Genomic DNA, 109,593 nt, shown 5'->3' on the forward strand with positions numbered 1-109,593 from the left:
ATGACAGACAAGAGCAGCACCGATTGGACGCCACGCCGCAGCTGGCACTGGGTTGCGCGCGCGGCCGCCCTTGCGCGGACAGCGCCGTCCCGTCCCGCCCCGCTATCAGGGGCAGGGCCGCCGGCCGCCCCGCCATGCCGGGCATTCCCTGCCATATCTGCCGCCGCGCTATCGGGGCTGGGGCGGTTATGCGCCCATCTATCCGACCATCTATCCAGCGCCGTATGTGGTGGCCGAACCCGCTTTCGGCGGCCAGCAGGAGCCGGAACCGGACGGGGGCCAGGATCAGGGGCAGGATGTCGGACAAGACCAGGGGCAGGACGATGGCCAGATGCAGGGCGAAATCCCGCCGACCCTGGCCGGCACCATGGGCCGGGTGCCGGAAGCGGCCGCTTTGACCTACCAGGCGCTGGGGCCGCTGGCCAACGCCTTGCGCGATCCGAATGGCAGGGGGCCTGGCCTGTATGTGATCGAATTCGACGCGGGCGGGCGGCGCCGCGCCTACAGCGGCCAGACGGACGATCTGCACCGGCGCCTGCTGCAGCACCGCCTGTGCGGCCAGATGCTGGCCGTCGACTTGAGCACGCACCAGGTGTATGTGGCGCCCCTGGCCTCGGCGGCGCAGCGGCGCCGTATCGAGCAGCGCATCCATGACGACATGTTTGCCAACCAGCGCGGCGTGCTGACCAATCAGCGGCGCGAACTGGAACTGGCCGTGCTCGGTGAAATGTGGACCTGAATGGAGGCCTGGCAGCCAGGCCTTGATCACTGCGAAGGAGAGCATCATGCACCAACTCGAATGCGCGTGCGCGCAATGCCGGCAGCGGGCCGGCGCCGCGTTTGAAGTGCTGGAATTCGGCCAGGACTGGCCCGGCAAGGGCGGTGCGCGGGCCGTGTTTGGCGAAGAGGAAGAACTGCAGCTGGCCATGGAGTTGCTGGAAGCGGCCAGCGAAGAGGAACTCGACCAGTTTCTCGGCAATGTCTTCAAGAGCGTGTGGAAGGGCGTCAAAAAGGTGGGCTCGACCATTGCCAAGGTGGCCAAGCCCCTGGGCGGCGCCTTGAAGGCCGTGGCCAAGACGGCCTTGCCCTTTGTCGGCGGCGCCCTCGGTTCGATGATCCCCATACCGGGCGTGGGCACGGCGCTGGGCTCGGCCCTGGGGCGCGCCGCCAGCAGTGCGCTGGAGCTGGAAATGGCTGCCGAAGCGCCGGCCGACCGCGAACTGGAACTGGCGCGCCGCTTCGTGCGCATCGCGGGGCAGGCGGCGCGTCTGGCGGCCGACGGCGACGGCAGCGCGCGCGCCGTGGAAAGCGCGCTGACGCGGGCCTTGCACCAGCAATTGCCGCACTTCCGCTCGCCCGCGCCACAGACCGAGGAAGAGAGCGGGCGCTGGCGCCGGCGCGGCAACCGCATCGTCGTGATGGGCGACTGGAACTGAACGGTGCAGGCGACAGGCATGGCGCCCGTCATCGATTGCCATTGCCATGCGGGACCGGGCGACGGCTTGAGCGGGCCGTGGGACAGCGATGCGTCGCTGCACGCCTATCTGCGCCGCGCACGGGCGGCCGGCATAGGCCGCAGCGTGCTGTTCGCCACCTTCCACTCCGATTACGCGATTGCCAACCATGGCGTGGCGCGCCTGGTCGCGTCCGATCCGCAGCGTTTTTATGGCTTTGCCTTCGTGCATGCACGGCGCGACCGGGGCCGCGTCATGGACCTGGTGCGCACGGCCGTCGAGCGCTACGGTTTTGTCGGCATCAAGGCGCACCGCCTGGACGCGCGCATCAGCGGCGAAGTGTGCGACGCGGCCCGTTTTTTCGGCTTGCCCGTGCTGTACGACCCGGCCGGCGAGGTGGCCGTGGCCCAGTTGCTGGCGCAGCAGTATCCCGATGTCAATTTCATCCTGCCCCATCTGGGCAGCTTCGGCGACGACTGGGCGGCGCAGCTGGCGCTGATCGACCATCTGGCCCGCCACCGCAACATCCATACGGACAGTTCCGGCGTGCGCCGCTTTGACCTGCTGCAACAGGCCGTGCAGCGCGCGGGGCCGCACAAGGTCTTGTTCGGCTCGGATGGCCCCTGGCTGCATCCGGGGCTGGAATTGCACAAGATTCATTTGCTGGGCTTGCCGGCGCCGGACGCAGCGTTGATCACGGGCGGCAATTTTTTGCGGCTGACGGGACTGGCGTGAGGCGGATCACCGAGGCCCCGGCACGGCCGGCATCGGGGTTGCGGGCGCTTGCGCCGCGCAGGCCGCCGTCTTGCGGCGTATCTGCAGGGCGCGGTCCGTCACGCCCAGGCGGGCGGCGGCGCGCTGGTTGTTGCCGTGCTCCTCGGCCAGCACCAGGCGGATGGCCATGTCGGCGGCGCAGCGCGTGATGTGCGACAGCTTGCATCCCTGGGCCAGCGCACGCCGCACGGCCGTTTCGAAGTGCCGGTCGGGCCAGGGCGGCGCCTGCAGCCGTTCTTCGGGGGGCAGGGCGCCGATGGTGATGGGGCCGGGGCCGCAATGGCGGTGCCAGATGCGCGTGACGGTCTGGCGCAGCTCGCGCACATTGCCCGGATAGTCGCGCAGCAGCAGGTATTCGCGCACGGCCGCGTCCAGCGGGGGCGGCGCCTGCTGGGCCAGTTCGGTGAGGAAATGCCGGGCCAGGGGCAGGATATCGTCCTGGCGCTCGCGCAACGGCGGCGTCCGGCAACGCCAGCCGGCGATGCGGTAATACAGGTCGGCGCGAAAGGCGCCGCGCGCCACTTCGCGCTCCAGTTCGCGGTTGGTGGCGCACACGAGCCGGAACTGCGTGGGCTGCCACGTGTTGCCGCCCACGCGCTTGTATTTGCGCTCCTGGATGGCGCGCAGCAGCTGCGCCTGCAGGGGCAGGGGCAGTTCGCCAACTTCGTCGAGAAACAGCACGCCGCCGTCGGCCAGGGCAAAAGCGCCGTCGCGCGCGCCCGCCGCACCCGTAAAGGCGCCCCGTTCGTGGCCGAACAGTTCGCTGCCTGCCAGTTCCGGCGACAGGGTGGTGCAGTCGAGGATAGTGAAGTCGCCGCTGCAGTTGCCGAGGCGGTGAACCAGTTGCGCCAATAAATCCTTGCCCGTGCCCGTCTCGCCCGTGATCAGTATCGAGGCCTGACTGAAGGCGGCCATTTCCACCACTTGATGCAGCAAGGCGGTCCACACCGCGCTGCTGCCCACGAGGGCTCCGCGCACGGCGTTTGATGCCAGCAGCTGCGCCACGGCTTGCCAGCGCTGCAGGCGTGCCAGCACCTGGCCCGCATCGGCGCTACCGGCCGGCCACAGCAGGACATCGAGGGCGCCGGCCGCCAGCACGGCCCGCTGCTGCGCGCAGCTCAGGGCCTCGCCGCAGGCGGCAATGGCCAGTACGGAGGCGTGCCGGCACAGGGCCGGCAGCGCGTGCAGCAGCGCCGTATCGGCTTCGGCAAACAGCACGATGCCCGCGCCATCCCCATCACCGTCGCCATCGTGCCGCCGGGCTACAGTTACCTGAGCCTGCTGCAAGGCCGCCAGCAGCAGCGCGCCACTGCCAGCCGCCGCCTGCTGCACGATTTCCAGCCACACCTTGAGCGCCATATGCCAGCCATCACGAGGCCACGAGTCGCCCATCTTAGAAGCCCGCCACCCCGGCCGTTTGATCTGGCACAAGCGTGCGCGGTAGCCGGAAATGAAAAACGCCGCCTGATCTGCATCAGGCGGCGTTAATCACTACCGTTCCAGCAACGTCATCAAGCAACGTCACGAGAATGGCTAAAAACGTTCAGGGCAAGGCGCATTGCCGAAGACAGTACGAATAGTACGGCTAGGCAATGCAACGCCGCCATGGACGATTTTTAGGCGTTCTCATCCATCTTGACGCAGTCGACGAAGTATCCGCGCTTGCCATCGACCTCGCGTTTCACGAGACCATGCACATCCGTCTCGAAGCCGGGGAAGCGCTCGTTGAAGTCGCGCGCGAAGCGCAGGTAGTCGACGATGGTCTTGTTGAAGCGTTCGCCCGGGATCAGCAGCGGAATGCCCGGTGGATACGGCGTCAGCAGGATGGACGTGATGCGGCCTTCCAGCTCGTCGATGGCCACGCGCTCGATTTCGCGGTGCGCCATCTTGGCGAACGCGTCCGACGGCTTCATGGCCGGGATCATGTCCGACAGGTACATTTCCGTCGTCAAGCGCGCCACGTCGTAAGCCTTGTAGAAATCGTGGATTTGCTGGCACAGGTCGCGCAAGCCCATTTTTTCATAGCGCGGGTTGGCTGCCGCAAATTCCGGCAGGATGCGCCACATCGGCTGGTTCTTGTCGTAGTCGTCCTTGAACTGCTGCAAGGCCGTCAGCAGGGTATTCCAGCGGCCCTTGGTGATGCCGATGGTAAACATGATGAAGAACGAGTACAGGCCGCATTTTTCAATGATGACGCCGTGCTCGGCCAGGTACTTGGTGACGATGGATGCGGGGATGCCCGTGTCGCCGAACTGGCCGTCCAGCGACAGGCCCGGATTGACGATGGTCGCCTTGATCGGGTCGAGCATGTTGAAGCCGGGAGCCAGGTCGCCGAAGCCGTGCCAGTCATCCTCGGCGCGTATCATCCAGTCTTCCTGCTGGCCCATGCCTTCGTCGTTGAAGCTGGACGGACCCCACACCTGGAACCACCAGTCCTGGCCCCATTCCTGGTCGATCTTCTTCATGGCGCGGCGGAAATCGAGCGCTTCCATGATCGATTCTTCCACCAGGGCCGTGCCGCCCGGCGCTTCCATCATGGCCGCAGCCACGTCGCACGAAGCGATGATCGAGTATTGCGGCGAGGTGGAAGTGTGCATCAGGTAAGCCTCGTTGAAGGCGTCCTGGTCCAGCTTGACCGTGTCCGATTCGCGCACGAGGATTTGCGAGGCCTGCGACAGGCCGGCCAGCAATTTGTGCGTGGACTGGGTCGAGAAGATCATCGATTCCTTGGCGCGCGGACGGTCCTTGCCGATGGCGTGCATATTCTTGTAGAAATCGTGGAAGGTGGCGTGCGGCAGCCATGCTTCATCGAAGTGCAGGGTGTCGATCTTGCCGTCCAGCATTTCGCGCAGGGTTTCCACGTTGTAGATCACGCCGTCATAGGTCGATTGCGTGATGGTGAGGATGCGCGGCTTCTTGTTCTTTGCCTCGCGCGCGAACGGATTCGCCTCGATCTTGCGGGCAATGCTTTCCGGCGTGAATTCGTGCAGGGGGATGGGGCCGATGATGCCCAGGTGATTGCGCGTCGGCATCAGGAACACGGGAATCGCGCCGCACATGATGATCGAATGCAGGATCGACTTGTGGCAGTTGCGGTCGACGACGACGATGTCGCCTGGTGCCACGGTCGAATGCCATACCATCTTGTTCGACGTCGACGTGCCGTTGGTGACGAAATAGCAATGGTCGGCATTGAAGATGCGCGCCGCATTGCGTTCGGACGCGGCGACAGGACCCGTATGGTCGAGCAGCTGGCCCAGTTCCTCGACGGCGTTGCAGACGTCGGCGCGCAACATGTTTTCACCGAAGAACTGGTGGAACATCTGGCCGATCGGCGACTTCAGGAAGGCCACGCCGCCCGAGTGGCCGGGGCAATGCCACGAGTAGGAACCATCGTTGGCGTAGTGCACCAGCGCGCGGAAGAACGGCGGCGACAGGCCGTCCAGATAGGACTTCGCTTCGCGGATGATGTGGCGCGCGACGAATTCCGGCGTATCTTCGAACATGTGGATGAAACCATGCAGTTCGCGCAGGATATCGTTGGGAATATGGCGCGAGGTGCGCGTTTCGCCGTACAGATAGATAGGGATGTCCGCGTTCTTGTAGCGGATTTCCTCGACGAAGGCGCGCAGGGACTTGAGCGCGTGGTCCGTTTCCTCGATGGAACCGGCACCGAATTCCTCGTCGTCGATCGACAGCACGAAGGCGGACGCCCGCGATTGCTGCTGGGCAAATTGCGACAAATCGCCGTAGCTGGTCACGCCCAGCACTTCCATGCCTTCTTTTTCCATTGCGGCGGCAAGGGCGCGAATGCCCAGGCCGGACGTATTTTCAGAACGGAAATCCTCGTCAATGATGACGATAGGGAAACGAAATTTCATGCATGTCTCCAAAAAAGCAAGCCGCCCCTGACGTAATGGAGGGGCGGACTAGGGCGCGACTTCAGGCGGCAAAGCAACCCGGCAGACGCAGAAAAAAAATAAGAACGGGATTCTCGCAGAAATGCAGCGTCTGCGGGAAAAAAATATCGCCCCCAGGCATCACGAGCATGCGCTAGCGTGACGCAAAGGTGTGACAGGGGTATTACAGCAACATTCTGTCCAATGAATAGCAACCTTATCAGGCTTTGCGTTGCAGGGTGACAAAGGCGTAAGGCAGGCCGGATTTCTCCGAGACATGCGCCTCGCGCGCGGTTTCTTGCCATACGGCATGATCCACGGCAGGGAAAAACGCGTCGCAGTCAAAAGTCTGGCCGATTTCCGTGACGATCAGGCGCTGCGCCAGGGCCAGCGACTGCCTGTAGATGTCGGCGCCGCCGATGACATAGCCTTCGGCGCCGTCGAGCAGCGCGATGGCCGCTTCCAGCGACGACACCGCTTCCACGCCCTCGTGGCGCCAGTCCGGATTGCGCGTGATGACGATGTTGCGGCGGTTCGGCAGCGGCCGGCCGATGGAATCGAAGGTCTTGCGGCCCATGAGGATGGGGTGGCCCGTCGTCAGGCGCTTGAAGTGCGCGAGGTCTTCCGGCAATTTCCACGGCAGGGTGTTGGCTATGCCGATGCCGCCTTGCTGATCGGTGGCGACGATGATGGTCAGTGTGCTCATTGGTTCTGTGAAAGTGGTGGGGGAAGGGCCCGATGCCCGTCATTATCGTTGAAATTGCCTGCCGCCTCCAGATGCGCACGCATGGCGTCGGCCAGCGGACGGGGCGCTTCCAGCGGAATCATGTGGCCGGTGTTGTCTTTTAGTAAGTGCAAGGTGGCTTGCGGCAGGCGGGCCGCCATGTCGCGCAGGTCGTCGGGGTTGACGAGCTTGTCGTCCACGGCGCCCACGATCAGCACGGGAATATCGAGTTCCGGCAAGCGCGCCATCAAGTCGGGGCGGTCGATGGTGGTGAGAAATTGCGCCAGCAGCACCTCCTTGCCCAGGTCCAGCCCCATCTGCTGGATCAGGCCCGTGATGCTGGCGTCCTGCAAATGCGACGGGTGCAGCAATTCGCGCAGGCGCTGGCGCGTGATGCCCGCATAGGCATTGCGCTCGAGCATGGTGACGATGCGCTGGCGCGCTTCGACTTCCGCCGGCAGCAAGCCTTTGGCCGAATTGGCGATCAAGGTGAGGGACTTGACACGCTGCGGGTGCGCCAGCGCATGTTCGAGCGCCAGGTAGGCGCCCAGCGAAAAGCCCGCCAGATGCGCCTGCCCGTCGCTGTGGCTGGCAATCATCTGCTGCATCTGCGCGCGCGTGCGCGCCTCGTGCAGGGGCACGTGGTGCACATGCATGGCATCGCCCAGTGCCGGCGCCAGGCGCGACCACAGGCGCGCATCGCACAAGGTGCCAGGGATGCAAACGAGTCGCGTGGTGTTTTCAGGCAAGTTCAAACCAGGGATAGGATCGCTCATGATGGTGAAAGTTCTGTCGAGCGGCATTATCCGTCATTTCGGCCAGCAGGGCAGCGGTGTAATTTTTTCTGCATGGCATTATTTTCAATAGTGCGCGGCTGGCAAGCCTGGACTTTATGGTAGGCTCATGGCTCATCAAGCCGGGGAGCCGGCCCAGTGACCTGAAACACCGAATGCAACCCACTAATTGAAGAGGAATTACCATGGCGATCAGTTTGCAAAAAGGCGGCAATGTCAACCTGAGCAAGGAAGCTCCTGGCTTGAAGAAAATCGTGATCGGCCTGGGCTGGGACCCCCGCGCCACCGATGGCGCCGCTTTCGACCTGGACGGCAGCGCCTTCCTGCTGAAAACGGATGGCAAGGCCCGTTCCGATGCTGATTTCATTTTTTATAACAACCTGAAGTCGGCCGATGGCTCCATCGTCCACGCGGGCGACAACACGACGGGCGGCGGCGACGGCGACGACGAGAAAATCGCCGTCGACCTGGCCAACGTGCCTGCCGACATCGACAAGATCGCCGTGGCCGTCACGATTCACGATGCGGAAAACCGCAAGCAGAACTTCGGCATGGTGGGCAAGGCCTACATCCGTTGCCTGAACGGCGACAATGGCGCGGAAATCGCCCGCTACGACCTGTCCGAAGACGGCTCGACGGAAGCGGCCATGATCTTCGGCGAAATCTACCGCGCCGGCAGCGAATGGAAATTCAAGGCCATCGGCCAGGGTTTCAAGGGCGGCCTGGGGCCTCTGGCACGTTCGTTCGGCATCAACGCCTAAGAGCTCCGGAAAACGGCCCATGGCGGCGTTGCGTCACCTCGCCGTACTATGCGTACTGTCTTCGGTGACGCGCCTTGCCCTGAACCGTAGTCCGAAGCTCTTTTAGCCTTGTTCAAGAATACAGCACGGCAGTCCGTGGCGGCTTTGCTCCGCCAGGGACTGACTGTACATTCGTACCGCCTTTGGACGACGGATTTTGCCCTGAGCCGTAGTCCCAAGCTTTCACACCTGAATACATAGTCCCATGGAAAACCTGATCAAGGGGCAGCGCCTGGCGCTGTCCGGCCTCGTCACGGGCAATGTCGTGCAACTGGGCCTCGCCACTGCGGGCGTGGCGCTGGACTTTGCCTGTTTCGGCCTCGATGCCGGCGGCAAGCTGTCCGACGACCGCTACATGACCTTTTTTAACCAGCCGCGCACGCCGTGTGGCGGCGTGGAAGCGGCGGCGCCGGCGGGCGACCTTGCCGGTTTCAGCTACCAGCTGGAGCGCCTGCCTGCCTCCATCGAACGCCTGGTCGTCACGGCCGCCATCGATGGCGACGCCACCATGGCGCAGCTGGGCAGCGGCTATCTGCGCCTGCTCGACGGCGGCCGCGAGCTGGCCCGCTACGCGTATGGGGGTGCTGATTTTTCCCAGGAAAAAGCCGTGATGCTGGGCGAGCTCTACCGCAAGGACGGGGGCTGGCGCTTCATGGCCGTGGGCCAGGGTTTCAATGGCGGCCTGGACGCGCTGGTCGCGCATTTCGGCGGCGAAGTGGCGCAGGCCGCGCCGGAACCTGCGGCGAAGATTTCCCTGTCGAAAATCTCGCTGACCAAGGCGGGGCAGACGCACAAGGTATCTCTGGAAAAGGGCGCGGGCGCGCCGAAAAAACTCATCGTCAAGGCCAGCTGGGTCGATAACGGCGATGGCGACGACGATAACGACGATCTCGATTTGCGGGTCGGCATCCTCTTGCCGAATGGCCAGATGCGCTTCATCCAGGCGCCGGATACGGCAGGCAGTTTCGACGCTATGCCCTATGTGCGCCACCTGGGCGACGTGGCCGGCGCATCGGGCAAGGAGCCGGCCACGGAAACGGTGGAAGTCAATCCCGCGCTGGCGCACCATTACGGCGGCACCGTGGGCCTGGTCTTCAGCGTGTATTCGGCGCTGGCCAACGGCGCCGTGTCCGTGGCGTCCATGCGGCCGAAAATGGTCATGCAATACGGCGAGCAGACCGTCGAGTGCGCGTTCGACTTCCGCCTGTCCACGGCGGCCGAAGACGACACGGTCTACACCTATGTGATCGGCATGGCGCGCATCACGGGGGACAGCATCATCCTCGAGCCGTCCGGCAAGACGTCGGAGCCAGGCAGCGAGGCGACGCCGTGGCTGAGCTGGCAGGGCGAGAACCTGCAGCTGGCCTTCAACGGCCCCGTCGTCTTCAAGGGCGAGGACAAGGATGATGAAGACGATTTCAATGCGGACAATCCGCGCCGCTACATTGCTTAGTACCTGAATACTAACTGGAGACATTGATGGAAACCTTGGCCAAGGGCCAGCGCTTGCCGCTGGCCAATCTCGTTCCCGATGGCGTGCTGCAGATCGGCGTCGCCGCACAGGGGCTGGCGCTGGACGTGGCCTGCTTCGGCCTCGATGCCGGCGGCAAGCTGTCCGACGAGCGCTACATGACCTTCTTCAACCAGCCGCGCACGCCGTGCGGCGGCGTGGAAGCGCGCGCCGGCAGCGGCGGCGACATGGCCGAGTTTGCCTTGCAGCTGGCGCGCTTGCCGGCCGGTATAGACCGCCTCGTCGTGACGGCGTCCATCGATGGCGGCGGCGTGATGTCGCAGCTGCAGTCCGGCCACGTGCGCCTGCAGGCAGGCGGGCGCGAACTGGCCCGCTTCGCCTTTGCGGGCGCAGATTTCGCGCAAGAAAAAGCCGTGATGCTGGCGGAAATCTACCGCAAGGATGGCGGCTGGCGCTGCATGGCCGTGGGCCAGGGTTTCAATGGCGGGCTGGACGCGCTGGTGCGCCACTTTGGCGGCGAAGTCGACCAGGCCGCGCCCGCCGCTGCGGCGGCCCCGGCAGCGGCGTCTGCCGTCGTGCAAGCCAAGCTCAACCTGGAAAAGCGGGTGGAACGCGAGGCGCCGCAACTGGTCAGCCTGGTCAAGCAGGCTGGCGTGTCCCTGCAAAAAGTGGGCCTGTCGGAGCACCGTGCCAAGGTCTGCCTGTGCCTCGATATCTCCGGTTCCATGGGACGGCTGTACAAGGAGGGCCTGGTGCAGCGTTTTGCCGAACGCATCCTGGCCCTGGGCTGCAAGTTCGACGACGATGGCGAGATCGACGTTTTCCTGTTCGGCAAGAACGTTCACCATCCGGCGCCCATGGCCTTGAGCAACTGCAACACTTATGTGGGGCAGGCGATTGCCCGCCACCCGCTGGAAGGCGACACGCGCTATGGCGCCGCCATGCAAGCGATCCGCGCGTTCTATTTCCCCGATGCAGCCGGCGGCGAACGCACGCGGCCCGTCGCGGCCGAGTTGCCCGTGTACGTGATGTTCGTCACGGACGGTGGCACCAGCGACCAGGTGACGACGGAGAAGCAGTTGCGCTGGGCCAGCAATGAACCCATCTTCTGGCAATTCATGGGCATTGGCAAAGGGCGCAAATCGAAAAGCAAGTTCCTCGCCGCGTTTGCCGATTCCGACTTCCCCTTCCTGGAAAAGCTCGACGAATTGCAGGGGCGTCTGGTCGACAACGCCAACTACTTTTCCGTCGGCTCGCCGGACGAGCACAGCGATGCGGAGCTGTATGACTTGCTGATGACGGAATATCCGGGCTGGTTGAAACTGGCGCGCGGCCATGGCTTGCTGCGCTAGTGCAAAGGTGGCGCACAGTTCATCGGATGAGGCTGTACAACCACAAGTGGAAGAGATTTGTAAATTGAAGTAAATAACAATGGTTCGCATTTGCTTTGCTGCCGCGACTCATGGCATGCTTTGAACGTGCTCTCACGCTGCGGCGTAGCGCCTCATCCGTAGCGTCTCCATTATTTTTTAGCCAAATGCATAAACTTCTTTTCCACTGTCTGGCAGGCGGCAGCCTGCTGGTCTCCGGCGCCGCCGTCCAGGCGCAAACCGTCAGCGGCGCCGCCGCCGTGAAGCCCGCACCAGCACCGGCACCGGCCAAGGCGCCCGCCGTCGATGCTCCCGCGACCGTCAGCGTGACGGCCGAACGTCCCACGGGCCGCATCGACCGGCAAGTCTACGACGTCAAGTCCGACGTGGGCAGCACCAATGGCACGGCGGCCGACGCCTTGAACAATGTGCCGTCCGTGGCCGTCGATCCTGACGGCAGCGTGTCCTTGCGGGGCAGCAGCAATGTGCAGATATTGATCGACGGCAAGCCGTCGGCCATGCTGCAGGGCGATTCGCGTGGCGCCACCCTGAACGCCATGGCGGCCGACGATATCGAGTCGGTGGAAGTGATCAACAATCCCGGCGCCCAGTTCGGCAACGAAGCCGGCGGCGGTCCGATCTTGAACCTGGTGATGCGGCGCAACCGCAAGCCGGGCGGCTTTGCCACCGTGAATGCGAATGCGGGCATCGCGGGACGCTACAACAGTTCCGTGTCCGGCACCTACAACGAAGGGCCGTGGGGCTACCAGGGCGGCATCAATGTGCGCCATGACGGCCGCAATTCCGTGGGCGAAGTCAGCCGCGAACGCCTGGACCGCGGCACGGGCGCGTTTGCCCCCAGCAGCCAGAGCTCCACCAGCAATGGCTTGAACGACTCGCTGGGCTTGCACGGCACCGTCAATTACAACCTGAACACGAATGACACCCTGGCCGCCAGTGTGTCGTACAACGGGCGCAGCAACGACCAGCGCTCGCTCGACCGCTACATCAATGGCGACAGCACGGGCAGCACCATCGGCGACTATGTGCGCAGCACCGTGCGCAACGGCGACAGCCGCAATTACAGCTGGGGCGGGCGCTACGACCACAAGGGCGAATTGCCGGGCGAAACCCTGAAAATCGACTTGCGCGTATCATCGTCGACCAACGAGAGCGACAGCGATTACGCGAATGCCTATGCGATCGCGCCCGTCAACGCCTTCGACAGCCGCGCGCGCCAGCACAGCGAAACGGGCAACCGCATCGTCGACTTCAGCGGCGACTACGAGCGCCCGCTGGCGGGCGGCACGGCCAAGCTGGGCTACAAGGTGGCGGACAACAAGAGCAGCTTCGACACCCTGTACACGGACATCAATCCGGCCAGCCTGGCGGAAACCGTCAACCCCATGCGCAGCAACCGTTTCGAGATGGACGAGCGCACCATCGCCCTGTACGGTTCCTACCAGATGCGCCTGAATGAACGCTGGGGCGCGCTGGCCGGTTTGCGCGCCGAATACACGGACTTGAACGTGCGCCAGATCACGGGCGGCGTCGAGGCCGGCAATAATTACCTCAACTACATCCCCAGCCTGTTTGCCACCTACAAGGTCAATGACGAGAGCAATCTGCGCTTCAGCTATGCGCACCGCATCCGCCGCCCGAACGCGGGCGACCTGAACCCGTACGTGGTGTACCGCGACGAATTTAATGTGTCGGCCGGCAATCCCAAGCTCAAGCCCACGCAGACGGATTCGTTCGAGATCGGCTATGAAACGAAGATCGCGGGCCTGGAAAGCAGCTTGCGCGCCTACCACCGCCGCGATACGGACGCCATCGTCGATTACCGCTACTTCATCAGCGACAACGTGCTGCTGACCACGCGCCAAAATGGCGAAGGCAGCCATTCTAGCGGCCTGGAGTTCAGCGTCAGCGGCAAGCTGACGCCGTCGCTGACCCTGAACACGAGCGGCAACCTGGCGCGCAGCCAGCAGACCAGTTCCGACGACCTGGGCAACCTCAGCACGCGCACGGCGAACGCCCTGAGCGGCCGCGCGCGCCTCAATTACCAGGTCAATGCGGATAACCAGTTGCAACTGGCCCTGCAAATGCAAGGCAAGATGCTGTCGGGACAGGGTTACCGCTCGCCGAACAATACCTTGAATATGAGCTGGCGCCACACGGTGACGCCGCAGCTGAGCCTGGTCATGAACGTGACCGATGTGTTCAGTACCAACAAGATGGAAACCGTCATCAACAGCGCGTCTTTGCGCGAGACGAGCACGCGCCGCTTCGACGGGCGCATGATTTATGTGGGCTTGTCGTACCGCCTGGGCGGCGCCACGACGGCGGCGAAAGAAGGCGAGCGCGAACCTCGCTTCGGTCCGCCGGGCGGACGGGGACCAGGCGGTCCCGGCCCCGGCGGCGAGGGACCGGGCTAAGCCCGGCCAGGCAGCCTAGGCAGCGGCGGCGATTTCCTTGAGGAAGTCGACAAAGCTGTCCGCATGGCGTTCAAAACGCCATGCGCCTGCGCCGTGCTCGGCCGTGTAGATGGGCGCGTCGCCGTCAACGATGGCTGACAAATCCAGGCAATACGGATCGGCGCCCGCATCGGCAATCACCACGTAGTGGACGGGCCAGCCGGCGAGGACTTCCTGGTCGACGGGATTGCAAGCGTACCCATGCTGCCCCTTGATCAGCTCTGCCGCGCCGTACAGATGCAGGCCCTGGAAGTAGCGTTTGCTGTCGATATACACGCGCAGCGGCGAATAGCGGGCCAGGAAGCGCCGGTATTGTTCCGGCAAAGTCCAACGCTGGTCGATGGCCGCCAGGTCGGCATTCTCCGCAATGACCAGCCAGTTCGACGGGCGCGCCAGGTCCTGATCCTTCTTGCGCTCGGCCGCCAGTTTCTTTTCCAGTTTTGCGGCCGCCTTTTCCAGTGCCGTGCGTGGATCGTCCAGCGAGGCATGCGTGGCCGGGGCCGCAAAGCCGTGGCCATCCGGGTAGCTGTCCGCTTGCCAGGCCAGCACCTCGGCCACGCGCAGCTGCTCCGGTTTCCAGTGGCCGGGATCGGTCATCAAGCCCCGGTCGAAGGGCTGGCCGCTGGCGATGGCCAGGCTCTTGATGGCCTTGGCGCGCGTGCTGGACTTGGCGCCGTCCGCGGCGGCGAGCGCCACCAGCGGGCCATAGGCGGCCTTGCCCATGCTCTTGAGCATGCCATCGACGGCCCAGTAGCTGAGCTCGGGCACCGCCAGGCAGGCGGTAAAGAAGTCGCCGCACTCGCCAGGCTCTGCCAGCGCGATGATGTCCGTCATGAGGAAGTTGCGCCAATGCAGCAGCTGGCCATCCTTGGCGTAGCCGATGAGGATGTCGAGCACGGCGCGCCGCTCGTCCATTCCATGCTTTTTGATCAGGCGGTCTTTCAGCCGCGCGAACTTGTTGCCATCGGTTTCGTCAAACAGCTTGCGGTGCAGGGCGGCAAGGGGAGTGACCGCCATCAGACAGCCATCGCCGCCTTGATGGGCGCATGGTGTTCATAGCCTTCCAGCGAGAAATCGGACGGCTCGATCTTTTCCAGCCATTCCGGCTCGTACTTGCCCGTCTTCGCATAGTCGGGCACGCGGTCGGAAATGACGAAGCGCGGCGCGGGGAACGGCGTGCGCTTCAATTGCTCTTCCACCATGTCGAGGTGGTTTTCATAGATGTGCGCGTCGCCGATGAAATACGTGAACCAGCGCGGCGTATAGCCCGTCAGGCGCGCCACCAGGTGCAGCAGGGCCGCGCCTTCGGCGATGTTGAACGGTGTGCCCAGGCCGATATCGTTGCTGCGTACATATAAGCACAGCGAGATTTCGCGCGTGCTGGCGTTCGGGATGAACTGGTACAGCAAATGGCAGGCGGGCAGGGCGACGGCGTCCAGCACGGCCGGGTTCCAGCCGTGGAACAGGATGCGGCGGCTGCCCGGGTTCGTCATGATGGTGTCGAGACACTCGCGCAGCTGATCGACGGCCTTGTACAGCAAGACCTTCTGCACGCCGTCTTCGGCGATGGGGGCGATCAGGGTAAAACCGTTCGCTTGCGCATCGGCAATTTGCGCGGGCTTGTCGGCGTCGAGCAATTTATACGCGGGCCATTGTCTCCATTGCACGCCGTACACGGGGCCCAGGTCGTCCTCGCCTTCGCGGTAGGGGTTGGCCAGCCATTGCGCGTTTTCATTGGCATTCTGGTCCCATACCTTGCAGCCCAGCGCGCGGAACTCGGCCGCGTTGCGCGACGCGCGCAGGAAGGCGCACAATTCGCCGATCACGGATTTGAAAGCCAGTTTCTTGGTCGTCACGGCGGGGAAATTGCCGTTGGCCAAGTCGAAACGCATCATGGCGCCCGGCACGCTCAGGGTGCGGATGCCCGTGCGGTTGTCTTGCCAGCTGCCCGTTTCGAGCACGGTCTTGATCAAATCTTGATATTGCTGCATGTATTTCTCCAACGGTAAGGATGGTGATTGTAACGCAGGCGCGACAGGCGGGCTGCGGGCCGCACACATAATTACGCTGCGGGCTCACCTGCAAACATGACTCTGTGGTAATTTGTGTGTCCTTGAGGAAATACACAGAAACGGCAGATGCTGCACCATGTTCTTGCGACAATTTGTAAATAATAACAACGCCGCCGTGGTGGAGATGAGCAGGGCCGATTTTTTCAAGGCCAACCTGCGCCTGATCCTAGCCTGGCCCTTGCTGGGGCTGGTTCTGTGCGCGGTGCTGTGGACGGCCACCTTGCTGCAGCTGGAGGCGGAAAAGAAGGTGGCGCAGCAGCAGGCGCTCGACAGCGTGTCGTCGCTGTCGAAAGCGTATGGCCAGTATCTGCTGCGCACCCTCGAGCAGATGGACCAGCTGACCTTGCAGCTCAAGTATGAGTGGGAAAATTCGCGCGGCCAGCTGCGCCTCGATCAATTGAAGACGCAGGGCATGTATGCCTTGCCGCAATTTGCCATCGTCGCCATCCTCGACCGCAAGGGCCACCCCGTAACGGCCACGGCGCCCCTGCAGCGCCTGCGGGTCAACGAGCGCAGCGATTTCCTGCTGCGCCACTGGCGCAGCAATTCCAGTGCGCTGCGCATCGCGCTGGGGCGGGCCAGCGAGGCGGCCCCGTCGGCGCCGGGCGCCGGCGAAAGCCTCGTGCATTTCACGCGCCGGCTGGAAGACGAGGATGGCAATTTCGACGGCGTGCTGCTGATCTCCATCCACTCCAGCTATTTTTCCGAATTCTATAACAGTGTCAATTTCGGCAAGTTCGGCATGTCCGCCATGGTGGGCGAGGAGGGCGAGCTGTTCAGTACGCGCCTCGGCTCGCGCGTGCTGCCCACGCATGGGAGCCAGGGCACGCCGTTTCTCGACACCAGCTTCCTGGAAACGGAAAGCGGCGCCCTGCATTCGGGCGGCAGGATCGCTTTTTCCGACAAGCAAAGCCGCTACGTGGGCTGGCAAGCGCTGAAAGCCTATCCGTTTACGGCCGTGGTCGGGCTGTCGGACGGTGAAATGCTGCACCCCTACGAGGAAACGCGTACCATCTATATCGGCATCGCCCTGGCCGTCACCGTGCTGCTGCTGGCCTTTGCCGCCGTCGCCACCGTGCTGTCGCTGCGCCTGGCGTGGCGTCACCACCAGTCCGAAGGCGTGCGCAACGCCTACCGCATGGCCACGGAAGGCACGAGCGACGGCTTTTACATCATTGCCGCCCTGCGCGGCGAAGATGGCAGCATCCTCGACTTCGAGATCGTCGACTGCAACGAGCCGGGCGCCGGCTATTTCGGCGTGCGCCGCGAGCAGTTGCTGGGCATGCGGCTGCAGTCGCGCGCCCACGAGCCGTATTTCCGCGACCTCATCCATAATTACCGGGCCGCCATGCAGTCCGGCTTTTCCGAGGAAGAGATCGAGCTGCCCGAAGGTAATCCGTTCAAGCTGCGCTGGATACGCCGGCGCCTTGTGCGCAGTGGCGACCGCCTGGCCGTCACCCTGCAGGACATCAGCACGGCCAAGGAGCACGAGCGCGACTTGCGCCGCCTGGCCAATGAAGATGGCTTGACGGGCTTGCCCAACCGCTACTGGCTGCAGCAATTCCTGCCCGGCGCCCTGGGGCGCGCCGCCATCGCGCGGCAGATGCTGGCGCTGCTGTTCATCGACCTCGACGGTTTCAAGGATATCAACGACACGCAGGGCCATGCCGAGGGCGACAAGGTGCTGCGCGCCGCGTCCCTGCGCCTGAAGGCAGTGCTGCGGCCGGGCGACCACGTGGTGCGGCTGGGCGGCGATGAATTCGTCGTCGTGCTCGACCCCGTGGAAGACGACAGCCGCGCCGAGCAGGTGGCGCAGCGCATCGCCATCGCCTTTGACGAACCGTTTTACCTGGGTAGCGAACGCCACAAGATGGGCGCCTCGATCGGCATCAGCCTGTATCCGCGCGATGGGGCCGAAACGGAAGTGCTGCTGAAGAACGCCGATATCGCCATGTACGCCGTGAAGGTGGCCGGCAAGGGTCATCACCGCTTCTTCCAGCCCGAATTGTTCGAAACCATCCGCAACCGCCGCGAACTGGAGCAAAGCCTGGTGGCGGCGCTGGAGCAGGACCAGTTTCTCGTCGTCTACCAGCCCAGGGTCGACGCCATGAGCGGGCAGCTGTGCAGCATGGAGGCGCTGGTGCGCTGGCAGCATCCGCAGCACGGCATGGTGCCGCCGCTGGAATTCATCCCCGTGGCCGAAAGCAGCGGCCTGATTTCGCAGCTGGGCGAAGTGGTCATCGAGAAGGTGTGCCTGCAGATGGCGCGCTGGCAGGCCAGCGGGCTGGAACTGGTGCCCGTCTCCATCAACGTCTCGGCGCGCCAGTTCGGCCGCGGCGACGTGCACCAGGTGCTGGCATCCGCGCTGGCGCGCCATCGCATCGATGCGCGGCTGATCGAGGTGGAAATCACGGAATCGGCCATGATGGATGAGCAGAACCGCGCCGTGGAACAGCTGTCGGCCATCCGCGCGCTGGGCGTGCGCCTGCTGGTCGACGATTTCGGCACCGGCTATTCCTCGCTGTCGCAGCTGCAGAAGTTCGCCATGGACGGCTTGAAGATCGACCGCGCCTTCACCATGGAGCTGGGGCGCTCGGAGCAGGGCGAAGTGTTCGTGCGCGCCATCCTGTCGATGGCGCATGCGCTGGGCATGAGCGTGGTGGCCGAAGGGGTGGAGACGCGCGAGCAGCTCGACATCCTGCGTGCGCTGCAATGCAATGAAGTGCAGGGCTATTTCATCTCGCGTCCCGTGCCGGCCGAACAGATGCTGGCGCTGATGCACCAGCGCTTTCTGATACCGCTTCCAGCCCCCGTGCTGCCCCCCTGCAGCCCCGTGATTGGCGAGGAAAACAACGCTGTTTCGTAAAAAGAGCGAACGTTCGCTTTTTTCTAAAAAATATTATATGCTTCGCTCATGCCGTCAGTGAATTGGAGTTCACGGCGGCAAGAAAAGTGCAAGACGGGTCAGGTTGAGATGCCCGCGATAGTATGCCGAAGACAATTTCATATAATAAAGAGAGACTAACTTGAAACATAAATATCTGCCCCTCCTGATCGTTGCCGCGTTCGCCGGCATCTCTTCCACAGCACAAGCATCGGGCTACCGTTTCGGCTCGCAAAGCGTGTCCGCCCAGGGTACGGCCGATGCCAGCGGCGCCGAAGCGGGCGACGCCTCGACCATTTTCTACAACCCGGCCGGCCTGTCGCGCCTGGAAGGCACGCAGTTCGTCGGCGGCGGCACCCTGGTGGTCCCGCATTCGACCTACGCGGACTCGGGCTCGAAGCCTTTCTTCCCCGGCAATCGCGCGCCTTACTCGGAAACCAAGGACTATGCGCCGGACGCCGTGTTCGCGCCAGCCTTGTACGCCAGCAAGAAGATCAATGATCAATGGACCGTCGGCGCGGGCCTGTTCGTGCCGTACGGTGCCAAGCTCGACTATGGCAACGACTGGTATGGCCGCTACGCGATCACCAATATCAAGCTCGAAGCCATCGCCCTGAATCCTTCCGTGTCGTTCAAGCTGGACCAGCACCACTCGTTCGGTTTCGGCATCACGGCCGAATACATGAAGGCGGAACTGGGCCAGGGCGTGGACGTGCCGGGTTCGGTCGCCTACCTGGGCAAATATGCGCCTAGCGCATCGCAGGCCTTCCTGTCCAATATCGCCAAGACGCAAGGCCTGGCTGCCGCACAAGCTGCAGGCGCCGCGCTGCAAGGCCCGATCAAGGATGGCCACGCGTCGATGGACGGCCACGACTGGGGCTTCGGCTTCAACCTCGGCTACCTGTACCAGCTGAACGAAGGCACGCGTTTCGGCATCGCCTACCGCTCGTCGATCTCGCACAAGCTCAAGGGCAGCACCATCTGGGACTTCTCGCAAGTGACGTCCAATCCTGCCGTGAACGCCTTCATCGCCAAGGCTTCGAACAAGGTCAATTCGCAGGCGCTGGTGGAACTGCGCACGCCGGAAACCCTGTCGGTTAACGCCTTCCATCAGATGGATGATCGCTGGGCCCTGATGGGCGACGTGACCTGGACCCGTACGTCGCGCCTGCAGAACCTGGACATCCAGTTCCCGCCGACGGCCGAAGGCGCCGAGCGCATCCGCCAGCAGTGGAAAGATACCTACCGCGTGTCGCTGGGCACCAACTACAAGTACAGCGAAAGCCTGATGCTGCGCGCCGGTATCGCCCACGACCAGGCGCCCGTACGCAGCGCCGAACTGCGCCACCCGGCCTTGCCTGACAGCGACCGCATGCAGTACTCGATCGGCGCGAACTGGAAGCTGAACGCCAATTCCTCGATCGACCTGGCCTACAGCTATATCGACTTCAAGGATGCTGAAGTCAACTACAAGAATGACTGCTCGCCGGTGATGGCTGGCTGCACGGGCAACGGTGAAACCACCAAGGGCCTGTTCAAGACCCGCATGCAGTTGATCGGTCTCGCTTATAACTACAAGTTCTAAGCAGGTAGTGGCGGCCAACCCGGCCGCCATGCAAGGAAAAGGCGCCTTCGGGCGCCTTTTTTTTGCCATGCAGAATTAAACTTGCTTTTCGAAAATGTTAATTCATCATTATAATAAAGCGTGATGTACGGCATTATTGGCACGAAAACCACAAGGGCAAGCCATGCGAATTGATACCGATCAAAGTTATAGTAAGAAAGCGGAACACCTGGGTGTACCCGCAGATGTCTCCGTGAAACCATTGCGGCGGCCCTGCGCCCCGCGCAGCGCGATGCTGGCATCATGAGCGCCCCGTTTCACGCGCCGCCGCCATTCCCCATGCGGCCCGGCGTTGGCGACACGCCCGTCGGCGCGGTGATCGCCTTTGCGGGCGCTACCGCCGATGCTGCCATGGAAGCCTGGGGCTGGATGCTGTGCGACGGGCGCATGCTCGACTGCGCGTCGTATCCGGAACTGTATGCGGCGCTCGGGTATCTGTATGGCGGTTCTGGCGGGCAATTCCAGCTGCCCGATTACCGGGGCTGTTTCCTGCGCGGCCACGATGGCGGCGCCAGCATCAGCGTCAGTGCGGAGCCGGGCCAGGGCGCGGGCGCCTTGCCGTCCGATGCGCAGCCGAAAATCGCCGACGTCAGCTATCTGATCAAGTTCACCTACGGCATGGGCGCGCGGTTCCCATTCCCGGCGTAGCCACGGCAAGGTCATTCATTTTTACTGGCAGGAGCACGGCATGGCAGACTTTTTGCAAGGCATCGATGTATCGCACTACAACGGCGCCATCGACTGGCCCACGGTGGCTTACGGCGCCGCTGCGCCGGCCTTCGTCTATCTGAAAGCCACGGAAGGGGGCAAGGTGGTCGATAGCGACTACCTGCGCAACCGGGCGGGCGCCACGGCGGCGGGCCTGTTATGCGGCGCGTATCACTTTTTCTCGCCCACCGAGCCGGTGGCGGACCAGGTTGCCAACTTTTGCAATGCGGTGGGCAGCGTCAAGGGCGAATTGCCGCCCATGCTGGACGTGGAACAGCCGGGGCTGGACCAGCCCGCCTATGCGGCCGCCGTCGCACAGTGGCTGCAGCAGGTTGGCGACAGGCTGGGCTGCACGCCCGGCATCTACACGGTCGCCGGTTTCTGGAACAGTTGCGTGGGTTCGTTTGCGCCGTTCCTCGCCCATCCGCTGTGGATCGCCCATTACACGTCCGGGCCCAGTCCCGCCGTTCCGGCCGGCAGCGGCAGCTATACCTTCTGGCAGTATGCGAGTACGGGCGCCGTGCGCGGCATCGGCGGGCCCGTCGATATGAGCCGCTACCCCGGCCAGGCCAGTCAGTTGCAGGCGCTGCTGTGCAGCTAGCGCGTCTGCGGCCCGTTCAGCGGGCGTCGGGCGCCTTGCGCATGGCCTGGTCCAGCAGGCCCAATGCCTGCCGCACGGCGGCATCCGCCATTTCCAGCAACTGATCTCCCACGTACCACTCGACCACGCTGTGCCCGGGCAGCGCCGCGTGGCTGGCGCGGCCGAACAGCCAGATGCCGTGTTCTTCGGCCACCTGGTTGCGGATGGCGATGGCCCGTTCGCGCGAGACGGGCAGGTGCAGATGCAGCATGTTTGCCTGCGGCTGCGCAGGATTGACGCGTATGGCCGGATAGTCGCCCAGCAGCGCGTACAGCCACTGCGTGCGCGCGAAATAGCGGGGCATGGCGGCGATGCGCGCATCGAACTGCATGGCGGCGGCCACCACGTAGGGCGTGCGGTGCACGATATTGCCGCCCTGGCGGCGGAACCACTCGCGCGCCCGTTCGACGAACGGCCGGCTGCCCGCCAGCATGGCGCCGCCCAGGCCGCCGATGCCCTTGTACAGCGACACATACACGGAATCGAAGCCGTCGCAGATGGCGGGCAGGGGCTGGCCAACACCCGCTTGCGCTTCCCACAGGCGCGCGCCGTCCATGTGCAGGTGGATGTTGCGCTCGCGGCAGTGCCGCTTGATCGCGTTCAAGTCTTCCCACGACGGGCACTGGCCGCCGATTTCGCGCATTGGCAGTTCCAGCTGCGCGGCGCCCAGCGCATCGGGCACAGCGCGCAAGTCGTCCACCGTCCACGGGCGGTGCGGGTCGCCGATCATCAAGCCCTTGAAGTGCTCGAGCAATTCATGGTTGCCCCGCTCGTGGCGCAGGATGTGCGAGGTGGGATGCAGCGCCACCAGCGAGGAGCCCCGGTCCTGGCAGGCCAGGCGCAGGGCCGTCACTTGCGTCATCGTCCCCGTGATGCAGAACACGGCCGCCTCGAAACCGAGCAGGCTGGCGACCTTGTTTTCGAACTGCTCGATCAGCGCGCCCTCGCCATAGGTGTCGTGCGCAATGTCGTTGGCTTCGCACCACGCGGCCATGGCGGCGAAGGTGGCGGCTGGCGTGGGCTGGCGGTGGCCCGGCAGGACGGTGTGGCAGCGCTGGCGCAGTTCGAGGTCGGTCAAGGCGGTTCTTCCTTAAAGGGTGGCGGTGGCCAGTTTTGCGCCGAAGCCGATGAACATGGCGCCCACGCCGCCGCCCATGCCGGCCGACAGGCGGCGACGGCGGCGGAAGGTTTCGGCCAGGCGGGCGCCCACAAAAATGATGGCCGTCAGGTAGGTAAAGCTGATGACCTGGCAGATCAGGCCCAGGCCGATGAAGGACAGCACGGGATTCGGGAAGGCCGGGTCGACGAACTGGATGAAGAAGGAAATGAAAAACAGGATGGCCTTCGGGTTCATCAGGCTGATGACCAGGGCCTTGCGGAAGGGATCGCTTTCCTTGGCGGGGGCAGCTGCGGCTGCCGCTTCGCCGTCCGCTGGCGCGGGTGCGCGCAGCTTGCGCCAGCAGCCGATCAGCATCTGCAGGCCGATCCAGCCCAGGTAGGCCGCGCCGATGTATTTCACCACGTAGAACAGGGCCGGGCTGGCTTTCAGCAGCGAGGCCACGCCGCAGGCCGACAGCACCATGAGGATCAGGTCGCCCGCGAAGATGCCGAAGGCGCCCTGGTAGGCGGGCCGCACGCCGCGCTGGGCGGCCACCGACAGCACGTACATGGAATTGGGGCCGGGCAGGATGACGATGAAGATGGTCCCCAGTAAGAAGGTCCAGAAATCGGTGATGCCCAGGTTGGCGTGGAAGAGTGCGTTCATGATGGTTCTGCTTGATTGATTTGTACGTGATGAAATTGCAATGCGGCAAGGTTCGCATAGATGCCGCCCAGGGCCACCAGCGATGCATGCGTGCCCGTCTCGACGATCCTGCCGTCTTCCATGACGATGATGCGGTCGGCCCGCTGCACGGTGGCCAGGCGGTGCGCGATGATGACCGTGGTGCGGCCCACCATGGCCGCTTCCAGTGCCTTTTGCACGAGGCGTTCCGACTCTGCGTCCAGCGCGCTGGTCGCTTCGTCGAGCAGCAGCAGCGGCGGGTTTTTCAGCAGGGCGCGGGCAATGGCGATGCGCTGGCGCTGGCCGCCGGACAGGCGCACGCCCCGCTCGCCGAGGAACGATTTGTAGCCGTTCGGCAGGCGCTCGATGAATTCGTGGGCGGCCGCCATTTTTGCTGCGGCGATGACTTCCGCGTCGCTGGCGCCGGCGCGGCCGTAGCGGATGTTTTCCATGGCGTCGGCCGAGAAGATCACGGTATCCTGCGGCACGATGCCGATGGCGTCGCGCAAGGTGTGCAGGTCCAGCTGCTTGATGTCCACGCCGTCGAGGCGGATACTGCCGCTTTGCGGGTCATAGAAGCGCAGGAACAGCTGGAACAGCGTGGTCTTGCCGGCGCCGGACGGGCCCACTACGGCCACCGTTTCGCCTGCGCGGATGTCGAGGCTGACGTGGTCCAGCGCGGCCGTATCGGGGCGCGACGGATACGAGAACACGACGTCGTTCAGCGACAGGGCGGCGCCATTCGCGGCGCGCGCGGGCAGCGGCAGCGGCGTGGCGGGCGATTCGATTTCCGACTTGACGGCCATCAGTTCCAGCAGGCGTTCGGTGGCGCCGGCCGCACGTTGCGCTTCGCCCATCACTTCGGACAGGGCGCCGATGGCGCCGGCCACGATGGAGGCGTACAGGATGAACTGGCCTAAATCTCCGCCCGTCATCGAGCCTTCCAGCACGGCGCGCGCGCCCAGCCACAAGACAAACACGATGGTGCCGAACACCAGCAGGATCGCGATCATGGTCAGCAGGGCGCGCGCGCGGATGCGGCGCATGGCCGTCATGAAAGCGCCTTCGACGGAGTCGCCAAAGCGTTTCGATTCGATTTTCTCGTGCGTGAACGCTTGCACGGTGGGCATGGCGTTGAGGATTTCGCCGGCCATGGCCGAGGCGTCGGCGATGCGGTCCTGCGAATCGCGCGACAGCTTGCGCACCTTGCGGCCAAACACGATGATGGGCACGACGACGAGGATCAGCAAGCCGATGATGATGCCGGCCAGCTTGGCGCTGGTGACGAACAGCATCACGAGGCCGCCCAGGAACAGCAGCACATTGCGCAGCGCCATCGAGATGCTGGTGCCGACCACGGCCTGTATCAGGGTCGTGTCGGTGGTGATGCGCGACAGCACTTCGCCCGTCTGCGTGGTTTCAAAGAATTCGGGGCTTTGCGTGACCACGTGGCGGTAGACGGCGCTGCGGATGTCGGCCGTGACTCTTTCGCCCAGCCACGACACCGTGTAGAAGCGCGCGGCCGTGGCCAGCGCCAGGATGGACGCCACGCCGAACAGGGCGAGGAAGACCAGGTCCACGTGCTGGATGCTTTTCGAGCCGGCCGCGCCGCCGAAACCGAGGTCGATCATCTGCTTGAAGGCGGCGGGGATGGCCAGGGTGGAAGCGGCGGCCACCACCAGGGCGATACCGGCCAGGAAGAACTGCTTGCGGTACGGCGTCAGGAAGGGCATCAAGCCCCTGAAGGCGGCCAGGCTGCCTTTTTTCAGTTCGCGGCTGGTGTCGGGTGCTGGTGCGGCGCTTGCGGCGGTTGCGGTACTCGTGCTGCCTGTTTCTGTGCTGGTTGTCATTGTTTTTCGCTTAATATTTACTGTATTTTGTACTGCTTATAACTTCATCGGCTGCACGTAGCCCGTCATTTCCAGGTAGCCGCGGCCCACCGGCTGGCCGTCGCGCTCCACCGTCACGGCGCCTTCCCAGTACACGGCGCCGGTGGATCTGCGCGAATCGAGTTCCTGGTCCGGCTGCAGGGGCTTGACCTGCCAGCGCGCGGCGCCCGTACGGATACTGGTGGCGACCGGGTATTCGGCCTGCGTGCGGGGCGAACGCCACAGCTGCGTGGGCGTGAAATCGACGTCGCCGGGGGCGAACTGCGTCATCTTACCGGACGCATCGCGCCATGTCGCGTGCGCCCATAGTTTAGCACCTGTCTTGCTGCGGATCTGGAAGGCCATCAGGGCGCCGCCGTCAGCGAGGTTGGCGCCTATCCAGTTCCAGCCGCTGGCATCCGCGTCGAGCACCTGGCTGGACCACTCGTGATCGAGCCAGGTGGTGCCCGTTACCGCTTCGGCCTTGCCGCCCGCGCGCGAGATCGTGCCACGGGTGGCAAGCTGCGGCTCGCTGTAGTAGTAGCTCGATTGCGCGGGCCGGGCGCCCTTGCGCGAGTAGCCGCCAACGCCTTGCAGCAGCACGGGCTGCGTGGGGGCGAGGGTCAGCTGCAAGTCGAAGTCGCGCGCGGCCAGGCTGACCTGGTAGCTGCCGTCCGCCTGACGCCGCATGCGCCAGCCGTCGAGCTTGACGTCCGTGTCGCCCACCTTGGCATAGGCCAGGCCGAAACCCTCGCGCGCGCTTTTCTCGTCGTGCAGCAGCTTGCCGAGCTTCGGGTCGGACAGGGCCGCGTGGCCGATGATCAGCTGTTTCGGCGCGAAGGCGCTGGGATTATCCGCGTCCGTGGCCGTGGCGCTGCGGAAGAAGGTCACCTGGTAGCCCAGTTGTTCGCCGCTGGCGGTCTTGACCCAGCCCGTGGCGTACCACCATTCCGTCTTATATGCGGGATGGGCGCCGAAGTCGTGCGGCAGGCGCAGGGTCTGGCCGGCCGGCAGCGGCGTGACGGGGGCGAAGGCGGGCGGCGCGGCGATGGCGGCGGCGCTGCAGAGCGCGAACAAAAGAGTAAAACGGCGCATTACCAGTCCTCCCTGACGGCGCGGATGGGGCCAGCGGACAGCGCCTGGCGGCCCGCAATCAAGGCCGTGGCGGCGGCCGCCGTCAGCAGGGCGCCGGCCACGGTGGCGATCAATGGCCACGGCAGGTGCAGCTGCATGGTCCAGTGGAACGATTGGGGATTGACGATGAAGACCAGCACAAAGCTGATCAAGAGGCCCAGGACAAAACCGGTGGCGATGCCCAGCGCCGTCAGCGCGCCGCCTTCCAGCGCCAGGATGGCAAGGATCTGCCCCCGCGTCACGCCCACGTGGCGCAGCATGCCGAATTCGCGCGCGCGCGCCAGGGTCTGGGCGGAAAACGTGGCAGCCACGCCGAACAGGCCGATGACGATGGCGATGGCTTCCAATAAATAGGTGACGGCGAAGCTGCGGTCGAAGATCTGCAGGCTCAGGGCGCGGATGGCCGACGGCTTCGACACTTCCAGGCTGGCGCCGAACGGCAGGGCCTTCAGGCGCTGCTGCAGTTCGTCGCCCGTGACATCCTTGGCCAGCCACAGGGCCGCGTCGCTGACGTCCATGTCGGCCGTCAGCGCGCGGTAATCGTCCAGCGGCATCTGGATGGCGCCGGAAGAACGCGCATAGTCGCGCCAGATGCCGGCGATGAAGAACGGGTGCAGGCCGCCCGCCAGCGGCAGGGCCAGCTGCTGGCCAGGCTTGACGTTGTACAGGTCGGCGGCCGCCTCGGACAGCCACACGGGTTTGACCCCGGCCGGTACGGGCGGGGTGTCGCCCACCAGCACCATGCTCTTGCCCGGATCCTGCAAATTGATGGGACGGGCCAGCAGCACCACATTCGGGCGGTCCGGCGACAGCGACAGCGAGCGCAGGCGCTGGAAATCCACCCTGGCCACGCCGGGCAGGGCGGTGATGCTGGCCTGTTCGCGCGGGTTCAGGCCCGCCGTCCCGCCGCTGGCGGCCGTGCGCGCATACAGGTCGGCCGGCAGGATCTGCAGCAGCCAGTCGTCGACGGAGACGCGGAAGCTCGACACCATGATGGCCATCGCCACCATCAGGCTAAAACTCGACAGCACGCCACCGAGCGCGATGCCGGCCTGGCCCGAGGCATTTGCCAGGCGCGCCACGGTCAGGCTGCGCACGGGCGCGTGCAGGCTGGTTTGCGTGCGCAGCCAGATGCGCTGCAGAAAACGGAAGACGACGGCGGCCAGTTGCGGCATCAGGGCGATGGCGCCGATCAGCAGCAGCGCGATGGACAGGTAGCCGAACAGGGGCAGTTCGAACACGGGCGGCAGGAACGTCAGGGTGCCGGCCAGTAGCAGGCAGGCCAGCGCGGGCCAGGTTTTCGCCAGGCGCGTCGTCACCACTTCCTCGCTGCCCGATTTCAGGGCGATGGCGGGTGCCGCGCGCGCCGCTTCCAGCGCGGGCGCCGCGCAGCCCAGCAGGGCCACGCCGAGGCCCAGGATGAAGTAGACGAAGGCGGCGACGGGCGTGAACTGCACCTGCGGCTGCACGCCCGCGAAATAGCCTGCGCCCAGGTCGCCGCCGAAGAAGCGCAGGGCCACGGCCGCCATGGCATAGCCGCCGGCGATGCCCAGCGCCGCGCCGACGACGCCCAGGCTGGCGCCCTCGAGCAGCACCTGGCGCAGCAGCTGTCCCCGTTCCATGCCCAGCACGCGCAGCAGCGCGAACTGGCCGCGGCGGCGGATGACGGACAGCGCCTGCGTGGAAAAGACGAGGAAGGCGCCCGTAAACAGGGCGACCAGCGCCAGTACCGTCAGGTTGACCCGGTAGGCGCGGCTGAGGTTATTGTTGCGGCTATTCTGGTTTTCGTCGTTGGGCTGGCCCACCTGGAAGCGTCCCGGATACTGCGCTTCCAGCGCGCGCGCGAGGTCGGCCTGGAAGGCGTCGCGGTTGACGCCCTGGCGCAGTTTCAGGTCGATTCGCGACAGCTTGCCCAGCTTGTTGAAGCGCCATTGCGCCGCGCCGATATCCATCACGGCGATGCGCTGGCCGGCGCGCGCGCGCTGCAGCGAACCGGCCACGCGCAGCGGCACCGTGCCCGTGCCCGATTGCAGCGCGAGCTTGCCGCCTTCGGCCACGTCGAGCCAGCGCAGGGCGGCCGGCGACAGGAACAGGGCGTCGTCGGCCAGGGTGTCGAAAGGCTGGCCCTCGGCGGGCGCGCCGATCAGGTCGGGCGAGATGAAGCCGGCGCGGAAGACGTCGAGCGCCAGGATGTGCAGCGGGCCCCCATCCTTGCCGGCACGGCCGGCCACGGCGGCCTGCAGTTCCAGCACGGGCGAGGCCACGGCCACGCCGTCGCGCTGCGCCAGCCACGGGTAGATGGCTTCGTCGAACAGCGCTTCGCGCCCGGCCACCTGCACGTCGGCCTGGCCGGACAGGCTTTTGACGGCCGTGGAAAATTCATTGAAGGCGGCCGCGTTGATCAGATGGATGGCAAAGCCCAGCGACACGCCGATGGCGATGGCCAGGATGGCGACGCAGGCGCGCACGGGATGGGCGCGCCATTCGCCCAGCAGCAGCCAGCGCGACAGCAGGCGCGTCGCCGCCGGGCTGGCCAGCGGCGTACTCAATTCAGACATTCGACGGCCAGGCGTTCGCCCGCGCGCCGCGCTTTCAGTTGCGCCGCATCGCGGTTTTTGTCGCCGGCGCCGACGGCATCCTGCGCCGCCCATTTCTGCTCCAGGCGCAGCTGGGCGCAATGCTTGTCGCGCGCCTCGAGCTGTTTGGCGGCCCGTTCGCGCGCCTGGTCTTCCAGGCGTTCGCGCTGCTTGCGCGCCGCTTCCATCTGGCTGGCCACCCGTTCCTGGCGCGTGGCCGCGCCCTTGTCGACGGCGGGCGGCGGCGGGGGGATTTCCAGGATCTGCAGCTGGCCGGCCGAACATGGCGTGGCGCTGTAGCTGGTCTGGCCATCCTTCACGCATTTGTAGACGTCCTGCGCGCTGGCGGAACCGGCCAGCAAGGCCATCGCGCAGAGCAGGAGGGATGGCGCTCTCACAGGATCTTCCCCGGATTCATGATGTTCTGCGGGTCCAGCGCCTGCTTCACGGCGCGCATCAGCTGCAGTTCCAGCGGCGACTTGTAGCGGGCCAGGTCGTCCTTCTTCAGCGCGCCGATGCCGTGTTCGGCCGAAATGGAGCCGCCGAAGCCGTGTACCTGGTCGTGCACGATGCGGTTGATGGCATCCTGGTTGGCGAGGAAGTCGCGGTCCGTCATGCCGGGCGGCGGCGCCACGTTGTAGTGCAGGTTGCCGTCGCCCAGGTGGCCGAAGCACACGAGCTGGCAGCCGGGGAAGGCTGACTCCAGGGCCGCATCCGTGACGGCGATGAAGTCGGCGATGCAGGAGATGGGCAGCGAGATATCGTGCTTGATGTTCTTGCCTGCCTGCGCCTGCGCCAGCGGAATGTGCTCGCGCAGCTGCCACAGGCCTTCGGACTGCGCCACGGAACTGGCGACGACGGCGTCTTCGATCAACTCGTCTTCCAGGGCCGCGCCGATGCTCGCTTCCAGCAATTCCACGGCATGCGCCTCGGACTGGCTGCTGGATAATTCGAGCAGCACATACTGGCCGTGCGCTTCGGCGAAAGGCCGCGGCAGCTGGGGGAACTGCTCCGCCACCAGCTGCAGACAATACTGCGACATCAGCTCGAACCCCGTCAGGCTGGCGCCGCAATGATCCTGCATCAGCGAGAGCAAACGCAGCGCGTGGGCGGGCGAGGGCATGGCGGCCAGCGCCGTGATGCAGGCTTTCGGCTGCGGATACAGTTTCATGACGGCGCCGGTGATAATTCCCAGGGTGCCTTCGGCGCCGATGTACAGGTCGCGCAAGTCATAGCCCGTATTGTCCTTGCGCAGGCCGCGCAAGCCGCTCCAGATCTCGCCCTGCGGCGTGACCACTTCCAGGCCCAGGCACAGTTCGCGCGTATTGCCGTAGCGCAGCACGGCCGTGCCGCCCGCATTCGTGGCCAGGTTGCCGCCTATGGTGCAGCTGCCCTCGGCCGCCAGGGACAGGGGGAACAGGCAGCCGGCGGCGCTGGCCGCCTCCTGGATGGTTTGCAGGATGCAGCCCGCGTCCACCGTGATGGTGCGGTTGACGGGATCGAGCGCGCGGATGCTGTTCAGGCGCGCCAGCGACAGCACGACGGCGGTGCCGGCCGCGTCGGGAATGCTGCCCAGGACCAGGCCCGTATTGCCGCCTTGCGGCACGACGGGCACTTGCCATTGCGCGCAGGCGCGCAGGATCGCGGCCACCTGTTCCACCGTGGCGGGGCGCAGCACGGCCAGCGCCTTGCCGGTAAACCGGTCGCGCCAGTCGGTGAGGAAGGGCGCCGTGTCGGCATCCTCGGTGAGTACGTAGGCGTCGCCCAGCAGGTCGCGGCAGGCGGCGAGGAAATCGGCTTGGTCACTCATGGTCTTGGTCGCTCATTTCTTGATGCTTACTTTGTTCACTTTTTCCAGCAGCTCTTTGGCCATGCGCTTGGCAGCCTTTTTATACGGGCGCAGGTACAGCACGGCGCAGACAAAATAGATGCAGACGATGGCCGCCTCGCCCCAGGCCATCAGGGCCGAGGCGCGGTTCGTGTCGCTGTAGCCGCGCACCACGCCCTCGGTGAAGTACAGCAGGATGACCATCGACGACCATTGCAGGGTGTACACGTCGCGCTTGATGACGCCATACAGGGGAATGAGCAGGGGGGCCGCCTTCAGGACCACCCAGGAACCGCCCGGCTGCAGCGGCGCGACGACGGTTTCCCACAGCACGCACCAGACGATCAGGGTGGCGAGGCTGGCGATGGCGCCCCAGTGAAAATACTTGTGCAGCGCGCCGTGCATCACGCGCCTGCCAGTTTCGCGGCGTTTTCCGCCAGGCGCCGGCCCAGGGCGATGGCCAGGCGCTTTTCATCGTCGCTCAATGCCTTGTCGCCGTCTATGCCCGACCAGTGCGTGGCGCCATACGGCGAGCCGCCCGTGGACGTCGTCATCAGTTCCGGGTGCGTGTAGGGCAGGCCCATGACCAGCATGCCGTGGTGGAAGAGGGGGATCATCATCGACAGCAAGGTCGATTCCTGGCCGCCGTGCAGGCTGCCCGTGGACGTGAACACGCAGGCGGGCTTGCCGGACAGGCTGCCGGCCAGCCAGTCGCTGGCCGTGCCATCCCAGAAGTACTTCATGGCGGCGGCCATGTTGCCGAAGCGCGTGGGCGAACCCAGGGCCAGGCCCGCGCATTCCTGCAAGTCTTCCAGTTCCACATAAGGAGCGCCGTCAGGCGGCACTTCGGGCGCCGTTGCTTCGGCGACGGTGGAGACGGCGGGCACGGTGCGCAGGCGGGCATCGCAGCCAGGCACGCTTTCCACTCCCTGGGCTATCAGCTCGGCCAACTGGCGCGTGGCGCCATGGCGTGAATAAAACAATACGAGAATAATCAGATTGGTTGGCTTCATCATTGGTATTATAGGGCGCTTTACAGCCTGATACGACTGCTGTCATGGCGCCGTTCTGATTTTGCACATGTTTTCAAAATATATATTCCCCTTCTTTCAATACCTGTGGCGCGCCCTGAGCATCGGGCTGGCCGTCGTGCGCGGCCTGACGTGGTCCGAAACGCGCGACCTGCTGCAGTTCGCGCGCCGCCGCGTGCGCGAGGAAAGCCTGCCGCAGGTGGCGGGCAGCCTGACGTTTGCCACCGTGTTCGCGCTGGTGCCGCTGCTCACCCTGGCCCTGGCCATCTTCACCACCTTCCCCCTGTTTAATACCTTCCGCCACGCGCTGGAAGACTATTTCGTGCAAAGCGTGATGCCCAAGGGGATATCGAACACCATCCTCGACTACCTGACCACGTTTGCCTCGAAGGCCACGCGCCTGTCGGCCATCGGCGCCGGCGCCCTGATCGTCACCTCCGTGGGCATGATGGGTTTGATCGAACGCGTCTTCAACCGCATCTGGCGCGTGCGCCAGGAGCGCCGCTGGACCAAGCGGCTGCTCGTCTACTGGGCCATCGTCACCCTGGGCCCGCTGCTGGTGGGCGTGTCGCTGACGGTGACGTCGCGCCTCTTCATGGCCACCAGCGGCGTGGTGGGCGCCGTGCCTTTCCTGGGCACCGTGTTCTATACCCTGGTGTCGATCGGCCTGACCATGCTGGCGTTTACCCTGCTGTACATCGCCGTGCCGAACCGCGACGTGGACTGGCGCGACGCGGCCTGGGGCGGCTTGCTGGCGGCGCTGGCGTTCGAGGTGGCCAAGCGGGGCTTCGGTGAATTCATCCAGGAGTTCCCCACGTATTCGCGCATCTACGGCGCGCTGGCCGCCTTGCCGCTGTTCCTCGTGTGGATATACCTGAGCTGGATGATCACCCTGGTGGGCGCCTTGCTGGTGGCCGCCTTGCCCGTCGTGAAATACGAGCGCTGGTGGTACGAGGCGGCGCCGGGCAGCGAATTCGTCGACGCCGTCGCCATTTTGAAAGTGCTGCACCAGGCTTGCCACTGCGCCGATTCGGCCCTGGTAGGCGCGGCAGAGATCCGCCGCAGCACTCGCCTGGGCTTCGAAGAAATGGAAACCCTGCTCGACAAGATGGTGCAGCAGGGCTGGGTGGGACGAGTGAACGTGGAGGGCGCCGTGCGCGTGCAATGGGGCAAGCGCGTGGCCGACAGTTCCGATCACTGGGTCTTGCTGGGCAATGTCAACCGCATCAGCCTGGCCGACGTCTACCGCCTGTTCGTCTTCGGCGGCATGCGCGTGAACTCGGGCTATCCGGCCGGCTCCACCAATGAGCGCGACATCAAGGCGGCCGAAGAAGCGGCCGCGCTGGCGGCGCAGGTGGAAAATGCCGTGGAGCAGGGTCTGGGGTTGACCCTGGCGCAGCATTTTGGCGAGGTCAGGTGCCAGTAAGCAGGTGCCAGTAAGCAGATGCCGGTAAACATGGCGCTGGCACTGATTGACGCATGCATGTTTGATCCGGATTAAGGCGAAAGCGGCGCGCGGTGCCATCATGTGAAAAGACGAATGCCGTCTTCGTGCCGATGGATGGGCCATGCGATGAATGATTTGCTGCTGCAAAGTTGCGTACTCATATTCTTGCCGATGATACCGGCCGTGATCTTGTTCAAGTTTCTCGATAGCACAGGTGGCGGCGGCGGTGCATTTGCCGGGTGGCAATGGAAATTCAGCGGCGCCTTCGCCGCCTACGTGCTGGTGTTTTTCATGCTGTGGGCTGCCATCCAGGGCCAGCTCAAGAGCCGCGAGGTGGAAGTCTGGACCGTGCGTGGCAACGTGCAGGCAAGCCAGGTGCCGAACATCGCCAACTTCATGGCCATCAAGAGCGTACCGCAGATGCTGACCATCGAAGCCGATGGCAGCTACGAATTCAAGGTCATCGTGGGGCGCCATGGCGATCAGCTGGAGTTTCCGCGTATCTTCTTGGACCTGTCGCGCGCTTGCGCCGGCTATCGCAACATCAAGCTCGACGATGCGCCTGGCACCTTTGTTTCCCTGCCCGCGGGGCCGGAGGTGAAGATCCGGCGGCTTGACGCCGCCCGTTCCATCGAAATCGCGCCCATCGTGCTGGGTCCGTTTGATCCACGCAAATGCGCAGGATAAACCCGGAGGGCCTGATGATCACCCGACCACTGTGCAGTCTCCTCGTCCTGTGCCTGGCGGCCGGCCCCGCGCCGCTGCTGGCGCAAAGCTATGGCGAGCATTTGCAGACCCGCCTGCCGACGGCCAGGCAAGCCGCCCTCAGCGGTGGCTTGCATGCCTTGCTTGATGCCTATGCGCTGGAAAAATACAAACTCAGCTGAGACCTGCCCAAGGGTGGCAGGGTGGGCATTGTGCTCGTCTATGACGTGGACGACTTTTCTTTTCTGGCCGTGCGCATCAAGGATGTTCCCGCCATTCTCGCCAATGAGCGCACCATTCCCGGTCGCGACCGGGCCTATGCCCTGTTTTCCTTTTATCGCGAATGCGGCATCCATGCCGTGCAGGACGTGACGGCAACTGGACCGGCCGACAGCGACAGCTACGATGCGGTCGTGGTGCGGGATGCGGAATGCCTGGCCGTCGGGCCGACGCAGTTGGCGCTCGGCGCTGGCACGGCGTTTCCGTTTGAGCGCATCGCCGGCCAGCTGCGCGAGGAATATGGCCGCCAGACCAGCTCCAGCGCGGCGATGCTGCGGCGCTGTTCGCGCCAGGGCGAGCTGGACACCATCTCAAAAAGGCTGCTCGACACACAGGTAAAACGCAAGTAGACGGCTCGCCCTAGTACACGACGGGCCTGAGCGCTGCCAGCAGCGCCGCTGCCTTGAACGCGACCGTATCCTGCGCGCGCACCACGCCCAGGTAATACGTGTCTTCGCCGCCATGCAGGTTCACCAGGCGCAGCTGATGGGGCGCCAGGTGGGCGGCGATGGCGGCCAGGCCTTCGTCCATGGCATCGCCATCCTCGCGCTGCGCCCAGGCAAAATCGCGCAGCGCGGGCAGGCCGATATGCTGGCCTATGCGCGCTACTTCATCGACGGCTTTCCAGTCCAGCGTGGTGCCGTGCCCCTGCGTGTGGGCGGCCGTGGACCACAGCAGGAAGAAACAGGCCGCTGCGGGCGTATCGCCTTCATATTCCTCTTCCGGGTCGTCTTCCGCCAGCTCTTCGAGCGTGATCTCCACGCAGCGCGCGGCCAGGTCCGCATCGCCTTGCAGGAGCAGGGCGGCCATGGCGCGCAACTGTTCGCGGTCGGCCTTCGCCAGGATCTGTGCTGGCGTGAAGCTGCGGCGGGGCGCTGCTTTCTTCTTCGTCAAGCCGAGGGATTCGCTCAACTGGGCCGTGATGGCCGCCTTGAAGTTGTCCACGGTGTCGAACTGTTCCAGCAACTGGCCCGTGAAATCCATGCTCCAGGCCATGCCATCGTTGACCACATATAAAAAGTCGCTTTGTACGGCCACGCCGCGCAGATGGTGGGCAGGCGGGTAGGCAGGAACAAACGCCTGCTTGCCATCGAGGGTCAGCATGCAGGCCAGGCCCTGCGCATCGATGGCGAAGATCAGGTTCTTGCGCAGCTTGGGAGGCGACGAGGTGGTGGCGCAGTCGATGGCTTCGTACTGGCACGGCGCCAGCAGCTCGCCCTGGCTATTGACCAGGCCAAACAGGAAGCGTCCGGCGATGCGCTGGCTGACGATGGCGATCTTCTTTTTCGTGCCGAAATCCTGCACGGAGCTGTAGGCGGGCGGCACCACGACCTTGCCCGTCTTGTCGACCACGCCGCAGACATTGCGCTCGTCGTCCTCGTTTTCCTGGTCTTTCTGGCGCTCGATATCGATCAAGCCATCGTTGCGCAGGCACATATTATCCACCCGGTCGATGAGCAGCGCGCCATCGGGCAGGCGCCTCAAGCGGCTGGCGCCGTCGGGATCGATCTGCTGCAGCAGATGGGGGCTGAGCGCGTACAGGGCGCCGGGAGCGGGCGGCAGTACCACCGTGCCGTTGAGGTCCAGGACGCCGTGCGCATCGGGGGCGTCGGCCGTGGCAAACGTGATCCAGCCATCGTCCGCATAGCACGTGCCCAGGTCGACATAGCGCTGCGACAGCGGCACGATCCAGCGGCCATAGGGCGTGACCAGGCCGGTGACGTCCGGTTCGCCGGCGGCGCCCACTTCATAGCACAGCGCGTCTTCCTCCCAGCCCACCACTTCCAGGCCTTGCAGGAAGGGCAGGTCTTCTTTCTCGAGTTCCTCGACATCGGCCAGCAGTGCGTCGGCAGAAGCCGACCAGTAGCCGGCGGCGGGCGATGCGGCACCGGCGGCCAGCAGCGGCGCCAGTGCTGTCTTGTCGCCGCGCTGCAGGGCAGAGTGCAAGGCTTGCGCCTCGGCGCGCACGGCGTCGAGCGCGGCAGCGTAGTCCCGCGTGCCGATATCGTGCGGGATCAGCTGCACGCAGTCAAACACCAGCCATGGCTGCCCGCCCGCCAGCAGGGCACTGATGGCGCTGCGCGCGACGATGGACGCCGCGTCGCGCGGCCTGTCCAGCAGCGCGGACAAGGCTTGCCAGCTGGCCTGCGCCTGCGCCATCGGCGCGGCCAGCACGCAGGGGCAGTCCTCGCCATCGCCGTAGATGGGCCAGGCGACGGCTTGCGTGCCGGCGCCGATGAGCAGCTTGAACAGCATGGGGGTAGCGAGCCGCCATTCGGCCAGGCCCGTGATCGTATCGGTGTCGAAGCCGGCCTGGCCGGGCAGGAAGGCGGTGCTGAACAGGGCTGCGGTATTGATCATTGATGTTTTTATCTGGAAGTGTACGGGTGTTCAGGGCGCGGGCGGCATGACCCAGTGGGCCAGGTCGCTGCTTTTCAAGCCCAGGCGCTTGGCGACGGCGGCCGCTTCGAACGCCCACAGGCCGTAGTAGCCGCCCAGGCCCTGCGCGCGCAAATGGCCGTTGAACCAGTCTTCGCGCACCAGCGCCGTGTGCCAGCCGGCCAGGTAGCGTTGCAGGTGTTCCAGCTGCTGCGCGGGTTCTCCATCCTCCAGGCAGTCGTACAGGGCGGTATAGGGCTCGGCGAAATACCATTCGTCGACGGCGGGACGCTGCGGGTCGATGGCGGACAACAGCGCTTCATACACGCCGTCTTCGCCGTCGAAGGCCGTTTGCAGGGCGGCCAGGCGGGCAGCCAGGTCGGGGCGGCCGAACAGCAGGCTCGCGCCCAGCAGCTGCAGGGTGCGCGCATAGTCCGTCAACTGTTCGAAATCGAAGGCGGGCAAGCTCTCGTCGTCGTAGGCCGCGGCCAGTGCCGCGCGCGCCGTTTCGCAGGCGGCGATGGCCGCTTCCAGCGCCGGTTCCACGTCAGGCAAGGGCAAGCCTGCCGTGTAGCGCAGCGAAAAGACCTGGTACGCCGTGCTGGCGGCCGCGCACGCCCAGTAGGCGCTATCGCCGCCGTCGCGTTCAGCTTGCGCCTGCGCGCGCCCGTAGGCGGCGAGCAGGGCGTCGAGGTAGACGAGGTTGCGGCCAAAGTCGAACGCAGTGCCGAACGTCTCGGGCGGCACCTGGCGCGGCGCGTGGGGCCAGGGCGTGGACGAAACCGGGCAGGTGGCGGCGCAGTCGCGCTGGATGGCCCAGTCGGCGAAGATCTGCTGCAGATACTGCGCCGTCTCGTCGTCGTGCGCGATGGCGCCCGCGCCCACCAGGGTCGTGCCCAGCAGGGTGTAGCCGGGAAAGCGGCTGCTCTCGTAGGCGATGGTGGTCACGCTCTGGATGGCCTTGCCGTCGCTGAGGTCGCGCACGCGGAAGTACACGTCGTCCCAGCCGGCCAGCGGCGGAGCCGGCGGGCCCGCCGGCACGGTGGTCCAGCTGCCGTCCGCCTGCTCTTCATAGGCATCGAGCAGTTCGTCGAGGCCGCCGGGGCGGTCGATGCGGTTGTTGGCGTCGTATTGCAGTCCCAGTTCCGCCGCAAACGCGGCCGCGTGGCGGCCCGCGAACACCAGGTACTGGGCGTTCAGGGTGCCGACCAAGAGGTCCGTCTGCTGGCCCGCCACGTCCAGCGCCTGCGGCAGCCGGTACCAGTGGTGGCCGGGAATGCCCGCCATGGGGCCGCTCTCGGCCGCCTGCGGGTTGGTGCAGCGCAGCTGCTCCAGCCAGTTATAGCGTTCTTGCCGCGCCGCTTCCGTGCCGCTGCCGCGGCCAGACAATTCATCGAGCAGGGTATTCAACAACATGGTGCATCTATCCTAAAAAAGCGGGCGTGGCGTCATGCCGGCGTGCTTTGCGCAAACGCAAACAGCGCATCGAGCACGGCATCGGGCTGCTCGGCCATCAATTCGTGCCCGCTGTCGACCTGCACCACCGTGCCGTGGGCGATTGCCCCGGTCAGCAGCCTGGTCGACTTGGGCGGCGTCATCATGTCGCGCGCGCCGAAAATGAATAAAGTGGGGCAGTGTACCGAAGCGGCGGCAATTTCGCCGTTCGCGTAGGCATTGCAGGCGAAAAAATCCGTGTGAAACACGTGATCGGGGTTGAGGGCGGCGATGCGCTGTTTCAGGCGCCGCGCGCCGCCCATGGCATAGAAGCCGGGGCCGGGGAACGACGGCTTTTGCGCGATCGACGAATGCGACCAGATATTGACCATGTCGATGGCCGCCTGTTCATCGTTGAGCGACGTTTCCAGCAGTGCGGGCGAGACCTTCATCGGATAGGTGGAACCCAGCATGGCCAGGTGGCTGACCCGCTCCGGCGCCAGGAATGCCGCTTCCAGCGCGATCAATGAGCCCATGCTGTGGCCGATGAGCATGGCCTTGGCTGCGCCGGCAGCGTCCAGCACGGCCAGTATCCAGCGCGCCAGTTCTTCGACCTGGGTTTTTGCCGCGCCGCCGCTGCGCCCGTGGCCGGGCAGGTCGACGGCCAGCACGTTCCAGCCATGGTGGGCGAAATAGCGCGTCTGCAGCGCCCACACGCTATGGTCGTTCTGCGCGCCGTGGATGAAGACGGCCGTGGGCTGGTCCGGGTTGAACGGTTTGCCGCCCGTGTAGTAGTAGGCCGTGGTGTTCTCGATAGTGAATAACATCTCAGGCGCCTTTCTGCGACAGTTTCAGGCCACGGGCCAGGTCTTCGATCAAATCGTCCGCGTCTTCCAGGCCCACCGACAAGCGCATGGTGCCTTGCGTGATGCCTGCCTGTTCCAGCTGCGCGTCGGGCACGCGGAAATGCGTGGTGGAGGCGGGGTGGATGACGAGCGACTTGGCGTCGCCCACGTTGGCCAGGTGCGAGAAGATCTTGAGGCTGTCGACGAAGCGCTGGCCCGCCGCGCGGTCGCCCCGCAGCCGGAAGGTGAACACGCCGCCCGCGCCTTTTGGCAGCAGGGTTTTTGCCAGTTCGTAGTCGGGATGCGATGGCAGCTCGGGATAGGACACGGATTCGACGGCCGGATTGGCCAGCAAAAAGTCGATGATGCGGCGCGTATTGGCCACGTGGCGGTCCATGCGCAAGCCCAGGGTTTCGATGCCTTGCAGGATGGCGAAGGCATTGTGCGGGCTCATGACGGCGCCGAAATCGCGCAAGCCTTCGCGCCGCGCGCGCAGGGCGAATGGCGCCACCGTCGATTCCTCGGCGAAGACCATGCCGTGAAAGCCGTCATACGGTTCGCACAGTTCGGCGAAGCGCCCCGTCCTGTCGTACGCCGTTTGCCAGTCGAAGGTGCCGCCATCGACGAGCAGGCCGCCGATGGCCGTGCCGTGCCCGCACAGGAACTTGGTGGCCGAGTGGAACACCAGGTCGGCGCCATGCTCGAAGGGGCGCAGCAGGTACGGCGTGGTAAACGTCGAATCGAGCATCAGCGGCAGCTGGTGTTCATGCGCGATGGCGGAAATCGTCGGGATGTCCAGCACGTCGAGGCCGGGATTGCCCAGGGTTTCGGCGAACAGCACCTTGGTCGTCGGGCGGATGGCGGCGCGCCACGCATCCGCGTCGCGCGGGTCGACAAACGTCGTCTCGATGCCGAAGCGTTTCAGGGTGTAGGCCAGCAGGTTGTGCGAGCCGCCGTACAGGGCGCGCGAGGCCACGACGTGCGAACCGGCACCCGCGATAGTGGACAAGCCCAGGTGCATGGCGGCCTGGCCGCTGGCCGTGGCGATGCCCGCCACGCCCCCTTCCAGCGCGGCGATGCGCTCTTCCAGTACGGCGTTGGTGGGATTCGAGATGCGCGAGTACACGTGGCCGGCCCGTTCCATATTGAACAGCGACGCCGCGTGTTCCGAACTCTTGAAGGCAAACGAGGACGTGAAATGGATGGGCGTGGCGCGCGCGCCCGTGGCCGGGTCGGGCGCCGCGCCCGCATGCAGGGATAAGGTATCGAAACCGGGGTATTTCGGGCCGCTCATGGTGTCTCCGCCAAGTTTTATAGTGGCAAGATCGTAACCTGATTTGCATCTGAGCAAAAGGGCTCGTGTGCAGGGCGCATGGCGCCGTGCCGGCGGGCCCCGCGTGTAACCTGTAGTGTAAAAAAAGTGACCGGCGCGGCGCGGCGGTGGTACGATACCGTATCAGCGATATTCGGGCTGTTTACCTGTGCGCGTGCGCCGCGCCGCAGGGAAGACTGCCACGTGCCAGCGAAATCCTGGGCTTCAGGCGAACTCTCATCGCATGTCCACCAGGAAAGATTTTATGCCCGCAATATCGTTCGACGGCGCCCTTGCCGTTCCCGGACCCTCTATCGTCGACGGCCTGTGCCGCGCAGGCTGGCTCATGCAAGAGCAGTTTATCTCCCCTGAACTGAGCCGCCAACTGGCCGCCGAATGCGTGCAATCCATGCTCAGCGGCAAGATGAAAGGCGCGGGCGTGGGCAGCGGCCATGCGCCGCTGCTGCAGCCGGACATCCGCGGCGACCATATCGAATGGCTGGAAACGGGCCGCTCAAGCGCCTGCGACCGCTACCTGGAACACATGGAAGCGCTGCGCTGCATGCTCAACCGCGAGCTGTTCCTGGGGCTGGACGAGTACGAAAGCCATTTCGCCCTGTACGCGCCGGGCGCCTTTTACCGGGCCCATCTGGACCGTTTCCGCGACGACGACAAGCGCACCGTGTCCGTCGTGCTGTACCTGAACGAAGACTGGCTGCCCGAACACGGCGGCGCGCTGCGCCTGCATCCGCAGGACGGCGGCCACGTGGACATCGCGCCGCAAGCGGGGCGCATGGCCATGTTCATGTCGGGCGAGATGCTGCACGAAGTGATGCCGACGGCGCGCGAGCGCCTGTCGATAGCAGGGTGGTTCCGCCGCCGCGCCTGAGAGACGCTGGCGCGCCCCGTTTTTCTGGCCCGACAATCCCCGTCGATTTGATTGCGCGCAAGGCTGGATTTTTCCGCAGGCATAGGCTACAGTCGCTGTAAGGGCTAGAATAACTAAAATACCAATCACGCGGACAGGACGGCCAATATGAAAGTATCTGAAATTCTCCAAGTCAAGGGCAATATCCTCTACACGGTCACGCCTGACCAGCCCCTGCTTGACGCGGCCAATACCATGGCTGAAAAAGACATCGGTTCGCTGGTGGTCATGGAATTTGGCGACCTGGTCGGCATGCTGACCTTCCGCGAAGTGCTGAACGCGCTGCATGAGAACGCGGGCCAGATCGGCGGCGGCACCGTGCGCAAGCACATGGATGACCACCCGATCACCGTCACGCCCGATACGGAAGTCAATGAAGTGCGCCGCATCATGCTGGAAAAGCACGCGCGCTACCTGCCCGTCATGAATGCCAAGACCTTGCTGGGCGTGATTTCCTTCTACGACGTGGCACGCGCCGTGCTCGAAGCGCAAAGCTTTGAAAACCAGATGCTCAAGGCTTACATCCGCGACTGGCCGGCTGAAACGGCAGACTAAGTTGCAATCATGCAGTAAAAACTACGCCGGCAGATGCCGGCGTTTTGCATGGTGCAGGGTAGTTAACGCCGCCTAGGCCGCTCCTTGCATGGCTTCGTTGCTCAGCCAGGTACCGAGCGCCGCGGCCGTCATGGGGCGGGCGAACAGGAAGCCTTGCGCCATCGGACAGCCCAGCGCATGCAGAATCTGCGCCTGGCGCTCGTCTTCCACGCCTTCCGCGATCACGGCCAGGCCCAGGTTGCGGCCCAGCTGGATGACCATTTCGGCGATGCTGCTGCCGCGCGCGGACCCCGTGATTTCCGTGACAAAAGCCCTGTCGATTTTTAATCGGTCCACTTGCAGGCGCTGCAGATAGGACAGCGAGGAAAAGCCCGTGCCGAAGTCGTCGATGGCGATGCTCACGCCCGTCTGCTTGATCTGCCACAGCATCTTGATCAGCATGTCCGGCTCTTCCATGGCCATCGATTCCGTGATTTCCAGCTCGATGAACTCGGGCGGCGCCTGCGTCTCTTCCAGCGCCGCGCGCAGCATTTCCAGAAACAGGGGGTGGCGGAACTGCACTTGCGACACGTTGACGGACATGACGAAGTTGCGGTGTCCCTGTTCGCGCAGCAGCACCAGTTCGCGGCACGCCGTGCGCAGCACCCATTCGCCCAGGTCGATGATGATGCCCGAATACTCGGCGATGGGGATGAAGCGGTCGGGCGAGATGAACTTGCCGTCCGGCGTCTGCCAGCGCAGCAGCGCTTCGGCGCCCACGGGGCGGCGCGTGGTCAGGTCGATCTGCGGCTGGTACACGACAAACAGCTGGTCCTGGCTGAAGGCCGTGCGCAGCGCGTGCATCATGCGTACTCGTTCGCGGATTTCGATGCCCATGCTGCGCGAGAAATAGAAGTGCCCGGCGCGCTGCTGGCTTTTCGCCCGCTTCAGGGCGATGTCGGCGTCCTTCAGCGCGTCGGCGCCCGTGCCCGTATGTTCGCCCAGCCGCACCAGGCCCAGGGTGGCCGACAGCTGCACATCCTGGCCATCGATGCAGAAGGGCGGCTGGAACAGGGCCAGGATCTTGGTCGGGTTGACTTGCGACGAGTCGCCCAGCACGCAAAAGATGTCGCCGCCCAGGCGCGCCACCGTCAGCTGCGGTCCCAGCTGGGTTTGCAATCGGCCCGCCACGGCGATCAGCAGGGTGTCGCCGAACTGGTGCCCCAGCGCGTCGTTGGTCTCGGCAAAGTGGTCGAGGTCGACCAGCGACAGGGTGGCGTCGTCGCGCGCGGGGCCGGCCAGCGTGGCGTCGAGGATTTCCACCAGGCGCGTGCGGTTCGGCAGCTTTGACAATTGATCGTAGAAGGCGGCATTGTGCAGGTGCGATACCAGCTCCACGTTGTCCAGCCCCACGGCGACGTTGCTGCAAAACACTTCCAGCAGGCTTTCATCGATGGCCGAGAGGGGGCGGGGTAAGACCAGGTAGGCGGCTGCGTCGCGGCTGGCCTTGCCCGCGAAGTACAGGGTGGCATAGTCGTGCGCATAGACGTTGCGCCGCTGCGCCAAGGTGTGTTCGATGGCCGCCATCACGCGGGGGTTCTGCAGGCCGCACAGGGCGCTGTGCGGCAGGCTGGAAAAGCTGCCCGTGCAGGCCGAGACGAGCAGCTCCTTGCCGCCGCTGTCCTGCAAGTCCTGCACGCACAGCACGCCGTCGGCGCGGATGCCCAGCAGGTCGGCGATCTGCGCCAGCACGCCGGCCGAGAAATTCTGCACGCCGTGCAGCGCCATCAGCTGCGTGCTGGCGTGGACGATCTGGTCCAGGCCGCGCCGGCTGTTGCTGATCGAGCGTATCTGCTCGTACGAGCGAATGGCCGCCGTCACCGTGGTAAACAGCTTGATGCGCGTCAGTTCGGACTTGGTCTTGTAATCGTTGATGTCGAAATCGCGGATGGCGTCGATTTCCGGCGCATAGCCGGGCTGGCCTGTGCGCAGGATGATGCGCACGTCCGTCATTTTCAGCGTTTCGCGGATGTAGCGCACCAGGTGCAGGCCCGCGTCGTCCTGTTCCATCACCACGTCGAGCAGGATGACGGCGATGTCGTCTTCGTGCTTGAGCAGTTCGCGCGCCTGGCCGGCCGAATACGCATGCACGAATTCCAGCGGACGGTGCTGCATTTCCAGGTTGCCCAGGGCGAAAGTGGTGGTGGAGTGGACGTCTTCATCGTCGTCGATGATCATCACCCGCCAGACGCTGCGCGGTGCGGCGGCCAGCGGCGCCGCTGGTTGCTCATCGAGGAATACCAGGTCGTCGTGATCGTCCTTGTTGGCGTCAAGGGGGATGATCGGTGCGGGCATGTATAGCTTCTCCAGGATGACTCGATATTTTTACGAGCACGTCACAAAAGCCCATGGCCTTGTTGCGTTGCCTCGCCGTACTTGCGTACTGTCTTCGGCAACGACGCCTAGCCCTGGGCATCTTGTGACGCGCTCTCGGCGCAGCCCAAATCCGGTTTTGCAACCGGTATTGTGTAGCGCGCTTTGATCCAAGTATATAGCTATTTAATAAGCAAAATGTTTTTTTAAATCTATTCTGTGGGGCAATATTTCTTGTATTGCATGATTGCAACTCATATTTGGTGTTTTTTACATGAAAAAAAACACGGTATTTGAAAATGGCGATACTGGCAGGGGCAATATCGGGCTTGCTGCGGCATTAGCGGCATGGCATGCCCCGCAGGCTGGTAGAATTGAGTTTTCCAGTCTTTCACACTTCCTACTATGTCCGGCAATTCTTTTGGCAAGCTGTTTACTGTTACCACTTTCGGCGAATCGCATGGCCCGGCCATCGGCTGCGTGATCGATGGCTGTCCTCCAGGCCTGGTCCTGTCGGAAGCCGATATCCAGCCCGAGCTGGACCGCCGCAAGCCGGGCACGTCGCGCCACGTGACGCAGCGCCAGGAATCGGATACGGTGGAGATCCTGTCCGGCGTGTACCAGGGCGTCACGACGGGTACGCCCATCGCGCTGCTGATCCGCAATGAAGACCAGCGCAGCAAGGATTACGGCAATATCGCGGAAAGCTTCCGTCCCGGCCATGCCGACTACACGTACTGGCACAAATACGGCGTGCGTGATCCGCGCGGCGGCGGGCGTTCCTCGGCGCGCCTGACGGCGCCCGTGGTGGGCGCGGCGGCCATCGCCAAGAAGTGGCTGCTGCAGCAGTACGGCACCACGTTCAAGGGTTGCATGAGCCAGCTGGGCGATATTCCCGTGCCGTTCCAGTCCTGGGAGCACGTGCATGCGAACCCCTTCTTTGCCGCCAGCGGCGACGCGGACCTGATCGCGCGCATGGAAGCGGCCATGGACCAGTTGCGCCGCGACGGCGATTCCATCGGCGCGCGCATCGACGTGATCGCGCAAAACGTGCCCGTGGGCCTGGGTCAGCCCATCTACGACAAGCTCGATGCCGACATCGCCTACGCCATGATGGGCATCAATGCCGTCAAGGGCGTGGAAATCGGCGCCGGTTTCGACTCGGTGGCGCAAAAGGGTTCGGAGCACGGCGACGAGCTGACGCCGGAAGGTTTTATCGGCAATAACGCGGGCGGCGTCTTGGGCGGCATCTCGACGGGACAGGATATCAGCGTGTCGATCGCCATCAAGCCGACGTCGTCGATCCGCACGCCGCGCCGCTCGATCGATAAAGAGGGCAATCCCGTGATGGTGGAAACGTTCGGCCGCCACGACCCGTGCGTGGGCATCCGCGCCACGCCGATCGCCGAAGCCATGCTGGCGCTGGTGCTGATCGACCACGCCCTGATGCACCGCGCGCAGTGCGGCGATGTCAGCGTGAATACGCCGAAGTTGAAGTAATCTCAATGTTGTCGGATGACGGGCCTGCGGCCCTGATCCGACCTGCGACCTTGATGGTCGTCTTCTCGTTTAACAACGACACTTGCGACACCTGACAAAACCGTAGCGAGCGGAAGGGAGAGGTGGCTGAGAAGCGCAACCGTACGAAGGTACGGTGAGCATCGCAGGCCGCCTATACCGACGCGCAGTAGGTTTGGTCAGGTGTACTCATGCCACCTTATTCGCCACTAACTCCAACTGGTGGCGCATCTCCACCGACTGCACCAATAACGCCCGGATATCGTTGATCAGGTTGAATTCCGTCTGGTTCAATTGGATCGGCGGGAAGCTGTCGTCCCAGTCGCCGTACAGGAATCCCGTGGGATGGCCGTTGGCCGACAGGGGCAGCACGACGAAGCTGCGCGCTTCCGACAGGGTGGCTTTCCACCATTGCGGCAGTTTGGCGGCAAATTTCGGGTCGCGCGCATTGTCGATGAAGATCACGCGGTCGCTGTTGAGGGCCGCGTGGAACACGTTCGGTTCATACGCGTCGCCAAACACCATCAGGTCCTGCAGGTCGGCCATGCCTTCGCCCATGCTGATGCGCGCCGAGTACAGGTGATCCCTGTGGTTGCGCACGAAAGCCACCGAGCGGGAAAAATCAAAGCCCTGGTGCAGCGTTTCGAGCGCCATCGAGACCATTTGCCCGGGACTGGCGCTGCCGATGGCGCCGCGCAGGTCGGCCAGGCCGCTGATCAGGACGCGGTTGCCTTCGGCGCGCATGCGCGTCGAGGCCAGCTGGCGCGCGCGCCGTTCGGCCGGTTTCGACAGGGGCGCGATCGACAGGTCGGCTGCCGCCATGGCCTTGGCCTTGTCCACCGCGACCACCAGGTCGGTGGCCGTGATGCCCAGGGTGCCCGCGTAGTCGTCGATCAGCGCGTGCACCTGCGCCGCGCCGGCCGCGTCGTCATGCCACAGCGAGTCGGCGCAGCGCGCCGCCATGGTCGACAATCCCGCCATCCAGTCGGCGCCGCTGACGGGCGAATTGTCGGGCGACGGGTCCATCGGCCGCATGCCGTTGATCAGGTGCTGCGGCAAGCCCCAGTGGGCCGCCGTGGCATAGCCCACTTCCGGCAGCGACAGGCCGAGGATTTCGCGCGCGGCGGCCGCCTCGTTGCCGGGACCCGCATGCGCCTGCATGCGCGCCCAGAAATCCGTCATGTAGAACGTCACCATCATGCGGCCCAGGGTGTGCAGCATGGAGCAGACGACGGCCTGTTCGGCCTGCAGGCTGCCGGCGCTGGTGGCCACCTGCTGCGCCACCATCCCGGCCAGCACGGCCTTTTCCATTTCCACGTGGGCGCTGACGGAGTCGGGCGAGGCCTGCGACAGCTCCTCGATCAGTTTCAGTCCCAGCGCCAGGTGGCCGATGGCGTCGATGCCCAGCACCAGCACGGCCTTCGACACCGTGTTGACGCGCTGGCCGAAGGCCGAATACATGCCGCTGTTGGCCAGGCGCAGCACCTTGTGCGTGAGGACGGGGTCGGACAGCACCGTTTGCGTGATGTCGAATTCGTGGTCATCCTCGCCGCGCATGGCGCCCAGGATGGCGCTGATGGCTTTGGCGAAGCCGGGCATGTCGCCCTGCTGTCGCGTGCGCGCCCACAGCAGGTCCAGGGTGTTTTTGCCGAGCTGTGTCGGCGCCGTGAAATGACCTGGATTCATTGCACCCCTCCGCGCGGTTCATTGGCAGACGGCGTGGGCACCAGCGCCGCATAGGTTTTTTCGCTCAAGGCCGATAGCGCGGCATGGGCCGGCATCGGTTTGCCCGTCAGGTAGCCTTGCACATACTGGCAGCCGCGCGACTCCATGAAGTGCATCTGCTCCTCCGTTTCCACGCCCTCGGCCACCACGGACAGGTTCAAATGCTTGGCCAGGTCGAGAATGGTGTTGCAGATGGCCGCATCCTTGCTCGATTCGGGCAAGTCCTTGATGAAGGTGCGGTCGATCTTCAAAACGGAGATGGGGAAGCGCTTCAGATACGCGAGCGAGGAATAGCCGGTGCCGAAATCGTCGATGGCGATGCGCGCGCGGCGCTCCGTCATCTTGACGAGGATGGTTTCCGCGTGCACGGGGTCGATCATCAGGGTGCCCTCCGTGATTTCCAGCACCAGGTGTTCGCCGGAGAGTCCGGAAAAAGCGATGGCGTCGTCGAGCACGTCGAGGAATTTGTCGTTGCGGAACTGGCGCGGGCTGATGTTGACGGAAATGTACAGCGGCCGTTTGGCCACTTCCTGGAACTGCTTGAGCTGCACGCAGGCGGCCTTCAGCGCCCAGGCGCCCAGCAGGTTGATCAGGCCATTGGCTTCGGCAATCGGGATGAAGCGCACGGGCGGCACCAGGCCCAGGGTCGGGTGCTTCCAGCGCATCAGGGTTTCGAAACCCTGGATTTGCCGCGTGTGCGCGTCGACGATGGGCTGGTAAAAGAGCAGGAATTCGCCTTCGCGCACGGCGTGGAACATGGCCGCTTCCAGCGAGATGTCGTGTTCCGACGGGCCGTTCAGGCGCGGGCTGTAGACCAGGCAGCGGGCCTTGCCCGTTTCCTTGGCGCGCGACATGGCCGCATCGGCCAGCGCCACCAGGCGCACTTCATCTTCCGCGTGCAGCGGGTAGATCGATACGCCCACGGAGGCGCCCACGTAGATCGTGTGGCCGTCCACTTCGAACGGCGCCTGCAGGGTGGCCAGCAGGCGGCCCGTCACCAGCTTGATCTGCGCGTCGGTGGCGCTGCCGGGCAGCACGGCGACGAATTCATCGCCGCCCACGCGCGCCAGGGTGTCGCTGTCGCGCAAGGTCTTGCGCAGGCGCGCGGCCGCCAGGCGCAGCACGGCGTCGCCGACGGGGTGGCCCAGGCCATCGTTGACTTTTTTAAAGCCATCGAGGCCGATGGTGGCCACGGAAAAGCCCTGGCCCGAACGCGCGGCCTGGGCGATCACCATGCGGATGCGGTCCGACAGCAGCAGGCGGTTCGGCAGGCCCGTGAGCGCATCGTGCGTGGCCATGTGGCGCAGACGTTCTTCCGTATTGTGCTGGGCCGACGTGTCGCGCCCGACCACCAGCAATTCGGCGATGCCGTCCCCGTTCAGATAAGAGGACAGGCGCAGCTCGAACCAGATTTCCTGGTCCGGCGTTTGCAGGCGCACTTCCAGGCGGCCCGGTTCGGCCAGGGCATCTTCCAGCGCCGCTTGCAGCGCGGCGCGCGACGCTTCGGCGGCCAGCGGCAGCAGCAAGTGGCCGGACAGGCCCGATGGCGCGCCAAACAGGGTGGCCGCACGCTTGCTGGCGAACAGGATCAGGCCGTCCGTATCGAGCCGGAACACAACGTCGCCGGCCTCTTCCATGAGGTTATCCAACTCGTGGCGGGCCTCGCGGTGGGCGGCGGATGGGGTACTGGAAAACATCGTGCTGGCTTTTACCTTTTTGTTATCAGTGTCGGCGCTCGCTGCAGGGCAGGGCGCCAACGGAAAGAGTGCATCGTGCGCGACGCGTGCCATAGCGGGCCAGAGGGCGACTATCGGAACGCGATCCACACGAAATGTATCATTGAAAAGCATCCGATTACATGAAATAGAGCAACATTGCTTCAGGTTTTGTAAATATTCCTGCCTTCCATGAAAAAAATCATCATGCGCGACACACGCAGGCATTTTCGTTCCCTGTGGAAACTTTCTGCCGCGTCCGTTTCCGGTAGCGCGCTTGCCCTGCCATGCGCTTTAGGCTAGTCTGGCTGGCAGACGGTGTTGACGGTGCGCCAGCGACGGCAAGGGCGCCATGATAACAAAACGCGGGAGACTCCCATGAATGCCTTTGACACGCATGAAGTTTTCAACCAGGCCACGCCGTTTGAAAACGTCAATCTGTTCGCCTGCGATCCCGCGCTGATCGAGGCGCTGCTGCGCGAGGGCGGCGGCGCGGCGCTGCAGGAGCTCGACGCGCTGGGCGAGAGGCTGGGCCGCGCCGAGACTTACGCGCTGGCGCGCCTGGCCAATATCCACACGCCCGAGCTGCAGCAGTTCGACCGGGCCGGGCGCCGCATCGACGAAGTGCTGTTCCATCCGGCCTGGCATGAACTGATGGCCATGCTCGTGGGCGCCGGCGCGCACGCCTCGCCGTGGGCCGCGCCCGGTCCCGGCGCCCAGGTGGCGCGCGCGGCCGCCTATCTATTAGTGGGGCAGGTGGAAAACGGCACGCAGTGTCCCGTGACGATGACGTATGCGTCCGTGCCCGCCTTGCGCCAGGCGCTTGATCTGCCGCAAATCGCGCAGCGCTGGCTGCCGAAAATCCTGTCGCGCGAGTACGATCCCCGTTCCCTGCCCGTGGAGCAGAAGCGGGGCGCCCTGGTCGGCATGGGCATGACGGAAAAGCAGGGCGGCTCGGACGTGCGCAGCAACACCACGCGGGCCGTGCCCGTGCCGGCGGCCGAGGCGCAGGCGCTGTTCGGCGACGAGGCGGGCGGCGCTTGGCGCATCGTCGGCCACAAATGGTTTTTTTCGGCGCCCCAGTGCGATGCCCACCTGATCCTGGCGCAGGCGGACGAGGGGGGATTGTCGTGTTTTTTCCTGCCCCGCTACCTGCCCGACGGCAGCCGCAACGCCATACGCGTGCAGCGCCTGAAGGACAAGCTGGGCAACCGCTCGAACGCCTCGTCGGAAGTGGAATTTACCCATGCCTACGGCTGGCTGGTGGGCCAGCCGGGGCGGGGCATTCCCACCATCCTGGAAATGGCCAGCCATACGCGCCTCGATTGCGTGCTGGGCAGCACCGGCATCATGCGCGCCGCCTTGACGCAGGCGCTGCACCATGCGCGCCAGCGGGCCGTGTTCGGCAAGCCGCTGGCCGAGCAGCCGTTGATGCAAAACGTGCTGGCCGACCTGGCGCTGGAATCCGAGGCCGCCACGGCCTTTGCGCTGCGCCTGGCCCGCTGCTTCGATGAAAAGGATGACCCGCAACAAGCGATGCTGGCGCGCGTCCTCACGCCGGCCGGCAAGTACTGGATCTGCAAGCGCGGTCCAGGCTTCGGCTTTGAAGCGATGGAGGTGCTGGGCGGCACCGGTTATGTGGAAGAGGCGCCGCTGGCGCGCTTGTACCGCGAGCTGCCCGTCAATTCGATCTGGGAGGGCTCGGGCAACGTCATGTGCCTCGACGTCTTGCGTGCCTTCGGCAAGTCGCCGGCCGCGCGCGACGCCCTGGCGGCCGAGCTGGCGCTGGCCGGCGATGGCGATGCCACTTTCGACGGCTGCCGGGCGCGCCTGCTGGCCGACCTGGACGGGCCGCAAACGGATGAATTTGGCGCCAGGCAATTATCCGAGCGCATCGTGCTGGCCGTGCAGGCGGCCTTGCTGCTGCGCCATGCGCCGCCGTTTGTCGCGCAGGCATTTTTGCAATCGCGGCTGGCGCAGGCGCCGGGCGGCGCGTATGGCCGCTTGCCGGCGGGCACCGATTGCGCGGCCATCCTGGCGCGCGCGCTGCGCGAGTATTGAGGCGCGCGGCATGGCCGGACCTGGCCCGCGGCGCGCGCCAGCACGGTTTTGTCTGTAATTATTTCAAAATTCCGGCCACAGGCAAGCTGTGGGCTGGGATAATGCTGCAATCCATCATTTTATCGACACGCGGCGCGCCTGCAGCCCATGCTTGCCGCGCGCCAAAGAGCAGAGAAAGAAAAATAATATGAAACAAGATCCACGTTTCCCGAATTTGTTCATTACCGATCATCCTTTGATCCAGCACAAACTGAGCCACATGCGCGAGCACGACACGTCCACGCGCACCTTCCGTGAATTGCTCAAGGAAATCACCTTGCTGATGGGCTATGAAATCACGCGCGACCTGCCGCTGACCACGCGTGAAATCAAGACCCCGCTGGTCACCATCGACGCGCCTGTCATTGCTGGCAAGAAACTGGCCATCGTCCCCATCCTGCGCGCCGGCATTGGCATGAGCGATGGCTTGCTGAACCTGGTGCCATCGGCCCGCGTGGGCCACATCGGCGTGTATCGCGACCCGGCTACCCACATGCCCGTGGAATACCTGGTGCGCCTGCCGGACCTGAACGAACGCACCTTCATCCTGTGCGACCCGATGGTAGCGACCGGCAATTCGGCCGTGTACGCCGTCGACGTGCTGAAGAAGCGGGGCGTGACGGACGAGCAGATCATCTTCCTGGCGCTGGTGGCCGCACCGGAAGGCGTGACCGTGTTCCAGAATGCGCATCCGAACGTCAAGATGTTCTGCGCCGCGCTCGATTCGCACCTGGACGACCACGCCTACATCGTGCCGGGCCTGGGCGACGCCGGCGACCGCATCTTCGGCACCAAGTAAGCCACCTCAGGCGAGTATTGCGATGGCAACCTTGATCGACCCGGATTTTCGCGCGCGCTTGCGCGCCCTGAATGAAAAATATGCGGCTGGCGTGCCGGCCCTGATGCAGGCGATTGCGCAGGCAAGCGCCCGCTGCGACAGCGAAGGTCCCCGCCTGGAACCGTTGACGGCGCTGCACCGCGCGCTGCACGCGGTAGCGGGCTCGGCCGCCACCTTCGGCTTTGCCGCGCTGGGGCAGGAATGCCGGCGCATCGAACAGCTGGTGCGCGCCATGCTCAACGCACCCGCGCAAGCGGTGGCGGAATGGCCTGCCGTGCGGATGCAAGTGGAGGCGTTGTTGCACTGGGCGGCACGCGATGCGGGCGCCACCCATTTCACGGCATAAGCGACAGCGCCATAGGGATGTGGTTGCAATGATTCATTTGATACAACGCAAAGCACCCGCGTCGCAGATTAGGATATAGTGTGTCCATGCCGCTGGTACAGGGCGCCGCAAGACGGGGATTTGGCTATTAAAGTGGTGTTCGCAAGTTTATTTTGCGAAAGAATGGTTTTTCTCAGTTTTGTTGGTATAATTGGGCATCGTTGGATTCGAGGTAGTAGTGCAGTTTGTCTGTCATTTCTTTCTTGCTTCAAACGATATAACGGGCGCAAGCCCAACTTAACTGAAATAGGAAATTGTAATGGCAACTGGCATCGTAAAATGGTTCAATGATTCGAAGGGTTTCGGCTTTATTACCCCTGACGAAGGCGGCGAAGATCTGTTCGCTCACTTCTCGGCTATCCAGTCGAACGGCTTCAAGTCCCTGCAAGAGAACCAACGCGTTTCTTTTGAAGTGACCGCTGGCCCTAAAGGCAAGCAAGCTTCGAACATTCAGCCAATCTAATACGCTGGATCAAACGAAATAAAGAAATCCTCGGTCTCCGAGGATTTTTTTTCGCCTGAATTTCCGTGAAGCATGGGTTTTGCGTGCTTTGCGGAGACATTTTGCCCGTGCGCAGCCATTTGCCGGGCGGCTGCGCTGCCGCATCAGTCGGTCGGACAGATCGGCCTGGCGCTTGCGCGGACGCCGACCTGCCCGCACTCCTGTCGCCACCGGGCTGGCAGGTGTCGGCTTACGCTGCGCTAAGCCGACCTACGCCGACCTACGCCGACCTACGCCGCTACGCTGCTTCCTCATGCCGGGCGGTGTCTGGCCACTTGCTACGGGTGAGTCTGGAACTGGAATGTCGCGGTGCCCAATCAAACCGTAGCGAGCGGCAGTGATTTGTGGTCGAGAAGCGCAACCGTACTCTAGTACGGTGAGCATCGCCGGCCGCAAAGCGCGACGCGCAGTAGGTTTGATTGGGTGCTATCAGAAAGCGGGCTCGCGCCAGTAATCGGGCTGTGCGTATGAGTGCCTTAAAAAATCCACAAACGCCCGTATGCGCAGCGGCAAATGGCGGCGCTGGGCGAAGACGGCGTAGATGTCGTTGCCGGGTGCGGCGAACTGGTCCAGCACCGTCACCAGCTGGCCCGAGGCGATCTCTGCCCCCACTTCCCACATCGAGCGCCACGCCAGGCCCTTGCCGGCCAGCGCCCAGTCGTGCAGCACTTCACCATCGTTGCAGACCATATTGCCCGCCACCTTCAAGATCACATTCTTGCCGTTTTCGCGGAAGGTCCAGCCCCGCTGGCTGCCTTCGCTGCTGATCGCCAGGCAATTATGCTTCGCCAGGTCGGCCGGGATGCGCGGCGTGCCTGCCCGTTTCAGGTAGGCGGGCGAGCCGACCAGCACGCGCTGGTTGTCCGCCAGTTTCGTGCTCACCAGCGAGGAATCGGACAGGCTGGCGATGCGGATGGCCACGTCGATGCCTTCGCCGATCAGGTCGACGAGGCGGTCGTTCAGGTTCAGCGACACCGTCACGTCGCGGTGCTCCGCCACGAACGAGGGGATCAGCGGCGCCACGTGCTGGCGGCCGAAGCCGGCCGGCGCGGAAATGAGCAAATGCCCGCTGGCCTTCACGCTGCGCTCGGCCACGGCCGCTTCCGCCTCTTCCAGTTCGCCCAGAATACGCTGGCAATCTTCCAGGAAGGCGGCGCCTTCATTCGTCAGGGCCAGCTTGCGCGTCGTGCGTTGCAACAGTTTCACGCCCAGGCGCTGCTCCAGCGCGTCGAGGCGCCGGCCTATCATGGCTGGCGCGATGCCTTCCGCGCGTGCGGCGGCCGACAGGCTGCCCCTGGCCACGACTTCCACGAACGTTGATATTTGTCTGAACTGGCCCATTTGATGCTCTCGCTATCTCGTCACTTGTGATAAAAACGCATAGATGAAGTGATTTTTAATCTCGTTTCCATGCCTTATAGTGCAATACTATAGAACAAAAGCGCCGCCCTGCAGAGTGTTTTTGCGCCTCTGTCCAGCTTGTCCGCGCAGTCGTTCCGCTTATACTTGGATCACCAGATTACCTTTGCTTATATTTATTAAAAACCGGAGAACTTCATGACGCAGAACACGATCGCACTTCCCGAAGGCATGCAAATCACGGGTGACATCCAGCCCGGCTATGAACAGATCCTGACGCCGGCCGCGCTGGCCCTGGTGGCCAAGCTGACGCGCGCGTTCGAGCCGCGCCGCCAGGAATTGCTGGCCGTGCGCGTGGAGCGGGCCAAGCGCCTTGACGCGGGCGAGCGTCCCGACTTCCTGCCAGAAACCGCGCACATCCGCGACGGCGACTGGAAGATTGCGCCGATCCCGAAAGCGCTGGAATGCCGCCGCGTGGAAATCACGGGCCCCGTCGAGCGCAAGATGGTCATCAATGCCTTCAATTCCGGCGCGGACAGCTACATGACGGACTTCGAGGATTCGAACACGCCGAACTGGGATAACCAGCTGACGGGCCAGATCAATATGTTCGACGCCGTGCGCAAGACGATTTCGCTGGAACAAAATGGCAAGTCGTACAAGCTGAACGACAAGATTGCCACCCTGGTCGTGCGTCCGCGCGGCTGGCACCTCGATGAAAAGCACGTGCTGGTCGACGGCAAGCGCATTTCCGGCGGCATTTTCGACTTTGCCCTGTTCATGTTCCATAACGCCAAGGAACAGCTGGCGCGCGGCGCCGGCCCGTACTTCTACCTGCCGAAGATGGAATCGCACCTGGAAGCGCGCCTGTGGAACGACATCTTCGTCATGACGCAAAACGAACTGGGCTTGCCGCAGGGTACGATCAAGGCGACCGTACTGATCGAAACCATTCTGGCTGCCTTCGAGATGGATGAAATCCTGTACGAATTGAAGGAGCACAGCTCGGGCCTGAACGCGGGCCGCTGGGATTACATCTTCTCGTGCATCAAGAAATTCAAGCTGGACAAGGATTTCTGCCTGGCCGACCGCGCCAAGGTCACTATGACGGCGCCGTTCATGCGCGCCTATGCCTTGCTGCTGCTGAAAACCTGCCACAAACGGGGCGCGCCTGCCATCGGCGGCATGGCGGCCTTGATTCCGATCAAGAACGATCCGGAAAAGAACGATATCGCCATGGGCGGCGTGCGCAACGACAAGGCGCGCGATGCCACCGACGGCTACGACGGCGGCTGGGTTGCCCATCCGGGCCTGGTGGAGCTGGCCATGGGCGAGTTCACGAAAGTGCTGGGCGATAAGCCGAACCAGATCGACAAGCAGCGTCCCGACATCGACGTCAAGGCATCGGACTTGCTGAACTTCCAGCCGGAAGCGCCAATCACGGAAGCCGGCTTGCGCTACAACATCAACGTGGGCATCCATTACTTGGGCAGCTGGCTGGCCGGCAACGGTTGCGTGCCTATCCACAACCTGATGGAAGACGCGGCCACGGCCGAGATCAGCCGCTCGCAAGTGTGGCAGTGGATCCGTTCGAGCAAGGGCGTGCTGGAAGACGGCCGCAAGGTGACGGCCGAGATGGTGCGCGCCATGATTCCGGAAGAACTGGCCAAGGTGCAGCGCGACGCGCCAGGCGGCGACGGCCCGACCTATGTGCGTGCCGGCCAGATTTTCGAGGAAATGTCGACGTCGGAATCGTTCGCCGAATTCCTGACCTTGCCGCTGTACGAAGAAATCTGATCCTGATCAACTAGACGGATAAAAAAATCCCGGTAGTGCTGTTGGCACGACCGGGATTTTTTATATGGATGACTGCAACGCCTGCAAAACGGGTGCGCGGCAGGTTTGCGCAGGTGTCCTTAGAAATTATTCTTCCACATGCGCAAGGCCGCAAAGGCTTCCACGGGCGAGGCGTCGGCCGCCAGCTTGCCTTCCACCTTCAGGCTGGTCAGGATTGCCGGTTCGCGGTAGCGCAGGAAGGGGTTCGTGGCCTTCTCCAGGGCAATCGTCGACGGCACGGTGGGCAAGCCCTGCTGGCGCTTTTCCGTGTCGATGGCAATGCGTTCCTGCAAGGCCTGGTTGCCCGGCTCGACGGCGTTGGCGAAGCGCAGATTGGACAAGGTGTACTCGTGCGCGCAAAATACCTCGGTATCGTCGGGCAGGGCGGCCAGCTTGCCCAGCGAATCGGCCATCTGGCCCGGCGTGCCTTCGAACAGGCGGCCGCAGCCGCCGGCAAACAGGGTGTCGCCGGAAAACAGCCAGGGTGCATCGCCTTGCTCCGTACGCTGCCGTACGTAGGCGATATGGCCCTTGGTGTGGCCGGGCACGTCGATGACCGTCATCTGCAAGCCCAGCTGGGGCACATAGGCGACATCGCCTTCGGCAAGCGGTTCCGTGATGGCTGTGATAGCCTCATTGCGCGGGCCGAAGACGGGCACGGCGAAATGCTGCAACAATTCAGGCACGCCACCCGTGTGGTCGGCGTGGTGATGCGTGAGTAAAATGGCGGACAAGGTCAGCTGATGGGCTTGCAGCGCATCGAGGATGGCCATCGCATCGCCGGGGTCGACCACGGCGGCGTGGCGGCCGTCGTGGATCAGCCACAGGTAATTGTCGGCAAAGGCGGGCACGGCAAGTACCGATAAAGCGTGTTCAGGGGAGTGTGTCATGAGCAAAAGAGAAAACTGAATGGACAGTGTGGCATCCGAAAAATCCATTATAGCGCTTGACGGCTGGCTGCAGACGCCGGCCGGTCTGTACGTGCGTGCCTGGGAGCAGCAATGTCTCGACAGCCTGACTGTGGACATCTTCGGTTTTAATGCCGTGCAGATCGGCTTGCCCCAGCTCGACGCGCTGGCCGCCAGCCGCATGCCGAACAAATGGCTGCTCGATTCGCGCCTGCCTGCGCGTCCCCCGCAGGAGAGCCGTTTGACTCTCGTGTCAGCTTTCGACGAGCTGCCGTTCGACTCGCAAAGCCTGGACCTGGTGGTCTTGCCGCACGTGCTTGAATTTGCTGCCGAGCCACATCAGGTCTTGCGCGAAGTCGAGCGTGTGCTGATACCGGAGGGGCGCGTGATCGTCTGCGGCTTCAATCCGGCCAGCCTGTGGGGCATGCGCCAGGGCCTCGGGCGGGTCACGGGGCGCCATTATTTGCCGCAGGCGGGCGAGCTGATCTCTATGCCGCGCATGAAAGACTGGTTAAAATTGCTGAACATGGGCGTCAGCCAAAGCCACTTCGGCTGCTACGCGCCCGCCTGCAAGACGGAAAAATGGCTGCGCCGCAACGCCTTCATGGACAAGGCCGGTGCGCGCTGGTGGCCATATCTGGGCGCAGTGTATATAGTGCAGGCGATCAAGCGCGTCAAAGGGATGCGTTTGATCGGTCCGGCGTGGACCAAGAAACCGGCGACGGCGCCCGCAGGCGCACCGGTCACGAATAAAAGGCGGGAACAGCAAGATGGATAAGGTAGAAATTTACGCCGATGGCGCATGCAAGGGCAATCCCGGCACGGGCGGCTGGGGCGCGCTGATGGTGGCCGATGGCGCCAAGAAAGAAATTTACGGCGGGGAACTGAATACGACGAATAACCGCATGGAATTGAAGGCCGTGATCGAAGCCTTGACGGCGCTCAAACGTCCCTGCCAGGTCGTGATGTATACCGATAGCCAGTATGTCCAGAAGGGCATCAGCGAATGGATTCACGGCTGGAAGGCACGGGGCTGGAAAACGGCCGCCAAGGCGCCCGTAAAGAACGTCGACCTGTGGCAGGCGCTGGACACGGCCCAGGCCGTCCATGAAGTGGAATGGCGCTGGGTGCGCGGCCACAATGGCCATCCGGGCAATGAACGGGCCGATGAGCTGGCCAACCTGGGCGTGGAAACCGTGCGCGCCTGAGAACTGAAATTTCCTGCCATGCCGCAGCGGGCAGGGCGTAACCGGAGGGCACAGGTTTGCTATACTGTGCCCTTCGCTTTTTGCTTTTAAGACTGAACCTGCCATGCGTCAAATTGTCCTCGATACTGAAACCACCGGCCTGAACCCGCGCACGGGCGACCGCATCCTGGAGATCGGGGCGGTCGAACTGAACAACCGCATGTTGACAGGGAATAATTTCCACCATTACATCAATCCCGAGCGCGACTCGGAAGAGGGCGCGCTGGCCGTCCACGGATTGACCACCGAGTTCCTCAGCGACAAGCCGAAATTCGCGGAAATCGCCGATGAATTTCGCGCCTACATCGCCGACGCCGAACTGATCATCCACAATGCGCCGTTCGATATCGGCTTCCTGAACGCAGAATTCAAGCGCCTGAACCTGCCGCCCGTCCACGAGCAAGTCTGCGGCGTGATCGACACCCTGGTGCAGGCGAAGGAAATGCATCCGGGCAAGCGCAATTCGCTGGACGCCCTGTGCGACCGCTACGGCGTCTCGAACGCCCACCGCAAGCTGCACGGCGCGCTGCTCGACTCCGAATTGCTGGCCGACGTCTACCTGGCCATGACGCGCGGACAGAACAGCCTGAGCATGGAAGAAGAAGTGGAAGTGGCCGCCGACGGCGCCGTGCTGGAAATCGTGCCGCTGGCCGAAGTCATCTTCCAGAGCGCCACACCCGACGAACTCGCCGCCCACGAAGCCACCATCGCCGGCCTCGACAAGGCCGCCAAAGGCCAGTGCATCTGGACCGCCGTCACGGCACCGCCAGCGGCCGCCTGAGAAAAAAGCGGGGCGTGCTAAATTTCCTGTCGCCAGCCCTTGCAGTTGCCGCAACACCTATGCGATAATTCGCCTCGCTTCGGGAGGTTAGCTCAGGGGTAGAGCACTGCATTCACACTGCAGGGGTCGCAAGTTCGAAACTTGCACTTCCCACCAAGAATTCGCCTTAAAATCAAGTACTTATATGAAAGCCGACACATTTATGTAGTCGGCTTTTTTATTGGGTGTAATTTTTGGGTGTAATTTACTTCGCCACAACCAGTGCCGATAGCTTATCCAGCGCCAGGCGCTGAGCATCCACCTGCAAGTGTGCGTAGCGCTGGGTTGTTTGCACGTTGGCATGGCCGAGAATTTTGCTGATGGTGTACAGGTCCACGCCCAGGCCCAGCATGATGCTTGCGCAAGAATGGCGCAGGTCATGGAAATTCACGTGAGGCATGCCCGCCTTCACGCGCGCCCGACGCCAGGACGATTGCACGCCGTACAACGTCATATCCAATGGAAAATATTTCAGCCATGGCCGCAAGGCCGGGATTATCGGCACCACGCGCATGCGAAGTGTTTTAGTATTGCTGGCAGGGAAGGTGATCGAATCCTTCCCAATATGCTCACGCTGAATCTGGAACAATTCACCGCGGCGCGCCCCGGTCAGTAGCGCCGCCCATATCGCAGCCTGCGCAATCGGCGTGCAGAAGGAGGCGATCTTCCTTACCTGCTCAACCGTTAGAAATACCTCACGCTTGTTGTTGACTGCCATGTTGTCGATCCGCAAACCATAATTTTCAGGAGTGAGGCGCTGGCGCCACGCCAGTTGTAATCCTTTTTTTGCACAGGCCAAGGACCGGTTCACCGTTGCTGGCGCATAGGCTGGCTCCAGTTTGCCGGTTTTCTTATTTGGTATGAGCTTGCTCATGTCACGAGTAACATGATCGGCAAACTCCTGGGCCTGGCTCGCTTTGTAGCGCTCCGCCCAAGGACCTAGCCGTTTCGCATGATGTTTCGAGGTGTCGCCACTGCGTAGACTGGCGGCGTGCTCGACGTAGAGCGCGAGGATGAAGGCCATCGGCGGATCGCCAGGAATGTGCACCTGTTGGCTTTTCGGCGCGCGCGCAACCGCTGCGCGCAACTCTGCCTCAGCTAACTTGGCATCACTCGTAGTTGCGCCTTCCGGCAGCTTTCTGTGAATTCTTTTGCCATCGACCATGATGCCGACGTGCTTCCTGCCTTTTTTGTCGTCCCAGATGGACATTGGTTGTTTTCCTTTAACCAGTTCTTGCATTCTTCGAGGTCGTAGCGCTTGGAGCGCGCGCCGACCGGTGTATATGGCAATCCTGCCTGCTCGAGGCGGCGGATCGTAGATTCGCTGACGCCGAGCGCGGCGCAGATCTGTTGCCTGTTCAGTTCCCCGGACGTACTGGTGGGCCTCCTGCCTGTGGTTTTATCCAGCGCCGCCACCATTTCGGCGATGTGAAGCATTTCTACTTCGCTCATGTTCATGGTGCACTCCCGGCCGCCACATCACCGGCATGCCCGCTGCCACCGCATGCAGGGCAGTCCAGCTCGCCGCTGCCTGGCTCTGCGCCGTCGTTCATGAAGACCAGGCCGGCCGGCGTCGCCGCGAAGGTCTGGCCAGCGGCGCACGCAGCCGCGATGGCCTGCTGCGTTTCGGGCGAGAGTGGTGTGCGACGGCGCACGAGCTGGGCCTCCAGCTGAGCAATGCGCGCATCGCGCTCGCGCACCAGGCTTTGGAAAGCTGGCGCTTCGCAGCTGCGCGCGCACGGCGCCGGGTGTTCGCCCTGTGCTTGCCGCTCCCGACGCTGGGCCTGGCCATGAATGCAAGTGCATTCGCCCAACCATTCCCCGTTGACCCGGTGCACGTCACCTGTGCCGCCGCAGGCGCTGCACAGGGCGTGCATTTCGGCGCAGGTGTCCACGCTTCCAGCGGCCCCTGGCGAGGCGATGGCTGGCGCTTCAAATTCATCCATAAGTGCCATGCGCAGATCGGTACGGGTGGCGGTGGTCTGCTTTTCCACGTAGGTATCGACAAGTGCCAGAATGCGCTTGCACCGATTGATCTGGATCGAGGCTTGATCGTAGGCGCTCATGATGCCGCCTTGGCAGCGATAGCGGCGTCGATGGCGGAGTCAAGCCGCTCACCTTGGTTGATGAAAGTTTTATCAAGAGGCAGACCCGCGCCATATACGCCCCATACATCAGTGGCGAAGTTTGTAGGGAACTGGCGCAGCCAACGATACCGTTCCGCGTCTTTGGCATCACCCTTCAACGTTTCCAGTTCATCCTTGACGGTCTTCAAATTCACTATCAGCGCCAGTCCAGCGCGTACAAGGTCGGCTTTTTCGTCCTTTATATCGCCCTGCGCCGCTGCCAGCTCTTCTGCTGGAGGAACTGGCGCCGCGGCGATCATTGCTCGATATGCTGGCGCCATCGTAGCCAGCATGCCAGCCAACGCATCGACCGTCGTGCCCGGCGCCATCTCCATCTGCATCAAGACGAGCGGCGCTGCTTGGCGTGCCAGGTCGATATCGGCAAGCGCTGCGGTTGGCCAAGATGCGATTGCTGCACCAGCGATGATCTCAGGCGTCGGTTCAACCGGCACCAGCTTCCAGCCGTCCGGCACGGCCAGGCGCTGCGGCGTTAGGGCGACCGAAAGGGGGCCACCTTGCTCCAGCGCGTCAATACTAGCGTTGTTGTTCATTATGCATGCTCCAAAAAGGTTATCTCGCTTGGCTGGCGCGGTGTCGCGTCGCCCATCAGGTAAATCACGGAAGACACGCCGCCGCCCAGGACCTGGGCGCCCATGGCGCGCAGGTGGTGCTGCTTGCCGTCGCATAGCACGGGCTGGCAGGTGTGGATCGCGCGCAGCACGGCGCGGTCCAGCTTGTAGGCGGTCTCGGCCGGTGTTTCCGGCGGCGCCGGACTGCGGCTACTCACGTCGCCGCCGGCGCCGGGCGGACGAAGTACGCCACGGGACCATCGTCCTCTGTGTCGAAGATGGCCAGCAGGAACCAGTCTGCGCCGGCTGGCGTGGTGGGCTGCCACTCCTTCAGTGCGTCGGTATCGTCGTCCATGTAGCGCCCGCAAAGCAGTGCGGCATCGATCTCCATCCAGACGCGGGTGACTTCGACGCCGCATTCCGCCAACCAGCCGCTGAAAGCTACGGCGCTGTCATCGTCTGGCGAGTTAACCAGGGCAGGGTGGAAGTAGCTGCCATCCTCACGGCGCTCGACTTGCACGGCTTCGATTAGTGTTTTCATATTTACCTTTCAGGTTGTCGCGGCCAAGACGCCCGCGAGGGTGGCCGCCACGTAAATCAGGATCAGGGCCGCCGCCATGCACGCGGCACCGGGGCTGCGCTCGCTGTTCGGCACTTCGTTGCCGTCGGTCATACTGCCTCCGTGGCGGGCATCTTGATGTCGCGCCAAGCGTAGAAAGCTGGCCTGTCATCAGGCGAGATGCGCATGCAGTCTTCGCCGAACGTAAAAGTCGCGTCGTGCTGCGCACCTGGAAACTTGAAGTAGAGGAGCGCCTGGGCGTGGCCCAGCCTGTCAGGCCCCTGCAGTGGCGCGCGGCTTACCCAAATGCTTCCGATTGTGCAGTCCGGGTACATGAGCGAGAAGAATTCAATCAGGGCCGCTTGTGCAGCCTTTTGGGCGCGCCGTTCGACAAACCCCCCCATCACGCAGCCCTGGCTGCAGTAGACGGCATCGCCGTCCGTGATGACTTCCAGGTGCTTGTGCTCCTCACCTTCGTCCTCGGCGTCCTGCTGCATCTCTTCGCTGACGCGCCGGCTGCAGTGGTGGCACTCGAACCACCAGCCATGCTCGATCAGCACCGCATGTGGCACCGGACCAGGTGCGTACTGGTCAAACTGCGGCTTCCGCTGGCAGTGCTCGACCTCGTTAAAGCCGCAGTCCAGCTCGTTGGCCCCTTCGCGACGCGCGGCGGCGCTGCTGGTGGCAAAGCGGATAACGCAGTGCCCCTCGTTAGGCTCGCGCACTTCATAGGCAAGCAACGGCCTCATGTCGCCACCCGCTTGAACTCGATCACCCAAACCCACGGGTTGGCTGCCCAGCTGCCGGCGCCGTTGATGGATTCCCACAGGTGGCTGAAGTGCTCGCTCGGTGTCGCGTGGTAGTTGTAACTCGGAATGACGCCATGGCCACCAGGCGTGCCTTCGGCGCGTGCGTCGGCGTCGCTGCAGTCATTCAGGCGCTCGACACGCACCGACACGATCTCCAGCAGGATCCGGCTCGCCGCACGAGGCATGTGGATGCTTGGGCGCCATCGCGGACGCGCAGGATCGCCAACACATTCGGTCGCCGGCCAGCCGCTAGGGCGGTCGGTGTTGCCCGCCGGCAGATCTGCGCGATACTCGATGCTGCATTCGGGCAGCGGACGCTGGTGTTCGTCAGGGGAGACATAGCCGAACGTCTCACGCACCCACAGGTGATCTCCATGCCCGCCATGGGGGCATGCATCGCCGGCCATGCCGTGGGCGCCAGGAGCACGTGTATCCCCAACGCTCACCATCGACTGGAACGCGTTGCAAGACCATTGGTAATCACCTGGGCGATGCGGCACTGGTTCCGGCTGAGGCTTCATGATTCGGCGCGTCTGCGTCTTGCTGCCGTCGAGCACAGCGCGCACCATGGCACCGTTCATGAGTATTGGGCGCTCTTTCATGCTTTTTCTCCAGCGGCCGGTGCGGCCGTAAACATATCAACTGTTTTCGTATCGCGTACCGCAGCCGGCGGCAGCACGTCCAGGAATTCTCCAATGGTCAGCGCGTTGTCGCGCGGACCATACGGCAGGCAATCGACGGTCCAGTCGTCCGGAAGGTCGCGCTCTGTTCGAATTTCCTCGTCGGCCACCGCGTCGATGGGCTGGTCTTTGATCTCGCCAAAGTTCGACTTAAAGCGGATTTCGGCTTCGCGTTCGCTGGTGGCCATAATGACGGCCGTCAGGGTGGCGCTGACGGTGTAGAGGCGGTTGATCATGTGGCTCCGCCTTTCAAGACTTCGCACACGCTCGCCATCACCTCATCAAACTCGGCCGATGTGCACGGCACACCTTCGTCGTGGTCTGCGATGTCGTTCCTGTCGTCCAGTTTCTTTATCGCCAGGAGCAGGTCGTGCATCACGCGCAGCTTTTCTTCCAGGCCTTTTGCATAAGCATTCATGCCGGCCGCCGTCCAGCCGCCGCCAAGGGCATCGTCATGCAAGCCGTCGAGTGCATTCCAGCAGGCGACCATGCGCCGGGCGTTGGCCTCGCGCATACCGGGCGCGTTCTTGAAGTCGATGGCCACTGCAATAGCGTGATTTTCAAATTGGCCGGTACCGCCGATAACGGTTTCGGGTGCGCCATCGTTGTCGAAGGGCGTTTCTCCGACCATCAGCATGCAAGGGGTGTGCGCGCTCATGCTGCCGCTCCTGGCGCAGCCAACACCGTGCGATTGCCGTTCGATGCCATGCCGCTCACCACACCCAGCGCCTCCATGGCTTCCAGGAGGTTGCCTGCTCGGTTGTAGCCAATACCCAAATATCGCTGCACCAGCGATATCGATGCGCGCTGCCGGCTGCGCACCAACTCGACGGCCTGGTCATACATCGGGTCGGTCGCACTGCCGTCGCCTGGCGGCACGGTGCCGGGCGCCTGGCCGTTTAGTTTCAGCATCACGCGTTGTTCGCGCACTGGTTCGTGGCCTTTGGCCGGCGCCGCGTCAACGGCCGGGCCCGGCGGCCGCGCATCTTCCTCGGCTTCGCCGCCCAGGGCCTCGACCAGATCGGCCAGCATCTTGGCCAGCTCGCCCGTCATCAGCGCAAAATCGCTGTCGAAGCGCTCGTCGTCGTTGCGCGTGGCGCTTTCCTTGATAATTTCCAGCGGCTTCACCGATTTGATAGCCAGGCTCTCGTCCAGTACGAAGCTGATCTTGTCGCTCCAGGTCATGGCCAGGAGCGTGCACTGCTTGCCGGCGGCGATGTGGCGGCGGATATCGTCCGCCTCCAGGGTGTGGCGCTTGTAGGCCACCTGGGCCTTGCTTTCGCCCGTGGCGCGCATGATCGCGTCCTGGTCGACCGTGAAGCCTGCCGGGGATTCGTCCACCTTCAGCCATTCCGTCATCGCGCCAACCGGCGAGCGCATGACGCGCAGGCTTTCCAGCGGGAGCTTGTCGACAGATTTCAGCAGCAGCTTTACCACTTCGTCTGCCTTGGCCGGGCTGGCCGCGTCTACCACCAGCCAGCCATTTACCGGGTCAACCCACACGGCCGTGGTGCTGAGAATGGCGAAGGCGCGCGGCAGCAGCTCGTCGGTAACGCGCTCTTTCAGTTCCTTCATAGCTTTCTTGCCGGGCGCGAAGCCCTGGGCTTCTTCCATTTCCAGCGCGCGGGCGGCGGCAACTTGGTTGACCACGGTCGACGGCAGCAGCTTTTTCTCGGTTTTCAGCTGCAGCAGGAACTGGCCGCCCACGGCGTGCACCAACGGTGCGCCGGCGCCGCGCGGCGCAGCCCAGCCTTGGCGCTGCAGCTCGGCGCTCGTGGCGGGGGTGAAGGCCTGGCGCTCGAGCATGCTGTTCAGCTCCGAGGCGCTCATGGGCCAGTTTGCGGGCAGGCGGTAAATCTGGAGATTCTTGAAAAACATGGCGCTTCCTTATTCTGAGAACACGACGCCGCGCGCGGCACCGAAGGCATACAAAAACTCAATGAATTGCGCGGCTTCCTTCACGTAGAAGTCGCTGGTTTGGACGCCCAGCTGCACGATCCGGCGTCCGTCGAAGCTGGGCGTCACGCGCCCGTCGTGGTGCAGCGGCGTGCCGGCCAGGCGCATTTCGTCGGCAAACTCGTCCACCAGCAGCCGCTTCATGTCATCCGCATCCCACTTGCGCCCGATGTGCTCGACCTGCTTGGCGATCTCGCCGATCATCGCGTGGTACTTTTCTTCCTGGGCGCGCTTCTTCTTCGGCTCCGAAAACACCACCATCCAGCCAGGCGGCGCGCTCTTGGCAAATTCAACCGCTCGGCGCCGCGCCTCGTCGTGCACGAGGAAGTAGGTTTGCTTCGTCATGGTGGCGATCCTTCGGCCGTACTGGCCGGCGGCAGCGCCGTCACGCGTTCCAGGTCATAGCATCCGCTGATGCCATCCAGCCAGATGACGGCGGTGTGGCCGCTGAGCACTTGCGCCTCGCTGACAGTGATCGTCTTGCGGACCTTGCCGCTGTCCAGTTCGACGCTGACGGCGGCGCCGACCTGGTGCGCGGCATTGAACTTGTCGCATGCGGCCTGGAGCTGCGCGGTCGCCTTTGCCTGGCGTTCGGCCCGGCTGCTCACGCTGCACCGCCCAGGTCTACAACGTCGATCACGATGCCGCGGCAGTACGGCTCGCCGTCTTCCACGATTTCGAAGGTGGCGTGCGGCACGTCGGTGCGGTAAGTCCAGCTGTAGCCGTCTTCCTTGGCCCAAAGGGCATCCACGGCGCGCACCTGCGGTGCCCGGGCGAAATAGTCCTTGAGTGCATCGTCGTCGTGCTGGATATCCTCGCGGAACGGCAGCAAGCCCTTGGCGTCGAGCAGAGCGATGGTCGGCGCGCCGCGCTCGTCGTCCACGAAGCCACGGAACTCCATCAGGTCGTCGCTGGCGCCGAAGATCACGATCAGGCCGGCGGCCTTGGCCTGCTGCTCCTCTTCCTTCGCCATTTCGCTGCCGTATTCGCGGCCCGTCAGCAGGCCGGCCAGCAGCTCCTTGCTCAGCTTGACCGGCGCCAGCTCGACGGCCGGCGTGCCCATGTTCGTGTATGGGTGCTTATCGGCATGCGGCTTGATGTGCGCGTAGAAGTGCTTGCCGATGGATTCGGCGCAGGCGAAGGCGGCATACTCGGTTACCGTGACGTTGGCGTAGTGGTACACGTCCGCCGGCGCGCCCTTGCGGAAGAACTGCACGGCCAGGGTCTCGGTCGCCGGGCAGTGGCCGATAGCGGCAATCTGCGAGGATTGAATGGCTTGCAGGGTGATTTGTGGTGCTGCGACTGCTGTATTCATTGGTTTCTCCAGGTGGTGGGCGGGGCGGTGTTTATGCGGCTTCGGCGACCAGACCGGCGCGCGCGGCAGCAAAGTCGAACTTGGCCAGGCGGTCAATGGCCTCGGCCGCCATCAGGCCGAACTGGTCGAACATCACATCGAGGATGTCGCTGTCGGATGGGTAGAGGTCATCGGCAGCGGCGTCGAGCAGGTCAGGTGCTGGCGCTGGGCGGCTCGGCGCCGGTGCGGCGGCTGCCGGCGCGCGGCGCGCGGTGATAGGCGCGGTAGGTTTGGGCGTCGCTACTTGGGCGACCGGCTCGACGGCGCGCTCGGCAGCGAGCTGCGAGGCTTGCTCGGCCAACTGGCGCTGCGTGTTGGCTGCCGCGCTTTCGCGCTCAACCTGGGCCGCTGCCGCCGCGAGCCGCTCAGATTCGATCTGGGCCTGGCGGATCGTTTCGGCCGCTGCCTCTTCTGCCTTGACGCGCTCCTCTTCGCGGATCCGTGCGCGCTCGGCTTCGGCCTTCGCTTCCTCGGCGCGCTTGTGATCGGCGATGCGGCTGGTAATGACCAGCTGGAAGTCATCCATCGGCTTGCCGATGATGTTGGCCATGTCCATGAACAGGAAACCGTAGGTAGCGGCATGCTCGCGGCACCAGGCCTGCTTGGCGCGGTAGTCAGCGGCTTGTGTGTTGGCTGCAATCTTGGCGTTGGCCAGCGTGGTACTGACGGCATCGCGCAGGCTGCCGAGGGTGCGTTTGTTCTTCATGGCGCCTGCGAAATCCGGCTGGGGCTGCTGCAGGCGCAGCGGCGTGATTTCGGTCTCGAGCGCGGTAATATGCGCAGTGAAGGCGTGCCGGCCTTCGTTCAGGATAGTTTCCTTGATCTGTTCCTTGCGGGTTTTTACCAGCTTTTCCAGTTCCAGGCGCTTGGCGCGGAACTGTGCCTTGATGTGGTCGACCGTGCGCATCACTTCGTCAATGGTCGCGGTCTGCGCCAGGGCGGCGGCCTTGGCCAGTTCCAGCTTGTCTTCCGCCTCGCCGCAATACTTGACGGTGTTTTCGGCATTGGCGAAGTCCTCGTCGGTTTCCAGCTTGGTGTTGATCTTGGCAATGAACTTCTCGGCGGCGGCCTTGTACGCTACCAAATTGCTGCTGACGACCTTGCCTTCGGTCTGGACGACCAGAGCGGGCAGGGCGGCGATCGGTTCAGCGGCCGGCTTCTCGGCAATGTCAACCTGCGTGTAGTTGGCGACGTCGATATCGAACTGCTCCCAGCCGGCGACGATACGTGCGAACCAGGCGGTGTCCGGATACACCCACATCCAGACCATGTTTTCCTCGGTGCCATCGGACGTCATGAAGAGCCATTTCTCGGCGCCGGTCACCAGCAACTGTTGCTGGACCTGCGGCTGATGCTCTTCCAGCAGCACGCCGGCACCGACCGATGCGGCCAGTTCGGCATTCCACTGCTTGTGCTCGAAGCCGATGGTCTCCGCCATGTTCAGGCCGTCGCAAGAGGCGCTCTCGCGGCCCAGCGACAGAGTGGCCGGGTAGAGCTCGTCGCCGATGATGCGCTCGGCGAACGGGCGCGCCAGTGCTTCGACTTCGTGGCCGTAGTCCAGGATGTTTTCCTGCACCCAGTCGCTGAATTCCTTGGCCAGGCCCGTGGCCTTCATGCGCACCAGTTCGCTGCGGGTTACCTTCTTCGATATGCCCAGCATCGCGGCCGCCTCGCTGGCGCCGTGATGGTCGAAGCGGAAGGCGTGCCAGTCGTCGCTGCCCTGCAGCAGGTTGTGGATTTCGCGGGTGAGTGTGTTTTCGCGTTGCATGTTGTGTCCTCAATCGTTTTATTGTTGGGTGTGGCGATTACTCGTTTTCGTGCGACCAGCTATCGATGGTCATTTTTTGCGCTTCGGTGAAGGTTGCGCGGGTGCTGAGCATGGCGATCAGCTGCGCCGGCGTTTTCTTTTTGTCCAGGATGGTCTTGCGCCATTCCGGCGTTTTTTGCTTGAACAGCTCGTCAGTACATTCCGGCAGCTGATCGATCGTGCGGTCATCTGTAGCCGCCGCAGCTGGTGTGATGTCGCGCGCCTCGCGGTTGCCTTCGTCCAGCTCGTCCGGCGTGTACACGCCCAGGATTACGTCGGGGGAGTAAAGGCGGGTCCAGCGCTTCACGGCCAGGTACGCCAGCTGCTGTTTCGGGTCCGTCGCCCACAGCGGGGAATTACGCACGCTGGCCTGTACCAGCAGTAACTCGAGCACGCGTGGCTCAGCCTCGCCGCGTAACGTCGCCCATATGCGCACGCCCAGACCTTCTTCTTCCTTCAGGTCGTAGTCCGGCACGCGGTACTGGTACTCCTTTTTGTAACCGTTCTCGCCGGGCTTGCCCTTGGCCGGCGCGTTGCAGACGCGCGTCTTGCCGATGATCTTTTCCCACGGGCCATACCACTCATAGTTGAAGCGATCCCGTGTAACACCGCTCGACTGGATCACGGCATTGACCAGCTGCGCCTCGTAGCCCAGAGCGCCATTGACCAAGTGCGTTTTCTGCGCCACCGCGAAGGGATTCATGCGCCACTGGATGGCCTGCATGATGACGGCGGCGCAGTCGGCCGGGCTACCGCGCAGGTGCTCCGGGATGGTGGCGCGGCCTTTGGCCATGATGTCGGCCAGGCGCATCATGCTGTCCATGCTTGCACTGTCGAGGATCAGGGCGGCGCTGCTGGTAGCCACGACCGGCAGTTCGCCTTGCTCATTTTGTGAAACCTGCATCGCGGCGCTGCTGTCTTGCGTAACTGCGTTCATGACTTTTTCCTTGTGAGTTTTATGATTTCTGCCTTCAACAGTGCCAGGCGGACGGCGTAGACGACGGCGTGTCCGGCATGCCAATTGCGTAAGGCCTGGCTGGCCACGTCCATCACGGCTTGGCTGACGACGTCCACTGCGCCTCCCGGTGGGCGCGGCCCAGGCGCTGAACGAGCGCGGCGGATGCATCCAGGTCGATTAGGGCTTCGATCTGCGCGGTGATCAGTTCCTTCCGCATTTCTTCGAGGCCGGCCAGCTCGCGGCGCACGCCGGCCAGGCGCATCTTGTTCATGCGGTGCTGGTGCTGCGCCTGGTAGTGGCGGTGGGCGGCCAGCATGCGGCGGAAGAGGGCGATCATGGGCGCACCATCGCTGTCACGCCCAGGGCGCCGTCGTCGTAGGCGGCGTCGATCAGCGCACCCAAGTTGCCGATGGCGGCGAAGCTGTGTACCGTGCTGGCAGTGCGGATGGTGATGATGTAGCTCATGTGCTGCTCCTCTGGTTTTGATCTGGCGCCCCTGCCGAGAATCGAACTCGGCCAGTTCCGGCCCTTGCTGTCCGGCCCTGAGCCACTCCGGGGCTTTCATTCCTGCGTACGCCAGGAATCGCGGCACCACAAAAAAGCGGGTCGGGCTTGATACCGACTCGGTGAAGGTCGCGGTTCGCGAGCGCCCAGCCTGGTTCGGGATTCATCGCTGTCCCGAGGGTGTCGTCTGCCTGCGCAACATCAGCGCGTGTCCATCCACGCCGCCGCTTTTGTGTAGTTCCTGCGCTCGCCTGGCGCAGGGCAGGGGCGGCGGCCTGGGCGACAGGCCGCGCAGGTAAATCAGGCTGCCGTCACCTGCGAAGGGCGGAAGCGCTGGCTTTGCGTCGAGCCATCCAGCAGCACCTCCAAGAAGTCGCCGCGAGCGCCCGGGTGCGTCTTCACGAACTTGCCCGGGCGCGGCAGCGGCTCGGTTTTCGTACCCTTCACATTCACCTTCTGATCTTTTTTGAAATTCGACATGCTTTATTTCCTTTAAGGTTGGTTGTGGCGCCGGGCTTCCCCGGGCGCCTGATCCTCACGAAGATCAATCGGGGCATGCTGATCCCACAGGGCATTTATCCGGCCCGCCGGCCTGTCCCGCCTTGAACTACGGCGCGGGCGACCGCTGATCTTGTTTGGCCAGCTCGACCAAGTGGCCGAGCTCTTTGCCGTAGAAGGTGCTGCAGGGAGAGGCCATACGTGCATCCGTCAGGGCCATGGCATGCGCCACACATTTGTTGCGGGCGCGGACCTTGTTGCGGTACGTGCCGTCCGTGAAACGAATCGTCACGTCGAAGTGAAAACGCGGGTCCGGCGCATGGCGCTGTGCCAGCTCGGCTTGTAGTTGGGCGGCGTCGTGGTCACGGGCGCTCATGGCAATTACCCGCGCGCTTCGACGTGCACCACCGGCAATACTTCGCCGGCGGCAATCAGGGCTGCTTCAAGGGCTTTCAGTTCGGCTGGGGACATGGTTCGCTCCGATGGTTGCTGTTCGATAAGCGTATTAAACACCATGTTTATAAACAGAGTCAAACGTTTTGTTTAACTTATGGAGATTTTTGTTTGGTTGAGCTCACGAGGGCTTTGCTGTTCTGGTGTGTGATCTGACGAACTACAGGTGTGCTAGTGGAGTCGGGAGAGTAGGAGAGTTGTGATTGCTCTACCCAACTTGACTGCTTCAATCGCAAAATTTTACGGCGAAAAAAAGCCCGCATGTAGCGGGCTTCTTGAGATGTGGAAAAGGGAGAGTGGTCTACAAAGGCTCTTTCGCGAAAATCTTCCCAGTCTTAGTGTTGTACACCCAAACTTGGGATAAGGTAGTTACGATTGATGGTCCTGACATTGAGATCTCTGTCGGGCTGTCCATAGTCGCTTTCATGTATTCGCTGTATCGCACAATGTATGGTGCGCTAAGGTTTGTAATGTATAGGATGCCAATGTTTTCTTTGCTATCCCTGGCAAGTTCGGGGGCAACTTTAAAAGAAAAGTCCGAGGGAATGTGAGTGGACTTTGCTATAGAATTTACGTTGGAAAACGTGATGCCACAAACCAAATAAGTAAAGCTATTTACTTCAATTTTTTTTCCATAACCATTTTCAGCCACGTAGCTTCTCGAATCAGACAAATCTTTGATGATCGGTGCTGAGGAGTAAAAACTTTCACCAATACGAACTGATTGAGATCCGTGTGAAACTATCTTAACCGTCATGGTTTCGGTGTCGGCGTCATACTTTGGTAAAAGTAGTGGCCTTGCCGGTGAGAATGCGAGAGTACTCGTTCCTTTAAGTTTTCCATATAATGGGCTATCTTTGACGAACTCAATACGCTCTGCGAAAGCCTTTGAACTCTCGAATTCGTCCTTCTCTAACTTGATATTGCCGAGAGGTCTTACAATGTCGGCGCAGCTGTGGCCGTGATAATTGGCTGGCAACGATTCAACGCTTATATCAAAGGGATTTGGATCGTAATTGATTGAATCCTCCGCAGTCTTGCTAGATTGTTTCGCTTGTTGCTTCTTGGCAGCTACTTTTGATTTTGGCGCATCTTGCGCTTGCAGGCAATGATGGAATCCGCCTAGAACTACTAATGCAAAAACTACTTTTTTCATAATCAAGATTTCAGTTGTGATTTTAGATTATTTAATTTTGGTGTGGGCTAATCCTGAGATCGCAGTAACTAGATTTTATCTCCTTCACGTCTTACTACTCGACCGATGATAATGCACTCGCCATTTCGGCACATTTTTCTATGATATTTTCTTTGGTCTGCATTATCTGAAGTTAGCCACCATTCACCAATGTCGCGTGATAATCTCTTTACAACAGCTTCACCCTCATAATTTACAGCAAAAACAACGCCGTCCACGGGTTTCTGATCTTCTGTGTTGATAATGACAATGTCGCCTTCATGCAGAGAAGGCTCCATACTTTCCCCTTTTACCTTAATTGCTATTAGCTTGCTTGGTACGAATTTATGCTTTGCTATCCATCGAGGGTCAAGGGGAATGGTTCCTCCATCGTCAAATTCCGGATCGGCTTGAAAGCCAGTTACCCCGGCAGACAAACGAAGCTTGACTTTTTTGATATGAACAAAATTGGTATTGTCTCGATCTGCCTGTTCAACACGCATTGAACCTGACACGTTGGCAGGTTCAATAGTCGTCAAGGACATAGGTCCAACACCACTCTCCAGCCAACTGGCTGAGCAGCCAAGTACTGTTTGAGCATTTATCAGGCCAGCTTTTGAAATTCCTCTTGCTTCCCAGTTGTTTATCACCTGGGCGGATACGTTCAGGGCGCGCGCGACTTCCGCTTGACTATGAAGATTTTTGAGTGCTTCTGCTGCCTCGTAGAGGCGGGTCATCTGTATGTTCATGCGCGATTTTCCCGTTAACTAAACAAAATGTGTTACACGCAACGTTTAAATTTGTTTGACTTGTTTATAAACATAGTGTTTAATGCTTTCATCTTCACCAGTGAACTCATACACGATGAACAACGACAAAAAGCAAATTACAGAGCTTGGCGGTCCAACAAAGCTGGCCGAACTGCTGGGCTATGCGAAGCAAGGCGGGGTTCAGCGCGTCCAAAACTGGACGGTTCGGGGAATTCCCTCCAAGGTGAGGTTGGATCATCCTGAGATATTTGCCGCTGCATTGCGTTTAAGTGCCAAGTCCACCCAAGCCTCAATACAGCAGACCGAATCGCGCAAAGACGTGGGCGCCAAGCCATGATCCGCCTTGTCCCCATTTACCCGCCGCGCCCCGCGGCCGGTATCGTCCGTATCCCGCTGCTCGAACCGCACCAGCTTCCGCCTGGCGTGCCGCTCGAGGAGTGTGCATCGCCAGCAAGCGAGCGCCCACCGTAAAACAGCACCACGCACCGACCTGCATTTCGCTGTACCCAAACCCTGTAACACCGACCACCAGGAGAAAACCATGAAACAGAAGCAAAAACGCACTGCGCTCGTCAAGGGCTACATCACCGACGAGAACAAGGATGCCTTGCAAGCCGCATGTACTGCGATGCGCAAGACCGTCAGCGACGTGCTGAACGAATGCACGATCGTGATCATCCGCAATCACCTGGACGCCAGGCCGAAACGGAATGATACGCCGCCGTTTTCCAGCGGGGCTAGGCCCAGATCAGGAAATAACAGGGCCCAGATTATGCCGGCATCGCGCCCGTGCTTCGGTGTCGTCCCGCGCGTCGTGCGGATGCGGGTTTAACGGCATGGAGGCAGCTATTGAATAAACAAGCCGAGGTCACGACCGAGGAAAAGGAGCTGGTTTTCCAGCGTTCGATGATCTACCGCCAGGCCGAGAAAGACCTGCAGGGCGCCAAGGACGGGGAGGGCGAGGCAAGCGCGAAGGCCGCGCACAAGGAAGCGCGCCAGAAATGGCGCGATGCCACCGACAGGGTGGCGAAGAAATACGAGGTGCCGCGGTGCGAGCCTCCATAACGGATCCGTATCCGACAACTACAGCATCGCATGGCCGGAAACAGCCACTTTAATCACCATCAATTAGGAATATGACATGACGCAAACAACTGCAATTACGCCGTATCGCTCGCTGGACAACGCTGCTGGCAACAACGAGCTGCTCGACACGCTGCTGGCCAAAGGCCCAAAGAACGACGCCGCCTTGGCCCGCGCGCTGGAAGTGGCGCCGCCAGTGATCTCGAAGATCCGCCACGGCCGCCTGCCAATCGGCGCCTCGCTGCTTATCCGCATGCACGAGGTCTTCGACGTGTCGATCCGCGAGCTCAAACGCATCGCGCGCGCCGAGGTGGCAGCTTGACCTGGACGACCATGCAGTCGGGAGGCGGCACGCCGACGCAGGTCGAGCAGGGCGCCCAGCAGCAAGAGCACGTCGAGCGCGAGCTGCCGGTCGACCCCGGCCACGTGCGGACGCGCCAGCACTACGAAGCAATGCTGCAGGAACTGCAAGGCCAGAAATGAAAAAAGCCCGCTGGCAGGCGGGCTTCCTTGAAACAACAAAAATTCGCGAAAGAATTTATGACCGGAATTGTACAACACAAAGGCATCACGATAGCGAATACGCTGATTGCGGTCGATAATGAGGGCCGCTTTTGCCTCAACGACCTTCACAAGGCTGCTGGCGCGGAAAGTCGCCATCAGCCTGCATTCTTCTTCCGCCGTCCGGAAATCCAGGAGCTGGAAGCGGAAATAAACTCTGCGCCGGCGCAGAGTTTGCCAACCTTCACCACCCAGGGCCGCAACGGAGGCACCTACGTCTGCAAGGAGCTGGTCTACGCCTACGCCATGTGGATCAGTCCCAAGTTTCACCTGGAAGTCATCCGCACCTTCGACGCGGTGGCCACCGGCCCGGCGCCGGTCGCTGCGCCGAAGCCCAGCGCAATCTCGCCCGCCAAGGAATTCCGCGCCATCTTCGGCATTGCGCGCCTGATCGGCCTCGACAAGAATGCCGCAGCAATTAGCGCAAACCAAGGCACGGCCGCCCTGACCGGCGTCAACATGCTGCAGTTGATGGAGCGCACGCACCTGGCCACGCCCAGCCAGGAGATTTACTACACGCCGACGGAGCTGGGTAGCCGCTTCGTCAAGAGCGGCAAAGCGTTCAACCAGCTGCTGGTACAGGCTGGCCTGCAAGAGAACATCGCCGGCCATTGGGTGCCGACGGAGAAGGGGCGCGCCCATGCCTTCGTGGCGGACACCGGCAAGGCGCACTCGAGCGGCACGCCCATCCAGCAAGTGAAGTGGCGCGATTCCGTCTTGGCGGAGGTGGCATTGTGACTGGCCAAGCTGACGATCGCGCGCGCCCGACTTTTGGCGTAAATAAGACGAAACGCCGCCGTTCTGGCATCACGCTCCCGAAACAAGGCTCCCGCTCGTACGCGTTGCTGCAGGCGATGCTGGCCGGGCCTGGCACCTTCTACCAAATCTGCGAGCGCGCTGGCTTCGATATTGAAGAGGCGGGCATGGAGCACCGCCTGCGCATGATCTTCTCGCGCTTCATCCAGGGCAATGTTCGCCTGGTGGGTATTCGCTACGTGCTGAAAGACGCTGCGCGCGCGGCGCTGCTGGGCGCCGAGCCCGAACAGGCTGGCCAGGTGGCCGCGCCACACTTTCGTGGCACGGTGGGCGCCATGCCTGTCGTGGTCGTTCGCCGGCCAGCTGCCGAGGTGCGCCCATGAAGCGCGATACCGACTACTTTGTCTCCAGTGTTTGTCGCGTAAGGCGATTTGTCGCGTCCAGCAGAGGACCTGCGGGCTGGAAAGTCAAATCATTATCAATTGGAAATCTCTTCGACCCCCTGATTAAAGATATTGAGTGCATCGATACCTCCGTCTCGATGCGCCTCGCAATATGCAATTTGAAAGGTGGGGTCAAAGGCGGGGAATGTCTCTTTTTCCCAATCCTCGCCAAGAAGCAGGAAATGATGAAGCGAGTCAATCATGCAATGAAGACCGTTCGCCATTTTGTAGCCGCCCAGCTCATGAGCAGGAACCATTTCCAACGTGCTTTTGCATTGTCGCAGGGCTGGACCAACAACAGTCCAAGTGAGATGAAATTTTCTGTTGTCACCAGCATTGGCTGCGCGAGTAAGGCTTGTAGTGCACTCCTGCAATCGTTCGCTTGCACGTACAACAAGAGCAGAAACTGCTGCCGCCCGACGCGCCATTACCCGAACGTCAGCTTCAGCAAGAAGTTTAGCGGAGTGTGCATTTTGCCTACTCATCACAAAAATCGCTACTCCCAATGCGGCAATCGAACCTATGGCCTGCACCCAACCGGACCAATCGGACTTCGTGAGCTGATAGTGATTGCCAAGTATGACTATGTCAACGACTCCAAAAATTCCCAGAAGTGCGACGGTGAGGTAGGGGTATTTCATGCGCTTGCCGAAAGTTGTTTGAAAGGAATCTTAGCATGAAGCGTGATTCCTTCAACATGCCTATCTCCTTCGGCTCGGTTTGCAGCGGCCTCGAAGCCGCCAGCGTCGCCTGGGGCCCACTCGGCTGGCGCGCCGCCTGGTTGGCTGAGATCGAGCCTTTTCCTTGCGCCGTACTGGCGCACCACTATCCGGACGTACCAAACCTGGGCGACATGACCAAGGTCGCAGCCCTGATCCGCGACGGCTTCGTGCCGGCACCCGACGTTTTTTGCGGAGGCACTCCGTGCCAAGCGTTCTCGATTGCGGGCCTGCGCAACTCGCTCGATGACGAGCGCGGCAACCTTTCCCTTGTTTTTTGCGAGATTGCAGATGAAATTGACGCGCGACGTGCTGCAGCTGGACTTCTTCCAACCGTCGTCTTTTGGGAAAACGTTCCCGGAGTCCTCTCCACAAAAGACAATGCCTTCGGCTGCTTCCTTGCTGGCCTTGCCGGCGAAGATGATCCTATCGAACCGCCAGGGGGTAAATGGGCGAACGCTGGTTGTGTGTATGGCCCCAAAAGAACAGTCGCGTGGAGGATCCTCGACGCCCAATATTTCGGAGTGGCCCAACGACGCCGTCGTGTGTTCGTTATCGCAAGTGCTGGAGAAGGGTTCGATCCCGCACAGGTACTTTTTGAGTTCGACGGCGTGCGCCGGGATACTGCGCCGAGCCGACAAGCGGGGCAAGACGCTGCCGGAGCAGTTGTCGCAGGCGCTGACTACAGTTGCCCTGATGCCGGATGGGAGGAAATCCGGGGGGCCACCACCCAAGCATTCGGTGGTGGAAAAAATTGCAATCCGACCGAAGTAGGTACAGCTCTTACCGCGCACCCAGGTGGGCGCTACGATCTTGATAACGAAACGTTTCTGGTGCAACCGATTGCCTATCCTGTCCAGAATGCTACGCGCGGCAAAGGTCAAAACGGTCTGGGTATAGGTGACGCCGATGCGCCGATGTACACGCTCGACAACGGGTCGCAGCACGGCGTGGCGCAGGCCGTCAGTTATGCCCCCCAGGCTGGCGCACTGCGCATGAACCCGAACAGCGGTCCCGATGGCGTGGGAGTGCAGGAACATATCGCCTACACGCTGGAAGCGCGCGCAGAGGTGCAAGCCGTCGCCTTCAGCTGCAAAGACCACGGCGCCGACGCGACCGTTGAGCTGGCCCCGACAATGCGCGCTATGGGGCATCAGGGAAGCCATGCGAACGCCGGCGGTCAGCTGGCGGTCTGCATTACCGGTGACGTCATGCACACCCTTAAGGCCGAGGGATTCGATGCGAGCGAGGATGGCACGGGGCGTGGCCAGCCGATTGTGCCATCGATGGCATTTTGCCAGAACACTCGGGATGAAGTCCGCTTAATGGGCGGTGACGGAGAAATTTCGGGAGCATTGTCGGCACAGCCCGGCATGAAGCAAACAACGTATGTTGCGCCTGGCATGGCAGTCCGCCGCCTCACGCCCCGTGAGTGCGAGCGCCTGCAGGATTTCCCTGACGACTACACGCTCATTCCGTTCGGCCGCAAGATCCGGCCCGAAAAGCTCGACCAGGACTGGATCAAATACCTGATGCGCGGCGGGGTGATGTCACGCGACCAAGTCGCACGCGCTGCGGCTGACGGCCCGCGCTACAAGGCCATCGGCAACAGCTGGGCCGTGTCAAATGTTGCCTGGCTTGGCCGCCGGATTGATGCTGCTGCGCGCCAACTTCGCGCATGAGCGCGAGATTGCGAGGGTCGCGTGATGTCACTGACAAATCAATCTATTGGCACAAGCACCAGCTCTCCCGATGGCTCCAGATCTTCCATATTGAAGTGCAGCGTGGTCTCACGAGGTAGTTCGGTGCGGTGGAAATGGGCAATCGCCACTTTTGCGATTGTTTCGCCTTCGACATTCCTGACCGCTCCGGTCGTTGAGGGGCTCTTAAGAACGTATTCGACTTGCCTCGTAGGGCCAGGATGCCCCCAATCAATCAGGACGCTGAGGGGAATGAAGCCTGGTCTTGGTGAAATTATCGCCGTTCCATGCTTCGTATCGCATATGTATTTCATCTTGCCTCCCTTGTTAGAAAGTCTAGAATAACATGATCACCAATCGCGCTCAAATTGCCCGTCATCACTTGGCGAACCAGTCGACGCCGGCCTATTCGCTAATCCGCAAGGTGTGCGCCTGCGGCAAGGCCAGCAGCGCCAAGCAGCTGGTTCAGCACGACAAATGTGCCGCATGCGCGCTGGCCGCCGTCCGCGACGCAATCATGCCTGGCGACTTCGCCAAGCTGCAGCACATGCTGGGCGCCGTGCAGCAATACCCGAAATCGAAGTGGGGCTGGCGCAACTACTTCGCCGCCGGCAGCGGCCAGCAGCACGAGGCAATGCGGCGCCTGGTGGTCGCAGGCCTGGCCACGGCCGGCCGTGCAGCTAACGAAATGACCTACTTTCACGCTACTCGCCTGGGTTGCAAGGCTACCGGCCTCAATGCCGCTGGCATCAAGCGCGCGATGGAGGATGCATCGTGAGCGAATTGACCCTTACTGGCGCCGAGGTCGACACCCTTGTCGCTCTCATCGAATGCGGCCCTTTATCGCATGGTTACGAGCCGAGCAAATCTGCGCGAGACAGTCTGATCGAACGCGGCCTGGCCGTGTCGATCATCAACAAGTTTGAGGCCGGCTGGACGGCCGCTACGCTTACCGGCTGCGACGCGTACAAGGCACGCTTCCGCGCCGCACTGGGTGGTAAGGCGGACACTATGCTAGAGGCGTATGCAGCGCGTGTCGCGCGCCAGGTGATCAATAGCGCTGGGAGTCAGCCATGAACCAAGTCGATGTCCTCAATAAAGGTGAAAACCAGTTGTTAAGTGTAGATGGATTCTTTAAAGGTGTGCATAACCTCCCAAAGTCGCTCAACCTGCTTCTTCGCAATTGCCGCTGCAAAATACGTGGCGTCAATATCAAGACCTATGGATTGATCCTCATCGTCGCTCGCAGGCCGAACAGTGTCTATGTCCAAAATATGCTTTCTCAAGTTGCTCAATGCATTTTGGACGCCGGCAATTTTCATTGCGCAATGCCCTTTCAGTGGCACAAGGGTAGCAAGCTCTTGATTGTCAATAAATACAATCGAGTCGATTTCATTGATGGAGTTGAGCACGTTATCTATGGGAATTTTCTTTTTGGTGGAAGGACCGAGCAATTCAGCGATCCGCTCCAACCCCAGGAGCATTGCTTGCATTTTATGTTGGCAATGTGCCGCTTGAATCACGGCCAACGTCATTCTTTCTCGCTGGCGAGTCCGCGCTTCGGACGATGCAAGCGCGATGGTGCCGATCAAAGTTCCCGTCGTGCCAATTGCAGCGACCCAGTATGCCGACAAAGTAGCGTCCATATAGGACCAAGGAACGGCACGGTATCCGTAGTAAGACATTGCGCCCAAGGCAATCATCAAAGTTGCCCATCTAAACCAGGTCAGCCAATTCAGCATAAATTTCCTTGTCAAAAGGAAATCTTATCATGAGCCTGATCCACTTGATTTCACTTTCTGGCGGCAAGGACAGCACCGCAACCGCAATTCTCGCGCTCGAGCTGCACGGTATAGCTGCGTGCCGTTTCGTCATGGCCGATACCGGCAATGAGCACGAGAGCACGCTGGAATATGCACTGAACTACTTGCCTGTGGCCCTTGGCATCAAGGTCGACGTGGTGCGTGCTGATTTCGCTGATGAATTCGCCACTAAGCGCGCCAATCTGGCGCGCATCGCGGCCGGCGAACCAGAGTCTGCCGTGTATGGGAAGCGCAAGTTCATGTATCACTGGACGGCCAAGGCCGCGCAGCGTGCGCTTGAGCTGCTACACCCATCTGGAAACCCATACCTGGACCTTTGCATGGTGCGGGGCGGCTTCCCTTCGCGCAAACGGCAGTTCTGCACGGAATACCTCAAGACCAAACCCTTGACGGAGTTCGCTATGGAATTGATCGATCGTGAGTGCGATGCGATCTGGTCCTGGCAAGGCGTACGGATCGACGAAAGCCAATCGCGCCGGGAGCGGTTGCAGGGTACTGGCGCATGCGTCAAGCACTTCGAGGTAGTTGGCGGCGGACTTTTCACGTACCGGCCAATCTTGCGGTGGAACGTCGGCGACGTTTTCGAGGCCCATCGGCTGGCAGGCATCGAGCCCAATCCGCTCTACAAGCAAGGAATGTCGCGCGTCGGCTGCATGCCTTGCATCAATTGCAGCAAAGGGGAGCTGCACGAAGTGTCACGCCGGTTTCCCCAGCACATCGCTCGAATTGCCGAATGGGAGGCTCTGGTGTCGGAAGTGTGCCGGCCGCGCTCGCCAGTGTCCTTCTTTCACATGGGTACCAAGGCGCATGCCGGCCAAGCTTCAACCATCGAATCGGTGGTCGAGTGGTCGAAGACCAGCCGAGGCGGCAAACAATTTTCACTGCTCACAGCGTTGGATGAGTCGACGGCGTGCAGTTCCGCATATGGATTATGCGAGTGATGATCGAGAGCTCCATGCAAATAGGCATTTTGATGCGTCCATTCGACATCAGACTACGAAGCGTTTTTTTCCAGCCACATGAGCGAAATAGTTGCATGGCACTGAATAAATCATCGAATTACGGGTGTCCCTGCGCGCATAAATTCCGCGTGCTTTACCTTCAGATCATCGATGATTGCCTCCATTTCTGCATCCATCGTGGCGGCGCCAGCGATCATTTTTTCGATGTGCTCATCGTATCGCTCAGTGGCAGCTTTCCACGACTTGTATGCAGTCCGAAATTCTTCGATATTGAAAGTCATAGCACTCCCCTTATTTTAATGAAAGGTCATCCAACTTGCGCCAAAAAAGTAAGTATATTTTTTTGTTATCTTCCAGCGAATCGAGCTAAATCATATTCTATTTTAGCCATTATATGGGCTTGTAAATTTATGGACAGCAGCTTGGATACGCTGTGCAGCAATCTCGAAACACAGCGTACCTTCGTTAAGTGCACTTGCTATCTTCCCAGCATATTGCATTCGAAGGAAATTATCTGTCCTAATACCGTCATTGGCTCTTGCCTCCTTGATCAATCCAATGGCAGTGTTGATACGATCTATGCCCGCAGCCATCTTGTATGCGCAGTTATTCGGCAGTGGAGTCAGTTTTGCCAAGTCTTCTGCTTTCCATTGTGGCTGAGATTCCAAAATGACAAGATGCTTTTCAAATTCACGATAGTCGCCATCGGCCCGTCCTACCTGATCGAACCATTCCAAAGACTTCTGTGTATTGCTGACTACTTGAGCAAGTTGGAAAACCATACTTGCTCCAATGACTTGAGCAGTTACCAACGCATCGTTCTTCAATTTTCGTTCTTGCATTCTCGAAAGCCATACCGCAGCAACAATAGCTGCGAACGAACCGAGTGCCTGGGTCCATCCTGCGGCTTCGCTGGATTGAAAGCCTTGCTTAAAAATTGCAAAAATAAGGCCAGTAAGAATAAAAATAGAGGTAACAACAATTACGCCGGCAATGATCCATTCTTGAGTTTGCGTTGTGTCGGGATTTTCCATTGTTATTTGAAGTGTATTTTTGTTGCAGGAAGCCAGCATCATAACGTCTTTCCCGATTGCTCTAAAACTTGGCCCGCTCTCAGGAGGTGGAAATGAAGCGCTCACCCATGAATCCAGGTAAGCCGCTGGCAGGCAGTCCATTCAAACGCACCTCGCCCATGCCCAGCACCGGCATGCTCTCCGTGCAGGCGTTCCAGCGCACTGCGCCGAAGCGCAAGGTCGGCTTGAAGTCGAAAGGCCCGGTCTCGACGGCGATCCGGCGTTCCGCGCGTGGCCAGGACTGCACGCTGCGTTTGGCCGTCTGTAACTTCGACCCTGACACCACCGTGCTCTGCCATTCGAACTTCCTGGCAGACGGGAAGGGCGTGGGCCTGAAGGCGCCAGACACGGCCGCCGCGTTCGGCTGCAGCGCCTGCCACGACGTGCTCGACGGCCGGCGCCCGCGCCCGGCTGATCTGTCGCTGGCCGGCCTGGAGGCTGCCTTTCGCGCGGCCGTCGGTGCCACTCACGAAATTTTACGGTCAATGGGTCTGCTCGCTTCAGTCCCCAACGACCAAAAACAAAATATGGAACACACATGACGCGCATTAACTTCCGTGAATTCGTGCTGGGCGCCATGCCCGGCACCAAAGCCGATATAGTCATCAAGTCAGGCGTCAGCCAAGCGGCCGTGCTGCGGTGCGTGCGCCTGCTGCACGGCGGCCGCAAGATCTGTATCGCCGGCTGGCGGCCGTACCCGCGCGCTGGCGCCGCCATGGCCGTTTATGCCGTAGGCGACTTGCCTGACGCGCCATGCAAGCTGAAGAACCTGACCAAGAGCCGGATCCGCCTGCGCTTCGAGGCCAAAGCCAAGCAGGACGGCCGCTGGGACTCGATGAAGGCGCGCTGGCGCAGCAAGTACTGGATCCGTAAGGCGGGCGCCGTGGGCGATCCGCTGGTAGCTGCGCTGTTCGGCGCGGCGCGCACACAGGAGGCTCGCTAATGGGCCGCATTCGTACTGTAAAACCGGAGCTGTTTAAGCACGAGGATCTGTTCGACCTGGAAAAGGAGACTGGCCTGCCTATTCGCACGGCCTTTATGGGCCTGTTCACCTGCTGCGACAAGGAAGGGCGCTTTAAGTGGCGCCCGCGCGCGCTAAAGCTCGACATTCTGCCATACGACGAGCTCGATTTTTCACGCGTGCTTGACGCGTTGATGACGCGTGGATTTGTTGTCAAATATGAGGTCGAAGGCGAGTTTTTCGGCTTTATTCCGACATTTTCCAAGCACCAAGTCATAAATAACCGTGAATCTGACTCAGAATTGCCCGCACCGGACGAATCCCTATATATATCAATGACTTCGACGCGTGCGGCACGCGTGGATGACGCGACAGTCACGCCCCTTAAGCATGCTCAAGTGGAAGGGAAGGGAAAGGAAGGGAAAGGAAGGGAAGGGGAACAGGAAGGGAAGGAGACTCTTGTCGAGCAAACCCAGCTCGACCCCGTGACGACGATCTTCGCGTTCTGGCAAAAAGTCATGGACTCGCCCAAGTCGGTTCTGGACGAAAAACGCAAGCGCCTGATCGTCAAGGCGCTCAAGGGCTACTCACCGGCTGACATTTGCAAAGCCATCCGTGGCTGCTCGAAAACGCCGCACAACATGGGCCAGAACGACAGCAAAACGAAGTACAACGGCCTGGGCCTGATCCTGCGCGACGCGGACCACATCGACCGCTTCATCCGCAACGACGCAGGTCAGGCTCGCGCCAGCGCCGGCAATGAGTCGATCGAGCAGACGAATGAGCGGGTCATGCGGGAGTTGATGGGCGCTTCCGCGCCAGCCGGCGACATCATCGACATGGTGCCCGCATGAACGCCGCCGACACGCCACGCTTCATGCAGCTGCTGGCCGAGATGCTGGCGGCCTACGGCAAGTCGCTCCCGGAGCCTGCCATGTCCCGCGCCTGGCTAGCCAACCTTGAACCCTATCCGCTGCGCACGGTGGCGGCTGCCATGCAGGCCTATCGCGATGAGAACGGCGAATTTGCGCCTGTACCGGCGGGCATCGCCAAGCGCTGCAAGCTCATGGACGGCCGGCCAGGTGCGGAAGAAGCCTGGGCCATCGCTTTGACCAGCCAGGACGAAATGGCCAGCGTGGTCTGGACCACCGAGATCGCCGAGGCGTTCCGGATCTGCAGGCCTGTGCTCGACTCCAGCGGCGCCATTAGCGCGCGCAAGCCGTTCCTGGAGGCATACGAGCGCATCGTTGCCGCTGCGCGCCTGGACCGGCGCCCGGCCGAGTGGCTGGCATCCGTGGGCTGGGACAAGACGCGCCACGTCGAGGTGCTGGGCAATGCGGTGAGGGCAGGGCTGCTGCCGGCACCGGCTGTGGCGGGCCTGCTGCAGGGCAAGCAGGACCAGACACCGGACGATGCCGCGCGCGCGCAACTTGCCGCGATCAAAAAAATGATTGCTGACGGTGCTGCGGCGAAGGAGGCAGCGCGCTTGGAGGGCGTCGAGCAGCAACGCCTGGCGGACGAGGAATTCAAGCGGTCGACTGCCGAACGTGTCCAGCTTTACCTGGCCGGCGGCAGAAATGCAGCTGGCCCGGCAAGCGCGAATGCCGCTCAGGATTTGCCAGAGGCACCGCCGCACTGCGCAAGGGCCATGGCCGCTACGGAAGTGACGTACCCATCAGAAAAAACGGCTTAAAAGGCTTTAAATGAAAAATCAAGAAAACAAAATCGCAGCAAACAAACGCCTGGCCGAGCTGCTGGGCTGGTCCAACCTGATCGAAGTGGGCGGTGCCCTGGTCGGCACGCCGCCGGCGGGCGCCGCCGCAAGTCGCGGCCAAGCCATGGTGCCGGACTGGATGGGCGACTGGGCCGCAGCCGCGCCGCTGCTTGTGCAGTTCGAGATCCGGCTGATGCCGATGTCTGCCGGCGTCGATGCCAGCGGCTTCCTAGAGTGGTACCGGCGCTATTCGGACAGGGATGCGGCGGCGCGAGCCGCAATCGTCAAGGCGGTCACTCATCGCCTGGAGAAAGCGAAATGATGGCCCGTGGCTTGCAAGCGCTGGGCCGCCTCAAGGTCGGCGCCATGAACCAGACTGAGGCGGCCTATGCCAGGACGCTGGAGCTGCGCAAGGCCGCTGGCGAAGTGGCCTGGTACAAGTTCGAAGGGCTGAAATTCCGCTTGGCTGACAACACTTTTTACACCCCGGATTTCGCCGTGCAACTTGCCGACGGCGCGCTGGAGGCGCACGAAGTGAAAGGGCACTGGCAAGATGACGCGCGCGCGAAGATCAAGATCGCGGCTGACATGTACCCGCTGCGCTTCGTTGCCGTCCAGGTGCTGCCGAAGAAGGCGGGCGGCGGCTGGAAAGTGGAGGAGTTCTGATGGCTGCGAACAAGAAGCCGAGGAAGTAGCACATTGGCGATCATTTCGGCTTCAGTTAAAGAAAGAGCAACTTAGACAGCCCGGGCAAAGTACCAACAATAGCACTTGATCACTTTCCTCATCTTGGTAGTTATCTTGCCCATTCTGGCGTCTGCCAAGATAGACGGTGCTAACATTACCAAAGCGATTTGCAAATATTATGATTTCCAGGGAAAGCTATACATTTTTGTTATCGAGCAAATATTGCACTGAGAAAAGTACTATCAATATTGATTTCCCGGTCCGAAGGTAAATACAGAACATTTCCATCTTCTATCAAGTGCGTCAGGCGCTGCTGGATTAAGCTTAGAGCGAGGCTTAGTGCTTGCGTGGCGTTAAGCCCGGACCTATCTTGATACCTGCCATCAATACCTTCTAGTTCTGCTGCACAATACCAACTGTTTTCGAAAAGGAACGGCGTGCCCACCCGAGCGGTAATAGTCGATTCTGAACCATCAGGGGCTACTCGTACCAGAGAATCCTCAACGATAAATTTAGGATCAGTAGTTTTCATTATCACTCCATTATTGTTAAATTTGTACGAGCGACCTGAGAGGGGCGGGTCGCTCGTTTTGCATTATCGATAGTAATAATTCCAATCGTCTAACCAGCGCCAATCGCCTGTGTCACAAGAACGTAAACAGTTAGCGTAATAATCAGATGCTTTACTCTTGCATAGAGCGTTGTTCCTTGGATTGGTCTCGGTGCTGCAGTACGTCATGAAGTAGTTGTCTGCAGCATCGCATAGTTGTGCTTTGCATTGTAACGGCGTCATGGGTTTTGGCGAAGTAGTTGGGGCTCTTGGAAGTTCGGCACTTCCGCTGCCTCCACCGGCGCCCACACCTATACCGCCACCGCCACCGCCACCGCCACCTTCCTCATCTTCATCTCGATGGCCCGGAACGAACACTGTACACCCATTGTCATCTGCACTTTGACAGTCCGAATCTGTGTAGGCTATGTCAACAGATTTCTGAAAAGCCACAGAAGAGGGGGTGTCTATTGTCCGAATGGATCGCGCACCTTTCTTATCAGCCAAAACTCGAACGCGCTTCTTATCGGTAGTGAGTTCTTCCAGGCCCGCCTGACGGCTGTAGACTAAAACTACAGTTTTACCATTAGAAAATTCAATCAGCTTTAGGCGACCTGAATCGTCATATTTGTAATTTCCTATCACCCCAAATGAGTCAGTTTGAGTCTGTAAGACATTATTTTCATCATAAGTATAGTGAGTTCTTCCCTGAATAGTTTGCTTTACTATCACTCGACCCGCATCCAAGTGCCAAACAGCGCGCTTGTCAACGACTTGGTTCAGTTCGGCGGCCTCACTAGCGGAATGTTTGAAGATACAGAATAATACCAACACAAGAACTGCTACATTTCTCAGGTACATACGCTTCCCATTTTTGAGTTTTAGAAATGCCCCTTTTGTTATTATCAATTGTTGTAAAGCGTAAAAACACTCGAATTGTCACAATTGGTAGATTATTTTTTAATTATTTATTGCGTGAATGTCGAGAAGCAGCTTTGTCAACGCTTTTCTTTTCGTAGTTATCTTAACGTTCTTTTTGAGGACATCGTATATGGGCTTTACAGAACGCTACATCGCAGCGATAGGATCGAGCAATCTGATGGACGACGCGCAGCACCACCAGACGGACCCGCTGGCCGCCGCGGCGCTGGCCGGCGATATCGGCGCGCTGCTGTGCCGCGTGAAGTACGCCGACGGCACGCTCAATCGCATGTTCGAAGGCAACCAGCAGAACCTGGCGCAGCTGCTTCGCATCTGGACTGCTGAGGTGATCAAGCGCGCCCGCGCGCGCCGCTGGCTGCCGGAAAACACGGCCTGGGATGCGCAGTCGGCGCAGGCGCTGTATCGGCGTGTGGCCGAGAAGTCGCTGGCGCAATGGCTCGACGGCAAGTGCAAGGGCTGCAGCGGTACCGGCGTCAAGGTGCTGCTGGGGAATGGGCAGTGCACATCCTGCAAAGGAACCGGTGTGGCGCCAGTGTACGGCGTGGCCGGCCTGGAGCTGGAGCGCGTCAAGGACATGGTCAGCGAACTGAGCGCCATTTACGACAGCCATTCCGGCAGGGCAGGCGGCCTGTTACGCGGCGGAGACATGTAGCGCAAGTTTTCTTTAAGCCTGTGTTTACAAACAGTATTTCTGAGGTATACTTTAGACCTCAGTTCAAGAAAATTCTTCCGGAAATCGTAATGTGCGCATCGCGCCACCGATAGCTGGAACTCGCGACAGTACCCGGACCCAGCGCCGTACCTGCACGCCTTGAATTTTCCGCTCACCATGCGTTTTAGTCATGGGAGCAAAATACTAAGCCCGCTATGCGGGCCTTTTTATTTACGGAACAGCGCTACCATAAACCATTGACAATAGGTTGCTCAAATGTAATAGTTGATTCTTGAGGTCTAACTTTTTTGGCGTGTACATATGGGATTCTTCGATTGCCTAAACTCATTAGCCGGCCCGGTAATGAAGGGTGTAGTGTTTTGTTTTTTGATGGCGCTTGCAATGAATCTTTCGTGTGGCGCATGGAATGTGCGAACCCGTGTTAACTTGGGCTTAGCTGTTGTTGTGTTTTTAGTACTTCTTTTTCCTGAACTTAAGAGTCTGTATTATGAGCCTACTCCAAAGTACGGTTTCGATATTGCGGATAGCCCTATCGATTCATTGTGGCTGCTCCTAAAAACGAAATTTTGGTTTGGTCTATGCGCATATGCAGGTGGCACTCTGGTGTATTTGAAGTTTACAAAGCGGATTTGACCCGAACTTGGCAGCCGTAAATTCGTTGGAGCCACCCTTGAGGTGGCTTTTTCTATGCTAATGAAACTGTTTCGTAACTGCATCGCATGATTACCTTCGCCATATGCGCTAATACATCGTCATAGTGGATCGATACAACGGAGCCGGCGCTGCCATTTTCGAAGCACAGCTTGTCGTTCGTGTTCGAAGCCCAGGCTTGGACGCACTTGCAATCAAACGGCGGTGCCGAATTTTGCACATCGATGGGATAGCGCAGGCCGACAGACTGCCTGGCTGCGAAGAAAGAAGCTTGAGTACGTTCTGTGTAGCGGAAAACGTACGCAGGCAAAAATGATTTGTTCACATCAGCTCCAAAAATGAAGCCGTCCTCAGGGGCGGGGAGGCGTTTCGGGCTGTATTGTATGCGCTTCTGTCAATATTGCAAAAAATTAACTTAACGGTAAGTTTTCAATCGTGACGCGATCAACGCGCGGGCGTAGCTCAATGGTAGGGCGGAAGCCTTCCAAGCTTTCTACGCGGGTTCGATTCCTGTCGCCCACTCCAGTTCTCCTTGCCCGGCTCGCCGGGTTTCGCCGCCGGCCACATCAAGGTTCTGGCGGCTTTTTATTTGAGGTGTTGCATGTTCAGCTTCGATATGACCGCATGAGCATGCTTGCCATCATGCTGATCCTGTGCGGCACCGACCACGCCATGCCGCCACGAACCGCGCCATCGCGTCGGTGGTCGGCGCCGGAGCTGTAAATGACTTCGTGCAATTACCATGAGCTTGCTCCGTGCACGTAGGGCCGCTACAAAATTAGAGTTAGTGTGGACGCCCTAGGTACACTGATACCGATACCCATAAAATAGTGGACACTTACACGCGGCGCCAGATTCCGCGGTCCCGCTCTCTATCTACGAGCTCGAACTTGCCCGATTTAAGGTCTATCGCAGTCCACCCCGTGTTGTCTTCAAATCGAATCGAACCTTTCTTACGCTCGATTCCCATGCTATCGATATGGTGTCTGAGTGCCACCAACTTGTGAATTGTAATAACTTCCTTCGTTGGGTTTTCGACACTAAAGCTTGCTATTGTTTTTGTGTTTTTCATTACGACTCCTTGGTTGCTGTGTGTGGTTGGTCAGCACCTAGTGTAAGGACGGTAGGGGGCTAGTTCAAGGGATATTACAGAAAAGCTACACTTAGTCAAATCAGGCGCAAATCATTGCCGATCACGCACACGCACGGGGGCGATCTGCCCGCCGTGGTGTCGTACTGGAGCCCAGATGCTGTGGAGCTGGCCGCACTGAATGCCGGCGGCGCCGTCCGGCTATGGGAGGTGGGCGTAACGATGCCGCCCGCGATGCTCGACGTCGACGGCGCGTGAAATACTACATTTAGTAGGTCAAGGGCGAAAGTGTCAAAAATCACCGGGCTGAGACCGCCGAGATTGCTACCAAACACTACATCTAGTAGGTCAGAATGAAGAAAAGCCGAAATTCAGCAGCGCCCACCTCTGCGCGCCCGGTTCCGCCTGCTGAATTTACCGACCCGCTGCACGATCGCTACCTGCCCGCGCCCGAGGTGCTCAAGTGGGTGCGCGCAACCATCCTCACCGAAGGCGGCGCTCTACACAACGAAGATCACGAACACTTGGAATATGCCGACGTGCAGTTCCTGTGGGCGCCTCATGGTTTCGTGAAAGCCGGCCGCACCGTGCTGGGCCAGTGCGAGGAAGTGACGTTCCGCTGTGGCCCGTGGCAGAAGGGCCGCCAGCAACAGCAGATGGTCGACTGGTTCGGCGCCGTGCCGGACTTCCTGATTACCTTGGACGCATCCTATTGCCTGACCTGCAGCGACGCTGAATTCTGCGCGCTGCTCGAACACGAGCTGTACCACATCGCCCAGGAGCAGGACGAATTCGGCGCGCCAGCTTTCAACAAGTACGGGCTGCCGAAGCTTTGCATGCGTGCTCATGACGTCGAGGAGTTTGTCGGCGTGGTCCGGCGCTACGGCGCCAGCGAGGACGTGCAGCGCATCATCGACGCAGCAAAGACCGCGCCAGAAGTGGCGAAGATCAACATCGCGAGGGCTTGCGGAACCTGTTTGCTGAAGGCTGCATAAGGTTGACCGGCCATTTACCGGAAGGCAACTCATGGCAGCACTACGTGACGAGGTGAAGCTGTTTATCGTCCAAGCTCTGGCCTGTTTCGACACGCCGACGCAAGTGTCGGTGGCAGTAAAGGATGAATTCGGGCTCGACGTACCGCGTCAGCAGGTCGCCACCTACGACCCGGAGAAGTATGTTGGCCGCCAGTTGAGCGCCAAGTGGAAGACCATTTTTAATGACACGCGGGCCAGGTTCCGAGAGGACACCGCAGCCATTCCGATTGCCAGCCGTGCATTTCGTTTGCGTGCGCTGGCCAGGATGGCACAGCAGGCCGAGGGCATGCGCAATATCGCGTTGGCCGTGGCCGTTATCGAGCAGGCCGCCAAGGAAGTCGGCGACGTCTACGTGAACCGCCGCCTCGATGCGCCGAAAGCACCAGGTGATACCGGTGAAGGCATGCCGGTCGCGCCTGAATACATACTGAAGCCCGATGAAGACCTCCCCGACAGCCCGATTCTCTGAAGGGCCCGTCGCGCTGACGCCGAAGCAGGCGAACATTTACTGTTGGGGGTGGCAAAAGAAGGCTCGATTCCGTGATGCGGTGTGTGGCCGGCGCTTTGGCAAGACGTTCCTGGGCAAGGCAGAGATTCGCCGTGCTGCGCGCCTGGCAGCCGAGTGGGGCGTCAGTACCGAGGACGAGATCTGGTATTGTGCGCCGACGTTCAAGCAGGCGAAGCGCGTGTTCTGGAAGCGCCTCAAGCAGGCTATACCGCCCAGCTGGCGCGCCGGGAAGCCGAACGAGACGGAATGCTCGATTACCACCAAGGCGGGCCACGTCATCCGTATTGTCGGGCTGGATGCCTACGACAACCTGCGCGGCTCCGGCCTGTTCTTCGCGCTTGTCGATGAATGGGCCGATTGCGTGTACGCCGCGTGGGAGGAAGTGCTGCGGCCGATGCTGTCGACCTGCCGCTTCGTCATCAACGGCGAGGAGCGGGTTGGTGGACATGCGCTGCGCATCGGCACGCCGAAAGGCTTTAATCACTGCTACGACAGTTATCTGGACGGGCAGGGCCGTGAGCCTGACCACAAAAGCTGGCTGTACACGTCGGTCGACGGCGGCAACGTCCCGGCTGAAGAGATCGAAGCCGCGCGGCGCAAGATGGATCCGCGCACGTTCCGCCAAGAGTATCTGGCCAGCTTCGAGAACTATCAGGGCGTCATCTACTACTGCTTCGATCGGCGCCGCAACCATACCGACGACACTGTCAAGCCGGGCGACGCGCTGCATATCGGCATGGACTTCAACGTCGGCAAAGGCGCCGCGGTGGTTTTCGTGATTCGCGACGACCTGCCGCGCGCTGTCGATGAATTCATGGAGGTGTTCGACACGCCGGCCATGATCGAGAAGATCAAGGCGCGTTACAAGCAGGCCGGCCAGCAGCACCTGATAACGATTTATCCGGATGCGTCCGGCCAGAACCGTAAGAGCAGTGGTGCCAGCGAATCAGACCTGTCGCTGCTGCGCGCCGCTGGCTTCACGGTAGTGGTCGACCATGCGAATCCTGCGGTGAAAGACCGGATCAACAGCGTCAACGCGATGCTGTGCAACACCTACGACCAGCGCCGCATGCTAGTCAATGCCACCAAGTGCCCAAAATACACGCTCAGCCTGGAGCGTCAGATTTATGACGACAAGGGAGAGCCGGACAAGAAGGGCGGCTTTGACCACGCCAATGATGCCGGCGGCTACTTCATCACCAAGCGCTGGCCAGTGACGAGTCGCACGACCACCACAGCGCCGCTGCGCATGTAACAACGAGGATTTCCATGACCGACGCCGTACGCAAACAATCAGCCGAAGCCGCAAAGCTGAACGAGGATTGCGCGCTGATCGCCGCGCTGCTGGGCGGCACCAAGACAATGCGGGTGGCCGGCAAGAAGTATCTGCCGCAGTGGCCCGGCGAGGACGATAAGAGCTACGAGCTGCGCCTGGCCGTGGCCACGCTGTTCCCGGCCTATACCCGCACCATCGATGTGCTGTCGGCCAAGCCGTTCAGCAAGCCGGTGACGCTGGGCGAGGACGTGCCGGAACGGCTCAAGCCTTGGTTGCAGAACGTCGACCTGTCCGGCCGCGACCTGCACAGCTTCCTGTCGGAGATCACCCAGGAGGCGATGGGCTATGGCTTCGCCGGCATCTTGGTCGACTTCCCCAAGGCAGGCAACCTGGTCACGAAGGCCGACGAGCAGGCCGCTGGCGTGCGCCCGTACTTCGTTGAGGTCCATGTGCAGAACGTCCTGGGCTGGCTGCCGAAGACCGCCACTAGCCTGGAAGGCTTGACGCAGCTGCGTCTGCTGGAATGCGTGTCCGAGCCGGACGGCGACTTCGACACCAAGGAAATCGAGCAGGTGCGTGTCCTGGGGCGCGGTACCTGGCAGACTTGGCGCCAGCGCGAGGCCGGCAGCAAGAAGGAATGGGCACTGTACGAGGAAGGCGTCACCACGCTGAAGACTATCCCCTTCGTGCCAGTCTACGGCAAGCGCCTGGGCTACATGCAGGCCACGCCGCCGCTGCTCGAACTGGCGCACAGCAACGTCGAACACTGGCAGAGCAAGAGCGACCAGCAGAATATCTTGCACGTCGCGCGCGTGCCGATCCTGTTTGCCAAGATGCTGGGCGAGGGCGGCATTACCGTCGGCGCCGGCAGCGCGGTCAAGTCGGAATCGCCGGAGGGCGATCTGAAATTCGTGGAGCACGGTGGCAAGGCCATCGATGCCGGCCGCCTGTCCATCCTCGACCTGGAAGACCGCATGCGCCAGGCCGGCGCCGAACTGTTGGTGATCAAGCCGGGCAACGTGACCGAATCGCAGACCCTGGCCGACAACGAGCAGGGCGCATGCGCGCTGCAGAAGATCGCAGGCAACGTCGAGGACGCTGGCGACCAGGCGCTGCAGTTCATGGCTGAATGGGTGGGGGAAGCGGAAGGCGGCCATATCACCATTTTCAAGGACTTCGGCGCCGCGTCGCTGGCCGAGGCAAGTGCCGAGCTGCTGCTCAAGAGTGCCGCCAGCGGGAAAATCTCGGGCGAGACGTATTTCAACGAGTTGCAGCGCCGCGGCATCCTGTCGCCGGATCTGGACTGGGAGACGGAGCAGGAGCGCATCCAGTCGAGCGGGCCTGACCTGACGGGGGTATAGATGGGCGCGCTAGAAGAGTGGATTGCCGAGATGTTCCTCGTACACTCCCTGAACCTGCTGCGCTTTTCGGCGGACGTGCAAGGCAAGATCGTGGCGCTGATGGGCGCCATGTCGAAGGAGCTGGCTGCCAAGCTGGGCGAGGGCGAGGTGTCGACCTATGGCAAGCAGCGGATGGCTGCGCTGCTGCGCGAATCGAACGCTGTCATCGCCTCGCATTACAGTGGCATGGAAGCGGAAGCCATGCGCAACCTGTTGGGTATGACCCGCATCGAGGCGGACTACACGGCCAAGGTTCTGACGCAGGGCCTCAAGATCGAATTGGGCGCCAAGCTGCCGCCGGCCACCTATCTGGAAAAGCTGGTGGGGGATACGCTAATCAAGGGCGCCTCTTCTGCCAACTGGTGGAAGCGCCAGGCGCTCGACACACAATTCCGCTTCGCCAGCCAGGTCCGGCTTGGCGCGGCACAGGGTGAAACGACCTCGCAGATCGTGGCGCGCGTCGTCGGCACCAGTGCCAAGGCCGCCGGCGGCGATGCGGAAGTCATGCCCGGCATCCTGAAAACGTCCGAAGCGAACGCCCGTGCGCTGGTGCACAGCTCGGTGCAAGCCGTGGCCAATGCCGCGCGCCTGGCGTCGTTCCAGCGGAACAGTGACCTGATCGAGTGCTTGGTGTGGCTGGCCACGCTGGATTCGCACACCTGCCTGCTCTGCGCGATGCGCGACTTGCACGAGTACTCGTTGCACGATCAGGAGCCGATTAACCACACCCACGAGTGGGCGGGCGGGCCTGGTGCCATACACTTCAGCTGCCGGTGCGTGCTCAGCACGCGCACCAAGTCTTTCAAGGACTTGGGCATTGAGCTGGACGAGCCGAGCGGCGGCACGCGACCGAGCGACGGTGGCGTGGCCAGCGTCAAGATGAACTTCAAGGACTTCCTTGCCAGCAAAGACAAGGCATGGCGGGCTGAATACCTTGGCCCGGGCCGTGCTGAGATGTACGAAGCGGGCAAGATCACGCTGAATGATTTGATGAATCTCAAAGGTCGCAAGCTGACGTTGGAGGAACTGCAGGCAAGGTATGCGTCGAAATAGCATCACTTGTGCGAGCGAAGACAATGGCGATGTGCGGTGCCCAGCTTTTTTAACAAAAGCCTCATAGATGCAATGCGGGCCCTTGGCTGGTATCAAAATGCCAACTTGCCAAACTTGTATATTTAGCTCCTTACAGGTCCGTTACTGTAAAGACTGATTACTCAGCACTGCTAACTACCCGGAGGCGAAATTGAAAGATTCCACTCAGATTGCCCTTGCGTTAATCACTTTCGCAAGTAGTGTAATTGTTGCATTCTTGCAAGTCAGGCCATTGCGCGATAGTTTGCCACCCACGCTATCCCAAGGGCAGAAAATTTGTCGAGCCGTGCAGCCAGACAAATATGGCGATGGGCTGATCGTAGACAAGGAATGGACGCCCACAAACTGCGCAGGGTACGCGAAAGCTCTTGGGGTTGCGGCTTATCAAATTGGGTGCGCAAAGCCAAATGGAGATGTGACCTTCGGCCCTCTTGCTGCGGCGACTGACGTTGGCGCCGTTAAACCTAGTGCTGACTGCGGATGGAAGTAATTCATTTAAATCATCTTTAAAACCAATGATTCAATAGCCGCCCGGGCAACCAGGCGGCTTTTTTTATGCCGCAAGCGGACGCGACGCGGTGCACGGCCAGAAGGCCATTCACAAGGGCGGATGCCCAGAAAGCCACCAAATGAAACTCAAACTCGATGCAAATGGCAATGTCGTTGTCCAGGATGGCAAGCCAGTCTACGTACATGACGACGGGAAGGAAGTCCCGTTCGATGCGGCCGCCGCCGTGCAGAAGATCCAGGGCCTGAATGGGGAGGCAAAGTCTCACCGCGAAGCAAAGGAAGCTGCCGAGGCAAAGCTGCAAGCGTTCGCTGGCATTGACGACCCTGCTGCTGCAGCGAAGGCGATCGAACTGATGAAAAACGTCGACGAAGGCAAGTTGGTCGCGGCTGGCAAGGTTGAAGAAATCAAGTTGGCAGCGAAAAAGGCGGCTGAAGAACAGGTTGCCGCCGCTAACAAAGCCCACGCCGACGAGCTGGCTCGTACCAAGACCGAACTGGATGCCATTACCGGAAACCTGTATTCGGAAATGATCGGCGGCAGCTTCAATCGCTCGAAACTCATCGCCGACAAGTTTGCCATTCCGGTTGACCTGGTCCAGGCGCGTTTCGGCCAGGCGTTCAAGGTCGAGGCAGGCAAGGTCGTGGCCTACGACGGCGCTGGCAACAAGATTTTCTCGCGCACGCGCCCAGGTGACCTAGCTGACTTCGATGAAGCACTCGAAACCCTGGTGGACCAGTATCCCTACAAAGATCAGATCCTCAAAGGCTCGGGCGCATCCGGCGGTGGCGCACATCAAGGCGGTGGCAGCCAAAAACAAACGGGCAATCTCGGCGGGACGCGTGAAGAACGTGCTGCTGCTTTTGCTGCTCAATATCCTGAATTAGCGAAAGGCTAAAAAATGTCTCTCTCCCAAATGCAAGTCTTCAACAAGTACATCATGCCGGCGACCATCGAAACGCTGGCGCAGATGGTGGACAAGTTCAACGCAGCCAGCAATGGCGCCATCCGTCTCACCACCGAAGGCTTCGAAGGCGACTTTCTGCAAGAGTCGTTTTTCGCTGCCATCCATTCGGCACAGCGTCGCGTGAATCGCTACGGCGCCAATGGCGTGGCGGCGTCAACCGACCTGACCCAGCTGAAGCACAATTCGGTGAAGATCGCGGGCGGCTTTGGCCCGATCCGTTTCGAGCCATCGCAGATGACCTGGCTGCACAAGCCGACGGCTGAAGGCATCGAGGTTGCCTCGCGTAATTTCGCCGAAGCCATGCTCGCGGATCAGCTGAACACAGCCATCCTGGCGCTTGTGGCGGCCATCAGTAACAACGCTAACACGGTCAACGACGTGAGCGCGACGCGTGGTGTGGACTATATCGCCATGAACGAAGCCCATGGCAAGTTCGGCGACCACAGCGGCAATCTGGTGGCGCAGATCATGAACGGCACGACCTTCCACAAGCTGATCGGCGCCAACCTGGCCAATGCAACTCAGCTGTTCCAGGCGCAAAACGTGCGCGTGGTGGATGTGCTGGGCAAGCCGGTGGTGGTTACCGATGCGCCGGCGCTGTATTCTGCGTCCGTCGGGCCGGCGCCTGGCCCTGCGGCACCCGCCAAACTGCGCGTGCTGTCCCTGGCTGAAGGCGCTGCAACCGTTACCGACGGCTCCGACATCATCAGCAACATCGAAACGACCAACGGCAATCAGCGGATCGAAACGACGATGCAGGTCGATTACACCTTCGGCTTGGGCTTGAAGGGTTATACCTGGGATGAAGCCTCGGGCGGCAAATCGCCATCCGACGCCGCACTGGGTACCGGCTCGAACTGGGACAAGGTTGCCTCCAGCGACAAGCACACCGCTGGCGTGATTACCATCGGCGACGCGACCAAGTAAGCCTGCGCCGCGCCTCTCAACGGGGCGCGGCTTCTTCATCAAGCACAAAAAACGGAGTTCCAAATGGAAAATGTACCGGCAAACATCTGGTATCTGCCAGGGCCGATGTTCCAATACAACGAGGACGTCAAGGCGCTCGCGCGCCAGGCTGGCCTCAAGATCATCGATGCGAACGTGGCTGTTGGCCGCGCCAATGCCGCTGAAGACGTGCCGGAAGTCACGATCAAGGCTGAATATATTGATCAAGGCGTGGGCGAGCGCGTGCCGACCGCGGCCGAGTTAATGACCGCGCGCGCTGATCTGCTGGCTGCGCACGATGATTTGCAGGAACGCGAACGCGTGCTGGCGGCCGAGAAGGATCGCGTTGCCAAGCAGGCGCACGAAAATGAGCTCGCTGCCACCCGCAACGCGGCGCAGGCCGCCGCCAACGAAGCCGAGGCACAACGCCTGAGCGACGAAGCGGCCAAGCAGGCCGCAGTCACCCAGGCGGTAGCCGTTGAATCGAAGCCTGCCAAGGCCAAGGCAGCCTAACGTCATCAACGCCCGCCGCGCGCGGGCTTTTCACATCAGGATCAGCATGCTCATCACTGAAACTGGCGCCGGCCTGGCCGATGCCGAATCCTATGCCAGCGTCGCCGCCGCGGATGCGCGCTGCGCCAGCCTGGGCCTGACCGCCTGGGCGGCGCTGGCCGAAGTGGACAAGGAAATCGCGTTGCGCAAGGCCATGGTCTTCATGGCAACCTACCGCACGCGCTGGGCCGGCCGCCGGGTGTATCAGCGCCAGGCGCTGGATTGGCCACGCTACAACGTGGTTGTCGACGGCTTCATCGTGCCCAGCACCAGCGTTCCTATGGACGTGGTCAATGCCTGCATCGATCTGGCCGTGCGCGCCGGCCGCGGCGAGGATCTGCTGCCGGACCTTGATACCGGCTCCAACGCGATCAAGAAAGACAAGACCGGCCCGCTGGAAACGGAGTACTTCCAGAACACCACGGATGCGCGTGAGCGCTTCGTGGCGGTGGACGCACTCCTGGCGCCGTACTTCGGCTCGTCCGGCGGCAATTCGATCAGGGTGGTGCGAGCATGAGCACCTTCCCAGTGGTGCAAATCGAGGGCTGCGCTGCCCACGAGAATACGTACAACCATAACGGCAAGGTGTGGACGGTCACAAACCTCATCGCTCGCTCCAAGGATCTGGAGCCATTTGACCTGCCACTGGCGGCAATCTATCTCGGCACCGAAGTCTGGACGCCAGAAGGCTCGCCGTTCGGCATGGCGCACCACATGCGGCGCGCGCTGGACGTTGACACCCGTCATCCGGTGATCCTGAGCGAAGAGGGCTTCATCATGGACGGCTGGCATCGCGTGCTGCGCGCGCTGATCGACGGTAGGGCCGCCATCAAGGCGGTCCGCTTCAGCAAGACACCGCCGCATGACTATCTGAAGGCTGACTGATGATCGACTACGCAAAGACCGCTGCGCGTGCCGACGCCTCGCTGCGCCGCAAGGGCGGCATCGTGGTGCTGCGCCAGGTTGTGACTGGCGAGTACGATCCTGGCCTGGGCACGGCGCCAAGCACCGCCACCGACTTCGAAGGCACGGGTGTCATGATCAACTACGAGGCCGAGAACATCGACGGCACGCTGATCCAGGCTGGCGACCAGCAGCTGCTGCTGTCGCCGCTGCAGCGCAACGGCGCGCCGATGCCGGCGCCGACGGCGGCCGACCTGGTGCTGTTCGGCGGAGCCAGTTTCACGGTGAAGGCTGTCGAAACCACAGCGCCGGTCGACGTGGCCGTGCTGCACACGCTGCAACTCAGGGGGCTTTGATGGCCGGGATGTCGTTTTCCATGCAGATCGCCGAATTCATCGCCAAGACCAAGGCCAGTCAGGATCTGGCGGTGCGCGCCATCACCATGAAGATTGACAACAAGCTGGTGGGGCGTTCGCCGGTTGGTGATGCCAAGTTCTGGAAGCACAAACCGCCGACTGGCTATACCGGCGGCCGGTTCCGCGCCAACTGGCAGCTTTCCATCGGCTCGCCATCTGCTGGCGTGCGCGAGCTGATCGACAAGGACGGCAGTGCCACAATAGCCGCCCACGGCAGCACGATCAGCGCGGCGAAGGCTGGCGACGTGATTTTCCTGGTGAACAACCTGCCTTACGCAAAGCGCATCGAGGAGGGCTGGTCCCGCCAGGCGCCTGTTGGCGTGGTTGCCTTGACGGTCGTGGAATTCCGCACCATTGTGGATGATGCCGTGAACGGTGTACGCAATGGCACTACCGCCAGCGAGTTTGCCCAAGGATATTCGACCTATAAATTATGAGCCAATCCACAATACGCGCGGCGCTGGAGTCGGCGCTGGCCAGCCTCGCGCCTGCCATCGACACCGCTTGGCAGAACACGCCGTACGCACCAGTCACCGGACGGCCGTATCAAGCCGCCTACTTGCTGCCAGCGGAGCCAAACAACCATTCTATGGGCGACGGCGCCCGCCAGGAGCGCGGCATCTTCCAGGTCAGCTTGATGTATCCGCCAGGACAGGGCACTGCAGCTGCTGGTGCGCGAGCCGAGCTGATCAGGGAACTGTTCCGCCGCGGCGCAAGCTTCCCGAAGGGCGATTTGACCGTGCAGATCGAGCGCACGCCGGAAATCGCTGACGGCCGCGAGGATGGCGACCGCTGGATGGTCCCGATCAAGATTCGCTGGTTCTGCAACCTGTAATCCGCATCACCCCACACAGATCGCCTCGGCGGTCTTTTTTTTCGACCAAAGAAAGGCAATCCACACCATGACCACTGCAAACGGCATCGACAGCCTGCTCGTAATCGGCAAGCAACCAGCGGAAGGCACGAAGGCGCTGGCCGCCGCCGGCCGCCTCTATCCGCGCGTGACCGCGACGTTCGATACGGACGCCGACAAGTACTCGAGCAACGAGATTGACCCAAGTCAGCAGCAGAGCGACACGCGCTTGGGCAACTTCCGCACCTCCGGCGCCATCAAGGGCGAGGCCAGCTGCGGCACCTACGCCGTGCTGCTGGCCGCGCTGCTGCGCCGCGACTTCACTACCGGCGGTAACACCGCGGCGCAAAATACCATCGCATCGGGCGCAACGGGCCTGACGCGCAGCGCCGGCTCCTGGCTGGTAGACGGCCACCGCGCAGGTACCGTCGTACGCATCGGCGGCTTCCTGACGACGGGCACCGCCAACAACGGCAAGAATTTCTTCGTCACATCGGTCACCGCCTTGAAGCTGACGGGCCAGTTCATGGACGGCAGCGCCATGACGGTGAAGGTAGAAGGTGATCCAGTGACCGTGACGGCGACCGGCAAGCGCAGCTTCACGCCCTTGACCGGCCACACCACGGACTGGTTCACGGCAGAAGTACAGGATCCGGGCATTGCCGTGAATCGCTGCTTCATCGACCAGCTGGTCAGCAAGGTCGACATCGCCGTGCAGCCGAATGGCATCACGAGCATGGACTTCACCCTGATGGGCAAGTTGGAAGGCCCGACTACGCCGGCGGCGTACTTCGCGGCGCCGGCCGCCACGCCCGGTACCGGCAAGTTCTCCGGCGCCACCGCGATGCTGTCGGTGGCTGGCATCCCGTCGCAAATTTGCACGGGCATGTCGTTGTCGCTGGATGGCCAGGTCAAGATTGATCCGGTGATTGGTTCGAAGTTCGCCACGGCCGCCTCGCGCGGCAAGGTGTTGGGCAGCGGCCAGTTCACGGTGCTGATGCAGGATTCGGCTTACATCGACTACTTCAAGCAGGAGGTCGAGTTGCCGCTGGCCTACGCCATGGCGGCCAGCACGGCGCCGCTTGCGGAGGTGATGACGATTGCCATGGGCCGCATCAAGATCACCTCGGCGAAGGTCGATGATGGCGAGAAAAACAAGATCGTCACGTGCGCTTTCGACATCCTGCGCTACCAAGGCGCCGACACGCAGCACGAAGCCACGACCGTGGCCTTCCAGGACACAAGCCTGTAACTCTCCCGCCCGGCCTCGCGCCGGGTTTCTTTTTTGGCGTAAGCCAACCCCAGCACCGACCGGTCGCTGTCGCCTTCGTGGGCGCGGCGGACGGAACGGGCACTTATCAAAACCCACGAAAGGCACTACCCATGAACACCACCCAAGCACCTGCAGCCCTGAACGCCGCTCAAGTCATCGCCGTTGCCGGCTTCGACATCGCCAACCTGTCCGCGCCTGCCGCGCGCGTGACCTTCGACGTGCCCGTGATCTTCGACGCCGACGGCGAGCCTGTGGCCGGCATCAAGATCGTTGGCAAGAATTCCGACGAGTACCGCAAGGAAAGCCACGCCGTGCGCGCAGAAGGCTACCGCAAGTCCGCTAAGCGCAAGACGGCCATCGACGCCTCGACCGACGAAGGCTCCAATCAGCTGGTGAGCGTCATCGACGACAACCAGAAGCGCCTGGCGCTGGCCGTGGCCGTTGACTGGTATGGCTTCACCAGTAACGGCGCGGCCGTGCCGTTTGACAAGGATATGATCGCCGCGGCGTTCGACAAGTACCCGACCTGGCAGGACCGCGTTACAACCGCCCTGGAAAACGACGCCAATTTTTTGAAGGTCTGATCCAGGCCCTGCTGCTGTACGCCGATCATCTATTTGATCGCGCTGCAGCGGCAGGCGACGGCAACGCCAAGGGCGATCATCTGGACACCGCCCGGAAAAACCCGCTTTATCGGGCGCCCGAGGCGCCGGCGGTGCCGCAGCTACCGCCCGAGCTTGCCTATATCTGGAACTGGTTCACCCAGTTGAACCAGAAACGCCAGTGCGGCATGGCCGTGAACGCGCTGACCAGTGCCGAGATATTGGCCTGGCAGGCCCGCCACGGCGTCCGCTTCGATCCGTTCGAAGAAGGCGTGATCGATCGCCTCGACACGCTGTTCTTGCACCATCAAAACAAGAAGGAAAAATAAATGCCTGATATCGCCCAGCTTGGCCTTTCTATCGATACGCGCCAAGTGGTCGATGGTAGTAAGGCACTAGATTCCCTCGGTGAGGCTGCCGTGCGAGTCGAGCAAAAGACTGCTGGCGCCACGGCAGCCGTCGACAAGTTGGGTGAGGCCAGCGCTGGGGCCAAGGCCAAGGCCACCGAAGGCGCGACGGCTGTCGATGCGCTGGGTGATGCTGGTGCGAGGATTGCGCCAAAGGTTGTGGGCGCAACCACGTCCGTGGATTCGTTGAGTGCGGCGACGGCGCGCGTGCGCGCGACATCGACCGAGGGCGTCAGCGCGCTGGACAACTTCACCAACTCGTCGGCCGGTGTGTGGCGCCGCGGTAGCGATGCTGCCAAGAGCGTGGAAGCGCTCGGAGCCGCTACGCAGCGCACCGGCCAACGTGCAGCCGTCAGCAATGGACAGATGGACGACACGTCCAAAATCATGCGCGCGCAGGCTGAGCAGGCACGCCTGGCGGCGCAGGCCACGCAGGCGCTGGGCGGCTCGACTACGCAATTGACGCTCGGTCAGCAGCAACTGATTGAGCGTATGCGTGAGCAGGCGGCGACGATTGGAATGAGTCGCACCCAACTTTTAGCATATCAAGCCGCGCAGATGGGCGTTACCCAGGAAACGCAGCGAGCAATCGCGACCATTAAAGCTCACGAGGACGCAATCAAGGCGGCGGCCAAGGCGAAAGAGGACGCGACGAATGCATCGGGCATCTTGGCTGGCTCCCTCAAGATACTGGCTGCAGCATATGCTGCGTTAAAAGTGGGGGAGTACGTTAAAGATGCAGTCATGCTTGCCGCGCGTTACGAAACGCTGGGCGTAGTAATGACTGTCGTTGGGCGTAACGCCGGGTACACAAAAACACAAATGGAAACTGCTACCGAGGCAATTGCCAAACAAGGTATCACGATGATCGAATCGCGCGAGTCTGCGATTAAATTGGTGCAGGCCCACATCGATTTGAAGGAAGCAACTGCTCTTGCCCGGATTGCTCAAAATGCTGCTGTTATTGGACATATCAACTCTTCAGAAGCGTTTGAACGACTGGTGAATGGCATTGCCCGTGGAAATGTTCTTATTCTCCGCAATATTGGTATCAACGTTAATTTGCAAACCGCTTATCGGCAAATGGCCGACGAGCTTGGAAAAACCACAAAAGAGCTTTCGGAAAATGAACGCGTACAGGCCCGCTTGAACGCTGTTAAAGAGCGTGGCATTGATATTGACGAAACTTATACCGCCAGTATGGATACGGCCGGCAAGCAGATCACGTCCATGCAGCGCTATACGCAAGATCTGAAAACAACCATCGGCGAGATCGGGCTTGAAGTCTTAACTATCTCGGTGATGGCATTGACCAAAGGCCTCAAAGACGCAAATGGTGAGGTCAGTGAGATGTCGCGGAATAATCAGTTGCATGAGTGGGGTACCACGCTTGCCCAAGTGTTCGTTGTGGTTGCCGATAACGTCAACAATGCTTTTTCAGCAATGAAGTTGATGGGGGCAGCGGGTGCGTATGCCAGTAAGGCTTCTGAAATTCATACCCAATACACTATTGATCGTTCGGAGGCGGGTTTTAGCATTACAGGTCAAATTGAAGCCTATAGGAAGATGCAAGCGGCAATGGAGGCAAATGCCAAACTGCTTGGCGACAGCAGGGATCGGATTCTTGCTGGAGAAGATAAGTTTCAAAAAGCATATGCTGAGAGAACCGCCGCTCAGTTAGTGAAGCGCAAGGAAGAGGCGGATGCAAAATTAAAGGTCGAAGCCGACTATTCGAAAGCAGCTACTGATATTTTGATGAAGTCGCTTAACCAAGGAGCGGCAGCGCAAGAGGAGGCTCGCAAGAAAGTCGTTGCTCTTCACTACGCGACCTTTACCGGCACGCCGACGTATCGAGACACTGAAGGTCGTGAGCCAAAGCCAAAGGCCGACCAGGTCGAAAACACGCAGCTCGCCGACCAAATCAAACAATACGCAAAGGAAGCCGCAACTGCCAAGGCGCATTACGATGCCCTGGGTAAGCTCGATGACATGTACCTCAAAGGGGGGGAGCTGTCCGTTCAGCAGGCCTACGAAAACAAGCGCAGCTACGCCCTGAAAACCTATGAGGCGGAAGTAGATGCCTTCGACTTGCAAATCAGTGCATTGCAAGGCCACCACAATGCTACCAATGCCGAGGCCGCCAAGCACCAGAAGGAATTAAACGAGATCCTAGGCAAGCGCGATGCGGCCGAAAAGGCTTTTTTTGATGCGAGTTTTACTCGCGATGAGGAGGAACGCCTACGCCAGGCGGCCATCGCCACTGCCGCATCAGATGCTGCAAACAAGGAAATCGCTGCCATCAACGCACAAGTCGCCGCGGTAGAAGAGCAGATCCGCACCTACGGCTTACTGCCTGCGCAAAAGACCGCCTTGGCTGTCGCTGACCTTGAGGAGCAAAAAGCTGCCCTTGCTAGTTTCGAGGGCAATGAGAAGGTTATTGATGGCATTAATCGCAAGATTGAAGCGTTGAACCGCCTTGGCATCGTGCAAGGCAAGGCCTCGATACAAGAGCAAGGCGGCGACGTGACCAAAGCCAAAGAGCTGCTTGATATCCTGACCGCTGTCGACTCCGCAACGAAGTCAGCAGCGCAAGGTATGGCGGCGTCGTTCGGCGCAGTTGGTACTGCCATCGGTGGGTTGACGACAGCATTGTCTGGCTATGCCGTGCAGCAGCAGGCTATCGCTGCTCAGTTGGCAGTCTCCACTAAAGATGCGCATGGCGATCCGACCAAGATCGCCAAGGCTCAAGCCACAGCAGCCCAGCAGGGCGCGCAGGCGCAAATTAAGTCCTATGGGGACATGGCTGGCGCAGCGAAGGGCTTTTTCAAGGAAAACAGCACCGGTTATAAAGTGATGGAAACTGCTGAAAAAGCATTTCGCGCATACGAAATGGCTATGGCTGTCGAGTCGATGGTCAAGAAGATTTTTTTCAAAGAAACGGAGGTTGCAGCCAATCTAACCTTGAACGCCACCAAACTAACAGGTGAGACGACGACCACGGCCGCGTCCACTGGCCTGGCCGCGACCGAGGCCAGCGCGTGGGGCATTACGGCCGTGGTAAAAGCCATAGCCTCACTGCCGTTCCCGTTGAACCTAGCGGCCGGCGCCGCCACGCTGGCGGCCGTTGTTGCAATTGGCGCGGAGATGTCTGGCACTGCAGGTGGTGGGGGCGCTAGTGCTTCCGAGCAGCGCCAAGCTGCCAATGGCACCGGTACGGTGCTGGGCGATCCCACGGCGAAATCCGAGTCGATTGCTAAATCGTTATCGCTTATCGCTGACAACACCTTTCGTGATCTGGCGATCAGCAGTGGCATGCTCAGTGCGCTGCGCAACATTGAATCTGGCATTGGCGGGTTAGGTGGCTTGCTGGCGCAAACGCCGGGAGTCACCAATAAATTGGCGGCGCCCCAATATAGTGGGTTGGCCGATTTCAGCGCGAAGACTCTTTCCACGTTTCCGTTGACGGCGATAGTCGACAAGCTGACCGGTGGCTTCCTGTCCAAGATCAGCAACAGCGTGGTCAATGGCATCTTCGGTGGCAAGGTGACTGCGCTTGATACCGGCATCACGGCGGGCAAGGCCACCTTGGGCCAGGTTGATAGAAGCGGCTTGTCGGTGGGGCAGTTCACCGATATCAAGAAAGACGGCGGCATCTTTTCCAAGGATAAGTACAGCAGCCCCGTGACCGCGCTGGGCGCGGAGATGGATGATCAATTTACGAAAATTGTCCTGGGTTTGCGTGACACGATCAGTTCTGCTGCTGTTGCCATCGGTGTTGGGGGCAGCGCCTTCACTGCCAAGTTGAATACCTTTGTTGTCGATATCGGCAAAATTAGCTTCAAGGGCCTGGACGCCAAGGCGCAGCAAGCAGCGCTTGAAGCCGCGTTTTCGAAGATGGGCGATGACATGGCCAAGTTCGGTGTCGACGGGCTGCGCCAGTTCCGCGACGCGGGCGAGGGGTATCTCCAGACCCTGGTGCGAGTTGCCAACGACTACGCCACGATCGACGCCGTGCTGGGGTCATTTAATAAGACCTTCGGCGCGGTGGGAATGTCTTCACTCGCCGCAAGGGAGGAATTACTCAAGATGTCGGGCGGGCTGGATAAATTCACTTCCCAAGGCGCTTTCTTCTTGGAGAACTTCTTCACGGATAAAGAAAAGGCCGACACCCTGCGCAAGAGCGTGAATGCCGTGCTGACCCCATTGAACCGGGGCACAGAGATTACGACCGTCGAAGAGTTCAAGAAATTGGCCTTGGCGCAGGATCTGACCACGGAGTCTGGCCAGAAAACCTACACCTCGATGATGGCGGTATCGCAGGCATTTATCGAGCTGACACGCTACGGCGACGAACTCGGCGTGGTGGCGAAGACGGCGAGCGAAATTGACAGCGAGCGAAAGGACTTGCAAAAGCAGCTGAACGAGTTGACGAAAAGCGAAACGGAATTGCTGGCGATTCAGCGCGCCGGCATTACCGACGTCAACCGTGCGTTGTTTGACCAGGTGCAGGCGGCTAGGGCGGTGGTGTCGGCCAAGGACGCGCTGGCCAAGGCCTACGACACCGAGGCAGCAGCGGCCAAGACGGCGCTGGACAAGTCGAAATCGTGGGTGACCACCCTGAACGGCCTGAATGCCAACATGGCCTTGGGTAATCAGTCGACGCTGACACCGGAACAGAAGTACGCCGAGGCGCGCGCCCAGTTCGAGAAAACACTGGCGGCGGCGAATGCCGGCGACACGACGGCGCAGTCCGGGCTGTCTGCTGCCGAGCAGGCCTTCCTGACGGCATCGCAGGTGGTCAACGCCTCGGATGCCAAGTACGTGGCAGATTACGCCCGCGTGGTGGCAGCCAACACCGAGGCGCTCAAATGGGCCTCGGCGCAGCTCGACGTGCAGCAGGCCAGCCTGGATGCTCTCAAGGCCCAGGTGTCGGGCCTGATCACCATCAATGACAGTGTGCTGACGGTGGCGCAGGCCATCGCCAACCTGCATGCGGCGATGGGGACGGCCACGGGGCTGGGCGTGAAGTTCGACGGTTCCCATGCCGGCGGCTTGGCCAATGTACCGTTTGACGGTTATGCGGCCGAGTTGCACCGCGGTGAGGTGGTGGTTGATGCGCCAGCTGCAGCTGCCATGCGCCGATATTTCGGCGGCGCACCAAGCCAGGGTGGCGGCAACAGCGACGCCCTGGTGGCCGAGATTAAGAGCCTGCGGGAGGAGGTCAAGGGGCTGCGGGCCGATCAGGCCGCGCAAACCGGCGCTGCCATTCAGGCCACCGTTGAATCGAACGACAAGGCGGCCAAGACGGTCGTGGCCGGCGTCGACAAATCTGCCAAGGCATCTGCCTGGGCAAAACAAGTGGAGTACTCTCAATGACTGATGCGCAATTTCTGGCATGGCTGAAAAGTCCGCGAGCCATTCGCATGGTGCTGATCGAAGCACAGGTGAACGTGGGCGGCAATGAGGTTACGCGCTATATTGCCTCGCGGCCGTACGTCACAGGCCCAACGGAGGTGCCGGCCAATACCGTGTATCTGCCGCTGGCCAGTGGCGGCCTGGCTTTTACCGAGCAGGTCAGCCTGACTGGTGAGGCTGGGTTGTCGGGGGGCGATATCGAGCTGGGCAACGCTGATGGTAAGCTCGACAGCTGGCTCGGTGACGTGTGGCGCAATCGACCGATCAAGGCCTGGGCCGGCGATCCGCGCTGGCCGCGCGCCGACTTTCGTCTGGTGTTCGACGGCATCATTGCCGACATCACCAGTGCGAGCCGCGAAACGCTCAACCTGTCGTTGCGCGACAAGCTGCAGCGGCTGGATACACCTATCGCCGAGGCCAAGCTGGGCGGCACGACGCCAAACAAGGACGCGACGCTGCCGATCCCGTTCGGCGAATGCCACAACGTGGCGCCATTGCTGACCAATCCGGCCACGCTGGAGTATGGCTTTCTGGGCGCGGTGGAATCGACGTTCGAAGTGCGCACCAACGGCAAACCGATTGCCGTGGCCTTGAATGACCAGGCGGGGCGTTTTAACCTCACCACCGACCCGTTCTCCACCACGATCACGGCCAGCGTACAGGGTGACAAGGGCGGCGGTTACGCGCCGCGCATCGCACCGCTGGTGCAGCGCATCGCCACCGCGTACGGCAAGGCCTCGGACCGCTTCACCCTGGCCGACCTGGACCTGGCCAACCTGGCCGCATTCGATGCCGCCCACCCGCAGCTGGTGGGCCTCTACGTTGCGGACCGGACGAACCAGGCGCAGGCCATTCAGCAGCTGGCGGCCAGCGTGGGCGCCCAGGCAATCATGTCGCGCACCGGCCAGCTGCGCCTGGTGCAGATCGCGCTGCCGGCCGCCGGCGTGCCGGTGCCAATCGGGCCCGAGAAAATGCGAGTGGGCTCGTTGCGCGTCGTGCAGCGCCTGCCGGTGGTGGCGGCCGTCAAGATTGCGTTCGACCGCAATTACACGGTGCAAGCCAGCCTGACCACCAGCATCCCGCCGGCGCACGCCGACCTGTACGCGACGGAGTGGCTGACGGAAACGGCTGTCGATGCTGCGGTAAAGGCACGGTACCGGCTGACGGACGACCCGCCGCAAATTGAAACCTGCCTCAAGACGAACGCGGACGCCCGTGCGGAAGCGCTGCGGCGCCTGGCCTTGAACAAGGTGCAGCGCACGATTTACGAATTTGACGGGGAGCCTGAGATGATGATGCTGGAACTGGGCCAGCCCGTGCTGCTGCGCGACGATCGTTTCGGCCTGCAGAGCGGCGTGCCTGGCGTGGTGGTGCTGCTGTCGCACCAATGGTTGGCCGGGCGCGTGACAGTGGGGGTGCTGGTATGACGGCTATCGGTGGCGCGCGCGATACGCTGTTGCAGGCCTCGGCGGAGCGCTTCAGCACAACGGCCGATGGCAAGGCGATCCTGCTGGCAGGCAGCACGCCTGTGTTTCGCGTCAACAGCGCCGGCGCCGGCGCGCCCGGCTCGATTACCATTACCGCCAAGCCGGTGAACGTGGTTGGCGATATCGTGTTTTCGGTATCCGCTGGCACGCAAATGACGGTCAACGGGAATGTGGCCACGGTCGATTTCGCCACCATGACCACCGATACGGCCCTAGTGCAGGCCCGCATCCGCGAATTCGGCGTCGACTA

The 109,593-nt window shown here is 61.8% G+C and carries 117 protein-coding genes, 2 tRNA genes and 2 pseudogenes (1 of these 121 only partly in view); 66 read left to right on the top strand and 55 right to left on the bottom strand.

The window, feature by feature from the left end:
• Positions 1–70 precede the first annotated feature (70 nt).
• From GCN75_RS02940 to GCN75_RS02950, 3 genes are read left to right on the top strand one after another with little or no spacing between them, the layout of a single operon-like run.
• Entirely contained in the window at positions 71–739 is a 669-nt protein-coding gene (locus tag GCN75_RS02940) for a GIY-YIG nuclease family protein (protein WP_152281282.1), read from the top strand.
• 46 nt (positions 740–785) lie between these two features.
• Positions 786–1,436, top strand: a complete 651-nt coding sequence (locus GCN75_RS02945) for a hypothetical protein (protein WP_152281283.1) — start codon at positions 786–788, stop codon at positions 1,434–1,436.
• Positions 1,437–1,454: 18 nt separating this feature from the next.
• Entirely contained in the window at positions 1,455–2,189 is a 735-nt protein-coding gene (locus tag GCN75_RS02950) for an amidohydrolase family protein (protein WP_152281284.1), read from the top strand.
• 6 nt (positions 2,190–2,195) lie between these two features.
• On the opposite strand, the gene GCN75_RS02955 is transcribed toward GCN75_RS02950, so the two are convergent.
• From GCN75_RS02955 to GCN75_RS02970, 4 genes are all read right to left on the bottom strand, one after another.
• Positions 2,196–3,587 (bottom strand): sigma-54-dependent transcriptional regulator, encoded by a 1,392-nt coding sequence (locus GCN75_RS02955; protein WP_226941037.1) that lies wholly within the window; start codon positions 3,585–3,587, stop codon positions 2,196–2,198.
• Positions 3,588–3,844: 257 nt separating this feature from the next.
• The gene (locus GCN75_RS02960) at positions 3,845–6,109 is read right to left on the bottom strand and encodes an arginine/lysine/ornithine decarboxylase (RefSeq protein WP_152281286.1); all 2,265 of its coding nucleotides are present in this window, start codon (positions 6,107–6,109) and stop codon (positions 3,845–3,847) included.
• A 238-nt stretch (positions 6,110–6,347) separates the two neighbouring features.
• Positions 6,348–6,833, bottom strand: coding sequence for a dihydrofolate reductase (locus GCN75_RS02965; RefSeq protein ID WP_152281287.1), 486 nt, complete (start codon positions 6,831–6,833; stop codon positions 6,348–6,350).
• Positions 6,830–7,627, bottom strand: coding sequence for an alpha/beta fold hydrolase (locus tag GCN75_RS02970; protein WP_152281288.1), 798 nt, complete (start codon positions 7,625–7,627; stop codon positions 6,830–6,832). The genes GCN75_RS02965 and GCN75_RS02970 overlap by 4 nt, the downstream gene beginning before the upstream one ends.
• A 203-nt stretch (positions 7,628–7,830) precedes the next feature.
• Here GCN75_RS02970 and GCN75_RS02975 point away from each other — a divergent pair, with 203 nt between their 5' ends.
• The 4 genes from GCN75_RS02975 to GCN75_RS02990 all read left to right on the top strand — a co-directional run bounded on the left by GCN75_RS02975 (position 7,831) and on the right by GCN75_RS02990 (position 13,724).
• A complete protein-coding gene (locus GCN75_RS02975) occupies positions 7,831–8,406 on the top strand; it encodes a TerD family protein (protein WP_076571516.1) in 576 nt (191 codons plus the stop codon).
• Between the two features lie 244 nt (positions 8,407–8,650).
• Entirely contained in the window at positions 8,651–9,898 is a 1,248-nt protein-coding gene (locus GCN75_RS02980) for a TerD family protein (protein ID WP_152281289.1), read from the top strand.
• A gap of 26 nt (positions 9,899–9,924) precedes the next feature.
• Complete coding sequence (locus tag GCN75_RS02985) at positions 9,925–11,268, top strand: VWA domain-containing protein (RefSeq protein WP_152281290.1); 1,344 nt, start codon at positions 9,925–9,927, stop codon at positions 11,266–11,268.
• A 185-nt stretch (positions 11,269–11,453) separates the two neighbouring features.
• Positions 11,454–13,724 (top strand): outer membrane beta-barrel family protein, encoded by a 2,271-nt coding sequence (locus GCN75_RS02990; protein WP_152281291.1) that lies wholly within the window; start codon positions 11,454–11,456, stop codon positions 13,722–13,724.
• A 15-nt stretch (positions 13,725–13,739) separates the two neighbouring features.
• Here the strand turns inward: GCN75_RS02990 and GCN75_RS02995 are convergent, their stop codons facing one another.
• Positions 13,740–14,780 (bottom strand): SMI1/KNR4 family protein, encoded by a 1,041-nt coding sequence (locus tag GCN75_RS02995; protein WP_152281292.1) that lies wholly within the window; start codon positions 14,778–14,780, stop codon positions 13,740–13,742.
• A complete protein-coding gene (locus GCN75_RS03000; RefSeq protein ID WP_152281293.1) occupies positions 14,780–15,754 on the bottom strand; it encodes a thymidylate synthase in 975 nt (324 codons plus the stop codon). The genes GCN75_RS02995 and GCN75_RS03000 overlap by 1 nt, the downstream gene beginning before the upstream one ends.
• A gap of 157 nt (positions 15,755–15,911) precedes the next feature.
• On the opposite strand from GCN75_RS03000, the gene GCN75_RS03005 reads away from it, so the two are divergent.
• The 4 genes from GCN75_RS03005 to GCN75_RS03020 all read left to right on the top strand — a co-directional run bounded on the left by GCN75_RS03005 (position 15,912) and on the right by GCN75_RS03020 (position 21,652).
• The gene (locus GCN75_RS03005) at positions 15,912–18,701 is read left to right on the top strand and encodes a bifunctional diguanylate cyclase/phosphodiesterase (protein ID WP_226941040.1); all 2,790 of its coding nucleotides are present in this window, start codon (positions 15,912–15,914) and stop codon (positions 18,699–18,701) included.
• Positions 18,702–18,861: 160 nt separating this feature from the next.
• Positions 18,862–20,304 (top strand): OmpP1/FadL family transporter, encoded by a 1,443-nt coding sequence (locus GCN75_RS03010; RefSeq protein ID WP_152281294.1) that lies wholly within the window; start codon positions 18,862–18,864, stop codon positions 20,302–20,304.
• Positions 20,305–20,586: 282 nt separating this feature from the next.
• The gene (locus tag GCN75_RS03015) at positions 20,587–20,991 is read left to right on the top strand and encodes a phage tail protein (protein WP_193317363.1); all 405 of its coding nucleotides are present in this window, start codon (positions 20,587–20,589) and stop codon (positions 20,989–20,991) included.
• A gap of 40 nt (positions 20,992–21,031) precedes the next feature.
• Entirely contained in the window at positions 21,032–21,652 is a 621-nt protein-coding gene (locus GCN75_RS03020; protein ID WP_152281295.1) for a glycoside hydrolase family 25 protein, read from the top strand.
• A gap of 16 nt (positions 21,653–21,668) precedes the next feature.
• Here the strand turns inward: GCN75_RS03020 and GCN75_RS03025 are convergent, their stop codons facing one another.
• From GCN75_RS03025 to wrbA, 9 genes are read right to left on the bottom strand one after another with little or no spacing between them, the layout of a single operon-like run.
• Complete coding sequence (locus GCN75_RS03025; protein WP_152281296.1) at positions 21,669–22,769, bottom strand: threonine aldolase family protein; 1,101 nt, start codon at positions 22,767–22,769, stop codon at positions 21,669–21,671.
• A 12-nt stretch (positions 22,770–22,781) separates the two neighbouring features.
• Positions 22,782–23,456: a leucine efflux protein LeuE gene (gene leuE, locus GCN75_RS03030; protein ID WP_152281297.1), complete on the bottom strand. Its 675-nt coding sequence runs from the start codon at positions 23,454–23,456 to the stop codon at positions 22,782–22,784.
• Positions 23,453–25,324: an ABC transporter transmembrane domain-containing protein gene (locus tag GCN75_RS03035; protein ID WP_152281298.1), complete on the bottom strand. Its 1,872-nt coding sequence runs from the start codon at positions 25,322–25,324 to the stop codon at positions 23,453–23,455. Before GCN75_RS03035 ends, leuE begins: the two co-directional genes overlap by 4 nt.
• A 36-nt stretch (positions 25,325–25,360) precedes the next feature.
• A complete protein-coding gene (locus GCN75_RS03040; RefSeq protein ID WP_152281299.1) occupies positions 25,361–26,437 on the bottom strand; it encodes a lipocalin-like domain-containing protein in 1,077 nt (358 codons plus the stop codon).
• Positions 26,437–29,034, bottom strand: coding sequence for an FtsX-like permease family protein (locus GCN75_RS03045; RefSeq protein ID WP_152281300.1), 2,598 nt, complete (start codon positions 29,032–29,034; stop codon positions 26,437–26,439). Before GCN75_RS03045 ends, GCN75_RS03040 begins: the two co-directional genes overlap by 1 nt.
• A complete protein-coding gene (locus GCN75_RS03050) occupies positions 29,022–29,450 on the bottom strand; it encodes a DUF4124 domain-containing protein (RefSeq protein WP_152281301.1) in 429 nt (142 codons plus the stop codon). The genes GCN75_RS03045 and GCN75_RS03050 overlap by 13 nt, the downstream gene beginning before the upstream one ends.
• Complete coding sequence (locus GCN75_RS03055; RefSeq protein ID WP_152281302.1) at positions 29,447–30,862, bottom strand: FAD-binding oxidoreductase; 1,416 nt, start codon at positions 30,860–30,862, stop codon at positions 29,447–29,449. Before GCN75_RS03055 ends, GCN75_RS03050 begins: the two co-directional genes overlap by 4 nt.
• Before the next feature lie 12 nt (positions 30,863–30,874).
• Entirely contained in the window at positions 30,875–31,285 is a 411-nt protein-coding gene (locus tag GCN75_RS03060) for a DUF2069 domain-containing protein (protein ID WP_152259004.1), read from the bottom strand.
• Positions 31,285–31,893, bottom strand: a complete 609-nt coding sequence (wrbA, locus tag GCN75_RS03065; protein ID WP_152281303.1) for an NAD(P)H:quinone oxidoreductase — start codon at positions 31,891–31,893, stop codon at positions 31,285–31,287. The genes GCN75_RS03060 and wrbA overlap by 1 nt, the downstream gene beginning before the upstream one ends.
• Before the next feature lie 67 nt (positions 31,894–31,960).
• Here wrbA and GCN75_RS03070 point away from each other — a divergent pair, with 67 nt between their 5' ends.
• The 4 genes from GCN75_RS03070 to GCN75_RS03085 all read left to right on the top strand — a co-directional run bounded on the left by GCN75_RS03070 (position 31,961) and on the right by GCN75_RS03085 (position 34,692).
• Positions 31,961–33,337, top strand: a complete 1,377-nt coding sequence (locus GCN75_RS03070; RefSeq protein ID WP_152281304.1) for a YihY family inner membrane protein — start codon at positions 31,961–31,963, stop codon at positions 33,335–33,337.
• A gap of 204 nt (positions 33,338–33,541) precedes the next feature.
• Positions 33,542–34,045 (top strand): hypothetical protein, encoded by a 504-nt coding sequence (locus tag GCN75_RS03075; protein ID WP_152281305.1) that lies wholly within the window; start codon positions 33,542–33,544, stop codon positions 34,043–34,045.
• A 14-nt stretch (positions 34,046–34,059) separates the two neighbouring features.
• On the top strand, positions 34,060–34,245 hold the full coding sequence (locus GCN75_RS03080) for a hypothetical protein (protein WP_152281306.1): 186 nt from the start codon (positions 34,060–34,062) through the stop codon (positions 34,243–34,245).
• A 30-nt stretch (positions 34,246–34,275) separates the two neighbouring features.
• Positions 34,276–34,692 carry a hypothetical protein gene (locus GCN75_RS03085; protein WP_152281307.1) on the top strand — a complete coding sequence of 139 codons (417 nt, stop codon included), beginning with the start codon at positions 34,276–34,278 and terminating at the stop codon, positions 34,690–34,692.
• 10 nt (positions 34,693–34,702) lie between these two features.
• Here the strand turns inward: GCN75_RS03085 and GCN75_RS03090 are convergent, their stop codons facing one another.
• The 4 genes from GCN75_RS03090 to GCN75_RS03105 are packed head-to-tail and all read right to left on the bottom strand — an operon-like array spanning position 34,703 to position 40,294.
• The gene (locus GCN75_RS03090) at positions 34,703–36,703 is read right to left on the bottom strand and encodes a WG repeat-containing protein (protein ID WP_152281308.1); all 2,001 of its coding nucleotides are present in this window, start codon (positions 36,701–36,703) and stop codon (positions 34,703–34,705) included.
• Positions 36,704–36,733: 30 nt separating this feature from the next.
• Positions 36,734–38,137: a PoNe immunity protein domain-containing protein gene (locus tag GCN75_RS03095; protein ID WP_152281309.1), complete on the bottom strand. Its 1,404-nt coding sequence runs from the start codon at positions 38,135–38,137 to the stop codon at positions 36,734–36,736.
• A 32-nt stretch (positions 38,138–38,169) separates the two neighbouring features.
• Positions 38,170–38,982: an alpha/beta fold hydrolase gene (locus GCN75_RS03100; RefSeq protein ID WP_152281310.1), complete on the bottom strand. Its 813-nt coding sequence runs from the start codon at positions 38,980–38,982 to the stop codon at positions 38,170–38,172.
• A gap of 1 nt (position 38,983) precedes the next feature.
• Positions 38,984–40,294 carry an O-acetylhomoserine aminocarboxypropyltransferase gene (locus GCN75_RS03105; protein ID WP_152281311.1) on the bottom strand — a complete coding sequence of 437 codons (1,311 nt, stop codon included), beginning with the start codon at positions 40,292–40,294 and terminating at the stop codon, positions 38,984–38,986.
• 283 nt (positions 40,295–40,577) lie between these two features.
• Between GCN75_RS03105 and GCN75_RS03110 the strand changes: the two genes are divergently transcribed.
• Together GCN75_RS03110 and GCN75_RS03115 are read left to right on the top strand one after the other, a co-directional pair.
• Positions 40,578–41,201 (top strand): 2OG-Fe(II) oxygenase, encoded by a 624-nt coding sequence (locus GCN75_RS03110; protein WP_152281312.1) that lies wholly within the window; start codon positions 40,578–40,580, stop codon positions 41,199–41,201.
• A 147-nt stretch (positions 41,202–41,348) separates the two neighbouring features.
• On the top strand, positions 41,349–41,795 hold the full coding sequence (locus GCN75_RS03115; RefSeq protein ID WP_092709205.1) for a CBS domain-containing protein: 447 nt from the start codon (positions 41,349–41,351) through the stop codon (positions 41,793–41,795).
• Positions 41,796–41,867: 72 nt separating this feature from the next.
• Here GCN75_RS03115 and GCN75_RS03120 read toward each other — a convergent pair whose 3' ends face one another.
• Positions 41,868–44,129, bottom strand: a complete 2,262-nt coding sequence (locus GCN75_RS03120; protein ID WP_152281313.1) for a putative bifunctional diguanylate cyclase/phosphodiesterase — start codon at positions 44,127–44,129, stop codon at positions 41,868–41,870.
• Positions 44,130–44,552: 423 nt separating this feature from the next.
• Here GCN75_RS03120 and aroC point away from each other — a divergent pair, with 423 nt between their 5' ends.
• Positions 44,553–45,647, top strand: coding sequence for a chorismate synthase (aroC, locus tag GCN75_RS03125; RefSeq protein WP_152281314.1), 1,095 nt, complete (start codon positions 44,553–44,555; stop codon positions 45,645–45,647).
• Between the two features lie 207 nt (positions 45,648–45,854).
• Here the strand turns inward: aroC and GCN75_RS03130 are convergent, their stop codons facing one another.
• On the bottom strand, positions 45,855–47,351 hold the full coding sequence (locus GCN75_RS03130; protein ID WP_152259458.1) for an HDOD domain-containing protein: 1,497 nt from the start codon (positions 47,349–47,351) through the stop codon (positions 45,855–45,857).
• A complete protein-coding gene (locus GCN75_RS03135) occupies positions 47,348–49,027 on the bottom strand; it encodes a putative bifunctional diguanylate cyclase/phosphodiesterase (protein ID WP_405002777.1) in 1,680 nt (559 codons plus the stop codon). The genes GCN75_RS03130 and GCN75_RS03135 overlap by 4 nt, the downstream gene beginning before the upstream one ends.
• A gap of 456 nt (positions 49,028–49,483) precedes the next feature.
• Here GCN75_RS03135 and GCN75_RS03140 point away from each other — a divergent pair, with 456 nt between their 5' ends.
• The 4 genes from GCN75_RS03140 to GCN75_RS03155 all read left to right on the top strand — a co-directional run bounded on the left by GCN75_RS03140 (position 49,484) and on the right by GCN75_RS03155 (position 52,891).
• Positions 49,484–51,166 (top strand): isovaleryl-CoA dehydrogenase, encoded by a 1,683-nt coding sequence (locus GCN75_RS03140; protein ID WP_152281316.1) that lies wholly within the window; start codon positions 49,484–49,486, stop codon positions 51,164–51,166.
• A gap of 187 nt (positions 51,167–51,353) precedes the next feature.
• Complete coding sequence (gene upp, locus GCN75_RS03145; RefSeq protein ID WP_046682928.1) at positions 51,354–52,004, top strand: uracil phosphoribosyltransferase; 651 nt, start codon at positions 51,354–51,356, stop codon at positions 52,002–52,004.
• A 22-nt stretch (positions 52,005–52,026) separates the two neighbouring features.
• Positions 52,027–52,389, top strand: coding sequence for an Hpt domain-containing protein (locus GCN75_RS03150; RefSeq protein ID WP_152281317.1), 363 nt, complete (start codon positions 52,027–52,029; stop codon positions 52,387–52,389).
• Between the two features lie 298 nt (positions 52,390–52,687).
• A complete protein-coding gene (locus tag GCN75_RS03155) occupies positions 52,688–52,891 on the top strand; it encodes a cold-shock protein (protein WP_010398811.1) in 204 nt (67 codons plus the stop codon).
• 468 nt (positions 52,892–53,359) lie between these two features.
• Here GCN75_RS03155 and GCN75_RS03160 read toward each other — a convergent pair whose 3' ends face one another.
• Positions 53,360–54,271, bottom strand: coding sequence for a LysR family transcriptional regulator (locus GCN75_RS03160; protein WP_152281318.1), 912 nt, complete (start codon positions 54,269–54,271; stop codon positions 53,360–53,362).
• A gap of 216 nt (positions 54,272–54,487) precedes the next feature.
• Here GCN75_RS03160 and aceB point away from each other — a divergent pair, with 216 nt between their 5' ends.
• Entirely contained in the window at positions 54,488–56,086 is a 1,599-nt protein-coding gene (aceB, locus tag GCN75_RS03165) for a malate synthase A (protein ID WP_152259463.1), read from the top strand.
• A gap of 119 nt (positions 56,087–56,205) precedes the next feature.
• Here aceB and gloB read toward each other — a convergent pair whose 3' ends face one another.
• The gene (gloB, locus tag GCN75_RS03170; protein WP_152281319.1) at positions 56,206–57,015 is read right to left on the bottom strand and encodes a hydroxyacylglutathione hydrolase; all 810 of its coding nucleotides are present in this window, start codon (positions 57,013–57,015) and stop codon (positions 56,206–56,208) included.
• Between the two features lie 19 nt (positions 57,016–57,034).
• On the opposite strand from gloB, the gene GCN75_RS03175 reads away from it, so the two are divergent.
• The 4 genes from GCN75_RS03175 to GCN75_RS03190 all read left to right on the top strand — a co-directional run bounded on the left by GCN75_RS03175 (position 57,035) and on the right by GCN75_RS03190 (position 59,217).
• The gene (locus GCN75_RS03175; protein WP_152281320.1) at positions 57,035–57,811 is read left to right on the top strand and encodes a class I SAM-dependent methyltransferase; all 777 of its coding nucleotides are present in this window, start codon (positions 57,035–57,037) and stop codon (positions 57,809–57,811) included.
• Positions 57,804–58,241 (top strand): ribonuclease HI, encoded by a 438-nt coding sequence (gene rnhA, locus GCN75_RS03180; protein ID WP_092800349.1) that lies wholly within the window; start codon positions 57,804–57,806, stop codon positions 58,239–58,241. The genes GCN75_RS03175 and rnhA overlap by 8 nt, the downstream gene beginning before the upstream one ends.
• A gap of 103 nt (positions 58,242–58,344) precedes the next feature.
• Positions 58,345–59,061: a DNA polymerase III subunit epsilon gene (gene dnaQ / locus GCN75_RS03185; RefSeq protein ID WP_152281321.1), complete on the top strand. Its 717-nt coding sequence runs from the start codon at positions 58,345–58,347 to the stop codon at positions 59,059–59,061.
• A gap of 81 nt (positions 59,062–59,142) precedes the next feature.
• A tRNA-Val gene (locus GCN75_RS03190) sits at positions 59,143–59,217 on the top strand.
• 88 nt (positions 59,218–59,305) lie between these two features.
• On the opposite strand, the gene GCN75_RS03195 is transcribed toward GCN75_RS03190, so the two are convergent.
• From GCN75_RS03195 to GCN75_RS03295, 24 genes and pseudogenes are all read right to left on the bottom strand, one after another.
• Positions 59,306–60,310: a tyrosine-type recombinase/integrase gene (locus tag GCN75_RS03195; RefSeq protein WP_152281507.1), complete on the bottom strand. Its 1,005-nt coding sequence runs from the start codon at positions 60,308–60,310 to the stop codon at positions 59,306–59,308.
• Positions 60,199–60,558 carry a helix-turn-helix transcriptional regulator gene (locus GCN75_RS29080; protein ID WP_193317364.1) on the bottom strand — a complete coding sequence of 120 codons (360 nt, stop codon included), beginning with the start codon at positions 60,556–60,558 and terminating at the stop codon, positions 60,199–60,201. Before GCN75_RS29080 ends, GCN75_RS03195 begins: the two co-directional genes overlap by 112 nt.
• Positions 60,555–61,166: a hypothetical protein gene (locus GCN75_RS03200; RefSeq protein ID WP_152281322.1), complete on the bottom strand. Its 612-nt coding sequence runs from the start codon at positions 61,164–61,166 to the stop codon at positions 60,555–60,557. Before GCN75_RS03200 ends, GCN75_RS29080 begins: the two co-directional genes overlap by 4 nt.
• Positions 61,163–61,777, bottom strand: coding sequence for a hypothetical protein (locus GCN75_RS03205; protein WP_152281323.1), 615 nt, complete (start codon positions 61,775–61,777; stop codon positions 61,163–61,165). Before GCN75_RS03205 ends, GCN75_RS03200 begins: the two co-directional genes overlap by 4 nt.
• On the bottom strand, positions 61,777–62,013 hold the full coding sequence (locus tag GCN75_RS03210) for a hypothetical protein (RefSeq protein ID WP_152281324.1): 237 nt from the start codon (positions 62,011–62,013) through the stop codon (positions 61,777–61,779). Before GCN75_RS03210 ends, GCN75_RS03205 begins: the two co-directional genes overlap by 1 nt.
• Entirely contained in the window at positions 62,010–62,336 is a 327-nt protein-coding gene (locus GCN75_RS03215; protein WP_152281325.1) for a hypothetical protein, read from the bottom strand. The genes GCN75_RS03210 and GCN75_RS03215 overlap by 4 nt, the downstream gene beginning before the upstream one ends.
• 9 nt (positions 62,337–62,345) lie before the next feature.
• Positions 62,346–62,468: a hypothetical protein gene (locus GCN75_RS29805; protein WP_264372530.1), complete on the bottom strand. Its 123-nt coding sequence runs from the start codon at positions 62,466–62,468 to the stop codon at positions 62,346–62,348.
• Positions 62,465–63,094, bottom strand: coding sequence for a hypothetical protein (locus tag GCN75_RS03220; protein WP_152281326.1), 630 nt, complete (start codon positions 63,092–63,094; stop codon positions 62,465–62,467). Before GCN75_RS03220 ends, GCN75_RS29805 begins: the two co-directional genes overlap by 4 nt.
• Positions 63,095–63,099: 5 nt before the next feature.
• The gene (locus GCN75_RS03225) at positions 63,100–63,765 is read right to left on the bottom strand and encodes an ASCH domain-containing protein (RefSeq protein WP_152281327.1); all 666 of its coding nucleotides are present in this window, start codon (positions 63,763–63,765) and stop codon (positions 63,100–63,102) included.
• Positions 63,762–64,079: a hypothetical protein gene (locus tag GCN75_RS03230; protein ID WP_152281328.1), complete on the bottom strand. Its 318-nt coding sequence runs from the start codon at positions 64,077–64,079 to the stop codon at positions 63,762–63,764. Before GCN75_RS03230 ends, GCN75_RS03225 begins: the two co-directional genes overlap by 4 nt.
• Entirely contained in the window at positions 64,076–64,501 is a 426-nt protein-coding gene (locus GCN75_RS03235) for a hypothetical protein (RefSeq protein WP_152281329.1), read from the bottom strand. The genes GCN75_RS03230 and GCN75_RS03235 overlap by 4 nt, the downstream gene beginning before the upstream one ends.
• Positions 64,498–64,755, bottom strand: a complete 258-nt coding sequence (locus tag GCN75_RS29490) for a DNA translocase FtsK (protein WP_226941083.1) — start codon at positions 64,753–64,755, stop codon at positions 64,498–64,500. Before GCN75_RS29490 ends, GCN75_RS03235 begins: the two co-directional genes overlap by 4 nt.
• 78 nt (positions 64,756–64,833) lie before the next feature.
• Positions 64,834–65,721: pseudogene (locus tag GCN75_RS03240) on the bottom strand (recombination-associated protein RdgC); the annotation flags it as partial.
• Between the two features lie 9 nt (positions 65,722–65,730).
• Complete coding sequence (locus tag GCN75_RS03245; RefSeq protein ID WP_070279261.1) at positions 65,731–66,144, bottom strand: recombination protein NinB; 414 nt, start codon at positions 66,142–66,144, stop codon at positions 65,731–65,733.
• A complete protein-coding gene (locus tag GCN75_RS03250) occupies positions 66,141–66,407 on the bottom strand; it encodes a hypothetical protein (RefSeq protein ID WP_152281331.1) in 267 nt (88 codons plus the stop codon). Before GCN75_RS03250 ends, GCN75_RS03245 begins: the two co-directional genes overlap by 4 nt.
• Positions 66,404–67,114: a KTSC domain-containing protein gene (locus tag GCN75_RS29495; protein WP_226941042.1), complete on the bottom strand. Its 711-nt coding sequence runs from the start codon at positions 67,112–67,114 to the stop codon at positions 66,404–66,406. The genes GCN75_RS03250 and GCN75_RS29495 overlap by 4 nt, the downstream gene beginning before the upstream one ends.
• Before the next feature lie 31 nt (positions 67,115–67,145).
• The gene (locus tag GCN75_RS03265; protein WP_152281332.1) at positions 67,146–68,921 is read right to left on the bottom strand and encodes a YqaJ viral recombinase family protein; all 1,776 of its coding nucleotides are present in this window, start codon (positions 68,919–68,921) and stop codon (positions 67,146–67,148) included.
• A gap of 37 nt (positions 68,922–68,958) precedes the next feature.
• Positions 68,959–69,897 (bottom strand): RecT family recombinase, encoded by a 939-nt coding sequence (locus GCN75_RS03270; protein WP_319633280.1) that lies wholly within the window; start codon positions 69,895–69,897, stop codon positions 68,959–68,961.
• Positions 69,898–70,009: 112 nt separating this feature from the next.
• Positions 70,010–70,255 carry a hypothetical protein gene (locus GCN75_RS03275; protein WP_152281333.1) on the bottom strand — a complete coding sequence of 82 codons (246 nt, stop codon included), beginning with the start codon at positions 70,253–70,255 and terminating at the stop codon, positions 70,010–70,012.
• The gene (locus tag GCN75_RS29810; protein WP_264372531.1) at positions 70,252–70,383 is read right to left on the bottom strand and encodes a hypothetical protein; all 132 of its coding nucleotides are present in this window, start codon (positions 70,381–70,383) and stop codon (positions 70,252–70,254) included. Before GCN75_RS29810 ends, GCN75_RS03275 begins: the two co-directional genes overlap by 4 nt.
• A 339-nt stretch (positions 70,384–70,722) precedes the next feature.
• Positions 70,723–70,902: a hypothetical protein gene (locus GCN75_RS03280; protein WP_152281334.1), complete on the bottom strand. Its 180-nt coding sequence runs from the start codon at positions 70,900–70,902 to the stop codon at positions 70,723–70,725.
• Between the two features lie 127 nt (positions 70,903–71,029).
• Entirely contained in the window at positions 71,030–71,296 is a 267-nt protein-coding gene (locus tag GCN75_RS03285) for a hypothetical protein (protein ID WP_152281335.1), read from the bottom strand.
• 378 nt (positions 71,297–71,674) lie between these two features.
• Complete coding sequence (locus tag GCN75_RS03290; protein ID WP_152281336.1) at positions 71,675–72,529, bottom strand: hypothetical protein; 855 nt, start codon at positions 72,527–72,529, stop codon at positions 71,675–71,677.
• A 68-nt stretch (positions 72,530–72,597) separates the two neighbouring features.
• On the bottom strand, positions 72,598–73,296 hold the full coding sequence (locus GCN75_RS03295) for a LexA family transcriptional regulator (protein WP_152281337.1): 699 nt from the start codon (positions 73,294–73,296) through the stop codon (positions 72,598–72,600).
• 115 nt (positions 73,297–73,411) lie between these two features.
• Between GCN75_RS03295 and GCN75_RS03300 the strand changes: the two genes are divergently transcribed.
• From GCN75_RS03300 to GCN75_RS03325, 7 genes and pseudogenes are all read left to right on the top strand, one after another.
• Positions 73,412–73,654, top strand: coding sequence for a hypothetical protein (locus GCN75_RS03300; RefSeq protein ID WP_226941044.1), 243 nt, complete (start codon positions 73,412–73,414; stop codon positions 73,652–73,654).
• Positions 73,655–73,858: 204 nt separating this feature from the next.
• Positions 73,859–74,149, top strand: coding sequence for a hypothetical protein (locus tag GCN75_RS03305; RefSeq protein WP_152281338.1), 291 nt, complete (start codon positions 73,859–73,861; stop codon positions 74,147–74,149).
• A 17-nt stretch (positions 74,150–74,166) separates the two neighbouring features.
• Positions 74,167–74,382, top strand: a complete 216-nt coding sequence (locus GCN75_RS03310; protein WP_152281339.1) for a hypothetical protein — start codon at positions 74,167–74,169, stop codon at positions 74,380–74,382.
• A 76-nt stretch (positions 74,383–74,458) separates the two neighbouring features.
• Positions 74,459–74,698, top strand: a pseudogene (locus tag GCN75_RS03315) (helix-turn-helix domain-containing protein); the annotation flags it as partial.
• A gap of 20 nt (positions 74,699–74,718) precedes the next feature.
• On the top strand, positions 74,719–74,883 hold the full coding sequence (locus GCN75_RS29085; protein ID WP_193317365.1) for a hypothetical protein: 165 nt from the start codon (positions 74,719–74,721) through the stop codon (positions 74,881–74,883).
• 27 nt (positions 74,884–74,910) lie between these two features.
• Positions 74,911–75,699, top strand: coding sequence for a KilA-N domain-containing protein (locus tag GCN75_RS03320; RefSeq protein WP_226941045.1), 789 nt, complete (start codon positions 74,911–74,913; stop codon positions 75,697–75,699).
• Positions 75,696–76,100, top strand: coding sequence for a hypothetical protein (locus GCN75_RS03325; protein WP_152281340.1), 405 nt, complete (start codon positions 75,696–75,698; stop codon positions 76,098–76,100). Before GCN75_RS03320 ends, GCN75_RS03325 begins: the two co-directional genes overlap by 4 nt.
• Positions 76,101–76,195: 95 nt before the next feature.
• Here the strand turns inward: GCN75_RS03325 and GCN75_RS03330 are convergent, their stop codons facing one another.
• On the bottom strand, positions 76,196–76,801 hold the full coding sequence (locus tag GCN75_RS03330; protein WP_152281341.1) for a hypothetical protein: 606 nt from the start codon (positions 76,799–76,801) through the stop codon (positions 76,196–76,198).
• 35 nt (positions 76,802–76,836) lie between these two features.
• Between GCN75_RS03330 and GCN75_RS03335 the strand changes: the two genes are divergently transcribed.
• From GCN75_RS03335 to GCN75_RS03345, 3 genes are all read left to right on the top strand, one after another.
• Positions 76,837–78,561, top strand: coding sequence for a DNA cytosine methyltransferase (locus GCN75_RS03335; protein WP_226941047.1), 1,725 nt, complete (start codon positions 76,837–76,839; stop codon positions 78,559–78,561).
• A gap of 364 nt (positions 78,562–78,925) precedes the next feature.
• Positions 78,926–79,357: a hypothetical protein gene (locus GCN75_RS03340; RefSeq protein ID WP_152281342.1), complete on the top strand. Its 432-nt coding sequence runs from the start codon at positions 78,926–78,928 to the stop codon at positions 79,355–79,357.
• Positions 79,354–79,656 (top strand): hypothetical protein, encoded by a 303-nt coding sequence (locus tag GCN75_RS03345; RefSeq protein WP_152281343.1) that lies wholly within the window; start codon positions 79,354–79,356, stop codon positions 79,654–79,656. The genes GCN75_RS03340 and GCN75_RS03345 overlap by 4 nt, the downstream gene beginning before the upstream one ends.
• A 38-nt stretch (positions 79,657–79,694) precedes the next feature.
• Here the strand turns inward: GCN75_RS03345 and GCN75_RS03350 are convergent, their stop codons facing one another.
• On the bottom strand, positions 79,695–80,321 hold the full coding sequence (locus tag GCN75_RS03350; RefSeq protein WP_152281344.1) for a hypothetical protein: 627 nt from the start codon (positions 80,319–80,321) through the stop codon (positions 79,695–79,697).
• Between the two features lie 29 nt (positions 80,322–80,350).
• Here GCN75_RS03350 and GCN75_RS03355 point away from each other — a divergent pair, with 29 nt between their 5' ends.
• Positions 80,351–81,343 (top strand): phosphoadenosine phosphosulfate reductase domain-containing protein, encoded by a 993-nt coding sequence (locus GCN75_RS03355; protein WP_152281345.1) that lies wholly within the window; start codon positions 80,351–80,353, stop codon positions 81,341–81,343.
• Positions 81,344–81,453: 110 nt separating this feature from the next.
• On the opposite strand, the gene GCN75_RS03360 is transcribed toward GCN75_RS03355, so the two are convergent.
• Positions 81,454–81,645: a hypothetical protein gene (locus tag GCN75_RS03360; RefSeq protein WP_152281346.1), complete on the bottom strand. Its 192-nt coding sequence runs from the start codon at positions 81,643–81,645 to the stop codon at positions 81,454–81,456.
• Positions 81,646–81,747: 102 nt separating this feature from the next.
• Entirely contained in the window at positions 81,748–82,440 is a 693-nt protein-coding gene (locus tag GCN75_RS03365) for a hypothetical protein (protein ID WP_152281347.1), read from the bottom strand.
• A gap of 50 nt (positions 82,441–82,490) precedes the next feature.
• Between GCN75_RS03365 and GCN75_RS03370 the strand changes: the two genes are divergently transcribed.
• The 6 genes from GCN75_RS03370 to GCN75_RS03395 are packed head-to-tail and all read left to right on the top strand — an operon-like array spanning position 82,491 to position 85,778.
• Complete coding sequence (locus GCN75_RS03370) at positions 82,491–82,979, top strand: nuclease domain-containing protein (RefSeq protein ID WP_226941049.1); 489 nt, start codon at positions 82,491–82,493, stop codon at positions 82,977–82,979.
• Positions 82,976–83,380 carry a hypothetical protein gene (locus GCN75_RS03375; protein WP_152281348.1) on the top strand — a complete coding sequence of 135 codons (405 nt, stop codon included), beginning with the start codon at positions 82,976–82,978 and terminating at the stop codon, positions 83,378–83,380. The genes GCN75_RS03370 and GCN75_RS03375 overlap by 4 nt, the downstream gene beginning before the upstream one ends.
• Entirely contained in the window at positions 83,380–84,252 is an 873-nt protein-coding gene (locus GCN75_RS03380; RefSeq protein WP_152281349.1) for a hypothetical protein, read from the top strand. The genes GCN75_RS03375 and GCN75_RS03380 overlap by 1 nt, the downstream gene beginning before the upstream one ends.
• Entirely contained in the window at positions 84,249–85,091 is an 843-nt protein-coding gene (locus GCN75_RS03385; RefSeq protein WP_152281350.1) for a hypothetical protein, read from the top strand. Before GCN75_RS03380 ends, GCN75_RS03385 begins: the two co-directional genes overlap by 4 nt.
• Positions 85,092–85,101: 10 nt before the next feature.
• Positions 85,102–85,434, top strand: coding sequence for a hypothetical protein (locus GCN75_RS03390; protein ID WP_152281351.1), 333 nt, complete (start codon positions 85,102–85,104; stop codon positions 85,432–85,434).
• Entirely contained in the window at positions 85,431–85,778 is a 348-nt protein-coding gene (locus GCN75_RS03395) for a DUF1064 domain-containing protein (RefSeq protein ID WP_226941051.1), read from the top strand. Before GCN75_RS03390 ends, GCN75_RS03395 begins: the two co-directional genes overlap by 4 nt.
• A gap of 229 nt (positions 85,779–86,007) precedes the next feature.
• On the opposite strand, the gene GCN75_RS03400 is transcribed toward GCN75_RS03395, so the two are convergent.
• Positions 86,008–86,331 carry a DUF6968 family protein gene (locus tag GCN75_RS03400; protein WP_152281352.1) on the bottom strand — a complete coding sequence of 108 codons (324 nt, stop codon included), beginning with the start codon at positions 86,329–86,331 and terminating at the stop codon, positions 86,008–86,010.
• Between the two features lie 63 nt (positions 86,332–86,394).
• Positions 86,395–87,210 (bottom strand): hypothetical protein, encoded by an 816-nt coding sequence (locus GCN75_RS03405; RefSeq protein ID WP_152281353.1) that lies wholly within the window; start codon positions 87,208–87,210, stop codon positions 86,395–86,397.
• Between the two features lie 190 nt (positions 87,211–87,400).
• On the opposite strand from GCN75_RS03405, the gene GCN75_RS03410 reads away from it, so the two are divergent.
• Together GCN75_RS03410 and GCN75_RS03415 are read left to right on the top strand one after the other, a co-directional pair.
• Complete coding sequence (locus GCN75_RS03410) at positions 87,401–87,943, top strand: DnaJ-like cysteine-rich domain-containing protein (protein ID WP_152281354.1); 543 nt, start codon at positions 87,401–87,403, stop codon at positions 87,941–87,943.
• 1,123 nt (positions 87,944–89,066) lie between these two features.
• Positions 89,067–89,140, top strand: a tRNA-Gly gene (locus GCN75_RS03415).
• A gap of 313 nt (positions 89,141–89,453) precedes the next feature.
• On the opposite strand, the gene GCN75_RS03420 is transcribed toward GCN75_RS03415, so the two are convergent.
• Complete coding sequence (locus GCN75_RS03420) at positions 89,454–89,687, bottom strand: hypothetical protein (RefSeq protein WP_152281355.1); 234 nt, start codon at positions 89,685–89,687, stop codon at positions 89,454–89,456.
• Between the two features lie 114 nt (positions 89,688–89,801).
• Between GCN75_RS03420 and GCN75_RS29090 the strand changes: the two genes are divergently transcribed.
• The 20 genes from GCN75_RS29090 to GCN75_RS03515 form a co-directional block, all read left to right on the top strand.
• Positions 89,802–89,963, top strand: coding sequence for a hypothetical protein (locus GCN75_RS29090; protein ID WP_193317366.1), 162 nt, complete (start codon positions 89,802–89,804; stop codon positions 89,961–89,963).
• 95 nt (positions 89,964–90,058) lie between these two features.
• Positions 90,059–90,700 carry a putative metallopeptidase gene (locus tag GCN75_RS03425; RefSeq protein ID WP_226941053.1) on the top strand — a complete coding sequence of 214 codons (642 nt, stop codon included), beginning with the start codon at positions 90,059–90,061 and terminating at the stop codon, positions 90,698–90,700.
• A 31-nt stretch (positions 90,701–90,731) separates the two neighbouring features.
• Positions 90,732–91,208 carry a DUF2280 domain-containing protein gene (locus GCN75_RS03430; protein WP_152281356.1) on the top strand — a complete coding sequence of 159 codons (477 nt, stop codon included), beginning with the start codon at positions 90,732–90,734 and terminating at the stop codon, positions 91,206–91,208.
• Positions 91,177–92,502 carry a phage terminase large subunit family protein gene (locus GCN75_RS03435; RefSeq protein WP_152281357.1) on the top strand — a complete coding sequence of 442 codons (1,326 nt, stop codon included), beginning with the start codon at positions 91,177–91,179 and terminating at the stop codon, positions 92,500–92,502. Before GCN75_RS03430 ends, GCN75_RS03435 begins: the two co-directional genes overlap by 32 nt.
• 14 nt (positions 92,503–92,516) lie before the next feature.
• Positions 92,517–93,884 carry a DUF4055 domain-containing protein gene (locus GCN75_RS03440; RefSeq protein ID WP_152281358.1) on the top strand — a complete coding sequence of 456 codons (1,368 nt, stop codon included), beginning with the start codon at positions 92,517–92,519 and terminating at the stop codon, positions 93,882–93,884.
• Positions 93,885–93,914: 30 nt separating this feature from the next.
• Complete coding sequence (locus GCN75_RS03445) at positions 93,915–94,976, top strand: structural protein (protein WP_193317367.1); 1,062 nt, start codon at positions 93,915–93,917, stop codon at positions 94,974–94,976.
• A gap of 668 nt (positions 94,977–95,644) precedes the next feature.
• On the top strand, positions 95,645–96,421 hold the full coding sequence (locus tag GCN75_RS03450; RefSeq protein WP_152281360.1) for a DUF6651 domain-containing protein: 777 nt from the start codon (positions 95,645–95,647) through the stop codon (positions 96,419–96,421).
• An 18-nt stretch (positions 96,422–96,439) separates the two neighbouring features.
• Positions 96,440–97,417, top strand: a complete 978-nt coding sequence (locus tag GCN75_RS03455; protein ID WP_226941085.1) for a major capsid protein — start codon at positions 96,440–96,442, stop codon at positions 97,415–97,417.
• A 63-nt stretch (positions 97,418–97,480) separates the two neighbouring features.
• Entirely contained in the window at positions 97,481–97,948 is a 468-nt protein-coding gene (locus tag GCN75_RS03460; protein WP_152281362.1) for a hypothetical protein, read from the top strand.
• Positions 97,949–97,994: 46 nt separating this feature from the next.
• Complete coding sequence (locus GCN75_RS03465) at positions 97,995–98,504, top strand: DnaT-like ssDNA-binding protein (protein WP_152281363.1); 510 nt, start codon at positions 97,995–97,997, stop codon at positions 98,502–98,504.
• Positions 98,501–98,872: a hypothetical protein gene (locus GCN75_RS03470; protein ID WP_152281364.1), complete on the top strand. Its 372-nt coding sequence runs from the start codon at positions 98,501–98,503 to the stop codon at positions 98,870–98,872. The genes GCN75_RS03465 and GCN75_RS03470 overlap by 4 nt, the downstream gene beginning before the upstream one ends.
• Complete coding sequence (locus GCN75_RS03475; RefSeq protein ID WP_152281365.1) at positions 98,872–99,246, top strand: hypothetical protein; 375 nt, start codon at positions 98,872–98,874, stop codon at positions 99,244–99,246. Before GCN75_RS03470 ends, GCN75_RS03475 begins: the two co-directional genes overlap by 1 nt.
• 20 nt (positions 99,247–99,266) lie before the next feature.
• Positions 99,267–99,743 carry a hypothetical protein gene (locus GCN75_RS03480; protein WP_152281366.1) on the top strand — a complete coding sequence of 159 codons (477 nt, stop codon included), beginning with the start codon at positions 99,267–99,269 and terminating at the stop codon, positions 99,741–99,743.
• The gene (locus GCN75_RS03485; protein ID WP_152281367.1) at positions 99,740–100,141 is read left to right on the top strand and encodes a DUF4128 domain-containing protein; all 402 of its coding nucleotides are present in this window, start codon (positions 99,740–99,742) and stop codon (positions 100,139–100,141) included. The genes GCN75_RS03480 and GCN75_RS03485 overlap by 4 nt, the downstream gene beginning before the upstream one ends.
• A gap of 67 nt (positions 100,142–100,208) precedes the next feature.
• A complete protein-coding gene (locus GCN75_RS03490) occupies positions 100,209–101,411 on the top strand; it encodes a phage tail tube protein (protein ID WP_152281368.1) in 1,203 nt (400 codons plus the stop codon).
• Between the two features lie 131 nt (positions 101,412–101,542).
• Positions 101,543–102,016, top strand: a complete 474-nt coding sequence (locus GCN75_RS03495) for a hypothetical protein (protein WP_152281369.1) — start codon at positions 101,543–101,545, stop codon at positions 102,014–102,016.
• Between the two features lie 80 nt (positions 102,017–102,096).
• Positions 102,097–102,363: a phage tail assembly chaperone gene (locus GCN75_RS03500; RefSeq protein WP_449768868.1), complete on the top strand. Its 267-nt coding sequence runs from the start codon at positions 102,097–102,099 to the stop codon at positions 102,361–102,363.
• Positions 102,364–107,817 (top strand): hypothetical protein, encoded by a 5,454-nt coding sequence (locus tag GCN75_RS03505; RefSeq protein ID WP_152281371.1) that lies wholly within the window; start codon positions 102,364–102,366, stop codon positions 107,815–107,817.
• Entirely contained in the window at positions 107,814–109,283 is a 1,470-nt protein-coding gene (locus GCN75_RS03510) for a hypothetical protein (protein WP_152281372.1), read from the top strand. Before GCN75_RS03505 ends, GCN75_RS03510 begins: the two co-directional genes overlap by 4 nt.
• Positions 109,280–109,593, top strand: the start of a protein-coding gene (locus tag GCN75_RS03515; protein ID WP_152281373.1) for a hypothetical protein. 1,228 nt of this gene lie beyond the right edge of the window; only the first 314 of its 1,542 coding nucleotides appear in the window; it begins with the start codon at positions 109,280–109,282; the stop codon falls past the right edge of the window. Before GCN75_RS03510 ends, GCN75_RS03515 begins: the two co-directional genes overlap by 4 nt.

The sequence above is a fragment of the Janthinobacterium violaceinigrum genome (genome assembly GCF_009208555.1).
Taxonomy (GTDB): Bacteria; Pseudomonadota; Gammaproteobacteria; order Burkholderiales; family Burkholderiaceae_D; genus Janthinobacterium; species Janthinobacterium violaceinigrum.

What these genes read in the sequence shown, in the direction of transcription:
- GCN75_RS03000 (WP_152281293.1), bottom strand. Translation starts at nt 15,754, where the DNA reads ATGCAGCAATATCAAGATTTGATCAAGACCGTGCTCGAAACGGGCAGC.
- GCN75_RS03215 (WP_152281325.1), bottom strand. Translation starts at nt 62,336, where the DNA reads ATGAAAACACTAATCGAAGCCGTGCAAGTCGAGCGCCGTGAGGATGGC.
- GCN75_RS03060 (WP_152259004.1), bottom strand. Translation starts at nt 31,285, where the DNA reads ATGCACGGCGCGCTGCACAAGTATTTTCACTGGGGCGCCATCGCCAGC.
- GCN75_RS03470 (WP_152281364.1), top strand. Translation starts at nt 98,501, where the DNA reads ATGAGCACCTTCCCAGTGGTGCAAATCGAGGGCTGCGCTGCCCACGAG.
- GCN75_RS03270 (WP_319633280.1), bottom strand. Translation starts at nt 69,897, where the DNA reads ATGAACGCAGTTACGCAAGACAGCAGCGCCGCGATGCAGGTTTCACAA.
- GCN75_RS03070 (WP_152281304.1), top strand. Translation starts at nt 31,961, where the DNA reads ATGTTTTCAAAATATATATTCCCCTTCTTTCAATACCTGTGGCGCGCC.
- GCN75_RS03020 (WP_152281295.1), top strand. Translation starts at nt 21,032, where the DNA reads ATGGCAGACTTTTTGCAAGGCATCGATGTATCGCACTACAACGGCGCC.
- gloB (WP_152281319.1), bottom strand. Translation starts at nt 57,015, where the DNA reads ATGACACACTCCCCTGAACACGCTTTATCGGTACTTGCCGTGCCCGCC.
- GCN75_RS03365 (WP_152281347.1), bottom strand. Translation starts at nt 82,440, where the DNA reads ATGATGCTGGCTTCCTGCAACAAAAATACACTTCAAATAACAATGGAA.
- GCN75_RS03135 (WP_405002777.1), bottom strand. Translation starts at nt 49,027, where the DNA reads ATGGAAGAGGCCGGCGACGTTGTGTTCCGGCTCGATACGGACGGCCTG.
- leuE (WP_152281297.1), bottom strand. Translation starts at nt 23,456, where the DNA reads ATGAACGCACTCTTCCACGCCAACCTGGGCATCACCGATTTCTGGACC.
- GCN75_RS03295 (WP_152281337.1), bottom strand. Translation starts at nt 73,296, where the DNA reads ATGAACATACAGATGACCCGCCTCTACGAGGCAGCAGAAGCACTCAAA.
- GCN75_RS03035 (WP_152281298.1), bottom strand. Translation starts at nt 25,324, where the DNA reads ATGACAACCAGCACAGAAACAGGCAGCACGAGTACCGCAACCGCCGCA.
- GCN75_RS03235 (WP_152281329.1), bottom strand. Translation starts at nt 64,501, where the DNA reads ATGAGCGCGCACACCCCTTGCATGCTGATGGTCGGAGAAACGCCCTTC.
- GCN75_RS03440 (WP_152281358.1), top strand. Translation starts at nt 92,517, where the DNA reads ATGACCGACGCCGTACGCAAACAATCAGCCGAAGCCGCAAAGCTGAAC.
- GCN75_RS03380 (WP_152281349.1), top strand. Translation starts at nt 83,380, where the DNA reads ATGGGCCGCATTCGTACTGTAAAACCGGAGCTGTTTAAGCACGAGGAT.
- GCN75_RS03410 (WP_152281354.1), top strand. Translation starts at nt 87,401, where the DNA reads ATGGGCTTTACAGAACGCTACATCGCAGCGATAGGATCGAGCAATCTG.
- GCN75_RS29805 (WP_264372530.1), bottom strand. Translation starts at nt 62,468, where the DNA reads ATGACCGACGGCAACGAAGTGCCGAACAGCGAGCGCAGCCCCGGTGCC.
- GCN75_RS03150 (WP_152281317.1), top strand. Translation starts at nt 52,027, where the DNA reads ATGGCAACCTTGATCGACCCGGATTTTCGCGCGCGCTTGCGCGCCCTG.
- GCN75_RS02990 (WP_152281291.1), top strand. Translation starts at nt 11,454, where the DNA reads ATGCATAAACTTCTTTTCCACTGTCTGGCAGGCGGCAGCCTGCTGGTC.
- GCN75_RS03480 (WP_152281366.1), top strand. Translation starts at nt 99,267, where the DNA reads ATGCAGATCGCCGAATTCATCGCCAAGACCAAGGCCAGTCAGGATCTG.
- GCN75_RS03095 (WP_152281309.1), bottom strand. Translation starts at nt 38,137, where the DNA reads ATGTTGTTGAATACCCTGCTCGATGAATTGTCTGGCCGCGGCAGCGGC.
- GCN75_RS03195 (WP_152281507.1), bottom strand. Translation starts at nt 60,310, where the DNA reads ATGTCCATCTGGGACGACAAAAAAGGCAGGAAGCACGTCGGCATCATG.
- GCN75_RS03140 (WP_152281316.1), top strand. Translation starts at nt 49,484, where the DNA reads ATGAATGCCTTTGACACGCATGAAGTTTTCAACCAGGCCACGCCGTTT.
- GCN75_RS29490 (WP_226941083.1), bottom strand. Translation starts at nt 64,755, where the DNA reads ATGCTGAAACTAAACGGCCAGGCGCCCGGCACCGTGCCGCCAGGCGAC.
- GCN75_RS03385 (WP_152281350.1), top strand. Translation starts at nt 84,249, where the DNA reads ATGAACGCCGCCGACACGCCACGCTTCATGCAGCTGCTGGCCGAGATG.
- GCN75_RS03005 (WP_226941040.1), top strand. Translation starts at nt 15,912, where the DNA reads ATGTTCTTGCGACAATTTGTAAATAATAACAACGCCGCCGTGGTGGAG.
- GCN75_RS03080 (WP_152281306.1), top strand. Translation starts at nt 34,060, where the DNA reads ATGATCACCCGACCACTGTGCAGTCTCCTCGTCCTGTGCCTGGCGGCC.
- GCN75_RS02985 (WP_152281290.1), top strand. Translation starts at nt 9,925, where the DNA reads ATGGAAACCTTGGCCAAGGGCCAGCGCTTGCCGCTGGCCAATCTCGTT.
- GCN75_RS02960 (WP_152281286.1), bottom strand. Translation starts at nt 6,109, where the DNA reads ATGAAATTTCGTTTCCCTATCGTCATCATTGACGAGGATTTCCGTTCT.
- GCN75_RS03275 (WP_152281333.1), bottom strand. Translation starts at nt 70,255, where the DNA reads ATGATCGCCCTCTTCCGCCGCATGCTGGCCGCCCACCGCCACTACCAG.
- GCN75_RS03230 (WP_152281328.1), bottom strand. Translation starts at nt 64,079, where the DNA reads ATGATCAACCGCCTCTACACCGTCAGCGCCACCCTGACGGCCGTCATT.
- aroC (WP_152281314.1), top strand. Translation starts at nt 44,553, where the DNA reads ATGTCCGGCAATTCTTTTGGCAAGCTGTTTACTGTTACCACTTTCGGC.
- GCN75_RS03290 (WP_152281336.1), bottom strand. Translation starts at nt 72,529, where the DNA reads ATGAAAAAAGTAGTTTTTGCATTAGTAGTTCTAGGCGGATTCCATCAT.
- rnhA (WP_092800349.1), top strand. Translation starts at nt 57,804, where the DNA reads ATGGATAAGGTAGAAATTTACGCCGATGGCGCATGCAAGGGCAATCCC.
- GCN75_RS03225 (WP_152281327.1), bottom strand. Translation starts at nt 63,765, where the DNA reads ATGAAAGAGCGCCCAATACTCATGAACGGTGCCATGGTGCGCGCTGTG.
- upp (WP_046682928.1), top strand. Translation starts at nt 51,354, where the DNA reads ATGAAACAAGATCCACGTTTCCCGAATTTGTTCATTACCGATCATCCT.
- GCN75_RS03340 (WP_152281342.1), top strand. Translation starts at nt 78,926, where the DNA reads ATGATCACCAATCGCGCTCAAATTGCCCGTCATCACTTGGCGAACCAG.
- GCN75_RS03330 (WP_152281341.1), bottom strand. Translation starts at nt 76,801, where the DNA reads ATGAAATACCCCTACCTCACCGTCGCACTTCTGGGAATTTTTGGAGTC.
- GCN75_RS03495 (WP_152281369.1), top strand. Translation starts at nt 101,543, where the DNA reads ATGAACACCACCCAAGCACCTGCAGCCCTGAACGCCGCTCAAGTCATC.
- GCN75_RS03305 (WP_152281338.1), top strand. Translation starts at nt 73,859, where the DNA reads ATGAAACAGAAGCAAAAACGCACTGCGCTCGTCAAGGGCTACATCACC.
- aceB (WP_152259463.1), top strand. Translation starts at nt 54,488, where the DNA reads ATGACGCAGAACACGATCGCACTTCCCGAAGGCATGCAAATCACGGGT.
- GCN75_RS03350 (WP_152281344.1), bottom strand. Translation starts at nt 80,321, where the DNA reads ATGCTGAATTGGCTGACCTGGTTTAGATGGGCAACTTTGATGATTGCC.
- GCN75_RS03100 (WP_152281310.1), bottom strand. Translation starts at nt 38,982, where the DNA reads ATGTTATTCACTATCGAGAACACCACGGCCTACTACTACACGGGCGGC.
- GCN75_RS03435 (WP_152281357.1), top strand. Translation starts at nt 91,177, where the DNA reads ATGAAGACCTCCCCGACAGCCCGATTCTCTGAAGGGCCCGTCGCGCTG.
- GCN75_RS03120 (WP_152281313.1), bottom strand. Translation starts at nt 44,129, where the DNA reads ATGCCCGCACCGATCATCCCCCTTGACGCCAACAAGGACGATCACGAC.
- GCN75_RS03485 (WP_152281367.1), top strand. Translation starts at nt 99,740, where the DNA reads ATGAGCCAATCCACAATACGCGCGGCGCTGGAGTCGGCGCTGGCCAGC.
- GCN75_RS03375 (WP_152281348.1), top strand. Translation starts at nt 82,976, where the DNA reads ATGACGCGCATTAACTTCCGTGAATTCGTGCTGGGCGCCATGCCCGGC.
- GCN75_RS03265 (WP_152281332.1), bottom strand. Translation starts at nt 68,921, where the DNA reads ATGCAACGCGAAAACACACTCACCCGCGAAATCCACAACCTGCTGCAG.
- GCN75_RS03420 (WP_152281355.1), bottom strand. Translation starts at nt 89,687, where the DNA reads ATGAAAAACACAAAAACAATAGCAAGCTTTAGTGTCGAAAACCCAACG.
- GCN75_RS03445 (WP_193317367.1), top strand. Translation starts at nt 93,915, where the DNA reads ATGTTCCTCGTACACTCCCTGAACCTGCTGCGCTTTTCGGCGGACGTG.
- wrbA (WP_152281303.1), bottom strand. Translation starts at nt 31,893, where the DNA reads ATGAAGCCAACCAATCTGATTATTCTCGTATTGTTTTATTCACGCCAT.
- GCN75_RS03015 (WP_193317363.1), top strand. Translation starts at nt 20,587, where the DNA reads ATGAGCGCCCCGTTTCACGCGCCGCCGCCATTCCCCATGCGGCCCGGC.
- GCN75_RS29495 (WP_226941042.1), bottom strand. Translation starts at nt 67,114, where the DNA reads ATGAATACAGCAGTCGCAGCACCACAAATCACCCTGCAAGCCATTCAA.
- GCN75_RS03335 (WP_226941047.1), top strand. Translation starts at nt 76,837, where the DNA reads ATGAAGCGTGATTCCTTCAACATGCCTATCTCCTTCGGCTCGGTTTGC.
- GCN75_RS03090 (WP_152281308.1), bottom strand. Translation starts at nt 36,703, where the DNA reads ATGATCAATACCGCAGCCCTGTTCAGCACCGCCTTCCTGCCCGGCCAG.
- GCN75_RS02950 (WP_152281284.1), top strand. Translation starts at nt 1,455, where the DNA reads ATGGCGCCCGTCATCGATTGCCATTGCCATGCGGGACCGGGCGACGGC.
- GCN75_RS03395 (WP_226941051.1), top strand. Translation starts at nt 85,431, where the DNA reads ATGATGGCCCGTGGCTTGCAAGCGCTGGGCCGCCTCAAGGTCGGCGCC.
- GCN75_RS02965 (WP_152281287.1), bottom strand. Translation starts at nt 6,833, where the DNA reads ATGAGCACACTGACCATCATCGTCGCCACCGATCAGCAAGGCGGCATC.
- dnaQ (WP_152281321.1), top strand. Translation starts at nt 58,345, where the DNA reads ATGCGTCAAATTGTCCTCGATACTGAAACCACCGGCCTGAACCCGCGC.
- GCN75_RS03160 (WP_152281318.1), bottom strand. Translation starts at nt 54,271, where the DNA reads ATGGGCCAGTTCAGACAAATATCAACGTTCGTGGAAGTCGTGGCCAGG.
- GCN75_RS29080 (WP_193317364.1), bottom strand. Translation starts at nt 60,558, where the DNA reads ATGAACATGAGCGAAGTAGAAATGCTTCACATCGCCGAAATGGTGGCG.
- GCN75_RS03040 (WP_152281299.1), bottom strand. Translation starts at nt 26,437, where the DNA reads ATGCGCCGTTTTACTCTTTTGTTCGCGCTCTGCAGCGCCGCCGCCATC.
- GCN75_RS03105 (WP_152281311.1), bottom strand. Translation starts at nt 40,294, where the DNA reads ATGAGCGGCCCGAAATACCCCGGTTTCGATACCTTATCCCTGCATGCG.
- GCN75_RS03130 (WP_152259458.1), bottom strand. Translation starts at nt 47,351, where the DNA reads ATGAATCCAGGTCATTTCACGGCGCCGACACAGCTCGGCAAAAACACC.
- GCN75_RS03465 (WP_152281363.1), top strand. Translation starts at nt 97,995, where the DNA reads ATGCTCATCACTGAAACTGGCGCCGGCCTGGCCGATGCCGAATCCTAT.
- GCN75_RS03405 (WP_152281353.1), bottom strand. Translation starts at nt 87,210, where the DNA reads ATGTACCTGAGAAATGTAGCAGTTCTTGTGTTGGTATTATTCTGTATC.
- GCN75_RS03155 (WP_010398811.1), top strand. Translation starts at nt 52,688, where the DNA reads ATGGCAACTGGCATCGTAAAATGGTTCAATGATTCGAAGGGTTTCGGC.
- GCN75_RS03280 (WP_152281334.1), bottom strand. Translation starts at nt 70,902, where the DNA reads ATGTCGAATTTCAAAAAAGATCAGAAGGTGAATGTGAAGGGTACGAAA.
- GCN75_RS03505 (WP_152281371.1), top strand. Translation starts at nt 102,364, where the DNA reads ATGCCTGATATCGCCCAGCTTGGCCTTTCTATCGATACGCGCCAAGTG.
- GCN75_RS03115 (WP_092709205.1), top strand. Translation starts at nt 41,349, where the DNA reads ATGAAAGTATCTGAAATTCTCCAAGTCAAGGGCAATATCCTCTACACG.
- GCN75_RS02980 (WP_152281289.1), top strand. Translation starts at nt 8,651, where the DNA reads ATGGAAAACCTGATCAAGGGGCAGCGCCTGGCGCTGTCCGGCCTCGTC.
- GCN75_RS02995 (WP_152281292.1), bottom strand. Translation starts at nt 14,780, where the DNA reads ATGGCGGTCACTCCCCTTGCCGCCCTGCACCGCAAGCTGTTTGACGAA.
- GCN75_RS03110 (WP_152281312.1), top strand. Translation starts at nt 40,578, where the DNA reads ATGCCCGCAATATCGTTCGACGGCGCCCTTGCCGTTCCCGGACCCTCT.
- GCN75_RS03285 (WP_152281335.1), bottom strand. Translation starts at nt 71,296, where the DNA reads ATGAGCGCCCGTGACCACGACGCCGCCCAACTACAAGCCGAGCTGGCA.
- GCN75_RS03360 (WP_152281346.1), bottom strand. Translation starts at nt 81,645, where the DNA reads ATGACTTTCAATATCGAAGAATTTCGGACTGCATACAAGTCGTGGAAA.
- GCN75_RS03490 (WP_152281368.1), top strand. Translation starts at nt 100,209, where the DNA reads ATGACCACTGCAAACGGCATCGACAGCCTGCTCGTAATCGGCAAGCAA.
- GCN75_RS03400 (WP_152281352.1), bottom strand. Translation starts at nt 86,331, where the DNA reads ATGAAAACTACTGATCCTAAATTTATCGTTGAGGATTCTCTGGTACGA.
- GCN75_RS03370 (WP_226941049.1), top strand. Translation starts at nt 82,491, where the DNA reads ATGAAGCGCTCACCCATGAATCCAGGTAAGCCGCTGGCAGGCAGTCCA.
- GCN75_RS03425 (WP_226941053.1), top strand. Translation starts at nt 90,059, where the DNA reads ATGAAGAAAAGCCGAAATTCAGCAGCGCCCACCTCTGCGCGCCCGGTT.
- GCN75_RS03055 (WP_152281302.1), bottom strand. Translation starts at nt 30,862, where the DNA reads ATGAGTGACCAAGCCGATTTCCTCGCCGCCTGCCGCGACCTGCTGGGC.
- GCN75_RS03200 (WP_152281322.1), bottom strand. Translation starts at nt 61,166, where the DNA reads ATGAGCGCCTACGATCAAGCCTCGATCCAGATCAATCGGTGCAAGCGC.
- GCN75_RS02970 (WP_152281288.1), bottom strand. Translation starts at nt 7,627, where the DNA reads ATGAGCGATCCTATCCCTGGTTTGAACTTGCCTGAAAACACCACGCGA.
- GCN75_RS03045 (WP_152281300.1), bottom strand. Translation starts at nt 29,034, where the DNA reads ATGTCTGAATTGAGTACGCCGCTGGCCAGCCCGGCGGCGACGCGCCTG.
- GCN75_RS02975 (WP_076571516.1), top strand. Translation starts at nt 7,831, where the DNA reads ATGGCGATCAGTTTGCAAAAAGGCGGCAATGTCAACCTGAGCAAGGAA.
- GCN75_RS03430 (WP_152281356.1), top strand. Translation starts at nt 90,732, where the DNA reads ATGGCAGCACTACGTGACGAGGTGAAGCTGTTTATCGTCCAAGCTCTG.
- GCN75_RS03175 (WP_152281320.1), top strand. Translation starts at nt 57,035, where the DNA reads ATGGACAGTGTGGCATCCGAAAAATCCATTATAGCGCTTGACGGCTGG.
- GCN75_RS03205 (WP_152281323.1), bottom strand. Translation starts at nt 61,777, where the DNA reads ATGAACAACAACGCTAGTATTGACGCGCTGGAGCAAGGTGGCCCCCTT.
- GCN75_RS03300 (WP_226941044.1), top strand. Translation starts at nt 73,412, where the DNA reads ATGAACAACGACAAAAAGCAAATTACAGAGCTTGGCGGTCCAACAAAG.
- GCN75_RS03390 (WP_152281351.1), top strand. Translation starts at nt 85,102, where the DNA reads ATGAAAAATCAAGAAAACAAAATCGCAGCAAACAAACGCCTGGCCGAG.
- GCN75_RS02955 (WP_226941037.1), bottom strand. Translation starts at nt 3,587, where the DNA reads ATGGCGCTCAAGGTGTGGCTGGAAATCGTGCAGCAGGCGGCGGCTGGC.
- GCN75_RS02945 (WP_152281283.1), top strand. Translation starts at nt 786, where the DNA reads ATGCACCAACTCGAATGCGCGTGCGCGCAATGCCGGCAGCGGGCCGGC.
- GCN75_RS29810 (WP_264372531.1), bottom strand. Translation starts at nt 70,383, where the DNA reads ATGAGCTACATCATCACCATCCGCACTGCCAGCACGGTACACAGCTTC.
- GCN75_RS03450 (WP_152281360.1), top strand. Translation starts at nt 95,645, where the DNA reads ATGAAACTCAAACTCGATGCAAATGGCAATGTCGTTGTCCAGGATGGC.
- GCN75_RS03475 (WP_152281365.1), top strand. Translation starts at nt 98,872, where the DNA reads ATGATCGACTACGCAAAGACCGCTGCGCGTGCCGACGCCTCGCTGCGC.
- GCN75_RS03245 (WP_070279261.1), bottom strand. Translation starts at nt 66,144, where the DNA reads ATGACGAAGCAAACCTACTTCCTCGTGCACGACGAGGCGCGGCGCCGA.
- GCN75_RS03510 (WP_152281372.1), top strand. Translation starts at nt 107,814, where the DNA reads ATGACTGATGCGCAATTTCTGGCATGGCTGAAAAGTCCGCGAGCCATT.
- GCN75_RS03455 (WP_226941085.1), top strand. Translation starts at nt 96,440, where the DNA reads ATGCAAGTCTTCAACAAGTACATCATGCCGGCGACCATCGAAACGCTG.
- GCN75_RS03460 (WP_152281362.1), top strand. Translation starts at nt 97,481, where the DNA reads ATGGAAAATGTACCGGCAAACATCTGGTATCTGCCAGGGCCGATGTTC.
- GCN75_RS03355 (WP_152281345.1), top strand. Translation starts at nt 80,351, where the DNA reads ATGAGCCTGATCCACTTGATTTCACTTTCTGGCGGCAAGGACAGCACC.